Here is a 115,343-nt window from a genome sequence, read left to right as displayed (position 1 = left end):
AGGACATGAATGGTTTGCTAACAACATTACCAATAAAGACATTGCCGATATGTGGATTCACGAAAGCTTTACGGCATATTCTGAAAATCTCTTTTTAGATTATTATTACGGAAAAAAAGCTTCAGCAGAATACGTAATAGGAACCAGAGCATCTATAAGTAATGACAAGCCTATTATAGGACATTACAATGTAAACAATGAAGGTTCTGGTGATATGTATTACAAAGGTGCTAATATGCTACATACCTTACGTCAGCTAATTGAAGATGACGAAAAGTGGCGTCAAATTTTACGTGGATTAAACAAAACATTTTACCACCAAACAGTAACTACAGAGCAAATTGAAGATTACATTAGTAAACAATCTGGCATTGACTTAACCGCGTTTTTTAATCAATACCTACGTACTACAAAAATTCCAACATTAGAATATGAAATAAAAAACAATACTTTAAAATACCGATGGGTAAACATTGTTGATAATTTTGATATGCCAGTTCAAGTCGTTATTGATGACAAAGAACAATGGCTGTTTCCTATACCTGATTGGAAAACAACAACTATCAAAGGAAATACGATTAAAATAGACCCTGATTTTTATATAGAAGCAAAAAAAATATAGCTGACTATGATAGGTTTTTAGAAAACCTTGACTAAATATCTTTATATAATAAAACACCTTATTATGAAACACATCTTTATGCTAACTTGTTTACTATTATGTAGTACCGCTTGTAAAGAAACGACTAACAAAAAAGCCTCTCAGAAAACAGAAATATCAGAAAAAAACACAACCAATAGCTTTGTTACTAGCATTGAAACCTCTCACAAAAAAACAGCATTTTTAAAAGAGTCGGTTGTTCAATTTCAGATATCAATCCTATTTGAAGGCAACGAAATTTTAAATGGAAGTGCGTCTTTTGCTACGGATTCATCAAAAGGAAAATTAGAGTTAAGCAATGGTGATGTGATTATTTATAGCCATAATCAAGTTTACTATTCGCCATCAATAACAAATACACAAAGAGTTCGTTTTAATGCTTACACTTGGAATTACTTCTTTTTATTTCCATATAAGTTAAGTGATGAAGGAACGGTTTGGCACTCATATACTAACAGCGAGTTAGATGGAGGCAAATACAACGCACAAAAATTAACATTTGAAGCCAATACTGGAGATGCTCCTGATGATTGGTATGTAGTCTATGCTAATAAAAACTCTAACCTTATAGAAGCTGCAGCCTATATTGTTACAAGCGGAAAAACAATTGAAGAAGCTGAAGCAGATCCGCATGCTATTAAATATGAAGATTTTGCTTCTGTAAAAAATATTCCAATTGCCAGAAAATGGACATTTTGGGAATGGAAAGAAAATTTAGGTTTGACCAAGCAAATTGGTGAAGCTACGCTAAAAAATATTACTTTTATAGAAGAAGACAGTACGCTTTTTGAAGTTCCTAAAGGGTTTTTAAAAATCTAAAAAATCACATTGACAAATTCACCTGAACTCTATTTTAAAACTGATACAGACTGGCGCTCGTGGTTACATGAAAACCATGCTACCTCAAAAGGTGTTTACTTAATCTTTTATAAAGTAGACCACAAGAAAGAAAGTATGCGGTGGGAAGAAGCTGTTAAAGTAGCCTTATGTTATGGCTGGATAGACGCAACAGTAAAAAGTCTTGGAAATGGTAAACGCCGACAATATTTTACACCTAGAAATCCTAAAAGTGTTTGGAGCGCAGTAAATAAAAAACATATTGAAGAACTCACCATCAATAGTTTAATGCACGAAAGTGGTTTTAAAACCATTGAAATAGCTAAAGACAATGGTAGTTGGTCTGCATTAGATGATGTAGAAAATGGTGTTATCCCAGAGGATTTACAAAGTGCTTTTAATAAAAACCCAAATGCTTTAAAAAACTACAAAAACTTTGCGCCTTCTTATAGAAAAGGATATTTATACTGGTTAAACCAAGCTAAAAGAATAGCTACTAGAGAAAAAAGGATTATAGAAATAATAAAGTTGTGTGAGGCCAATATAAAGTCTAGAGGTAGCTGGTAATTACTCAATATGCTGTAGCCCTTTTATGTCTTTTATTATAATTTGCTTTCCCTTTGTTGCTATAAGATTTTCTTTTTTAAATTGCGATAAGATTCTTATGGCAGATTCTGTTGCTGTCCCAACAATATTGGCATAATCCTCACGAGATAAAATAACATTCAAAGCGCCTTCTGCATCAACACCAAAGTTATTATAAATATATAGTAATGTTTCTGCCAAACGTTGTTTAACAGACTTTTGAGCCATGTTTACTATAACATCGTCTGATGATTTTAAATCATGAGCCATTTGCTGTAAAACATCCATAGAAAAATTACTATTCTTCTGTAAATCTGTAATTATTTCTGCTTTAGGAATAAAACAAACTTCCATATCGTTTAATGCAACGGCACTTAAATTTGCAGATTCATCTCCTAGTAATGAACGTTGACCTAATAAATCTCCTTTTACAACAAGTTTTACTATCTGGTCTCTACCATTAGCACTTAATTTAGATAATTTGCAAATACCATCCTTAATGCAAAAAACACCATTTAGAGTATCACCTTCTTCAAAGATAAGTTCTCCTTTTTTTATATGCTTTGATGTTTTACACCCAGAAATGCGTATTAACTCATCTTTAGTTAATGCCTTAAGAGAATTAAACTGCCTTACTATACATTGTTCACACTTACTCATACCTTGTTTTCGTGTTTTGTAAAAATACTTAAAACATGACAAATATCATATTTTTTATTGGCTCAATATGTAACCTTTGTTACAGGTATAAATGAGCAAATAATTATGGAACAAACGCATTGTTTCCACTGTGGTGATTTGTGTAAAACAGATCATATAGTTTATCACAACAAAGACTTTTGTTGCAATGGCTGTAAAACAGTCTACGAAATTTTTTCTGAAAATGATTTAACCTGCTACTATGACTTACAGCAAGCACCTGGTGCTACGCCTAAAGTAATAGAAGGCAAGTATGAGTTTTTAAAACAAGAAAATATTATTGAAAAACTCACAGAGTTTAATGATAATAAAACACAAATTGTAACCTTAAGCATTCCTCATATACATTGTAGTTCTTGTATATGGATATTAGAAAACCTTAACAAGCTTTCTTCTCACATTACCGCTTCTCAAGTAAATTTTGGTAAGAAAACAGTAAGAGTTACATACCATACAAGTGATTTTTCACTAAAAGAATTGGTCTTACTTTTAAGTCGAATAGGTTACGAGCCTTATATATCTCTAGAAGATTACGATACTGGCAAAAACAAAGTAAACAGACAGCTTATTTATAAATTAGGGATTGCTGGTTTTGCCTTTGGTAATGTTATGTTTTTATCATTTCCAGAGTATTTTGAAGTTAATGAATTCTGGCTTGAACAATATAAACCGCTATTTAGATGGTTGATGTTTTCCTTTTCTTTACCGGTTGTTTTTTATGCCGCTCAAGATTATTTTGTATCGGCATATAAAGGTTTAAAATCTGGCTTACTTAACATTGATGTTCCTATTGCGCTAGGTATTATTGTTTTATTTTTAAGAAGCACCTCCGATATTCTTTTTGATTTAGGATCTGGCTTTTTTGATAGTTTAACAGGTCTAGTCTTCTTTCTTCTTTTGGGAAAGTTTTTTCAACAAAAAACCTATGCCTTTTTATCTTTTGAACGCGATTATAAATCATACTTTCCAATTGCCATAACAAAAATTGAAAACTCTGAAGAGACACCTATTCAAATTTATGATATAAAAAAAGGTGATCGTTTACTTATTAGAAATGAAGAACTAATTCCTGTTGATGGTATTTTAATAAATGGCAAAGCCCGAATAGATTATAGCTTTGTTACAGGAGAGTCTGAAACAATAAGCAAAAAATCTGGTGATAAAGTATTTGCTGGAGGTAAGCAAACCTCTGGTGTTATTGAAATGGAAGCTTTAAAATCTGTTGAGCAAAGTTATCTTACACAACTTTGGAGCAATGATGTTTTTAATAAGAAAAAAGAAGATTCCTTTACAAACATAACCAATACAATAAGCAAACGGTTTACAATTTTTGTTTTAACCATAGCATTTGTATCTACAGCTTATTGGTTGGTTACAGATGCTTCAAAAGCGCTCAATGTTTTTACTGCTGTTCTTATAATTGCTTGTCCTTGTGCTATTGCGCTATCAGCTCCTTTTACTTTTGGTAACCTTTTAAGGTTGTTTGGTAAGTTTAAATTTTACGTAAAAAACGCCTCTGTTATAGAGCAACTAGCATCTATAAACACCATAATATTTGATAAAACAGGCACCATTACCTCAAATAAAAAAAGTACTGTTACTTATGATGGCGATATGCTTTCAATCAACGAAGAAGCGTTACTAAAAAACACCTTGAGAGGCTCAAATCATCCCTTAAGTCGCTCACTGTACAACATCCTTAATGAGCATAATATAATTACTTTAAATCATTTTGAAGAGCATATTGGCAAAGGCATTGAGGCATCTCATCATGCTGATCATATTAAAATTGGATCGGCAAAATTTGTAGGTATCAACGAAACCACCGCGCTTAACACAACTGTACATATAAGTACTAACAATAATTACAAAGGAAAATATATTTTTTACAATAGCTATAGAAAAGGGTTATCTAAACTCTTTAACCAACTAAAAAAAGATTTTGATTTGGTTATTCTCTCTGGTGATAATGAAGGTGAATATGAGAACTTAAAAAAACTTTTACCTTCAAAAACCAAACTAATATTTAATCAAAAGCCAAACGATAAGTTAGAATATATAAAATATCACCAAACTGAAGGCGCTAAAATTTTAATGGTTGGTGACGGATTAAACGATGCTGGAGCATTAGCTCAAAGCAATGTTGGTATTGCTATTTCAGAAAACATTAATGTGTTCTCTCCTGCTTGTGACGCCATTCTTGATGCTTCAAAACTTAATAAACTACATCTTTTCATAAAAGCTTCAAAAAGTGCTTTAAAAATTATTAAGTGGAGTTTTGTCTTGTCATTCATATACAACATCATTGGCCTTTACTTTGCTGTTACCGGACAACTCTCTCCTGTTATAGCTGCTATTTTAATGCCTTTAAGTTCCATTAGTATTGTGGTTTTCACAACAATATCTACAAATTTTTTAAACAGGAAATTATGATACAAAAAATGCTCAAACATGATAAAAATCATGTTTTAAGAAACCTCATCGTGGTAATTTTGAACTATAACTTCAATTAGGTATGAGTGTTATATATATACTATTAACTATTAGCATCATCGTTGCTATAATTTTTTTCGTAGCCTTCATTTTGGCAGTAAAAAACGGTCAATATGACGATGATTATACGCCATCTGTAAGAATGCTTTTTGAAGATGAATTAGTAAAAGAAAAAACAAAATCAACTATAAAAACCAATAAGACTAATTAATTATTATGGAAGTACAACAATTTTATTACGACAACAAGATTGTTAAAAAATTCTTACTAGCCACTATGGTTTGGGGTGTTGTAGGAATGCTTGTAGGCTTGCTCCTAGCCTTTATGTTCTTGTTTCCAAATTTAACCGATGGAATTCCTTGGTTAAGTTTTGGCCGATTAAGACCATTACACACAAACGCTGTTATTTTTGCCTTTGTTGGTAATGCCATTTTTGCTGGTGTTTATTATTCATCACAAAGACTTTTAAAAGCAAGAATGTTTAGTGATGCCTTAAGTAACATAAATTTTTGGGGCTGGCAACTTATTATTGTTGGCGCTGCTATCACATTACCATTAGGAATAACAACATCAAAAGAGTATGCTGAACTTGAATGGCCTTTTGATATTGCTATTGCTGTTGTTTGGGTAGCATTTGGCTGGAACTTAATTGGCACAATATTAAGACGTCGCCAACGCCATATGTATGTCGCTATTTGGTTCTACCTAGGTACTTTTGTTACTGTAGCTGTACTTCATATATTCAACAGTTTAGAACTTCCTGTGAGTGCTTTTAAAAGTTACTCGGTTTATGCAGGCGTTCAAGATGCTCTTGTACAATGGTGGTATGGTCATAATGCTGTTGCATTTTTCTTAACAACACCTTTTTTAGGACTAATGTATTATTTTGTTCCTAAAGCGGCTGATAGACCTATTTATTCTTACAGACTTTCAATAGTACACTTTTGGTCATTAATATTTATATACATCTGGGCTGGACCTCATCATTTATTATATACTGCGTTACCTGAATGGGCTCAAAATTTAGGTGTTGCCTTTTCAGTTATGCTACTTATGCCTTCTTGGGGCGGTATGATAAACGGACTTCTAACACTTCGTGGCGCTTGGGATAAAGTACGTACAGACCCTGTTTTAAAATTTATGGTTGTAGCCATTACTGGTTATGGTATGGCAACTTTTGAGGGCCCAATGCTTTCACTTAAAAATGTAAATGCTATTGCTCACTTTACAGACTGGGTTATTGCTCACGTACATGTTGGTGCACTAGCTTGGAATGGCTTTTTAGCATTTGGAATGATTTATTGGTTAATACCTAGGTTATTTAAAACCGAACTTTATTCAAAAAAATTAGCAAATGCTCATTTCTGGATTGGAACATTAGGTATTATCATGTATGCATTACCAATGTATGTAGCTGGTTTTGTTCAAGCTAGTATGTGGAAACAATTTAATCCTGACGGAACATTGGTTTATGGAAATTTTCTAGAGACTGTTTCTGAAATCATCCCTATGTACTGGATGCGTGCTATAGGTGGTTCGCTATACATTTTCGGAATGTTTATCCTTGCTTATAACATCATTGCTACTATGAAAAAAGGTAGCGCTGTAACTGACGAATTAGCTGAAGCTCCAGCTCTTAAACGTGTTTCAAAAAGACGTATTGCTGGTGAAGGTTTCCATACATGGCTAGAGCGCAAACCGGTACAGTTAACCATTTTGGCAACCATTACAATATTAATTGGTGGTGTTATTCAAATCATTCCTACCATTATGGTAAAATCTAATATACCAACAATTAGTAGTGTTAAACCCTATACACCATTAGAATTAGAAGGACGTGATATTTACATAAGAGAAGGTTGTGTAAGTTGCCATTCTCAAATGGTACGTCCGTTTAGAAGTGAAGTTGAACGTTATGGTGAATATTCAAAAGCTGGTGAATTTGTATATGACCATCCATTTTTATGGGGAAGTAAACGAACTGGTCCTGACTTACACCGAGTTGGTGGCAAATACTCTGACAACTGGCATTTAAACCATATGTATGACCCACAAAGTACGTCTTCTGGCTCTATCATGCCAGCATACCAATGGTTAGTAAAAAATGAGCTAGACAAATCTAAAACTGAAGATAAAATGCGTGCTATGGTTCAGCTAGGTGTGCCTTATTCTGAAGATGACATTGCTAATGCTCAAAACCAAATGCTAGAACAAGGTACACAAATTGAAAAAAACCTTTACACAGATCCTGACTTTGCTCAAACCTATGAAGCCGATAAAAAAGCTGGAGGAACTGCCTTTATAGAAATGAGAAACCGAGAAATAACAGCTTTAATTGCCTATTTACAACGTCTAGGAACCGATGTAAAAGTAAGCGAGTTAGAAGCTCAATTAAGTAACACGCAACAACAAAATCAATAAGTCATGCTAAAATTTGTAAAAAACCACATGGAAAGTATTTCTGGCATAGAAATATACCCACTTATATCATTACTCATATTTTTCATCTTTTTTGTAGTCTTATTTTGGTGGGTTGCTACAGCAAAAAAAGAATACATAAAAACGGTAAGCCACTTACCATTAGACAACCATAAAAACCAAATAGAATTATGAGACAGTTTTTTCCTTCATGGATACGCGTACCTGTTGTATTCTTCTTTATTTTCGGATTATCAGAATATCTAATAGATTCAGGAGGTAAACCAGCTTTTATTGAGTATCCGCTTATTAGTTTATTTTTACTATTAGTGCTTTTAATTCTTATTGCTATCGAAGCTATTATTGGTGCTATGGATAATGTTTTATACCAAAGCCTAGATGCTGAAGCCAAGGCTCGTTATGATGCAAAAAGAACACAAACTCCAACATTTATTACTTGGGTTGAAAAAACTTACAAAAAACTACTAGGCTCAAAACCTATTGAAGAAGAGCATGAAATTATTCTTGATCATAATTATGATGGTATTCGCGAGCTAGACAACTCTTTACCGCCATGGTGGTTATATGGGTTTTATGCTTCAATTGTTTTTGCTTGTATTTACTTAATTAGATTTCACGTATTCAATGGTGATAATCAATATGACGAGTTAGAAACAGAATATGCCGAAGCCAAAATAGCTATTGAAGAATACAAAAAAACTGCAAAAGATCTTGTTGACTTTAATACAGTTGAAGTCCTTACAGAAATATCAGACCTAAAAGCAGGTGAAACTATCTTTATAGAAAACTGTGTTGCCTGCCATAAAGCAGATGGTGGCGGCGGTATTGGTCCAAACTTAACTGATAACCATTGGATATTAGGAGGTGGCATTAAAAATGTATTCAAAACCATCTCTGAAGGAGGTCGAAACGGTAAAGGTATGATTGCATGGAAACAAAACTTGAAACCTTCTGAAATAGCACAAGTAGCTAGTTATGTCCTAACATTTCAAGGAACAACACCGGCCGAACCTAAAGAAGCCGAAGGTAATATTATTTGGCCTGAAAATAATGAGATAACAACTGATAAAATAGTAGAAGACTCAACAAAAGTGACAGATTCTGTAACAATCAAATAAGTTAATGCCAACGTGAAATCGCCTGAAAAAGACATATTTAGAGACTCAATAGGTACCATTAATGAAGAAGGTAAACGCGCTTGGATTTTTCCTAAAAAACCAAGTGGCAGATATTATGAGAAACGTAAAATAGTAAGTTATATTTTACTTGCATTTCTCTTCTCTGCTCCTTTTATCAAGGTTAATGGTAATCAGTTTTTAATGTTTAATATTCTGGAAAGACGCTTTAATATTTTTGGATTTCCTTTTTGGCCACAAGACTTTCACCTTATTGTTATTTCTATGATAATTGGTGTAGTTTTCATCACGCTTTTTACCGTTGGTTTTGGTCGCATATTTTGCGGATGGATTTGCCCTCAAACTATTTTTATGGAAATGGTTTTTAGACGCATAGAATATTGGATTGAAGGCGATAGAAATAAACAACGTAAACTAGACAAACAAAAATGGAATGCCGAAAAAATAAAAAAACGCATCTTGAAATGGAGTATTTTTCTAATAATTTCATTTTTAATTGCCAATGTGTTTCTAGCTTATATCATAGGTAGCGACAAACTTATAAGGTATATTACAGAAGGGCCTTCTAGTCATTTATCAACTCTATTTCCATTATTAATTTTTACCGCTGTCTTCTATTTTGTTTTCGCTTGGTTTAGAGAACAAGTTTGCATTATTGCTTGCCCTTATGGCAGACTTCAAGGTGTTTTACTTGATAACAAATCTATAGTAGTTGCTTATGACCATAAGCGCGGAGAAGGTGAAAGCGGTAGAAAAAAATTCAGAAAAAACGAAGATAGAAAAGCTCTTGGTCACGGTGATTGTATAGACTGCCTACAATGTGTACATGTTTGCCCAACGGGAATTGACATAAGAAATGGAACACAGTTAGAATGTGTAAACTGTACAGCTTGTATAGATGAATGTGATCACATTATGGAAAGCATTAATCTACCTAAAGGATTAATTAGATATGCCAGCGAAGATAACATTGAAAAGAAAGCACCATTTAAACTTACAGCAAGGTTAAAAGGATATATCGCCGTACTAACAATTTTAATAGGAGTGCTTTCTGGTATGCTTTTATTAAGAAACGATGTAGAAGCTAGAATTTTACGATTACCTGGGCAACTATATGAACATAAAGCAAATAATATAATAAGTAACGTATTCACCTATAAAGTGGTAAACAAAACAACACATAGTATAGATAATGTAACTTTTAAATTAAGACATACCAAAGGTGTTGTAAAACTTGTATCTACATCGAGTGATTTTGTTATCCCTTCTCAAGGCTTGGCAGAAGGAACATTATTTATTGAGATAAACAAAAAAGACATGAAAGGTGATAAAGTAAAACTCACTATTGATGTATATAGCCACGGTGAGTTTATAGAAAGCACTAAAGTAAATTTTTTAGGACCTAGAAGTTATAATTAAAAAAACAAAAAACTATGAAGATAAATTGGGGAACAGGAATTGTATTGGCCTTTATTGGGTTTATTGGGTTTATCCTCTATTTTGTTATTACTATGAGTACCAACAAAGAATACAATCACGATCTAGTTACTGAAGATTATTATAAACAAGAACTAGAATTTCAAAACGATATAAACAAACAAAAAAACGCTAAAGACTTATCAAAAAATATAAGTTGGACAAAAAATCAAGATGGACTAATTATAGAATTTCCTGAAAATCTTGATGCAAAAAAAATTTCAGGAAAAGTGTTCCTTTACAGACCATCTAATAAACAACTAGATTTTGAAACTCCTATTTCATTGTCTAAAAATCATTTGCTCATACCTGACAAACGTTTATTGGATGGTCGTTGGAACATTAAAGTAGATTGGAAATATAATGGAAATTTATATCTCTTCAAAGACGAAATAATTTATTAAAAAATGCTTTGGTCTGGTTTCATATTAGGATTATTAGGAAGTTTGCACTGTGTTGGTATGTGCGGACCAATAGCTTTTATGCTACCTGTAGACAGAAGTAATTCTTTAAAAAAAATCACTCAAATCACAACATATCATATTGGGAGATTACTTGCTTACTCTATGATAGGAGTTGCCTTTGGAGTTATAGGAAAAGGGCTTTATCTTTTTGGATTTCAGCAACAGTTATCTATTCTTATTGGTATTCTCATGATTCTTCTTGTAATAATACCTAGCAAAACTTTAAATAAATATCGCTTTTCTAAACCCGTTTATCATATAATTTCAAAAGTAAAAAAACAACTTGGCGCTTCTTTAAAAAAGAAAACGGCAGACACATTTTTAACCATTGGTTTTTTAAATGGGTTTCTTCCTTGTGGGTTAGTTTATATGGCGGTATTTGCCGCTATTGCAAATGCTTCGGTAATAGCAAGTAGTATGTACATGATTCTTTTTGGTTTAGGCACAATACCTTTAATGACAACTGCTATTTATATTGGCAAGTTTTTAAATATTAAAGTCAAACTTCGCATACAAAAAGCCATACCTGTTTTTATTGTAATAATAGGTTTGCTTTTTATTGCTAGAGGATTAGGGCTTGGCATACCTTATGTTTCACCTACTCCGGTTACTGAAATGGTAGATGGTCATATTAATTGCCATTAAATCATTATCTTAAACTAGTTTTTATATAACATAAACTGTTTTAAACAAAATGAGACACATCTTACTATTAACAGATTTTTCTGACACCGCCAATAACGCTATAAATTATGCTTTAAATTTTTTCAAAAATCAAGCTTGTCATTTTCATATACTTCATGTTCATAAATCTGGAAGTTTTATTTTAGATGATTTGTGGTATCAACCTAACGAAAACCTATATAATTCCATAATTAAAGATGAGAAAGCAAATCTAAATACTTTAAAAGATAAACTGTATAAACAAAATACTATTGAAAGTTTTGAGTTTTCTACTATTGTTGACTATGACAATTTCACAAGCGCTATTAAGCAAATTATCAACAAGTATCCTATAGAGCTAATAGTCACTGGGTATAATGGTCCTTCAAACCTAATAGAACATTTTTTTGGTTCTAATACTATTCAAGTTATTAAAAACATTGACAGACCAATGCTGATTATACCAGAAAAGTGTCGTTATAAAAAGCCTGAAAATTTACTTTTAGTGTTAAATGATGAGGAATTTATAAGTGATAATTCCTATAAAAAACTTAACTCAATAATTAAAAATAATCACTTAAACATACACGCTATAAGAGTTTTTGAGCATGAAAAGCATGCACTTAAAGAAAAAGATGAAATTGTACTAAAAAACAATAATATTGTACCCATTAAATATTATCAAATACAAGATGTTTCATTAGAAAGCGCAATTACAACTTATAAGCAAATCCATGATATTGATATAATAAGTTTGTTTATTGATAACAAAAATCGAAAAAACAATACATTAAAAAATGTAACAAAATCAACAATTAGTAAGCGTAAAGAATTACCCTTACTAATTGTATAATAAATGATAGGTATTGTTATAATTTAAAAGTAATAACAGGAAACTTTGAGTGGTTTGCTAAATCTTCAGAAATACTACCTTCAAAAAAATGAGCAATTCCTTTACGCCCATGCGTAGAAACGGCTATTAAATCTGTTTTGGTATTTGCAGCATAACTTAATACGCCTTTTTCAACAGTATAATCAGACACATAACGTACTTTGTCTAAATTGTCTAAATTACCATCTGCTGTTTGTAAGAATTGAGATACCTTATGTCTCATTTCTTCAGAGCTTCTAAACCTTTCACCAGGAACATTAACATAAAGCAAATGTATATCTAGATTTAGCTCATTAAATAAAGCTGTTGCATTTATATAAGCTTTTACAGATTCTTCTGAAAAATCACAAGCAAACACAACGTTCTCAAACATTTGTTTTGGCAAGTGATCTTTAACAACCAGTACTGGCACTGTTGCATTTCGCACTACTTTTTCAGTATTAGATCCTACAAACATTTCTGAAAATCCGCTGGCTCCATGAGATCCCATTACAATCATATCAACACTATGTTCTAAAGCAACATCATTAACTTCACTAAAAACTTTAAAATGCTTTACAATTGGTGTTACAGTTACATCTTGTAAATATGGTTTATCTAAAAACTCTTCAAACTTTTTTTCTGCCAATTTAAGGTAAAAAACAGCTTTCATATCTTGTTCAGAATCAGCTTGTGTTAATACAGCATCAGATAGCTCTAACATATGTAAGGCCAAGATTTCTCCACCGTTTTTTTTAACTAATAAAGCGGCTGCTTCTAAAGCATACTCTGAGTGTTCAGAAAAATCTACTGGCACTATTATTTTTTTCATTTTGATTGAGGTTTTGTTATTTAATTTATAATTTAATTATGGGTATTATTACGATAGTTTAAGTTACGTAAAAATTGAATGACTGCAAACAAAAACAAGAACTTTAAAGTTCTCTTAACATCTATTAAACCGTCATAGAGAATAATTGTTTTTCTGGTTGTTTTCTTTGTAATAACAAATCAAAAGCCATACAAACGTTTCTTACAAATGGTTTCCCTTTTGAAGTCATTTTTATACTATTTTCATCAATTTTTATAAGCTCATCTTTCTCTAACTCTTCTAGTCTTTTTAAAACATTTGGCAACGCTTTAAAACACATTTCAGACGATTTCCAATCAGTTTTAAAATGACACATTAAATTTAAAATATGCTTTCTAATAATCAGATCTTCGTTAGATAATATATGCCCTTTTTGCACAGGAATAACACCTTCGTTTACAAGACTGTAATATGACTCAATACCCTTTACATTTTGAGAGAACCCATACCAACAATCACTTATTGATGAAGCACCTAACCCAATCATTACTTTAGTTTTTGATGCTGTATAACCCATAAAATTTCTATGCAATGTGTTCTGTATCATTGCTTGATACAATCCATCTGTAGGCAAAGCAAAGTGATCCATACCTATTTCTAAATAACCTGCCTCAAGCAATGCTTTTTTTCCTAATTCATATTGTGCTCTTTTGCTTTCTGGAGTTGGTAAATCGGCATCTTTAAAGCCTCGCTGTCCATTTCCTTTTATCCATGGTACATGTGCATAACTGTAAAAAGCAATTCTATCAGGATTAAGTATTTTGGTTTTTTCTATAGTCTTTTGTACGTGATTTTCATTTTGAAAAGGCAACCCAAAAATAAGGTCATGACTTACAGATGTAAAGCCTATTTCTCTGGATAATTCTGTTACATGCTTAACATTCTCATATGGCTGTACACGGTGTATGGTTTTTTGAACCGTTTCGTTATAATCTTGAACTCCAAAGCTAACACGACGAAACCCTAAATTATAAAGTGTGTTTAAATGGTCTTTTGTTGTGTTATTAGGATGTCCCTCAAAGCTCATTTCACAATCACTAGCCTTATTTGCTAACCTAAAAATACCTTTAATAAGATATTCTAAATTTTCAGAAGAAAAAAAAGTAGGTGTTCCACCTCCTAAATGCAACTCTTTAATTATTGGTTTAGCCTCTAATAAATCGCAATATAGTTTCCACTCTTTAAGAACAGCCGCTATATAGGGCGTTTCTACTTCGTGTCTTTTTGTTATACGCTTATGGCAACCACAAAACGTACACAAACTCTCACAAAATGGTAAGTGTATATAGATACTTATTCCTTCAGTATCATTACTCTCATCAAAAGCTTGCTTTAATGACCATTTCCATTGTTTTAAAGAAAATGTATCTACATCCCAATAAGGAACCGTTGGGTAACTAGTATATCTAGGCCCAGCAACATTATACTTGTTTATTAATAAATTATTCATACCTAACATTTTAATAATCAAAAGTACTTTAGCCAATAAAAATAAAACATGATAATTGTCATATAGCGCCTTATAAATTTTAAACTCTCTTAAATAATGCGTAACTTTCGGTTAAATAAAAACCCATATCATTTAATATGAAAAAACTAGTATTATTAGCATGTATAACAGCTATTAGCATTGTAACTTCTTGTAAAAACGATAAAAAAGAAACTAAAGAAGTTGAAAAACAAGAATTACCTGTAACTGAAAAATTTGTTGTAAAACCTGAAGCAACATCTATAGGTTGGACTGCTTACAAAACAACAGATAAAGTTGGTGTTGCTGGTGAGTTCACAACTGTAGATTTTGATGAAAAATCTGGAAGTACACCACAAGAAGCTTTAAACAATTTAACGTTTTCAATTCCAATTAGTAGTTTATTTACAAATGACCCAACAAACACCAGAGACACTAAAATTACGCAAACTTTTTTTGGGTCTATGATTGACCCTGATTTTATAAAAGGCACCATAAAATATACGAATAATACATGCACTGCATTATTAACAATGAATGGCGTAACTAATGAGTTACCTCTTGAGGTATCTATAACAGATGAAAGACGTGTTAAGCTATCTGGTACTATGAATTTAAAAGACTGGAATGCTCTTGAGGCATTAGAAGCCTTGAATAAAGTGTGCTTTGATTTACACAAAGGAGCCGATGGCATTAGTAAAACATGGGAAGATGTAAGTATTGAAGTTAGTACTTTTTTGAGAAAAAATTAATTTTTTAAATTACTTGCTTTACAAATTTTTATTATTAGCCACTTATTAAAGTGGCTTTTTTTATTGGGTAATATTCACTATTTTTCATAAGAACAAAAACTAACCAATGCAATTAGAAGAATTAGTAATCAAATTTCAGGAGAAAGACGAAAAAGCCTTTGAAACATTATACAATATGTATAGTCAAAGCCTACACGGTGTTATATATAACATAGTAAGAGATAACGCCATTGCTGAAGAAGTTATGCAAGACGTATTCATTAAAGCATGGAATAACTCAAGTTCTTATTCTGCCAAAAAAGGACGTTTTTTTACTTGGATTTTAAATATATCAAGAAACGCAGCAATAGATAAAACACGCTCTAAAAGCTTTAAAAACAAAAAGAAAAACCTTGATGCCGAATTTTTCGTAGATATTTTAGAGACCAACGAAAACCTTAACCAAAAAACCAATGCCATTGGTATTAAAAAATTTGTAGGTAAGCTCGCAAAAAAATGTAAAGACGTTATAGAACTTCTTTATTTTAAAGGATACACTCAAAAAGAAGCTTCTGAAAAATTAGAGATGCCCATTGGCACTATAAAAACGCGAAATAGAAATTGCATAAACGAGTTAAGAAATATACTTCAAGTAAAATAAATGGATACAAAAGAATATATAGAATCTGGAATATTAGAGCTATATGTAGCTGGAACACTTTCTGAAAAAGAATATGAAGACGTTTACAATGTGTTGTTGAAACATCCTGATGTACTAGATGAAGTTTTAAAAATTGAAGCGGCTGTTATATCATTAACTGCGGCTGTTTCACCACACAATACACAACATATATTTAAAGCAGTAAAAGAGCAACTAGGTTTAGATAACAATAGACAAGTAATTACCATGAACAAACCTAAATCTAACTGGTTTAAATACAGCGGTTGGGCTGCTGCTATTATACTTGCTGGTGGGTTATTATGGACAACAAATCAAAACAATACATTAAAATCTGACATACAAACTGTTGAAACAGATAAGGAACTTTTAGAAATACAACTTGAAAAGGTTGACACCGAATTATCTGATGCCAAACAATTGATTACTGTTTTAAGAGACAAAGATATTATTGCTATTCCGCTAGCAGGACAAACGGCATATCCTGAAGCTTACGCAAAAGCTTATTGGGATAAAAAAGGTGATGTTGTTTACTTTGATTTACAAGGATTACCAACACCACCTAATGGAAAAGTATATCAAATTTGGTCTCTTAAATTATCGCCATTAACTCCTACTAGTTTAGGTACTGTAGATAATTTTACTACAAACGAGTCAAAAATATTTACTATAAATAATGCAAATGAGTCTGAAGCCTTTGGTATTACTTTAGAACCTGCAGGAGGAAGTCAATCTCCTACTCTAGAGCAACTATATACTTTAGGTGCGGTTTCAACATCTTCATAAAAGACGTCATTATTCTTAAAAAATTAAAAACCTCTAAAAAAATTAGAGGTTTTTTTGTGACTTATAGTGTTTTGCTGTGTCTTAATTTATGAAGCCCAAGCTATTAAGTTCAATCAAAAAGAATCATTATGTCTACATTAACCTACTTAATCGTAATACAACTGTGTATTTTACTCTTACTTTTACTTTTAAATTTAAAAAGCTGGTTAGAGTACAAGGAAACAAAAAAATCTTACACAAAACTTCTAGATAGATTTTCAGAAACAGAATATCCTCAACAATAAAAAAGCGCCTACTTAATAAAAAGTAGACGCTTAAACTAACAAAAAACTCCTAACCAACCTCTTAAAAATTATTCATTAATAATCTTTAAAGTTATCTGCTAGTTTTAAAAATTCTCTTTTTCATATTAGAATTTATAGGTAACATTTCCTTTTATAAAAAAAGGCGTTCCTGGTGTAAAGTGTATTTCCTCAACAGGATCAACTTCGTTTTGTAATCGTGATTCTGTTGCAAACTGTGTCTCATTCCAGTCTACATCAAATAAATTTTCTATAGCAACACCTAGCGTTAGGTTGTTATTAAATGTATAATTCACATTAAAGTCTGTTACAAAATAGCCCTCTGCAACTATAGAGTTGTCTTCATTTGCTGGTCTATCATCAATAAATCGATATCTTAAACCTCCTGAAAAATTATAAAAATCGTTTATTGATAAACCTCCTGCTAATGTAAAATCTGGAGCTAATGGTATGTAATTTTCTCCACTAGGGTCATCAACACTTCTAGCATGAGTTAGCGTAGCATCTGTATCAAAATACAACCAATCATTAAACTGATAACGCAATCCTAAATCAAGACCATAACGCTCGGTTTTTCCGCTAGGTTCTACAATGCCTGCATCACCTACATAAACAAACTCTTGTTCTAAAAACAAATACCAAACAGCTGTATTAAACACCATTTTTGGGAAAGGTTTCCAGATAGCTCCCAAATCTGAACCATAGGCTTTTGGCAATATATCACGACCTTGTTGTTGAACAACTACACGTGTATCATTAGAGTGAAACCCTATTCCTGTTTTTAGGAACCATTGTAAGTTTTCATTTTGATTATAAAAGAAATTTAGTTTGGGACTTAAAGCTGTTTTTGTTTCGTCTAGTGTTGAGTATTCAGTAGCTAGAGCGTCATTATACATAAATTTGAAATAATCTAAACGCAATGCTGGTGCTATTGTAAAGTCTCCTATTTCAAAAGCTGCATTAATAAATGCAAACATATTAGTTTGATTTACATCGCCTAATTGAATGTTTTCTAAAGTTTCTTTTCTATTTAAAGTATGAGATAGTTCTATGTCATTTACATCATCGTGTCTTAACCCAACGCCCGAAGTATATGTTGCTTCTACACTTCCTAATTGTTTGTTTTTTGTTATTTGTAAATCAAAACCGTAAATATCTCTATCTTCTTTTTGCTTAATTTGATCACCGTTAACAGGATCTTCTAAAAAGAATGTAAAGTTTGAATAAAGCTCAAATTTATATTTAGAGTAATAAGCACTAGCTTTTAACTTGGTATCATCATTTAATACACTAAAATAATTTACATTAAAGTTTGATCTTGACGTGTTTCCACCTTCGGTATCATCAATAGCTCCAAAGCGTGTAATACTACCATTATCTACTGCTCTTTGTGGAATTTGCCCAGATGCATCCCAACGACTTTTAAAGTGTGTAAGTGTAAATGATAGTTTGTCGTCGCCTTTTAAATAGGTGGTATATTTTCCTATAAGGTTTAGTCTATCAAAGTTTTGAGGTGATTCGTATGGTCCGTCAGTTGCTAAATATTCTACACCTACGTAAGCATTTTGAGAGTTTACATTATCTAATAAATTGATTAATGCTAGTGTTCTTAATGAATTAAACTGTCCGTAATCAAAACTTACTAGACTGTTTTTTATGTTGTCTTTTATTTTGAAATCAACATAACCAGCCGTAGCAAAATCGCCTTTGTTTGCATAATATGGTCCTTTTCCAAAATCTATATTATCAATAGTTTCAGGTATTAAAAAATGTAAATCACTATAACCTTGACCATGTGCATGAGATACCATATTTACAGGCATTCCGTCAACAGATAAATTAATATCTGTTCCATGATCTATATCAAATCCTCTTAAAAATATTTGTTCGGCTTTTCCGCCACCTGCATGCTGACCAATTATTAAACCAGGTACTTTACGTAAAATTTCTTGAGAAGAATTTACAGGATCTGATTGCAAATCTAACTTTGCAATGCTATGCATAGCATTAATCTGTTCAGTAAGTACTAACTCATCTAATGAAATTAATTTACTTTTTAATGTAGCCACAAAATTAGAATCAAAATTGTTTTGTGATAATATTAATGTGGTGTCCTTATAGCCTAAAAGACCTATTTCTAAAGAATCTCCAACATGTGTTTTATCTATAATAAATTGTCCGTTTACTTGAGAGTGCGCATGAGACGATGTTGTTTTATTATAGATGTATGCGTTTTCTACAGGCTGATTATTCTCATCAACTACTTTTCCTTTCAGGTTTTGAGATTGCGTTACTTGCATTACAAGTAGCATAATAAATGGTAATAAGTGTTTTGGTTTCATAAAATATTGGTTAGGTTAAATATTTAGTCACGTTATGTATTAAATAGACAAAACTTCTTTTGTTTTTACTGGTCCAAGTTCAAAAGTACTTTTTAACAAATCTTTTTTAATTTCCTCTGCTTTAGACACTTGACCATTTGCTTTATAAATCTCGGCTAAATGACACATAACTGCTGGTTCAAAAGTATGACCAACGACATAATCTTGCATAATTTCTAACGCTTTTTTAACATCTCCTTTTTTATAATATGTCCATGCTAATAAATCATAAGATTGTGCTGTAGGTCTATTATCAACTTCCTTTTTTGCTAGTAAAAAGGCTTTATCTATAGTACTTAAATCTTCTGCAAGCAATTCTACATTGTAGGCATTATACATATCACCATAATTTTCATTTTTGGTTAAAGCCTTATATGCGTTTGTGTAAGCTTCTTTGGCCTTTTTATCTCCTATATGCTGTGCTATTTCAGCTTTAAATAAATGGTAATCTGGTGAACTATGCGTTTTTGAAATTTCGTTAAGTATACGAAGTGCTTCCTCTGGATTATTCTCATATGAATATACTATCCAAGCAATACCTTTTTTGGCATAAGCATCATCTGGATTAAGTTCTAGAGCTTTCAAATAATGATTATAAGATTTTTCAATCTCTCCTGCATGGCCATAAAAATCAGCTATATTAGTATATGTCCACTGTATTAATCCTTTTACTTTTGATGACTCTGCAATGACTTTTGCCTGTTCCATATACTTTATTGCTGCATCTAAATTTCCTTGATGGTCACTCCATTTTGATAATCTAATCAAGTAATCAAAATCACGTAGGTTTTTTATGGCATCAAGATTTTTTTTGGCTTCAGCTACATTTCCTAATTCTAGATTTACATCAAAAAGCATTTTTTGAGTGCCTTTTAAGTTTTCTCCATTTATTTCAGCTTTCTTTAATAGTGACAACGCATCTTTAAATTTATGCTGTGAAATATAATTTCTTGCTAAAGCTCTTAAATAGCTTGCATTATTATACTTTGTTATTTCATTAACACGTATTAAATTTTGTTCGGCTTTTATTAAATAATCAATATTTCCTGTAACTGAAAATAATTGAGATTGAGACGCTGCAATTTTTGCAATAAATGGATATTGGGTTGGATTGTTGTCTAAATCTTTCTTCCAAAATTCATAATTATTCATTGCCTTCTTCAGCGCCTCGCTCTCTCCCTCAGTATTAAAATATGAGTTATAATCTAATGTGTTTGCTATTGTTTTTGGCTTGTTATTACAGCTTGTTATAAAAACTACTAAAACAAGCATCAGTAGTATGTTGTATTGAGTTTTCATAGGGTAATTTGTTTTGTTTATAGGTTAATGTTAGGTATTGGGCTATTTTAAATAAATCGTAGGTCGATGATTGTAATTTTGATAATTAAGTATCAAAGTAAGTATTAGCCTTACTTTGATACTTAATTATATTACCATGGTGTTGCTAAATATGGAAATGAGGTCAAAAAAGGCTTATCGTTAGCATCTACATTATCATTAGATAGTGTCGGATTTTCAGTAAAATCTTCGCCACCAAAAATTAAAAGTAGTTCTACAGTAATCACGTCATCTGCTAGTGCGCGTCCTGTTAATACATTAGTTCCATCGTAAAAAGTTGTTGTTCCATCTAGAGACACATTTAATACATCTGTAGCTAATAATCCAGTAAAAGTTGCTGCGTCTAATCCTAGTGCATTTTGATCTCCAGGGTTTGCATAAGCTGGACTTAATGCTTCTAAATTTGTTTGAAACATACTTTGAAATGCTGCATTCTGATCAGAAGGAACGGTTGTATTAAACATATCTTTACTTGCTGAACTTACAAATACGGTATTTACTGCTGGTCTTCCCATTTGGTCTTGTTGTACATAAGTTCCAGAAAAATCTGGGTTTTGCATGCCTCCATTACCTGTTATTGGTGTAAAATCATCATCATTTGAACAGTTTAATGACACGAATGATACAAGTATCATAACTGCTATGTAGTTTATTGTTTTCATAGTTATAGTCTTTATAGTATTTGTATTATTTTCTTTTAGTTTCTACCCAAGTGTTTATAGTTCCTGATCCGCCAACCATAGATTTTGGTACTTCTACGACAATAGACATCACGTTGGTTCCTGCAAATGTGTCACTTCCTGGATCATTAAAACCAGTAGCATTTCCTGCTATAATTTCTCCGTATTGGGCAAAATCCATAAAAAACGGATCATCTCTTGGTCCTGCAAAAAATTTCATCCCGCCATTTTCCTCGATATTTGCAGAAGATCCATAAGGTGTAATTGCTACACTAGATTGTGTTGCAGATGTTAAAATGGTACTATTTAAACCTGTTGCATTTGGTGATGCTGGACCAAAAAAGTACATAGTTCCATCTCTTGGAATGGCTTGGATAACTAAATTTTCAACATTATCACCATCAGTATCAATGTTAAATTCTACTAGCACGTTTTCATCAAAAACAGCATCGCCTGTATCTGTAGGACTTAATAAACCTTGCACATTGGCAGCAAACACAATATTGTCTGTGTCTTCAGCCTGAAATGCATAAAAATCTGTAATATCACTTGTACCACCAGAAACTGCTGGTGCGTCAATGTGGTCTGCTGCAATCATAAAGAAACCGCCAATTGCTATAATCCCGATTCCTAGAATTATTTTTAATTTTTTCATAATAATGATGTTTTTGTTAATTAATTTTTTTTTGCTTTCACACATACCTACGAGAAAACTTATAAAGCGGTTTTGTTAAAATTTTGTTAATGAAAAATATTCTGACGTTTTAGATTTAAAATTTATCTTTACAGCTCCTTAATCAAAAGACACCTATGAATCCATCAGCAAATGGCTGGATAAAAAAACTCCTTAAACTTCTTGAGGAAAATCCTTTATGGAATCATGACACTACTAACAATTTTTACAAAGCCTTGAGAGATAGCGGTTTTGTTTACGGTAGTAATATAAGTGTAGTAAATAATTATTTAGAAAGTACTGATTATACTGAAGAAGAAATATGTAAAGTAAACTTTTTGCTAGCTTTTCATTTTATATATAAAGAGCACTGTACTACAGATGATAATTTTGTTGAGAGTATTATAAATTTTTACACTGAAATAAACGCGCATAAACCCTCTGTTTTTTCAGAGTTGCTTGGTGAGAAAAAAAACACTGCTTTATTAGAAAAAATAATTCACAAACGCATACAAATAGACCATAACCTAATAGATAGAAGTTTTAATTACTTTATAACCAACGCACTTTTATTTACTGATATATTGGCCTACAATGTGTTTTTAAAAAAGCATACCATTTCTGAAAGATTTATACAACACCTTGAAGCTGTCATTGAAACAATAGTTATTGAGGTGCTAAACTCTAAATCTAAAAAAACAAAGTATGACGAGAGTTTAATAGACCTTGTTGAACAATCAAAACGTTACCAAACCAATGTCAGTATCTCGTTTGATGAAGCTTTAACATCTATAAACACAAATTTAGAAACCTACTACATTCTTGACATTGCGTGTATGGCAACTTGGGGCGACTTAAAAATTGATGATAACGAAGAAACCATATTAAAACAGCTAGGTGAAAAGCTTAAGGTAAAAAACACACGTGTTGAAAATTCTATGGCTGCAATTCAACATTTTTATAGCTTACATAAAGATAAAATAGCCTTATTGAGTTCAAAAAATATTGTAAAAACGTTTTATTCTAACTCTAGCCAAATGGTAAGCAAACTTATTTCTAGAAATAGCAAACGTTTACAAAAAGAGCTTAGAGAAAGTAAAGAGCTTATGATATTACTTACACAGTCTACTGTAAGAGATTTAAATGATGATGAACAAAAGAAAGTTCAAGATCAATTGCTAGATATTTTTAAATCAATTCCTAGTTTGGCTATTTTTATGCTTCCTGGTGGTGCTTTACTTTTACCTCTGGTTGTTAAGTTTATTCCTAAATTATTACCATCTTCTTTTGATGATAACCGTATTGAAGAGGATTAATTAATCTTCTAACCAGTTTTTAAAATCCTTTACGCGTTCTCTTGCTACAATAACTTCTTGATCTGAAAATGAGTGTAATTTAATTTGTAATCGAGAATTGGTATAACTTACCATATCTTTTATAGCATTGATATTTACATAAAATGCGCGATTTACTCTAAAAAACACATTTGGAGGCAACTCGTTTTCCATTTGCTCTAGTGTAAAATCAATGAGATAATTTCTACCATCTTTGGTATGCAAATAAGTACCTTTATTTTCACTAAACACACATTCTATATCATCTACAGCAATAAGTTTTAAATGCTGCCCTACTTTTACTGAAAATCGTTTTTTGTATTCTCTTTCAATAGGATTTACTAATAGGTTTTTTATGTCGTCAAAATTTAAGGTAACAGCTTTTTGAGGATTAAAATTTGTTTTAAACTTATTTATAGCCTGAACCATTTCATCTTCATCAATAGGTTTTAAAAGATAGTCTATACTATTTAGTTTAAAAGCCTGTAATGCATACTCATCATAAGCTGTAGTAAAAATTATGGATGACTTTATTTTTACAGTTTCAAAAATCTCAAAAGATAATCCGTCGCTTAATTGAATATCTAAAAAAATTAAATCTGGATGTTCATTATCTTGAAACCAAGCTACGGCTTCTTCAACAGAGTGCAACATGGTTTGAGCTTGAATATGTAATTTTTCTAACATACGCTGTAAGCGTCTTGCTGATGGTTTTTCGTCTTCTATAATTATGACTTTCATACTGTTGATTAGTGTTTTTTTGGTTTTTATTGCGTTAGCGATTGTAGCTAGCTACCGTGTAGCGCGAAAAGCGCGACCCTGATTTTTTTTTCAGGGTAACGCCCAAAATATTATTCCCACTGGTTATTATTTTTCTCCATAAGTTCTCTTATTTTTCGCTCTTCCCATTTGGCTCCAAAAATAAAATTGGGTAAAAACACCGATAATGCATGTACAAAAAGTCCGAAGCCCCAAAAGGTGAGTGTTACAAAATTTTTGAACTGAAAATAACTTTCGTTTGGTTGTAAATTTTGAATATTTATAAACATAATCATTAAGTTAATGACTATAAAAACTAATAAGTGTGAGTAAAACCCTTTTATTCTTTTTACTTGTTTTGTAGCACGATATACGCGGTCTTGTTCTATAAAATTTGGTTTCATAATTATTGCCATTTACTTTGTTGTTGTTCTTTTTCTAGAATTTCTTGAATTTTACGTTCTTCCCAATTTTTTGCATATCCAAATACGCCAAAAGCATGAAAAATAAGGCCCATACCCCAACCTAACATAGGGAACCAAAACCATTGAAAATCCCAGTAAGTTTTATAGTTTATGAAAATAATGAAAGGGATAACCACACAGTATGATAACAGGTTGCCATAAAACCCTTTGATCTCCTGCACGTGTTTTTTTGCTTTGTTATAAGCTGCTTGCTTATCTGAAATTTGATAATTTGTTTCCATAATTGAAATTTGTTTGGTAAGCATTGGTATTGCTACTACAAAACGTTCTGCTTGTTGATTGATGATTACTTTTTTATTGGTTAATAATTGATATCGCTGCATAATATTACTCAAACCTACTCCACTACTCTTTTTGACGATTTGTTTAGGTTGTAGATTATTTTCTACGACAAGATTGCCTTGATTTTCATAAATTTTGATGTGTAATGGTTTTGTGGCAGTTACCATATTATGTTTTACTGCGTTTTCTAGAAGCAACTGTAATGATAATGGTACAACTTTACTATCTGGGTTTGATGCTTGTTCTGGTATGTTAAACACAATACTATCTTCAAAACGCATTTTTAATAAAGACATATAGGTTTTTGCAAACTTTAGTTCTTCATCTACTGCTACTAAATCTTTATTTTTTTGCTCCAAAACATAACGATATACTTTTGATAATGCTGTGGTAAATTTTTGTGCACTATCTGGGTTTTCTTCTATAAGACTTGTAAGTACATTTAAACTATTAAATAAAAAATGTGGATCTAATTGATTTTTTAGCGCATCAAACTTGGCACTTGCGGTTCCTGCAATTACCTTTTGCTCCTTTATTTTGTTTTGTTGATACCTGTTATAAAAGTAAACAAAGTGAAAAATGACAACTATTGAGAGTGTTATCCAAAGCCCGAATGTATAGTTTCTCCAAGATTCATGAGCTATGAAGTCACTAAAATTGTAGCCTTCGTAATATAAAGCGGTAAGTGTTCTGAGTATAAAAAGCCCTAATAACGTAATAATTACAGAACCAACAATACCTACAAGTATACGTATTACTCTTTGATTTTTTTTCCAATTTATTCGTTCTAAAAGTTGAAAATAATACATATTAGAATATCCTAACAAGAACGCATAACCTTGATAAAACATAAAGTCTATGAGCAAATCATTTACAGAGTCAAAATGAAATTTGTCATACATAACGTTTCCTATTAAGAAAACAACTGTACCAATGACAAAAACAATAATGATATTTTTAAAATGTCTGCTCATATGCTATATGTGTTATAGTTAATAAAGTTAAAATTATTTACATAACTTATAGAAATTAAAACTGTTCGTTTTTTTTGATGGTACAAATATGCTCACTTCTTTTTGGGTTTTAAAAAGATGTATACCGAACTGTTATTTTTTTAAGATGAGCTGTTGAAATGCTTTATTTCTCTTGAGGAAAGTTATTTCGTATGTTTCGCACTAGTTCTTCTAAACCATTTACTTTAAGCTCATAAACCGTTTGGAGCATATCGCCTAGAGCACCTTTTGGGAAACCTTTACTATGATACCAAACAACATAATACTCTGGTAAATCTATTAGATATCGGTCTTTATATTTACCATAAGGCATTTTGGTATGTGCTAATTTTATTAAAAAGTCTTTGTTGGGTTGTAAATTCATTATGGCTAGTGTGAATAAGGTTTTAGCCTATTTAACTCTTCGGCAATAAATAACTGCCACTTGTTTTGTAACGCTTTGTTTATTGAATAATTTGTTTCTGCATCATAGCGCTTTTGCATAGCTGCAAGGTCTTTATTTATACGTTTATGCAAAGTATTAAGTGATTCCTTAATTGTGTTAGACACTTTAAGTTCTGCTATTTTTTTTCTGAATTTACGTGCAAATAATTCGGTAATATTAAAGTGAAACTGTTCATGCGCCAAAACATTTTCATCAACCTGATTAGGTTTGTACCAAGATTTTTCTGGATAAAAATATGTCTTTACTGTTGTTGTAAATCCTTCTACAGACTGCCCTTTCATTTTTAATGAATAACCAAATGTTATTCCTGATGCTGTTGTAGCTACTGCTTCAGAATTTTCATCTATTGGACCTTTAAAATCGTTCCATGATAGCTTATAAGAACTACTCCAAGGAATTGTTACATCTTGTGCTTGTAGCCCTGATATAATAAGGCATATTGTATAAAATAGTATTTTTTTCACCTGTTTTAAGTCATCAAAAAACGTTGATTAATCTTCTATTTCAACGATTTTTAAGTCATTATATTTTACAAGGTAAACGGTGTTGTTATAATAACCACCAAACAGTTTCTTTTTGTAAGCAAATTTATTTTCTACATAGGAAGTTAAAGGCGTATCGTTTACAGATGTGTATAAATCTTCAGAAGAAGATAAACGTAAAACAACATCCATAGTTAAGTCAAAACCACGAACTGCCAGTTTATTTGGACTTACACCAAAACGATTTTCATAGTTTTTAGCAAAGCTATTGTTATCATCTTCATTATACATTTTTGAAATGGTAGGAAAATGAAACTGCAAGTTTGATAAATGATAGTTAGAAACTTCATCATCCTCAAAGGCATCATTCATATTTGTTGTTGCCAAAATAATTTTCACGTCATCAGTAATATAAGCATTTAGCTTACTAGTTACTGTTGATATAAACCCAGCATGACTCGTTTCTAAAAACACCACGTTTTTTCCTGGTTTTAATAAGTGTTTAATATCGTCATCTAATATATAGTGAGCATCTTTACCTTCTTTGTCTTTTCTTGAGTAAACCTGTGAAGCTGCGTAAAATTTACTTTTTAAATCGTTACTAACTTTGGTATTATCATGATCTGCAATTATGATGACTTTTGTAATTGTAGAATCTGACTCAACATAATTTACAATTTTTTCTGTTAAAAGATCTTCTGATGGCCTTGATTGAAACACATTTTCTGTAAGTGTTACGTTTTTTGTTATTGGTGAAATAACAGGAATGTTGTAACGTTTTAACTCGGTAGAAACTTTCTCAATATTATTAGGCATAAAAGGTCCTATAACAGCATTGACATTTTCAAAATCATTGTTTCTTAAAATACTTGAAATTTCACTTAATTGATTTTTTGTATCATATACATCTACCTTAAGAGAAACACCCATTTTTTTAAGTGAGTCTAAAGCTACTAACACTCCAGAATGAAAGTCTAATGACTTATTTAAAAAAGGATTGGTATTTATAAGCTTTTTGGTATCTAAAATAGAATCTGTATCAACCAAGTTTAGTTTAAAAGGAAGCATTACTGCTATATGCTTTGTATCAGAATTGGTAATACTTTGCGTTAAGTCTGAACTTGCTTCTGCTTCTGCTTCTTCTGATGACGCTGCCTGATATGGTACTTTTAGAATCATTCCTACTTTCAATCCTCCTTCTTTAAGTTCTGGATTTAAAGCTTCTAACTCTTCTTGTTCTAATCCTAATTTTAGTTTTAATCTAAAAAAACCTTCCCTAGGTAAAACTTTGTAATACGAATACCTATCGTCAATAGGCTTTTCGGCTTCTTTTTCTAAATTAGGCACTTGTATAACTTCACCTTCTTTTAGCACCTCATTCATGCCTGGGTTTATTGCTTCAAGCTCGGTAACCGTTATTCCATATTTATAAGCTATACGCCATTTTCCTTCTTTTGGTAAAACAGTATAATCTTTTGTTGTTGCCTTTGGCTCGTTTACAGTAAGCACTTTTTTATAAACAGGAATCTTTAGCTCATCGCCTTTTCTTAAATTATTGGCATACAAAAATGTATTATGCTTTTTTATGTCCTCTTGAGCAACATCATACATTTTTGATAAACTATATAACGTTTCCTTTCGTTTTACTTTGTGCTCTTTAAAACCAACTAACTCTTTCTCTATAACCGCTTGAGGTGCTTCAGTATTTGCTATTTTAGAATTTGGAATTATGAGTACATCATTACGTTTTAATCCGTTTTTTGCATCTGGATTTAATGTATAAATATCAAATGGTGTTACACTATAAATTTTAGCAATACTTTCAATGGTTTCTCCTTGTTTTATTTTGTGTGTCTTATAGTTTTGAGCTTGAGACGCTGTACCACAACTAAATATTAAAAAAAAGAAGATTAGATAAAGAAACTGTTTCATTTATACTGTGTTTTATTTATACAAGTAGCGTTTTATATACGCTATAAATCATCAATTAGATGACAACAATGTCACTTTTATTCCCACTCTATTGTTGCTGGTGGTTTTGAACTAATATCGTATACTACTCTATTAACGCCTTTTACTTTGTTTATTATTTCATTTGAGGTTTTTTGTAAAAACTCATAAGGTAAATTTACCCAATCTGCTGTCATACCATCAGTGCTTTCTACAGCTCTTAAAGCGACACATTTTTCATAAGTACGCTCATCTCCCATAACACCAACACTGTTTACTGGTAAAAGAATAGCGCCTGCTTGCCAAACAGCGTCATATAATCCCCATTTTTTTAAGTTACCAATAAATACAGCATCAACTTCTTGTAAGATACGAACTTTTTCAGCAGTTATATCTCCTAAAATCCTTATTGCCAATCCTGGACCTGGAAATGGATGACGTCCTAATAGGTTTTTATCCATATCCATAGAAGCTCCTACACGACGTACTTCATCTTTAAATAAGGCTTTAAGTGGCTCTACAATTTTAAGTTTCATAAAATCTGGCAAACCACCAACATTATGATGACTTTTTATTGTTGCACTTGGTCCGCCTGTTGCAGAAACACTTTCTATAACATCAGGATAGATTGTACCTTGAGCTAACCATTTTACATCTGAAATTTCATGAGCTTCATCATCAAACACCTCTATAAATACACGACCAATAGCTTTTCTTTTTTGCTCTGGGTCGCTCAATCCTGCTAATGCATCCAAAAAGCGTGCCGAAGCGTCTACACCTTTTACATTTAGGCCCATACCTTTGTATTGTTCTAATACATCAGTAAATTCATTTTTTCGTAGCAAGCCATTGTTTACAAAAATGCAATATAAATTTTCACCTATGGCTTTATGTAATAGCATAGCTGCTACAGAAGAGTCTACACCACCAGATAATCCTAGAACAACTTTATCATTTCCTAATTGTGCTTGTAAATCTGCTACAGTTTCTTCAACAAAAGATTGCGGTGTCCAATCTTGATTTACTTCTGCTATGTGAACTAAAAAGCTCTCTAACAATTGTTTTCCGTCTGTTGAATGATATACTTCTGGATGAAACTGAATAGCATAAGTTTGTTCACCTTCTATTTTATAAGCTGCATTCTCTACATCATGTGTACTAGCTAGTAAAACACCATTTTCTGGTAACTTTTTTATAGTATCACTATGGCTCATCCACACTTGACTTCCTTTAGAAATCCCACTAAAAAAAGCATCTTCCTTTACGTAAGATAAATTTGCTCGACCATATTCTCTTGTGTTTGATGGCGCTACTTCTCCTCCTGAAAAATGAGCAAGATATTGCGCACCATAACATACAGCTAGCAAAGGTTTTTTACCACGTATTTGTGATAAGTCTGGATGTAAAACATCTTCTCCTCTTACCGAGTTTGGACTTCCCGATAAGATCACCGCTTTATAGGTTTCTAAATTGTTTGGAATCTTGTTGAATGGATGAATCTCACAATAAATGTTAAGTTCTCTCACTCTTCGGGCAATAAGCTGTGTGTATTGCGAACCGAAATCTAATATAAGTACGTTGTTGTGTTGCATGCGCAAAAATAGTAATTGATTTTCTATTGACCTTTTTAGTCTCCTATTTTTTTTCTATTTTTTATGCCATTGAATCTAATATCATGGCTATATCTTTTTCGGTAGTATCAGGATTTATAAAGCAAAATCTAGATACTGTTTCAAAACTATCACCATTTTTCCATTTTGTAGGCGTTACAAGCGCGAAACCTTTTTTGTGGTTTTCGTATGTCCAATTAGTATAATCTTCAGGATTCCATCCTATTCTTCTAAATAACACACATGATAAACTTGGTTCTCTCACGAGTTCAACATGCGGATTATTTTCTATCATACTACCTGCTATTTGTGCTAATTCAAGACCTCTTTCTACAGCTTGTTTATATCTGTCTGTTCCGTGAGTTGCTAAAGAAAACCAAAGAGGTAAACCACGAACACGACGCGTTAATTGTATTTGATAGTCGGTTGGATTAAATCCGTGAGCACCTTCATCTTTAAAAATATCAAGGTAAGATCCTTGTTGAGAATGTGCCTCTTTTGCCAGTTCTGGATTTTTATAAATCACAGCGCCACAATCATAAGGTGAAAACATCCACTTATGTGGGTCTATGGTTATACTATCTGCTCGTTCAATACCACGAAACAAATGTCTTACAGAGTCTGCTGCTAAAGCGCCACCTCCATAGGCTGCATCTACATGAAACCATAAGTTTTCTTGCTCACATACATTTGCTATTCCTTCTAAATCATCAATAATTCCAGCATTGGTAGTTCCTCCTGTTGCTACAACAGCAAATAACCTTTTACGCTGATGAAAATTAAGTGCATCAATAGTTTTTCTTAAAGCATCGCCTTTTAATTCTTCTTCAGAATCAACCAATAAAATATCAACATCGGCTACTTTTGCCATAGCTTTTATAGAAGAGTGCGCACCTATTGATGTTATGATTAAGCCTTTTTCTCGTTTATAAGTTTCATCTCTTCTCCAATATTCTCTTGCTGTTACTATAGCTGATAAATTAGCTGCTGTTCCACCACTTGTAAATACTCCAAAAGCACCTTCAGGCAAACCTGTTAAAGAAACAATCCAAGACATGGCTTCGTTTTCGCAAAAAATACCACCAGCACCTTCCATCCAGTAAGCACCATGAATACTTGAGGCTGATGTTACTAAATCAAACATAATTGCTGCTCTTGTTGGAGACGCAGGAACGAATGCTAAATTTCTAGGATGATCTACAGGAACATTGGCTTTTGATAAGTGTTCTTTCCAAAGATTAAAAGCATATTCGCCTCCAACGCCTTTTGCTGTTACCGTTTCGCCAACAATAGCTTTTAGCTCTTCAGCTTTTTTGGGTTTTCCTATATCGTGTTCTGTTGCTGAAATTCTACCAATAGCATATTTCATGACATCTAGTGTCATTTCAATAAGCTCAATATCAATTTTATGCATGAATCATTTTAAGTTTAGTATTGTAAATTTGCCTTTTAGAGGTTGCAAATTTAACACTAACTGCGAAATTAATTGGTTTCCAAACTCTAAATAAAATTCGGAAAAATTAGCTTGACGTTCTTGTAAACTTTGATTAGGGAATAATTCGTTTTGAAGTTCTGTTACGCGTAGTAAATGATCTTGTAACTTGCGTTTTTGCGCTTTAAGTAAACGTTTTTCTAAATGCTCTAATCCTTTTATTTGTTTACGTTCTTGAGCGCCAACAGCTCCTAAAAAAGAAGCGTCTGTTTTTTCGGCTAGTTTATAAAGGTCTTGAAATTGATTTTTAAGAAGTTCTTTTTGTGGTGAAAAATCAATATCTATTTTAGAAATAGCTTTTGTGACTTTAGTTCTTAATTCTGATTGCTTTAAAAATAAATCGGAAACTGAAAGATTCAGTTTTTCTAACTTTTCTTGCTGTTTTTCAGTTATAAGTAACACCGAGTTTCTTAAAAGCAATATTGGAAAAGTAACTTGTTGCGTTTCAAAATTTGATTTCAACTGAAACCAATATGCTAATTCGCCACCGCCGCCAATGTAACACAAGTTAGGTAAAATAACTTCTTGATATAGCGGTCGCATAACGACATTAGGGCTAAATCGTTCTGGGTATTGCTCAACCTCTTGTAAAAGCGATGTTTTATCCCATGTAATATTGGTGTCTATAACAGTATATGTATCATCAATTTCTACAATACGTTCACGCACTCCTGAAACAATGTAAAACAGGTTGATTTCTCTTGGATTTACCTGAATTTTGTAACTATCAGACAGTTTATTTAAAGCTTCATTTGTTTGTGTAACATGCTTAAAAGCTGTTTTATTTAACAAATCTTCTTTTATATAAGGCACAAATAATTGCTTTAAAGCTTTATCATTTCCGTCTAAAATTACTAGTCCGTATTGAGAAAACAACTTATTAACCAGATAGCGCGTTGCATTGGTTAAATTATCATTATCAAGATAAGCTTCTTTGAAAAGTTCTTGTAATTCTTTTGCGTTTTGACTAGCATTAAGTTCTGATGCAAAGGCACTAAAAACACTATCTAAACCTTCAAGGTTTAACTCTCCAACAGCGCCAGAAGCATTTCTGTTCCATTGTACTTTTTTACCTTGAAAATTAAAAAAGTTAATCTCATCAAAATCATGATCTTCACTTGCCATCCAGTAAACAGGCACAAAATTATATTCTGGATATGCTGCCTTTAACTCATTACAAAGATTTATTGTAGAGATTATTTTATAGAAAAAATATGCCGGTCCTGTAAATAGGTTTAATTGATGCCCAGTCGTTACCGTAAACGTGTTCTCCTGCTTTAGTGCATTGATATTGTTTAAAGTTTCAGCTGATGCTTCTGTACTTTTATACTGATTTTCTAAAGCAGCCACTAATGTTTCTCTAACACTTGCTTTGTAGTTAGATGCTTTATCTTCAATTTGAGCTTTAAAATTTTCTAATTCAGGAAAACGGTTATAAAAAGGTTTTAAATTATTGTTTTCATCTAAATAGTCACATATTAAAGAAGAGAAATAATTGGTTTCTCTAAACGGAATACAGTCTGTTGGCATAGTTACTTTTCAATTGAAGTGTAAATATACAGTTATTCCATTTTTTAGATTCTAAAAATTACGTTAAGAGTTTACCATTATTAATATTAAAGTACTAGATAAATATTAGAATCGTTACTATCTCAAAAAAAATGCGTATATTAACAATAGATTTCAGGTAGACAAACTTAAATCTTTAGTGTCATGAAAACGATACACTTACAAACCAATTCCCCTCAAATCCTGACCTTTATTGCAGTATTTTTATTAATGACTAGCAATTTTAAATCGCATGCTTTTTTTGATTTTCAACAACAGTTAAATTCCTACAAAGCTTTCAAAGGAACAGTTTATGATGCGCAAACAAAAACACCGCTTACTTTTGCTGATATTAGTGTTATTGACACAAATATTAGCACAATAACGAATACTGAAGGCGAGTTTTTGCTTAAAATTCCTGACAACTTACTTAACGCAACGGTTTCATTTTCTTTTTTGGGATATTCTGAACAGAAAATTAAAATTTCTGATTTAACAAATCATCCTAAAATACATTTACAACCTAATGTTACTAGTTTAACCGAGGTGAATTTAACAGCTCCTGAAAGTGCTCTATCTCTAGTTGAAGCTACATTAAAGCGCAAAGGCGAAAACTACATTAATGAGCAAAAAATCATGACTGGTTTTTATAGGGAAACCATAAAAAAACGTAACAAAAATGCCTCGCTATCTGAAGCTGTTGTAGAGATTTATAAACAGTCTTACCAATCTAGAAAAGGCGACAAAGTAAGATTGATAAAAGCTAGAAAAAATACCGATTACACAAAATTAGACACTATAGCGTTAAAACTTCAAGGAGGACCATTTAGCACGCTTTATGTAGATATGATTAAATACAATCAGTTTATATTTAATGAAGATAATTTAAGCAATTATGATTTTAATTTTGAAAACTCTACACAAATAGATAATAGGAAAGTATATGTTGTGAACTTTAAACAAAAACCACAAATACAATCTCCGTTGTACTTTGGGAAATTATATATTGATACTGAAAACTATGCATTAATTAGCGCCATTTACAACTTAAATGTCACTGATGCTGAAGCAGCTAGTAAACTTTTTATAAAGAAAAAACCTAACAAAGTAAGAGTGCTTCCTATTGAAGCTGCATATCGTGTTGATTACAAAACTCAAAACGGTAAGTGGCATTACCGTTATAGCAACATACAATTAGCTTTTAAGGTCAACTGGAAAGGTAAATTGTTTAATAGTAATTACACCCTAAATAGCGAAATGGCTATAACAGACTGGCAAGATAATAACAGTAAAGTATTAAGCTATCAAGAAAGTTTTAAACCTTCAATGATTTTAAGCGATGAGGCTTCTGGTTTTTCTGACCCACAATTTTGGGGTGAATACAACATTATAGAACCTGAAAAATCTATAGAATCTGCTATTAAAAAAATTAATAAACAGCTAGCAAAAAATTAATTACATTATCTTCTTTTTAATAAAAAAAGGCAAGCTAATTAGCTTGCCTTTTGATATATAAATTATATTGTTTTATTAATTTACAACTTCAGCATATAAATCAAAATCTGCTGCATCAACAATAGTAACTGTTGTAAAATCTCCTGTTTTTAAATATACTTTTGAAGCATCTATCAACACTTCATTATCAACATCAGGTGAGTCAAACTCTGTACGACCTACAAAATAATTTCCTTCTTTTCTATCAATAACAACTTTTAGCTCTTGACCTATTTTTTCTTGGTTTAGTTCCCAAGAAATTTGAGATTGAATTTCCATAATCTCATTTGCCCGTTCTTGTTTCACGTCTTCAGGCACATCATCCTCTAAATTGAAAGCGTGTGTGTTTTCTTCATGAGAATATGTAAAGCAACCTAAACGCTCAAAACGCATATCTTTCACCCATTGCTTTAATTCCTGAAAATCTTCTTCAGTTTCTCCTGGATAGCCAACAATAAGTGTTGTACGGATAGTCATATTAGGAACAGCTTTTCTAAAGTCTTGTATCAAGTTTGTTGTTTTAGCTTTTGTTGTTCCGCGACGCATACTTTTTAAAATATGATCTGATATGTGTTGTAATGGAATATCTAGGTAATTACATACTTTTGGTTCTCTATTCATAACCTCTAACACATCCATTGGAAATCCTGTTGGGAACGCATAATGCAAACGAATCCATTCAATACCTTCAACCTTTACAAGATTTTCAAGAAGCTCTGCTAGGTTTCTTTTTTTGTATAAATCTAATCCGTAATAGGTTAAGTCTTGAGCAATAAGTATAAGCTCTTTTACACCACTAGCGGCTAATTTTTCGGCTTCAATAACCAATTCTTCAATTGGGGTACTTTTGTGTTTTCCTCTCATCAAAGGTATGGCACAAAAACTACAAGGTCTATCGCAGCCTTCAGCAATTTTTAAATAGGCATAGTTTTTTGGTGTTGTAGTTAAACGTTCACCTATTAATTCATGCTTGTAATCAGCACCTAAAGCTTTTAACAAAAGAGGCAATTCAGTTGTTCCAAAATATTGGTCTACATCAGGAATTTCTTTTTCTAAATCGGGCTTATAACGCTCACTTAAACACCCTGTAACGAAAACCTTATCTACATCTCCAGCTTCTTTCTTTTGCATGAACTCTAAAATGGTATTCACGCTTTCTTCTTTAGCATTGTTTATAAAACCACAGGTATTAATTACTACAACATTACCTTCTTCTTCATGAGCAACATCTTTTCCATTAGCTTTAAGCTGTCCCATTAACACCTCACTGTCATAAACATTTTTACTACAACCTAATGTTACAACATTGATTTTATTTTTTTTAAGTGATTTTGTTCTCATATCTAAAATTCAGGCAGCAAAGATACAACTAAATTAAACCTTTCCTATATTTAAACATCTAATTAAGAAACTCGCTATGAGAACACAACCTTTTTCTATAATCATTTGCGCTTTGCTTTTATGGAATTGTTCATCAAATGACAATGAAAATATCATAATTAATAAGCCAGAAACTTCAAATCCGGAAATATATTTTCCGCCTTTAAATTCTGATGAATGGGAAAAAATAAATACTGTAATAAATTAAATAAAAACATATTAATTTACGTTATTTACTTATCAATCAATTTTAAAAACAAATCAAGATGAAAAAGTATTTTTATGTAACACTAGTTTTCTTTACTATGTTAAACTGCGCTAAAGATGACGATGGAAACATAGTTCTTATTCCTTTTCAAAACTGTTTACAACCTCATAATTTAGACACTAGCTCAATAACTACAACTTCTGCTGTTATTGAATGGAGTGACCGTAACGATTCTAATTTTTTTAATTTAGAATTTGGGTTAAATGGATTTCAACTTGGAACCGGAGATCGCCTTAATGTAAACTCTGATAATGTTCAACTAATCGATTTAGAACCCAACACAGCTTATGATTTTTATGTAAGGTCTAATTGTGGAGGAAATGATTATAGTGATTGGTCTGGACCAAGCTCTTTTGTAACAGATTAAAACAAAAAAAAGGCTCGCAAATTGCGAGCCTTTTTTGTTTTTATTTAAAAAACGAATCTACAAATTCGTATTTATTAAAAACTTGTAAATCTTCAATACCTTCTCCTACTCCTATATATTTCACCGGAATTTTAAACTGGTCAGAAATTCCTATTACAACGCCACCTTTTGCTGTTCCGTCTAATTTTGTTACTGCTAATGAAGTTACTTCTGTTGCAGCTGTAAACTGTTTTGCTTGTTCAAAAGCATTTTGTCCGGTAGAACCATCTAACACTAATAACACATCATGAGGTGCATCCCCAACAACTTTTTGCATAACACGTTTTACTTTTGTAAGCTCATTCATTAAATTCACTTTATTATGTAAACGTCCCGCAGTATCTATAATAATAACATCGGCATCTTGCTTTACACCAGATTGCAAAGCATCAAAAGCAACAGAAGCTGGGTCACTTCCCATATCTTGACGTACCATTGGCACATCAACACGGTCTGCCCAAACTTGCAATTGATCTATAGCTGCGGCTCTAAACGTATCTGCAGCTCCTAGTACAACTTTTAATCCTTTCTTTTTAAATTGATATGCAAGTTTACCTATGGTAGTTGTTTTTCCAACTCCATTAACACCCACAACCATAAGTACGTATGGTTTTTTGTTTTCAGGAATTGTATATTCAGTTTCTTCTCCTGAATTGGTTTCGCTTAACAAGGCTGCTATTTCTTCTCGAAGAATTTTATTAAGCTCGTCTGTACCAAGATATTTATCTTTAGCGACACGGCTTTCTATACGCTCTATAACTTTTAGCGTTGTGTTTACGCCTACATCACTAGACACAAGTACTTCTTCTAGATTATCTAAAACCTCATCATCAACTTTAGATTTTCCTGCAACTGCCTTACTTAATTTACCAAAAAAACTTGTTTTAGACTTTTCTAGACCTTTGTCTAATGTTTCTTTTTTTTCTGAAGAGAATATTTTTTTAAAAAAACTCATAGGTTTAAAAATTTTATAATCTATAATCAAAAATCTAGCCTAAAAAAAATACTGCTAAACTGTCAGATTATCTGTCAAATATAGATATAAAAAAACTGCTTTCAAATGAAAGCAGTTATAGAATTAAATGTAAGAATTTAATTTATTTTTTGTTTAAAAAATCATTAACAAACTCTGGAGCCATAACTGATTCAACAAACATATAAGCACCAGTTTTAGGTGACTTCACCATTTTGATTGCTTTAGTTAATCTCTTAGATCCTGTTTGTAATGATGCTACTGATTTCTTTGCCATGACTTAATTATTTTATCTCTTTATGAACTGTCATACGCTTAAGAATAGGATTGAATTTTTTAATCTCCATTCTATCTGGCGTATTTTTTTTATTTTTTGTAGTAATGTAACGAGATGTTCCTGGTTGCCCAGACTCTTTATGCTCTGTACATTCTAATATTACCTGTATTCTATTACCTTTCTTTGCCATTGTAACGTATCTTTATGCGTTATGCTTATTTTATAAATCCTTTAGCTTTAGCTTCTTTAAGTGCAGCAGAAATACCAATTTTATTGATAGTTTTTAATGCTGATGTAGAAACTTTTAAAGTTACCCATTTATCTTCTTCAGGAATATAAAAACGTTTTTTGATTAAATTTGCATCAAATTTACGTTTTGTTTTATTCATTGCGTGAGATACATTGTTCCCAACCATTGCTTTTTTCCCAGTAAGTTCACAAACTCTTGACATTTCTTCTAACTTTAATATTGTTATTTTAAAACAGGCTGCAAATTTAGTAAAACTTTACAATATCAGCAAACTAAAATTGTTACTTTTTTAAAATTTCTTTTTGAAGCATTTCGAATGCTTTATTTGACGCCCTATTTATCACTTTTGTTCTGTGGTTTCCAAAATTAAATTTTTCAGAATACACATGTGTTTTTGTTGCTAATGCAATATAAACTGTTCCTACTTCGGCATCAGAGTCTCCTTTTTCAGGACCTGCATTTCCGGTAGTAGCAATAGCATAATCCGTTTTGAATAGCTCTAATACATTCTTTGCCATAGCTTCAGCTACTTGAGAGCTTACTACAGAATGTTTGCTTATAAGTGTTTCTGAAACACCTAAAACATCTATTTTTGTTTGTGTTGCATAGCTCACAACCGATCCTTTGTAATATGCTGATGCTCCTGCACTTGACGTAAACATTTCGGCTATTTTTCCACCTGTACAGCTTTCTGCGGTTGCTATTGTTTTTTCTAAAGCTACTAATTGCTTTCCTAAAATAGACTCTATAGTTCCTTCTGACTCAAACCCAACAAATATATCTTGTATTTGTGGTGTTAATAAGCGAATTTGATAAGCTATTTCAGATTCTAAAATATTTTTGTCGGCATGTTTTCCTGATAATCGTAATCGCACGCGTCCTAAATTTGGTAAATATGCTAATTTTATAAAATCAGGTAATGCGTCTTCCCATTTTTCTATACGCGCAGCAAGATCACTCTCGCCTAACCCTGCTGTTAATACTGTAGTATGATATATATATGGAAAATTAAATTTATCACTTAGTCGTGGAATGACTTCGTCTTCCATAAGTGCTTTCATTTCAAAAGGAACTCCTGGAAGTGATACAAATACTTTATTATTTTTTTCAAGCCACATTCCTGGTGCGCTTCCGTTTACATTCATTAAAACGGTGGCTTTTGATGGAACTAATGCTTGATCTAAATTAACTTGAGACGGAAGAACATCTTTTTTAAAACCTTTCCATAACCTATATATATTATCGGTTACGGCATCATCTCTAATTAATGTATCTTGAAAATAATTAGTGATTGTTTTTTTTGTGATATCGTCTTTTGTTGGACCTAATCCTCCAGTTATAATGATTATATCAGCGTTTTCTTCAGCCTCTGTTAAGGCTTTTAAAATATGAGTTGCATCATCTTGAACAGACGTAATTTGGTATACTGAAACACCTAATTTATTAAGTGTTTTTGATATAAACGTTGCGTTTGTATCTACTATTTGCCCAATAAGAATTTCGTCTCCAATGGTTATAATCTCTGCTTGCATTATAAGCCAAAATCTGATTTAATTTCTTCTGAAGCATTATTTACGGCTGCCATAACGATATCTAATTTTTCAGAAATATCTGTTTCAGTTCTTTCAAATTTTCCCCAGTCTTGTACTTCTATTAGGTCATTTAAAACACCTAGCTCAAACAAGTCTATTGTAGGTTTCATTTTATGTGCTGCTTGGTATGCCGAAAAATAGTCTTTGGATGCAACTGCTTCTTTTAATCGTTCTGCATCTTCAGGTACTTCATCTAAAAAGGCTGCTGCTAAAGCTGCAATAAAATCCTCGTCATTATCTGCTAATTCTCTTACTCTAAATAGTTTGTAATGTTGTTCCATTTATTTTACTGTTATTGAAAACATTTCTTTGTTTTCTAAAAACCCTCTTAACTTGTCGTTTGCATCTACACTTCCAACTCCTGCCGGAGTTCCTGTAAATATAATATCTCCTATCTTTAAAGTAAAATATTTTGAAACATATTCGATAATCTCATCAATTTTCCACAGCATGTGACTGGTATTTCCTGTTTGCACAACTTTTTCGTTCTTCTCTAAAGAAAAATTTAATTGATTTATGTCAGAAAAATCACTTTTTGGCACCCATTTACCAACAACAGCTGCGCCGTCAAAAGCTTTTGCTTTTTCCCAAGGCAATCCTTTTTCTTTAAGTTTTGACTGTAAATCTCGTGCCGTAAAATCTATACCTAAACCTACTTCATCATAGTATTTATGAGCAAATTTTTTATCTATATATTTTCCTACTTTATTTATTTTAACCAAAACCTCAACCTCATAGTGCACATCATTTGAAAAGTCTGGTATAAAAAACGGTTGTTTTTTTAGTAAAATGGCTGTGTCTGGTTTTAAAAACACCACTGGATCTGACGGTTTTTCATTTTCCAGCTCTTTGATATGTTCTGTATAGTTTCTTCCTATGCAAATTAATTTCATAACTTATAAAACTACCCTAATTTATTATTAAACGCTCTTAACTTTATAGCTGTTAGCACTTTTTTTGTATACAAAGGGAAATCTGCATTAAGCAGCCAACCAAAATACCCTGGTTCGGTTTCTAAAACTTCGGTAACTAATTTACCTTTATGCTTACCGAACGAGAAACATTCTTCGCCTTTCTTGTTATATATAATAAAACCTGCAAAATCAGCAAACTTTTTACGAGAACTAAATTCTGCTAAAAAAGCGGTGTTATTTTCTAACTCATCATATTTATCTACTTGTGCTTTTAATACTTCATAAGTAGCTAGTGTATCGGCTTCTGCGCTATGTGCATCATCTAGATTTTTATCACAATAAAACTTATATGCAGCACTTAATGTACGTTGCTCCATTTTATGAAAAATAGTTTGAACATCAACTGCTAAACGATTTTTCATATCAAAATCTACATCTGCTCGCAACATTTCTTCTGCCAATAATGGTATATCAAATCTATTTGAATTGAAACCTCCTAAATCTGAATCTTTTATCATATTATGAATCTCTTTAGCCAACTCTTTAAATGTAGGCTTATCTGCTACATCTGCATCTGATATGCCATGTACTTTTGTTACTTCTGGCGGAATTGGCATTTCAGGGTTTACACGTTGCGTATAAGTTTCTTCTTTTCCGTTTGGGTGCACTTTTAATATAGATATTTCTACAATTCTGTCATTTGAAATATTAATACCTGTGGTTTCTAAATCGAAAAAGCAAATAGGTTTGGTAAGATTGAGATTCATGGAAAATAATTTTTATGCAAAGATAACGAGAATATATAGAACTCATCGTTTCTAAAATTTTAATAATACACAGTTATAATAATAAAAAAAGCACAGTATTAAACTGTGCTTTTTTACTCTAGAATATTTTTTTTTAAATCTCTCTATTAGGATCCCAAGCTTCTAAATAGTCTTTTACTGCTTTTACAAACTGACCTCCTAACGCTCCGTTTACTACACGGTGATCGTAAGAATGAGACATAATCATTTTATAACGAATACCTATAAAATCACCTTCTGGAGTTTCAACAACTGCAGGCATTTTACGTATAGCTCCTAATGCTAATATACCTACTTGTGGTTGATTGATTATTGGTGTTCCCATGATGCTTCCAAATGTACCTACATTTGTTACAGTGTAAGTACCTCCCTGAATATCATCTGGTTTTAATTGATTTTGTCTAGCTCGGTTAGCTAAATCATTCACCTTTTTTGTCATACCAACTAGGTTAAGTTGATCTGCATCTTTTATAACAGGAACTATTAAGTTTCCGTCTGGTAAAGCAGCAGCCATTCCTAAATTGATATGTTTTTTCTTAATAATAGTATCTCCTTGAACAGAAATATTCATCATTGGAAAATCACGTAGTGCTTTTGCCACGGCTTCCATGAAGATTGGAGTAAACGTAAGATTTTCTCCTTCACGCTTCATAAAGCTATCTTTTACTTTTTTACGCCAGTTCCAAATTTTTGTAACGTCAGCTTCAATAAAACTTTGAACATGAGCTGAAGTTTGCACTGAATCTACCATGTGATGAGCAATAAGTTTACCCATTCTGGTCATTTGAATAATCTCATCATCTCCTGTTGGTATAGCTGGAGCTGTTTTTACTGGTTCTGAAGCTTGTTTTACTTGAGGTGCTGCCGCTGGTTTTCCTGTTTGTGGCACTGTTCTATTTTCTAAATACGCTAGTATATCGTTTTTGGTAACACGACCATCTTTTCCAGTTCCTTGAATAGCGTCTAATTCTTCTTGACCAATACCTTCTTTCTTTGCAATATTTTTAACCAAAGGAGAATAAAAACGATCTCCTGAAGAAACTACAGTTGCGGCTGTTTCTTTTGCTGTTTCAACAGTACTTTCTACTTGAGCTACGGCTACTGTATCAGTTTTTGTTTCTACGTTTTTGGTAGGTTGTGATGTAGAATTGTTTGTACTTGACGAAGATTCTCCTTCTGTCTCAATAATAGCTATTGTTTGCCCTACTTGAACAACATCATCAACATTAAATAGTTTTTCTACCAAAACACCATCTACTTCACTAGGAACTTCACTATCTACTTTGTCTGTTGCTATTTCTAGAACTGCCTCATCAGCCTCTATGGTATCTCCTACCTCTTTTAACCATGAAGTGATTGTTGCTTCTGCTACACTTTCTCCCATTTTTGGGAGTTTTAATTCGAATTTTGCCATATCTGTAATGGAAACGTGTTTTTTTTTATTTCGCCTGCAAAATTAATGAAAAATCATCTAATCTGTTGCAGTTTCATCAATAAATTCTTGTTAACAAACTATTACTTCTCCTCTTGTTTTAGAGCTATTACTACCTAAAACAAAATTAGATTGCGCGATTAATATTTTAAAAGTTGTATTTGATATACTGCTAAACGCATCAATATGTGCAATAATTGACTTAAAAGCAAGCATATCTGTATCAAAAATAATTTCTGTATTGGGTTTTACATTTTCAAGGTCTCCTCTTAATTCTATAGGTTTTTCTATTTTTTTTTGTAAATACTCTGGTATTTTATTTGATAACAGTACTAAATGTTTACTTGTTGTATTATCCGCTTTAGGGTTTGTCCTTATTAAATATGCAGCTTTTATTCCTAACCAAACAACAATATTAAAAGCTAGATTACTTTTAAAATGCTTTTTGTAAAAAATTTGCATAGCACCATAAAAGCGTTGTGCATACTTTGCATCTTTTAGTGTACTTTCTCCTTTAAAATGTATAACTGTTGTTTTACCATAATAATAATTGTCGTAGCCTGCTTTAAGAATTTTATAAGATAAGTCTATATCTTCTCCGTACATGAAATAGTCTTCATCAAAGCCATTTATCTGTTCATAAACCGTTTTTTTAAGCAGCATGAATGCTCCGACAAAAATAGGCGCCTTACCTATATCGTGCTCTTCAAGCTGATTGGCATAATAGTCATTTGGATTACCTAACAACTTTTTGAAAGCAACACGTGGTTTGGGAATATTACGCTTACTTTCTGGCAAATACTTTCCTGTACCGTCTATTAATCTGCAACCAACAATACCTAGATTGGTTTGGTTTTCTGCAAATTCAATAAGTTGAGAAAAAGCATCTTCAGGGACTACTGTATCTGGATTTAAAATACAAACATATTTGCCTTTTGCATGGCTTACACCTATGTTATTTCCTTTAGAAAACCCACTATTTAATTTATTTTCAATGAGATTGACATCTGGAAACAGTTGTTTTACCATCTCACAACTATCATCTGATGAGTTATTATCTACAACTATAATTTCGGCATCTAAAGTTGAAATGGCCTCTGAAACACTTTTTAAGCATAGCTCTAAAAAATAGCGCACATTGTAATTCAGAATAATTATTGATAACTGCATGTCCTTGATATTTCCTAGTGAAACGCACCAAATATAAGGCAAAATAAATTCTATTTTAGAAAAATACATTTAACTATATGATATATCTTTTTTTACTAAAAAAATGTTAACGATTATTATTACATTTGCACCCTATTTTAAATAAAATCAATGGTATTTAGCAGCGCATATTTTTTACTTTTATTTTTGCCTTTTGTTCTTCTACTCTATTTTATAGTACCTAAAAAATATAGGAATCTAGTAATTTTAGCAGCCAGTTTATATTTTTATACATATGGTGAGAAGTTTCTGGTATTGATAATGATATTTTCTACAATTGTAGATTATAAATGTGGTATCATGATAGAGGAAGGAAACAAAAAGCTTGGGCTTCGGTTTTCTTTGCTTACCAATTTACTAACTCTAGGTGTATTTAAGTATTTTAATTTTGCTATAGATAATTTAAAAGCTGCTATAAGTGGTTTAGGCATCCAAACAAGTGCTTTTGATGGTATTATAGAAATTGCTTTGCCTTTAGGCATTAGCTTTTATGTTTTTCAAACTATGTCATATACCATTGATGTTTACAGGGGCAATGTAAAAGCTAGTAGAAACATTTTAGAGTTTGCCACCTATGTCACTATGTTTCCACAGCTTGTTGCTGGACCAATTGTAAGATACATTGATGTTCAGAAAGAAATTGTAAAGCGCGAGGTAACTTTAGTATCTTTCTCTAAAGGTTTAGAGCGTTTTATTTTAGGTCTTGCTAAAAAAATGATTTTAGCCAACACATTTGCTAGTGTTGCTGATAATATTTTTGCTGAAAGCAGTGGTGATATCTCAACACTAAATGCTTGGATTGGTGTATTTGCTTACACCTTCCAGATTTACTTTGACTTTTCAGCTTACTCTGACATGGCTATTGGTTTAGGTAAAATGTTTGGCTTTAACTTTCTTGAAAACTTTAATTACCCATATATATCAAAAAGTATTAAAGAATTTTGGAGGCGTTGGCACATCTCATTATCATCCTGGTTTAGAGACTACTTATATATCTCACTTGGCGGAAATAGAAAGGGTAAATCTAGAACCTATTTAAACTTATTTATTGTATTTTTTATTACTGGGCTTTGGCATGGTGCCGCATGGAACTTTGTTATTTGGGGACTTTTTCACGGACTTTTTATTGTAATTGAGCGTGTTGGTTTTGATAAAGTTTTAGAAAAATTATGGGCGCCAATTCAGCATATTTACACATTACTTATTGTTTTGATAGGTTGGGTTTTATTTAGGGCCGAAGACTTAAACCATGCATTAATTTATCTCAAAACAATGTTTGTTTATAATGAAGGGTCTTATGCTCTTAACGATTACCTGTCTTATTTTAATTACAACAACGAAACAATTATTATTTTTGGTTTAGGCATTATTTTTTCTTTCCCAATATATCCTTATCTTGAAAAGAAATTAACCAACCCTACTTTCTTGCCATTTAGGTATTTACTTGTAATTTCACTGCTATTTATTAGCATTCTATACATAGCTGCAGGATCTTATAACCCGTTTATTTATTTTAGATTTTAATTAGTATCTCAACATAATGAAAAATAGACTTCATAAAATATTCATTACTGTTAGTATAGTAATGATTTCTATCCCTTTAGTTTTAGTATTATTAAAAATAAAGGTAGAACCAAAAAATCCTGGAGAAAAGAAAATCAGTTTAAACTTTAAACGTAACTTTCCTTTAAAAGCTGATTTGTTTGAAATGTATTGTAATATAAAAGCAAACTTTTTAAAAGTAAATCCTGTACCCAACTCTGTTATTGATTTAAATAACGGTTGGAAGTTTTTAGGAAACGATTATAGTAATGCATTAACTGAATCTAAAGGAATACAAAACTTTAACAAGGAACAATTAGAAACAATTAAAACAAATTTACTTGAAAACAAAAAATGGATAGAAGACCATGGTATTAAATTCTATCTATCTATTGCTCCAAATAAGCATAGCATTTATGGGGATATGATTCCCATTGCTAAAAGCAATAAAAAAACAAAGCTTGAACAAATAAAAACGTTATGTAAGAATATTGACATACCATTCATAGATTTAGGAGCGTATTTTCCTAAAGACAGCATAAGACTATATCATAGAACAGATTCTCACTGGAACTATTTAGGAGGCTATTATGCCTCAAAAGCTATTATAAATAGTTTATCTAAAGATTATAAAACACAAAACTTTAATAACCACCCACTAAGCGACTATGAGATAGAACGCTTTAATTCTCCTATTGGAGACTTAAATGGTATGTTATTTCTTAAAAAAAATGAAGAGGTTATAACCATCAAACCCAAGTTTGAATATAGCTGGACAAAGCAAGCCAACCAACTACCTTTACCATCTCCTTATCACTTTGACCCTAAAGATTACGAACACCGTTATACTAGCGATGTAAACGATTTAAAAATCATAATTATGAGAGATTCCTTTTTTGTTGCTTTACAGGAAACTATTGCTAATAATTTTGGTGAAACGCTTTGCATTTGGAGACATAATTTTGATAAAACATTAATGAAAAACGAAAAGCCAGACATCGTTTTATACGAAATTGTAGAAAGAAATATAGACGTTTTACTTAATGACGATTTTGATCACGCATCTAACTAAACGATTATAATACGTAATTTTGTAATCAATCTTAACTTATGGAACAAGAAAACGCACCATTGGTATCAATTTGTATTCCGACTTATAATGGTGGCGCATTTATAGAAGAAACGCTTCAAAGTGCATTAAATCAAACATATAAAAACATAGAGATTGTTATTACAGACGATAAATCATCTGACAACACTCTTGCTATATGCAACGCTTTTGCTGAAAAAGATTCTAGAATTAAAGTTTATGAAAACACTGCAAATTTAGGTCTGGTAGGTAATTGGTGTGAAAGCGTAGAAAAAGCCTCTTCAAAATGGGTTAAGTTTTTATTTCAAGACGACTTATTAGAGCATGATTGTGTTGAAAAAATGATAAATGCGGCATTATCTTCAAATGTAAATTTTGTAATATGTAACAGAGAGTACATATTTGAAGAAGGTTTTGACCCAAAAATAAAAAAACAATACGCAGAGAAGTTACCTAAAACAGAACTAATCTTTAACGATCCTATTGTTTACACTCCAAAAGAAACAGCAAAACGCATAAGTCCTTATATTTTTAATAATTGCATAGGAGAACCACCAACATTTTTATTTAATAAAGACTATTATTCTAAAGAAGATTATCCTGATACGTATTTTCAGCTTATAGATTACATCTTTATTTTAAATAAAATTTTAGTTCACAACTTTACCTTTGTCAATGAAAAACTTGTAAAATTTAGAGTTCATAACGATTCTGAATCTATGAGAAATACAAGTAAAATTGAAAATGATAAGAAAGCTTTTCATAAATTTATATACATTCAATTTTATGAAAAACTACAGATTTGCTATGAAATTTTACATAACCCATTATTTAAAAACGTAAAAAAACACACTTCAGAAAACCATATTAATTCTATAAAAAATTGGTTTGTTATGGTATCTTATAAGCGTTATGGCTTTAAAAAGGTTTTTGCTTTTTATAAAGCTTCAAAACTTAATGATTTTATTATAGATTCTTATACATCAAACTATAGCTATCCTAAATACAAACTGCTTAAAGTAAGAATGAAAAACATACATAAAAAATACAACTTATAATCAGTTTTAATTATGAAATTAGTTTCTATAGTAGTTTGCACATACAACGGCTCAAAATATATTGAAACACAAATACAAAGCCTTTTAGAACAGACGTATTCTAACATAGAAATTATAATAGCTGATGATTCATCTACAGACAATACGGTTTCCATAGTTACTAATCTTGCTAAAAACCATAATAACTTAAGTGTACATAGTTTTAAAGAAAATTTAGGCTATATTAAAAACTTTGAAAGAGGTATTTTGTTAGCAAATGGAGACTACATTGCCCTTTGTGATCAAGATGATTGGTGGCATCCTACCAAAATAGAAAAACTAGTTGCAAACATTTCAGATTACGATATAATATATTGCAATTCAGAATTCACCAATGCCCTTTTAGAACCTAACGGAAATAGTTTTTCGAAATCTAAAAACATGATAACCTCAAAAAACCCATTAAACTTTGTCATAGAGAATTGTGTTTCAGGCCATGCAAGTATTATAAAAAAAGAACTTATAGAAAAATCTTTACCGTTTCCGGACCAAGTACCTCACGACTGGTGGCTTACATTTATAGCTACGCTAAACAACGGTGTTACTTATTATGATGAAGCTCTAGTAAAGTATCGCTTTCATGACAACAATGTTATTGTATCTAAAAAAAATAAAGTAGATAAAAAAGCTAAAAAAATAGAACGACGACACAGAGTTAAAACATTTTATGAGGTAATTCCTGAAAATAATAAGAATAAAAAAATTCTTAAAACCATAAACAATTCCTTTAAGAGTTTTTCTATTATAAACAATATAAAGCGTGCTTACATTTTTTTAAAACACCGAGAAGACCTACTTGCTATATTAAAAAAGTCAGATTTTAAAAAGCGGGTTTTTGCTTATACCATGTTTTTCAAACTCAAATAGTACTATGAAAGTAACAATTATAAGTTTAGACAAATGGGGATATAATGAATTTATAGCTAAAGAGCTTAAACGCCAAGGCGTTCAAGTAAAGCATATAGATTTTTATAAACTTAAATACAGTTATCCTACCTTTTTTCATAAAGCTCTCAATTTTGTCACAAAAACATTATTTAATTATAATTTAAAACGAGAACATCTAAATAACGTTTTAAAAAACGCAATTAATAAAAACGAAAAGCAAGATGCTGTTTTAATAATAAAAGGAGATAATCTATCTATAAAAACAATTAAGTCTATTAAGAAAAACACAAAAACACTTATTACCTTTTTAAATGATAGTATGGCGCGTTACCCAAGAATGAAACGCGTATATCCGTACTTTGATAAAATCTATTCTTTTGATCCTGATGATGTTGCAAAACACAACTTTAATCTTATAACCAATTACATCTATTTTGATTATAAAAGTATTGCTAAAACAACACCTGATTTTGGCGTATTCAACATAAGCTCTCTTGACAAGCGCACCAAAACAATGCCGCAATTTGCAAAATACTTCAAAGCACATGATATAGACTATAAACTTATAGCATTCTCTAGCACTCACCATAAGGAGTTAGAGCACTTAAACATTGAACAAACAACAAAAACCTACACCCTTGATGATGTTTTTAACCTAGTAAAAAACAGCACGTATTTATTAGATTTACAACGCCCTAAACAAAAAGGATTATCTTTTAGAATATTTGAAGGTTTAGCTTTAGAGAAAAAAATAATCACAACCAATAAAGACATTGTAAACTATGACTTTTACACCCCAAACAATATAGCTGTTGTTGATAGCGATGAAATAAAAATCCCTAAAACCTTTTTTTCTACTCCATATCAAAAAATTGATGATGAAATAGTAAACAAATACCACATATCACAATGGGTAAATACTGTTTTTAATCTTGAAAACTCATAATTATGAACACAACCCTACTTATCTCAACATACAATTGGCCCAAAGCGTTAGAACTCGTTTTAATGAGTGTAGAACGTCAAAAAAAACTACCAACTGAAGTTGTTATTGCAGATGATGGCTCTACTGAAGAGACAAAAAAACTCATTGAGTCTTATCAGGAAAATTTCCCTGTAAAAATCAGGCATATATGGCATGAAGACAAAGGTTTTACAAAAACGGTTATTCTCAACAAAGCCTTAAAAACAATTACTTCAGATTATGTAATACAAATTGATGGTGATATTATATTACATTCTAACTTTATAAAAGATCATATTGCTAATGCAAAAAAAGGCACTTATTTATTTGGATCTCGTATTTCTATCACAGAACCTTACTCTAAAAAAGCTTTAGAGAAAAAACAAATTAAGTTTTATTGGTTTGGCAGTGGTTTATTAAGAAGAACTCGCGCTATTTACTTACCTTTTTATAACACATTTACAAAATCAAAACATAAAAACTCTAGCAAATTAAGAGGTTGTAACATGTCTTACTGGCTAAAAGACGCTATAAATATTAATGGCTACAACGAAGACTATATTGGTTGGGGCTATGAAGATTTTGATTTTGCCCAAAGATTAATAAATGCTGGCGTAGCAGCAAAACGTATCAAACATGCTGCAATTCAATTTCACATATATCACAAAGAAGCGCCTAAAGGAGACACAGATAAAGGGAACAAAATTCTTTCAAAAACAATTCAAGAACAAATCTCTGTGTGTAAAAACGGCATCAAGAAGTTATAATTTTAATGATGACTCAAACGGAATTCTGTTTATAATACTTCTACCCAGAGTTACTTCATCAGTATATTCTAATTCGTTACCAACAGATATACCACGAGCAATAGTAGATGTTGTTATCTCAAAATCCTGAATTTGTTTGTAAATATAAAAGTTTGTTGTATCGCCTTCCATTGTAGAACCTAGTGCAAAAATAAGCTCTTTCACAGTACCTTCTTTTACTTTATCTACTAGCGTTTGAATATTTAAATCGTTTGGCCCAATACCATCCATTGGCGAAATCTTACCTCCTAAAACATGGTAAAGACCTTTGTAAGAACTTGTATTTTCTATTGCCATAACATCACGAATATCTTCTACAACACATATTATTTCATTTGTTCTATGTGGGTTTGCACATATTTCACAAAGTTCATAATCACTTATATTATGGCAGTTTTTACAGAATTTTATATCGCGCCTCATAGTCTCAAGAGCTTTTGCTAGCTGAAATGTTTGCGATTCAGGTTGGCGCAATAAATGCAGTACCAATCGCAAAGCAGTTCGCTTTCCTATTCCCGGTAGTTGAGACATTTCATCTACAGCTTTTTCTAATAATTTTGATGCAAATTCCATAGTTGCGAATTTACGATTTTACATTTAAGAATTGCATATACATCAGTAATTTGTATTTTGGCTCATATTTTTTGTTACTATGAGCGCAACACAAATCATACTACTTATTTTAGGCTATTTTGGCGTACTTATTTTAATTTCTTATCTCACAGGAAAAAAGTCCGGAAACGATGCTTTCTTTAAAGCCAATAAGCAATCGCCTTGGTATGTGGTTGCTTTTGGAATGATAGGAGCTTCTTTATCTGGTGTGACATTTATTTCTGTTCCTGGTTGGATTGAGGCTTCTCAATTTGGCTACATGCAGGTTGTTTTAGGATACATACTAGGATATCTTGTTATTGGGACGGTCTTACTTCCTCTGTATTACAAACTAAATTTAACATCCATATATAGTTATCTAGGTGAGCGCTTTGGTAATTATTCTTATAAAACAGGAGCTTCGTTTTTCTTAATTTCTCGAGTAGTTGGTGCTAGTTTCAGGCTATTTTTAGTTGCTAACGTATTGCAAATTATATTGTTTGATGAATTAGGAATTCAATTTTGGCAAACGGTTACTATTACGGTATTACTTATATGGCTTTACACATTTAAATCCGGGATAAAAACTATTGTTTGGACTGATACCTTACAAACGCTCTTTATGCTTATAGCTGTTGGTGTTACCATATATTTTGTAAGTGATGAATTAGGTTTATCTGGCGGTAATGTTCTTGATTACGTTTTAAACAACGAACTTTCTAAAACATTCTTTTTTGATGATATTAAATCTAGCAATTACTTCTGGAAACAATTTATTTCTGGTGCTTTTATAGCCATAGTAATGACAGGTTTAGACCAAGATATGATGCAAAAAAACCTAACCTGTAAAACTCTTAAAGACGCTCAAAAAAACATGTTTTGGTTTACCATAGTTTTAACCATAGTCAACTTTGTGTTTTTAAGTTTAGGACTGCTATTAACAATGTATGCAAAACAAAATGGTATTGATGCGCACAAAGACGACCTATTCCCTATTTTAGCAAAAAACCATTTAGGTATTGGTGTCTTTATATTTTTCCTTTTAGGCCTTATTGCTGCAGCTTACAGCAGTGCCGATAGTGCTTTAACTTCTCTAACCACATCATTTAGTATTGATATTTTAGATATTGAAAAAAAATATGATGAGCAAAAACAAGTTCGTATAAGAAAACGTATTCATGTATTAATATCTTTAGTACTTATACTTGTTATAGTTGCTTTTAAGTACATCATTAAAGATGAAAGTGTTATTGCTAAACTATTTGTTTTTGCAGGTTATACCTATGGCCCACTTTTAGGACTTTATGCTTTTGGCTTGTTTACAAAATGGCAAGTAAGAGACAAAATTGTTCCTTTTATAGCAATATTAGCACCTATTTTATCATATGTAATTAGTGCAAATAGCTTAAAATGGTTTGGGTTTGAATTTGGTTTCTTTATACTTATCCTAAACGGATTTTTAACCTTTTTAGGATTAGTATTGATTTGTAGAAAGCAAAACTAACGTACAAGCAACTTCAAAATCAATGGTGTTTTCTTTTAGCTTCTTATAAAGTTCAGGGTTTTCTGTACCTGGATTAAAAATAACACGCTTAGGTTTTAGGGAAATTATATAATTGTAATAATCTTTTTGACGCTTCGGATTCAAATAAAGCGTAACCGTATCTACATCATTATATGGTTTTAAACCTGTATCAATAGTAACACCTTCAATTTCACCTTCTTTTAAACCAAAGGCTACGACCTCATGATTATTTGCTACTAATTTTCTAATAGCATAGTTTGAATACCTATCTGTTTTTAAAGAAGCTCCTAGCACTAATGTTTTTTTACTCATTTGTTAAAGTGTTGTTAAGTAATGTTAAATAAAGTAACACTATTATAAAATAAACGTCTATGGTAATAATAACAAATACAAAGTATCAATCAAAAAAAAGAATTACTAAACTAAACCAATCTAATGAAAAAATTAATTACATGTTGCTTGTTATTATTATTAACCAGCAATATACATGCGCAAAATGCTGTTGTAAAACTACTTATAAACGGATCTATTTCTGGTAAAGTATTAGACGCAGCACTTAACGAACCCTTACCATATGTAACTATTGTTGTGAAAAACAACACTGGTGAAACCGTTACAGGAGGAATCACCAATGATGATGGAACTTTTAACATTGATAAAATTCCAGAAGGAAACCACGCTGTAAGCATTCAATTTATTGGCTATAAAACCATTACAAAAAACATTACCATAAACAAAGACAGCAAGCATGTAAACCTTGGTAATATTTTACTTGAAGAAGCTGCTGCTGCCCTAGATGAAGTTACAGTTGTTGCAGAAGTTTCTACCATTCAACAAAAAGTAGACAGAAAAGTAATTACTATAGGTAAAGACCTAACTACTGCTGGAGCTACAGCTTCAGATATTATGACAAACTTACCATCTGTAAATGTTGACCAACAAACAGGAAACATTAGCTTAAGAGGTAACGAAAATGTTCGTGTTATGGTTGATGGAAAATTAAGCAACGTACCTATTGCTCAATTACTAAAACAAATTCCTTCTACATCTATAAAAAGCATAGAATTAATCACTAATCCATCAGCAAAATACAACCCTGAAGGTATGAGTGGTATTATTAATATCATACTTCATAAAAACACAAAATTAGGCTTTAACGGAAACATAAATTTAGGTCTAACAAAAGAAGTGTATGCTAAATTCAACAGTTCCATAGATGTCAATTACCGTAACGGAAAATTTAATGTATATGGTAGTTATGGTAACAACATTGGTAAATGGGATAACTTTGGTGATATTGATAGACTAGATGATAATTCTAGACAAGATTTCAATTTCTTCAACAATAACAAGTCACATTTATTTAAAGTTGGACTTGATTATTATCTAAATGATAGAAACACCATCTCTTTCTTTACAAATCAAAACCTTTTTGAAGGTAATGGCATAGGAAACACACTACTAACAGATGCTAATTCTATTAAAAGACGTCAAATTTTTGGTGATGAAACCGAAAACAGTTCAGGACAATACAACCTTGCTTACAAACATGAGTTCAAAAAAGAAAATGAGACTTTAGATGTTGAAATAGATTACAATGATTTTAGTCAAGACCAAATAGCAGATTTCAACTTTATAAACTTCAATTTCCCTGAAGATTACATGGATTTTGTAGATACAAAGCGTGATCAAACAACAATAAATGTTGATTATGTAAATCCGCTAAACGAAAAAACAAAATTAGAAATTGGTGCAGAAGCCAGATTGTTCAACTCTACAATAGATTATAATTCTACCGGAATCACTTACAACAGCGAAGGCTTTGTTATACCAACACCAAGCACCTATTTTGACTACACAAGAAACATATACTCATTATATGCTACCTATGGAAAAACTCTTGAAAAATGGAGCTATCAAGTTGGCGCTAGATTTGAACAAGTAAATGTAGATGCAGAACCTTTACGTTTATTTAAAGACAACACTGTAGAATTATTGCCTTTTGAGAATGATTATTTTCAAGTATATCCATCGGCTTTTCTTACCTATACAGCATCTGATAAAAACTCATATCAATTAAGTTATAGCCGCCGTATAGATCGTCCAGGTTTACAACAAGTAAACCCTATTAGAGAATGGAGCACTCCACGTGTATCATCATTTGGTAACCCAGAACTTAAACCTCAATTCACAAACTCTGTAGAACTAAATTATACCAGAAACCTAGGAAAAGGTAGTATAACTGCTGGTGTGTTTTACAGAATTATTGAAGATCAAATAAGCCGCTACGTAAGAATAGATCGTACAAACTTATCAGATGCAAATTCTATTATGTCTTATGATAATTTTGATAACACAACAGCTTATGGTCTTGAAGTTTCTGGTAACTACCGTCCTACAAAATGGTGGAACCTAAATGGTAGTTTTGATTTATACTCACAAACTCAAAAAGGTCTAACAGAATACTTAAGCAATTACGAAAACCCAACTGTTTCTGATATTGTAACAATTAATAGTGAAGTAGAAAATTTAGTTTGGAACTTTAGACTTTTCAATAACTTTAGAGCTACTAAAAGGTTGAACCTTTCGTTATTTGCTATGTATCGTGGTAAAGAAGAAGGCGTACAATTTACAAGAGACCCAATGTATTTTGTAAACACAGGTTTACGCTATAGTTTCCTAGAAGACAACCGCGCTACATTTGGCTTTAATTACAATGACATTTTTGATACAATGAAATTTGCCTTTGAAGGCGATACGCCTTACCCAAATGTTGGAGAATTCAATTGGGAAAGCAATACTTGGAACATTACTTTTTCATACCGTTTTGGTGGTCAAAAATACAGAGCACTACAACGTAAACAACGTGATAATGACATAAAATCTGGTAGCGGCGGATTTATGTAAACTCATATTTGATAGCCAACATAATAGTTGATGGTTAGTGTTAATGTCTGGCTATTAAATAAAGAAACCCCAAAGTGTCACTGCTTTGGGGTTTTGCTTTTGTTAAACTCTCGTTAAAAAAAATAATTTATGTAATAATTTCAAACTTTTATCGTCTATAATAATAAGTGATAAGTTTTTAAGTAATCATAACTATAAGGTTTACACTTTATGGTTTAGTGTTAGTTAAAATTGGTTAATAGTGAAAAACCCGAACCTAATAAGGCTCGGGTTTTTCTATTTATAAAAGTCTGTTTGTTTAATTTACCACTTTATAATAGCACTTCCCCAAGTAAATCCACTTCCAAAGGCAGCAAGAACCACAGTATCGCCTTCCTTTATTTTTCCTTGCTCCCAAGCTTCAGTTAAAGCAATAGGAATAGAAGCTGCTGTTGTGTTTCCGTATTTTTGAATATTATTAAATACTTGGTCGTCTTCCAATTGGAATTTCTTTTGAATAAACTGCGCAATACGCAAGTTTGCTTGATGCGGAATTAACATATCAATGTCATTTACCTGCAACTTGTTTTTCATTAAGCCTTCCATAATTACTTCACTAAAACGAACTACAGCATTTTTAAATACAAACTGTCCGTTCATGTAAGGATAATAACTCTCATCATCAGGATTATTATCTGCTATAATATCATTTACCCAACGTTTTCCCATTCCTGGAGCTATCAAACTTAACTCTTCGGCATGTTCTCCTTGAGAATGCAAGTGCGTTGATAAAATACCTTTACTATTATCTTCTTCACGTGTTAAAACTGCTGCTCCTGCTCCATCTCCAAAAATCACCGAAACACCTCTTCCACGAGTAGTTTTATCTAATCCGTGAGAATGTAATTCACTTCCAATAACAAGCACGTTTTTATACATTCCTGTTTTTATAAAATTATCAGCAACCGATAACCCATACACAAAACCAGAACATTGATTACGTACATCTAATGCGCCAACTGTTTTTATGTCTAATTCTTTTTGAACGGTAACTCCTGGTCCTGGAAAATAATAATCTGGACTTAAAGTTGCAAAAATGATAAAATCAATGTCATCTTTATCAATTCCTGCGCGTTCTATAGCAACTTTAGCTGCTTTTACACCCATTGCAGATGTGGTATCACCACTTCCTGGTTTTACCCAACGACGCTCTTTAATTCCTGTTCGCTCTTGAATCCATTCATCACTGGTATCCATCAACTTGGTTAAATCATCATTGGTTACCACATTGTCAGGCACATAAGAACCTAAACCTATTATTTTTGAATTATACATATCATAAAAATTAGCTTCGCAATTTAAATATTTCAAAATAAAACCTCTTTAAAAAAAATAATCTATCGTTATGCACGCATAGCATTTTATATAATGTCACTTTGTCACTTTTTTAGGCTTGGTATTTTTTTTGTCTTTGGAATGAACATAATTACAAATACAATAAAACACATATATTATGGCAAAAGGAAACATTAATGTATCGGTAGAAAACATCTTCCCGCTCATTAAAAAATTCTTATACAGTGACCACGAAATCTTTTTACGTGAGTTAATTAGTAATGCAACCGATGCAACTTTAAAGCTAAAGCACTTAACCAGTATTGGTGAAGCTAGCGTTGAATACGGCAATCCGCAAATTGAAGTAAAAGTTGATAAAGACGGTAAAAAACTTCACATTATTGACCAAGGATTAGGTATGACTGCTGACGAAGTTGAAAAATATATCAACCAAGTTGCTTTTTCTGGTGCCGAAGAATTTCTTGACAAATACAAAGATTCTGCAAAAGATTCAGGAATTATAGGACATTTTGGTCTTGGGTTTTATTCAGCATTTATGGTTGCTGAAAAAGTAGAAATCATTACAAAATCTTACAAAGATGAACCAGCTGCACATTGGATTTGCGATGGTTCACCAGAGTTTACACTAGAAGCTCACGATAAAACCGAAAGAGGTACTGAAATTATTCTTCATATTGCTGAAGATTCTACCGAGTTTTTAGAAGACAACCGCATAAGCGAACTACTTACAAAGTATAACAAGTTTATGCCTGTGCCAATTAAATTTGGAACAAAAACAGAGACCTTACCAAAACCTGAAGATGCAAAAGAAGACGATCCTGCACCTACAAAAGAGGTTGACAATATTATAAACAATCCCAATCCTGCTTGGACAAAGCAACCAACAGATTTAGAAGACAATGATTACAAGAGCTTCTACCGTGAGTTGTACCCAATGCAGTTTGAAGAACCATTATTTCACATTCATTTAAATGTTGACTATCCGTTTAATTTAACTGGGATTTTATATTTCCCAAAAATGACTAACGACCTCAACATCCAAAAAGATAAAATTCAGCTATACCAAAACCAAGTATTTGTAACAGATAACGTAGAAGGTATTGTTCCAGAATTCTTAACCATGCTTCGTGGTGTTATTGATTCTCCTGATATTCCGCTGAACGTTTCTCGTAGTTACTTACAAGCCGATGGTGCTGTGAAGAAAATTTCGTCTTACATTACACGAAAGGTGGCTGATAAATTAAAATCGTTATTCAACAACAACCGTGAAGATTTTGAAGCAAAATGGGACGACATTAAAATTGTGATTGAATACGGAATGCTTTCTGAAGAAAAATTCTTTGAAAAAGCTGATGCCTTTGCATTGTACCCAACTGTAGATGGTAAACACTACACGTATGACGAACTTTACAATGCTATAAAAGCAAAACAAACTGATAAAGACGACAAACTTGTTATTCTTTACGCATCAAACAAAGATGCGCAACACAGCTACATTGAAGCTGCAAAAGCAAAAGGTTACGAAGTGTTATTTTTAGATTCTCCTATTGTTTCTCACCTAATGCAAAAACTAGAAACGACAAAAGAGAATATTTCGTTTGCACGTGTTGATGCTGACCATATAGACAACTTAATTAAGAAAGATGACAACAAGATTTCTAAATTGAGTGATGATGAAAAGAAAACGCTAGACGAACTTCTTAAAGAAGTAATTCCTGCTGAAAAATTCACAGTGCAATTAGAACCAATGGATAGCGATGCTGCGCCATTTATGATTACACAACCAGAATTTATGCGTCGTATGAAAGAGATGCAACAAACTGGTGGTGGCGGTATGTTTGGTATGGGCAACATGCCAGATATGTACAACTTGGTTGTAAACACAAATCATGAATTAGTTGGTGAAATTTTAAACACCAAAACCAAGAAAAAACAAGAACGTTTAATAAACCAAAGTTTAGATTTAGCGCGTTTAAGTCAAGGCTTACTTAAAGGTGAAGAACTTACAAACTTTATTAAGCGTAGCTACGACATGATAAAGTAAACAAATTATCAAGCTGAAGTTCATTCAGTAGTTCTTATACTAAAAAACCACTTCCTAACACGAAGTGGTTTTTTTTCATCCTAAACAAAAAGCGATGTTCCCTCACTAAAACACACCTTTTACCAATTCCTCATTTTACAACATCTTGGTCTTTGCTAGGTTTGACAGGAATAACATTAACACTTTGTATTATGAAAAACCCATTCAACTTAAGTATTAAATCACCTTGTCAAGAAAACTTTCAAAAATTTACGCCAACTGCAAAAGGTGGTTTTTGTGGTTCATGCGAAAAAGAGGTTGTTGATTTCACTAAAATGACGTCAGATGAAATTATTGCTTTTTTTAAGGTGAAAGAAACTCAAAACGTATGTGGCAGATTTAACAACAATCAGTTAAAAACCTACTCACCTACTCCAAAACGAAAAAAGTTAAGCTTTTTAAGCGCTGTTGGTTTAGCTTGTTTATCATTATTCTCGTTTGGAACTGCTCAAGCACAAAGCACATCAAAAGCATCACAAAATATAGGAAAAGATAATTCAAAAGTGCTTCAAGAATCTCAAGAAAGTAACATAACTGTTGAAGGCACTGTTACTGAAAACGAGTTGCCACTTCCTGGTGTAAACATTGTGTTGCAAGGTACCACTATTGGTACATCTACAGATTTTGATGGTAATTTCATATTTCCTGAAAAACTAAAAAAAGGTGATGTTTTATTATTTAGTTTTTTGGGGAAAGAATCAAAAAAGGTTGTTGTTACGAATCAGGATTCAGTTTATGATGTAGAACTAAAAATAGACATGAAAGACATCCCGCATATCATTATGGGAAAAGTAGCAACAAAAGAAGTGTATAGGTCTAAAAGAGATTAAACTACAACATGAGAAAAAAAACGCTCGTTATAATAACCTTTAGCATTGTAAGCTTTTCAGTAGCGCAAGTATCGGATTTTAATACTGTCGATTTTACTCGCGCTGATAATATTGCGAAATTAAACGAAGGAGAAGATCTTGACAACCTTCCGGTACTTGCGCATAAGCTTACCGCTAATCTTAAAACTGATGTTGAAAAATTTAGAGCTATTTATCTTTGGGTATGCCAAAATATAAAAGGAGATACTACTCAAGATAGTAAAGTTTTTAAATATAAAAGAAAGTTAGCACACGACACTGTAGCTTATTTAAAATGGAATAATGAGTTTAAAGTTAAAGCCTTAAAAAAACTACTTAAACGCAAAAAAACCATGTGCACAGGTTATGCCTATTTAATAAAAGAACTTTGTTTTTTAGCTGACATTGAATGCGTGATTGTTGATGGCTACGGAAGATCAGTTTCTGCCAATGTTGAAGCATTAGACTTTGCTAACCACTCTTGGAATGCCGTAAAACTTAATAATAAATGGTACTTATGCGATGCCACTTGGTCTAGCGGATTTTCTATAAACACAAATTTCATAAAAGATTATAATGATGGCTATTTTTTAACAGATCCTATTCTTTTTGCCAAAAATCATTTTCCGTTGAATAAAAAATGGTTTTTAAACGATTCGTTAGCCAATACAAAATTTACGCCTCAAGCTATTGTGTATGGTGAAACTTTTAAACACAAAATTATTCCTACACACCCAAAAACACTTAATGTGACCACTAAAAAAGACGAAGCATTACATTTTAGTTTTAAGACATTAGCATCTACATCACAAGATGACATTGAGCTTATTCATTTTATTGGTTTAAAAGAGCATGCCTTCAAAATTGAAAACTTTCAAATAAATGATAATAATATATCATTCAGCAATAGCTTTAAACACAAAGGTAATTACGATGTGCATTTAAAAATTGACAATAGCATTGTTGCTACATATACAGTAAGCGTCATTAACTAATAAGTTATGTACTTATTTCCCTTTGCACTCTTAAAAAAATGGGCGACCTTTGTTTTTTGATAAAATTTCAATATGAGTAATCACAAAGAATTTATGAAACGTGCCATTGCTATGGCAGACAAAGGAATGAGCTCAAATGCTGGAGGCCCTTTTGGGTGTGTTATTGTAAAAGATGGAGCTATTATTGCAGAAGGTCATAACTGTGTCACATCTACCAATGACCCAACAGCACACGCTGAAGTTGTTGCTATTCGTAAAGCTTGCGAAGTTTTAGGCAGCTTTCAATTAGACGATTGTGTTGTTTATACCTCTTGCGAACCTTGTCCTATGTGTTTAGGTGCCATTTATTGGGCAAGACCTAAAAAAGTATATTATGCATGTAATAAAGTAGATGCTGCAAATATAGGCTTTGACGATCATTTTATATACGAAGAAATTGACAAACCAATAACGGTAAGAAGCATTCCGTTTGAGCAAATGCTGCAAGATGAAGGTGTTTCTGTTTTTGATAAATGGGCTAGTAAAGGTGATAAAACCGAATATTAAAACCTTCATTGTTTTTAACGTATCTTTACTAAAATAGCAAATATGTCTTTTAAAGATTTACAATTTAGCGCACCTATACTTAAAGCCATTTCAGAACAAGGCTATGATTCTCCTACATTAGTTCAAGAGCAAACCATTCCTTTTGTTCTTGACAAAAATGATGTGATTACTATAGCTCAAACAGGAACAGGAAAAACAGCAGCTTTCTCGTTACCTATATTACAGTTATTACTTTCTAAACAAGACGCACCAAAACGCGGTAAAACTATAAAAGCTTTAATAGTAAGCCCAACTCGCGAATTAGCATTACAAATAGGTAATAATATAAAAGCCTATGGAAGACACACTAATTTAAGAACTACAGTTATTTTTGGTGGCGCTCCTATAGAACCTCAAATAGACGTACTCACCAAAGGCGTTGATATTTTAGTAGCAACACCTGGCAGATTGATTGATCTTCAAAAGCAAGAAGTTATAAATTTAGACCATTTAGAAATTCTTGTTCTTGATGAAGCTGACTTAATGCTAGATATGGGATTTATTGATGATGTAAAAACTATAGAAAAGTTATGCCCTGCTGAAAAACAGGTGCTTTTATTCTCTGCTACAATGCCTTTTAAAGTAGAGCAATTAGCTAATAACATACTAAAATCGCCTAAACGCATTGAAGTATCTCCTACAGCAACAGCTGCAAAAACGGTAAGTCAACTTCTTTATTATGTACCTAAACGCAACAAAATTGAACTTTGCTTGCACTTACTTCGAAACGAAATAAAAGGAAGTATCTTAATCTTTAGACGCACCAAATTTGGTGTTGATAAACTAGAAAAAACCTTACTTAAAAATGGCTATTTGGTAGATACACTTCATGGTGATAAAAGCCAAAATGATAGACAAACAGCGCTTAAGAAATTTAAAAATGGACTGGTAAATATCCTTATTGCAACAGATGTTGCAGCTCGTGGTATTGACATTAATGAATTAGACGCTGTTATCAATTTTGATTTACCAAATATCCCTGAAACTTATGTACATAGAATAGGTAGAACTGGTCGTGCCGGAAATACTGGTAGAGCTTACTCGTTTTGCTCTGCTGATGAAAAAAACTATGTAAAAACTATTCAGCAGTTAATTAATAAGGAAATTACTATTGAGGAAAATCACCCATATCCTTTAGACCCAAAAGCTAAACCCATAGCTCATAAAGCTAAAAGTTCTGGAAGCAAACACAAAAAAGGTCGTAAAGGCAGCGGATCTAAAAAGAAAAAACGTCGCTGGTATTAGCATACAATATATTAACTTATTACAAACTGCTATCATAAATTGGTAGCAGTTTTTTTTATTGATATATTTATAGTTAATAACACAATAATCTTTTTGCTACATGCTCAAGCAGCTACTTCTTTTTTTTGTTCTATTTATAAGTATTACAGGCTTTTCTCAAATTACTATTAAAGACAATAAAACTCAATCTCCAATATCTTATGCAACCATTTCCTTTGGTAACGGGCAAGGCATCTTTGCTGATGATGAAGGCGTTTTTGTTTTTACTAAAAAACTGTATCATGATGTAGATTCTTTACGCATATCTGCTTTAGGTTTTAAAGAGTATGTTACAGACACTAGTGCTTTGCCTAAAACTATTTTTTTAGAAGAAGAAATAAGCACACTTGACGAAGTTGTAATTCATGCAAATTTAGAAAACAGGAAATTTAAAGAAGAAACCCTAAAACCATACCTAGATGATAATTACTACCATTGCTGGCTACCAACAATAGAATCTGAAATAGCTGTGTATTTTTCTAATCCAGATAGTCAATTAAAAAAAATAACAACTATACATTTCCCTATTACTTTAGAATCTAAAGACTGGGATAAGCGCAACCGAAAAAACGCTGAAAAAAAACCATTTTCTACACTTTTTAAAGTGAAATTTTACAAAAACAACAATGGAACTCCTGGAGATGTACTCACTTATGAGAATATTATTTTTAGAGTCACTGAAAAACATGGTGACTTGTACGATTTAGATATTTCAGATTTAGATATCTTTTTTCCTAAAACCGGCTTTTTTGTTTCTATTCAAGTGTTAGGATATACCGATAAAAACGGAAAACTACTACCTAATAAAAAATACAAAGAAATTAAAACCCGTGAAGGTGTTGTTAAAATACCAACAAACTTCAGACCTTTGCTTCCTTTTACAAATGAAATAAAAGGAAATAACACATATATAAAGCGTGTGTTTTTAAACAACAACTCTTGGACACGTTTCCAAAGAGGTTCTATGGATTCCAGTCTTCTTAAATCTGGACTTACTAATTACGGTGTTGGTATCTCATATAACGCATATAAAGATGAGTAACCCTTGGCACTTATATGTAATGGCTGCCCTTTATATAATGGCTGGCATACTGCATTTTTTAAAACCTAAAATATATTTACGCATTATGCCAAGGTATTTACCTAATCATAAACTATTAGTTGCATTAAGTGGTGTTGCAGAAATTGTTTTGGGTATTACCTTACTTTTTGAAAGCACAAGAGCTTTTGCTGTATATGGTATTATTGCTATGCTTTTAGTTTTTTTATTAGTGCATTTTCACATGCTATCAGGTGAAAAAGAAAGTGCTGGATTTCCAAAATGGCTTCTTATTCTACGCTTGCCATTACAGTTCATATTAATAGCTTGGGCATATTGGTATTTGTAACATCTCTTACTCCACAGGAAAATCAAAATACGTATTAGGAAATGGCTCATCTCGTAAAGTGAAATGCCACCATTCTTTAGAGTAATTCCTGAAACCGTGTTTTAACATCACGCTTTGTAATAACTGCCTATTTGCTTTTTGTTTTTCTGTAATGTGTTCATAATTTACCCAAGACTCTTCTCCAAAAAAATCATAAGGACTTCCCATATCTATTGGTTCAAAAGTATTTCCATCAATAATGGTTAAATCTACCGTACTACCACGACTATGTCCAGAACGCGAAGCAATATAGCCGTCTCTAAACAAATGACGTTTATTCACTTCAGGATAAAACTCTTTTTTATTTATCGTATCATTTAGGTCTCTTGCCCAGGTTATAAAATGATTTACAGCTGGTTGTGGCCTGTAACCATCATATACTCGCAAACATAAATTTTTAGACTGAAGTTCATCTTGCACACTCTTTAATGCTTTTGCCGTTTGCTCTGTCAAGATTAACGTATTGTCATGATAGGTATTTATTGTATCACCTACAAAATTGTGTGTTGAATAATATCGTAATTCTACATCAATATCAGGAATTACGGTATCAACATACACGAATCCCTTTGGCAATTGCTGTTGATAAGTAAAAGCGAATATCAAAAACGTAGAACTAAATAATAAAATAAGAGCTTTAATTTTCATAATTCTGTTTCTTGTTTATAAAGCTACGCATTAGTTTTTTAAGAAGAAAAGTCGATAGGATTAAAATAAAAAAAACCGAGGTCCCTCAACCTCGGTTTAATCTGATTTGCATCTTTATTTATGTTGTTAGATTTAGGGTTTCTCGTATCAACGACATAATGCAAATATTAATTAATTAATCCATTGAACTAAAAAGTAATTTTTTAGTACATTTCAAATGTAAAACTTAATATGAATAATAACGTTTAAGTGTATATATTTTCGATGAAATGCACTTTTTTTTAACATTTATAAGTAGAATATTACTTTTTTACAACTTAAAAACAATGTATAACAACTTAATCTACAACAAATAAAACATGAACACTACATACATTTTTCACATAATTACACGTTATCACATCTGATTATGATTTTAGTTTGTATTTTTAAATAACAATTGAGGGTTTATGAAATTATACGCATTAGCTATTGCATTTTTTTGTCATTTTACAATAATGGCTCAAGCTTCAGACTTTATTTCTACTAATGTTACTGTGAATACATTTGTTGATGGCACATTAACGTTTCCTAACGAGGCAAAAAATCCGTCATTAGCCATTCTTATCTCTGATTATGGTCCAATAGACAGGGACGGAAATCAAAATTTTCAAAAAAATAATCTCTTAAAAAAACTAGCCGAAGGCTTATCTAGTCATGGTATTGCTGCTTTTAGATATGACAAACGTATTGTAAGACAAATACAACGTGGCCGTGTTGATAAGACCATAACTTTTGATGATTTTGTAACAGATGCCATTTCTATAATTAACTATTTTAAAAACAGTAAACAATTTAAAAACATCTATGTAATAGGACACGGACAAGGAAGTCTTGTTGGAATGATTGCTGCTCAAGAATATGCAGATGGATTTATATCTCTTGCTGGTTCAGCAAAAACAATTGACACTGTTATTTTAGAACAAATAAATAAAACAGTTCCAGGTCTTGTTAATGAATCTGAAAAAGTTTTTAATGTTTTAAGGCAAGGCAAAACAACCGATAGCTTTCCTCCTGCTTTAGCTTCTATATTCAATAAAGACACACAACCTTTTATGAGTAGTTGGATGCAGTACAATCCGCAAGAAATTTTAAAAACCTTAAACATGCCTGTATTAATAATAAATGGCACTAAAGACCTACAGGTTCCTGAAGATGAAGCAAAGCAATTACATACTGCTGCTCCTAATAGCTCTTTAAAGATTATAGAAAACATGAATCATGTGCTATTCACTATTCAAGGAGATGATTTAGAAAACTCAAAATCTTATAACGAATCTTTTAGAAAACTTTCAGAGGCTGTTATACCTACACTTTTAGATTTTATAAAGTAAACTACCCTAAAAAATACGCGTTAAATAAAAAAGCATCCCAATCGGGATGCTTTTTCTTACTAACCAACCAAAAATATGAGTTACTACTTTTATTAAAGTAACCACACTTTAATAAAATTTTGTGTAGTAACATTTTGTATAAATAGATATTCAAAACTCGTGCCAAAGTTTATTTTGTAATTTCAAAATTTAAACATATCTTTATGATATCATTTTAATATCAAATTAAACTAATCACTATAAACTTATGGAACAAGAGAAAATCATCATCCCTGCAAATGGTTACTTAATGCTTTTTGTATTTTTATTTCTATTTATTGGAAGTATTAGCATAGCTATTATTACTGAACAGCCTTTATATATAATCTGCACCTTTATTGCACTACTTATAGCGCCAGGCTTTGTAATGGTACAACCTAATGGTTCACGTGTTTTACTTTTATTTGGAAAGTATGTTGGCACTATTAAGAAAAATGGTTTTTATTGGGTAAACCCATTTTACACAAAAAAGAAAATTTCGTTACGAGCTAGTAACTTTGATAGTGAGCGTTTGAAAGTAAACGATAAATTAGGAAACCCTGTAATGATTAGTACTATTTTGGTTTGGCGTGTTCAAGACACTTACAAAGCTGCTTTTGATGTAGATAACTATGAAAATTTTGTTCGTGTACAAACCGATGCAGCTGTAAGAAAACTAGCAAGCATGTATCCTTATGATAATTTTGCTGACGAAGGTGTTGATGAAGACATCACATTACGCTCTAGTGTCAACGAAGTTAGTAGCGCTTTAGAAAAGGAAATTGACGAACGTTTATCTATTGCAGGTATTGAAGTTCTTGAAGCGCGAATAGGTTATTTAGCCTATGCACAGGAAATTGCAAATGCCATGCTAAAACGTCAACAAGCTACAGCTATTGTTGCTGCCAGACATAAAATTGTTGAAGGAGCAGTAAGCATGGTTGAAATGGCTCTTGAAGAACTTAACAAAAAAGAGATTGTAGCACTTGATGAAGAGCGTAAAGCTGCTATGGTAAGTAATTTAATGGTTGTTTTATGTGGTGACAAAGATGCTTCACCTGTATTAAACACAGGAACTCTAAACCATTAATAAATATGACTTATAAATACATTTTAGTTGATGGCTACCTTGAGATTGATAATGAAAAAATATCCTTTTCAAAAAGATCTGATGACTCGTTAAAAAAACGAAATCGTTCTAACATAATCATAACAATAGTATTCATTGGATCTCTGCAGTATTTAATGAAAATAAATGCCCTACACAAAATTAAAGATTATATAGATGTTTTTTTGAGTGCTTTAGGCTTGCTTGTATCGGCTTATTTAATTTATTATTTAGTTTTTAAAAAAGTATGGTCTAAAAAAATTACTATAAACACCATAAGTAAAATAATAATTAAAAAAGATGACTATGAAACTGAAGTTATTATAAAGCTTTTAAACAAGCGCGAAAAAGAATTAAATTTCAGGACACTAGAAAATCAAGTAGAACCCTTTATAGAACAATTAAAAAAAAGAAATTCCCGCATTAAAATATCACATGAAAGAGTATAAAACAGTAAATACCAGATTAGGAATAGCTAGGCGAAATGAAAAGCTAGACGAACTACGCAATCAATATGCTAGAGAAGGATGGCAACTTAAGTTTATGCATCAAAACCTAACCATGATGATTTTAGAACGTGATAAAAACAGATAATATGAAAAAACGCATCTTACTTTCATTCCTTTTTGTGAGCGCGTGCATAATCGCTCAAAATGATATCGTTTCAGAAGATTTTATGCTTATGAATGATAGCATTAAACTTCCTGGTACATTAACTTATAACAAAAGTTTAAAACAACAACCTCTTGTTATTTTTGTACACGGTTCTGGAAATGTAGATAGAAATGGCAACCAAATAGGACTTGCAAACGCCAACTATATAAAACAACTATCTGATAGTTTAGTAAAGCGCGACATTGCTTTTTACAGATATGACAAGCGCTCTGCAACCTGGGTCAACCTTCGATATATGATGAAAAACATGTCCTTAAATGCTTTTGTTGAAGATGTAAATATTGCGATCAATCAATTTAAAGATGATAAAAAGTTTTCTTCAATAACCCTAATTGGTCATAGTCAAGGGTCTCTTGTTGCTATGCTTGCCGCAAACAATCACGTAAACAAATATGTTTCTCTAGCTGGACCATCAAGTCCTATAGATGTTATAATGACAAAACAACTAAAATCTCAAAATGATTCTTTAGGCATAAAAGCCGAAGCACATTTTAAAGAACTAAAGACAACCGGCACAATAAAAAAAGTAGACTCACAACTAATGGCTATTTTTGCAAAACCTAATCAACCATTTTTTAAATCTTGGATGCAATATAATCCGTCAGAAGAAATAAAAAAGCTAAATATTCCTATATTAATCCTAAATGGTACAAAAGACTTACAGGTTTTTGAAACTGATGCTGAAAATTTGCATAAAGCAAACCCTAAATCTGAACTAGTCATTATACCAAACATGAATCATGTTTTAAAAACCATTGAAAATGATGATGATAATGAAACATCATACAAAACACCAGATTTCTCCTTATCACAAACACTGATAAACACGCTAGAAACGTTTATAAAAAAATAATATGTCAAAAAAGAAAGCCTTTGCATTACGAATTAATGAAGAGATGCTCAAGGCCATTGAAAAATGGGCTTCTGATGAGTTTAGAAGCACCAATGGTCAAATTGAGTGGATGCTTATGCAATATCTTAAAGAGCATAAACGCGAACCAAAAAAGAAAAAAGAAGAGTGACTCAACAAGAGTCGCTTTTTTTATACCCGTTAATTTTGGTATTTTGCAACTTCTAAAAAAATATACTCAATATGGATAACCAACCTATTTTTACAAACGATGCCATTGTTTTTGGTTTATTAATGCTTGCATTAGGATTTGTTTTTTTTACTGAATCTAAAAAAACGGGGTTTTGGCCTGTATTTTACAAATACATTCCTGGCTTATTAATGTGCTACTTAATACCAGCAATTTTTAACTCATTAGGATTAATATCTGCTGATACATCTCAAACCTATTTTATTGCAAGTCGCTATTTATTACCAGCTTCATTAGTACTACTAACAATAAGTATTGATTTAAAAGCCGTTTTTAATTTAGGGTGGAAAGCTTTGGTTATGTTTTTTACAGGAACCATCGGCATCATTATTGGCGGTCCATTAGCCATATTATTAATTTCAAGCTTTTCTCCAGAAACCGTTGGCGGCGCAGGTTTTGATGCCGTTTGGAGAGGATTAGCCACACTTGCAGGAAGCTGGATTGGTGGTGGTGCTAACCAAGCCGCTATGCTAGAAATTTATGAATTCAACCAAGAACTTTATGGCGGTATGGTACTTGTAGATATTGTTGTTGCGAATATCTGGATGGCTATTATTTTATTAGGAATAGGCAAAAGAAAGAAAATTGATAATTGGCTTAAAGCCGATAATACAGCCATTGACGAGCTACAACAAAAGGTTCAAAGCTTTAGCGATAAAATTACACGCATTCCAACACTTACTGACTTAATGATGATTCTCATGTTTGCCTTTGTAGCCGTAGGAATTGCTCATTTTGGTTCAGAAAAAATATCAACCTACTTAACAACAAATTTTGAAGCTGTTAGTGATCCTAAAAGTGCTTTATCGTCTTTTGGTAGCAGTTTTTTCTGGTTAATTTCTATCGCAACGCTAATAGGTATTTTACTATCGTTTACAAAAGCTAAAAACTACGAAGGCGCTGGAGCAAGTAAAATAGGTAGTGTATTTATTTACATTTTGGTAGCCACTATAGGTATGAAAATGGATTTAGGTAAAATATTTGAAAACCCAGGACTAATACTTATCGGTTTAGTTTGGATGGCTATTCACGCCGGGCTTTTAATTTTAATTGCCAAACTTATTAAAGCTCCTTATTTTTTCCTTGCTGTAGGAAGTCAAGCCAACGTTGGTGGCGCTGCCTCTGCTCCTGTTGTTGCCGCTGCTTTTCACCCTTCGTTAGCTACAGTTGGCGCGTTATTGGCTGTTTTTGGCTACGTTGTAGGAACTTACGGCGCAATACTTTGTGCAGAGCTTATGAAAATTGCTGCCGCAGGATAATAGTTATAAAATAAATTAAGATATTAGCGCTCGCAAATTTTTTATTAAATACACCAATATTTTAAGCTGATGAAAAAACTAGCTGTATTACTTATAGCATTCATGGCATTCTCTTGCGGAAAAGAGAATCACAACCTAACTGTAAAAGGTCATGTAAAAGGCCTAAAAAAAGGAACTGTATACCTTGAAAGAGCTCAAGACTCAATACTTGTAATAGCAGATTCTTTAGCACTTACAGGAAATTCTGATTTTGAATTACATGCAAATATAGATGAACCTGAAGCTTTTTATTTAAGACTAGATAGAAACAACACAAATGAAAAACAAGACAAGATTGTTTTCTTTGCTGATAAAGGTATTACTGAAATAAACACGACGCTTAAAAATTTTGTTTTTGATGCTACAATAACTGGTTCTAAGCAGCAAACATTATATAATGAATATTTAACTGTTTTAAATCGTTTTGGTGATAGAAACCTAGATCTTATTAAAGAGAATTTAGAAGCCAAACAAATGGGAGATTCGGCAAAAATAGTATCGAGTGAAAGAGCTCTAACAAGCCTTTTGAAGAGTAAATATTTATATACTGTTAATTTTGCTGTGACTAACAATGATAGTGAAATATCGCCTTATTTAGCACTTACAGAAATATATGATGCACAAACCAAATGGTTAGACACTATAAATAATGCTTTAACACCTAGAATAAAAAATTCTATGTACGGCAAGACACTTCAAAACTTTTTAGAAGAAAGAAAAGCTTCTGAAGAATAGTTTATAAAAAAAGCCTCTCATAATACGAGAGGCTTTTTTTATTACATTAAGTTACTTCAAATAATAAAAAGTATTATGCATAAAAAAACTCCAACATAAAACGTATTGGAGTTTTTTAAATTTAGAGCCGATGGAGGGACTCGAACCCACGACCTGCTGATTACAAATCAGCTGCTCTAGCCAGCTGAGCTACATCGGCAAAAGCGGTTGCAAATATAATCTTGAATTTTATATTTGCAAACATTTTTTTTCTTTTTTTAATTAAGCTTATTAATTTTCTCTATTAAAGCTCTTCCTTTTTCTTCTAGCTCTTGGTTTATTGCTTTAAAATGCGCCTTTTTATTTTCAACATCTTTAGCGTTTACCTTGGCAATTAAAGAATCAAATGTTTCTATAGCTTCATCTATAATTGCTTCGCTCTTTTTTGTATCTGCATCAGTGTTTGCGTATTCCCAAACATATACTGCTTCAATAATATCTCCTAAAACATAATTAATGTCTTTCTTAAGGTCTCTTTTATTTGCCATAATTCAAATTATATTTATTTGTCACAAAATTACATTAATATACCATATAAAATGTTATAATTTTTTTAAATATTAGCGCTGTATCAATTTTATTAGTAGCTTTACAACAATGAATGCATTAAAGGCGACATATAACTATAATTTTAACCGTTTCTCACAACAGATGAAGTCGGTTACTATTTGTATGTCTAAAACCATACCTTATATGCATCTTGAATAAACGTTAAAAAATTATATAACAACTATAAATTAAAAGGTGCTTTTGTAAAAAGGCACCTTTTTTATTTTAATCACTTTTTAATCATTTAAATTTTAATCATTATGAAAACAATTAAATCCATGACACAAACCATGAAACGCGCGTTAAATTTTATTAATAGTATGAATGTTACTTATAAAACATATCACCACTACAAACTCACTCCTATATTATTATACCCATAAAACAAACACACATGAAAACTCATAGAAACACACATACAAATGCTAATTTTAAAGTAACTAAAGATATTAGCAATGCAAATGGCTTTTTGTTACCATACACACTTTACAATAAAGTGAAAACTATAGCAACATATCCTGTCAAGGAATTTTATTTACAGAACGTTCCTGAATTAACAGATTATAAGTTTAAAATGCATAAAAATGCTTTTGTAAATGATACTTTAACCATACAAGCCCAATTAGTAAAACAAGATGCTAATGGCTATCTGGTAAATATCATTGTTACTAAAGCAAAAAAATCTTCTAAAAACCAAGAAACTATTTGTAGTGCTTTGTTTGGATTTCCTTTAGAAGAGAGAGCTTTTCAGGACAATAAAACTGCATGTTAGATAAAATTCCCGAGTGTTTCACTTGGGATTTTTTTTATACATAAACCTCAAGAAGCTTGGCATTGTCTGACTTGATAGTAAATGTTTTTATTGCTGATGGCATTAAAACAGTTTCTCCTTTTTTTATAACTTCAGAAGCTTGGTCTGTAATAATTTCTGCTTCGCCTTCCACACACATATAAATCATAAACGAATCATGCGTATTTTCCTTAAGAAGTGTTTGCGTTACTTCAAGATAGCTTGTTGTAAAATAAGGACAGCTGACCATTTCATTAGAAACATTTTGCTCTTTTGTGTATGCTACTCTAAAATTATTGGGCATATCAAAATCAAAAGCATCTATGGCTAAATCATTATGAAGCTCACGTGCATTTCCTTGATCATCAACACGATCCCAATCATAAACACGATAGGTTATATCACTTGTTTGTTGTATTTCAGCTAGCATAACTCCTGCCCCAATTGCATGAACACGACCTACTTCAATAAAATATGTATCGCCTGCTTTTACTTTATCAAAATTAAGGATGCTTGTTAAAGTTTTATTTTCTAAATGGTGTAAGTATGTTTTTGCATCCATTTCTTGATTAAACCCAACTATCAAGTTTGCATCGTCATCGGCTTGCATCACGTACCACATTTCGGTTTTACCAAAAGAGTTATGGCGTTTTTTTGCTAACTCATCATTAGGATGCAGTTGAATTGACAAATCTTCTTTTGCGTCAATAAACTTTATTAGTAAAGGAAATTTATCACCAAAAATCTTATAGTTTTTTTCTCCTATCAAATCAGACTGATACGATTCTAGTAAGTACTTTAAAGACTGACCTTGTAAAGTGCCATTAGCAACAATAGAAGTATCTCCTTCAACATCACTAATTTCCCAGCTTTCTCCTACATTAGGTAAGTTGCTGTTTTTATTTAAAATATTCTTTAATTTATTTCCACCCCAAATTTTGTCTTTTAATATAGGTGTAAATTTTATTGGGTATAATGTCTCTTTCATAATTTTTGCCCTGAATAGGTTACAAAGTTTCTTGGTGTTTCATAAAGTGTTATTTCTAAATCTAAATCATTCTTTAGTTTAGGTTTTAACTTGTTGTAAATGATAACAGCTATATTTTCGGCTGTTGGGTTTAAGTCTTTAAAAGCTGCAACATCAAGGTTTAAGTTTTTATGATCAAAAGCATCTTCTACTTCACTCTTAATAAGCTCTTTAAGGGTTTTCATATCTATCACAAACCCTGTTTCATTATCTATCTTTCCGGTAACACTAACTATGAGCTCATAGTTATGCCCATGATAGTTTGGGTTACTACATTTACCAAATACAGCTTCATTTTTCTCATCTGTCCAATCTTTTCTATATAGCCGATGTGCTGCGTTAAAATGTGCTTTTCTACTAACAGTTACCCTCATTTTCAATAATATTTATATGTTCATAAAATTTATCAAAAATAATTTTAAACCAGGCCGTATATTGCTCTGGATTCAAAGAAATATCTACTTTTAAGTCTTCTAAAGACATCCATTTCCAAGCAGCTACTTCATCAGGGTTTATTTCTGGCTCATCTGTAAAATATCCTATTAAAATATGATCATACTCATGCTCTGTTAGGCCATTATCAAAAGGCGCTTTATATATAAAAGAAGTTGTTTCTTTTAAGTCTGTAACAAACCCCATTTCTTCTTGCAAACGACGTTTTCCTGCTTCTATATTATTCTCACCTTCACGTTGATGACTACAGCATGTATTTGTCCATAAGTTAGGAGAATGATATTTGTGAGCTGCGCGCTGTTGTAACATTAACTCATTGTTTTCATTGAAAACAAACACAGAAAATGCACGATGTAACAAGGCTTTCTCATGGGCTTCCATCTTGTTCATTAATCCTATTTGCTCATCGTTTTCATTGACGAGAATAACCTGCTCTTCTTTCATTTATATATTAATGGTTTTTTGCTTGTGACGATACAACATATACAAAGCATATCATTAGAAACAAGCATTTTTATTACTTGTTTCTAAAAACAAATTTACAAAATAGCAAATGGTTTTTGGTATGAAAGCTATCACTTTTTAAAACATAATACCCTGACTAAACAATAGACAGGGTATTAATAAAGAATAAGCTATTAACCTTATTCCCGAATAATGAACATCGACCTACGATTTAATTGATGTTCTTCTTCTGTACACTCTACACCATTTTCGCATTGGTTTATTAATTGAGATTCTCCGTAGCCTCTTGCGGACAATCTACTATTACTTACCCCTTTATCGTAAAACCACTGCAATGTAGATTGTGCTCTACGTTCAGATAATTTTAAATTATATGCATCTCTTCCTCTAGAATCTGTATGAGACTCGATGTGTATTTTTAGTTTTGGGTACTCGTTTAATGCTACCAATATTTTAGCTAATTCTATTTCAGCATCTGGGCGTATGTTTGATTTATCATAATCAAAATAAATTGGTTGTAATGTTAATCGACATCCTAAATCATCTGGAGGACAAGGATCTGTAGATTTTAAAGTCATAGGCATATTTAAAACTATAGGCATTTCTATGGCTTTTGGGTTTTTAGGTGTTTCTATTATTTCTTCCCTAGGGTTATAACCTTCTTTTTTAGCTCTGATAATATATTGCTGATCGCAGTCTAACTTAAAAGAAAACACAGCATCTTCTCCAACTACTAACTTATCTATTTCATTATTGCTACTATCCAGCAAAGTGACCTCGGCATTTGGAATTACATCGCCTGTAACTTCATCTTTGATTGGACCTTGTATAGTAATCTCACATCGTTCCCATATTTGATAAATATCGTCACTTTTACTGCCTTCTTCTCCATCTCTATTTGATGCAAAATACCCTATTCTTCCTTCTTTTATAATGAAACTAAAATCATCTTTCAAGCTATTTATAGGTTCTCCAAATGTGGCTATTTCTCCAAAACCTTCATTTGTTATTTTAGTAACATAGATATCTAAACCTCCCATACCTGCATGTCCGTCACTTGAGAAATACAGGTTGTTTTCAGAGCTAATAAACGGGAATGTCTCTCTGGCAACGGTGTTAATTGTGTCTCCTAAATTAACTGGTTTTGTATAAATATCATCACCCAGAATATCTACATACCATAAGTCTGACATTCCTAATGTTCCTGGCATATCTGAAGCAAAATAAAGCCTGTCTTCTTCTGGATTTAATGCAGGATGCCCTATTGAATAACTATCACTATTAAAAGGCAACTCTTTTACATTTTCCCAACGATCTCCACTTTTTGTGGCTTTATATATTTTAAGCTTCACAACATGGTCTTTATCTCGACCTTTCTTACCATTTATAAAATTGTTTCTAGTAAAATACATAGTGTTGCCATCTTTAGTAAATACTGCTGTAGACTCGTGATATTCTGAATTAACATCACCTTTTAAGGCTATAGCATCTACAACGTTTAGCTCGTCATCAACTGTAGCTTGATATAAATCTAAAAACGGTTGATTATCCCAACCTGATAAGTCTGCAGATTGGTTTTCAAAGTTTTTTATAGATTCATCACTTGATGTAAAAACGATATGGTCTCCATAAAATGCAGGTCCAAAATCTGAATATCCTGTATTTACTCCTATTTTTTCAATCTCAAACAGTTTATCCTGAACACCTTTTTCAAATAATGTATCTGCGACATTTTTATAGGTTTCTATAGCAATGGCTTTTCCGCCTTTTGATTTATATACATCCATTAACTTATTTGCTTCATCTTGCTCTCCAATACTTTTAAGACATTGTGCTGCCCTAAAATAATCTGTTGTAACAGCGTCAGAAGGAAACTCATTTATTAAGTTATAATACCATTTGGCTGCGCCAGAGTATTCACTATTAAAATAGTATGTATCTCCTAGTTTTCTATAAATTTCAGCAGAGCGGTATCCATTATCTACAACTTTTAAATAAATCTGTCTTGCATCTATATAATCGTATTTATCATATTTTGCGTTTGCTTTTTCAATTTTACCTATTTGTGCAAATGTATTTACATTACAAAAAAGGCAAACCAAGCATATTACTACTTTGTATATATATGTTTTCATAATTATCATTGTTTAGAAAAATCTTGGGGTTAGTATACGTTCGGTTTTATTGAAAACATCAAACCTTAAGAATATCTCATAAGAGCCGTCGCTATATTTTTCAATATCTGTTGTTTGAAAATCGTATCCCATACCCACAAACAGCTTGTTAGTAATTTGAAAACCAGCCATAGCACTAATGGCGGCATCCCACCTGTAAGCTGCTCCTAAAGTGAACTTTTCATTAAATAAAAAGTTTGCTGATAAATCTGCTTGCAATGGAGAACCACTAACTGCTTTTATCATAGTTGCGGGCTTAAATTTCAGGTTTTCACTAATATCAAATACATAACCTGCTATAAAAAAGTAGTGTAATCGTTCTATAGCTACTGCGTTAACATTAACATCATCTAAACTATCTGAATTGTAATGTTTGGAGTTTAAAAAGTTAGGAACAGATAGTCCTAAATACAATCTATCTGTATTAAAGAAAATTCCGGCTCCAATTTGAGGCTGAAGTTTTTTATCTACATTTTGAGAAAATTGCGGGTCATTAGCATCATAAATATTCAGTTTGGTATAATCTACATCAAGAAGATCAACTCCCGCCTTTAAACCAAATGATAATCTTGATATTTCAGATAAAATTATTGAATAAGAATAGTCTACAACAACATTTGTTTCTGTAGCTGGTCCAATTTTATCACTAACAATAGACAAACCTAAACCCATTCTTTTAAGTTCTCCTAAAGGTGAGTTTATAGTAAAAGTTCCTGTTTGAGGAGCTCCTTCAAAACTCACCCATTGTGTTCTATATAATAATCCAAAACCAAGCGCTTCTTTAGACCCTATATAACCAGGGTTTACAGCTTGAGTGTTATACATATATTGTGTGTATTGTGGATCTTGTTGCGAAAAGCTTAAATTAACACTAATAAAAGCTAATAGTAATAATATATAATATTTCATGTTTTTAAAGTTTTATTAGTTTCTTTTGATATATAAGTAACCTTGATTGTTAAGGGTTTGCTGATTAAATTGTCGTGTTAATATATAGAAGTATGTACCTGTAGGTAATTCTTCATTTTTACTAATAGTTACACGACCATCAGAAACACCTCTAAAAACATTTCCAGAAATACCATAGCCATCTGTTTCATAAACCTTAACTCCCCAACGATTAAATATCTTAAGATTATTATTTGGAAAATTTTCAATACCCTCTATCAAAAAGAAATCATTTAAACCATCTCCGTCAGGTGTAATGCCATTAAAAATTTCAAATCCTGCATTAAGTACACTAGGTAATACGGTGACTGTTGGATCATCTGGCTCTCCGTCATCATTTATATCTACATCCTCTAAATTTGTAGGATCATCGGATGTATCAGTTATTGTATTTCCTGATGCATCAAAAGCAATAACCTCTGCTTGATTTGTAACCAACATGTTATTTATATCAGCTTGTGTAATAGTATAAGTCGCCGTAAATGTAGAGTCATCAATTTCTCCTGGTAACAATTCCGAAATTGGACCACCTTGAATCTCTATACCCGGAAGAGCATCTTGAATTACAATGTCATAAAGTGTTGATAAGCCCGTATTATAAACCGTAAATGTATAGGTAATTGTCTCGCCTACTTGAGCTGCTCCACTACCATTCTCATCATTAAACACGGCTACTTTTTCAAGAGACACTGAACTTGAGTTACACACCAATGTCACTGTTGGGTCATCTTCTAACACACTATCATCATCAGATAAATCTGCGACTACAGTCCCATTTGCAACACTTATTCCTGACACAATAGCCTGATTACTTATTAATCCATTATTTATATCGGCTTGAGTTATTACGTAAGTAGATGTATACAACCAGGTTTCATTGAAATCTAATTCGCCATCGTTATCTAAATCTCCAGACGCTAAAGCTATAACACCTCCTAACATGTCGTCATTCAACTCTACACTATCAATAATTGCGTTTCCTTGATTGGTTACCGTAAATGTATAGGTGATGGTCTCACCTACATCGCTACAGCTATCGCCATCTTCGTCATTGAATACTCCAACTTTGATTAATGCGATATCAGCGGATTGACAAAGCATCGTTTCTGTTACTTCGTCTTCTGTGATGCTGTCGTCATCTGATAAATCACTGACATCAACGCCACCTGTGCTTGTTCCAGTTACTGTTGCTTGGTTGCTTACTGATCCAGCATCTATATTGGCTTGCGTAATGGTGTAATCCATCGTATAAATCCAAGTCTCATCAACGTCTAATTCAGTATCTGAATCATCATCGCCTGATGCTAATGCTATCGTTCCGCCTAACATTGGATCGTCTAAAATCACATTCGTGATACTTGCGTTTCCTTGATTGGTTACCGTAAATGTATAGGTAATGGTCTCACCTACATCGCTACAGCTATCGCCATCTTCATCATTGAATACTCCAACTTTGATTAATGCAATGTCAGCTGATTGACAAAGCGTTGTTTCTGTTACTTCGTCTTCTGTGATGCTGTCGTCATCTGATAAATCACTGACATCAACGCCACCTGTGCTTGTTCCAGTTACTGTTGCTTGGTTGCTTACTGATCCGGCATCTATGTTGGCTTGCGTAATGGTGTAATCCATCGTATAAATCCAAGTCTCATCAACGTCTAATTCAGTATCTGAATCGTCATCGCCTGATGCTAATGCTATCGTTCCACCTAACATTGGATCGTCTAAAATCACATTCGTGATACTTGCGTTTCCTTGATTGGTTACCGTAAATGTATAGGTAATGGTCTCACCTACATCGCTACAGCTATCGCCATCTTCGTCATTGAATACTCCGACTTTGATTAATGCGATATCGGCGGATTGACAAAGCATCGTTTCTGTTACTTCGTCTTCTGTGATATTGTCGTCATCTGATAAATCACTTACATCAACGCCACCTGTGCTTGTTCCGGTTACTGTAGCTTGGTTGCTTACTGATCCGGCATCTATGTTGGCTTGTGTAATGGTGTAATCCATTGTGTAAATCCAAGTCTCATCAACGTCTAATTCAGTATCTGAATCATCATCGCCTGATGCTAATGCTATCGTTCCTCCTAACATTGGATCGTCTAATACCACATTCGTGATACTTGCGTTTCCTTGATTGGTTACCGTAAATGTATAGGTGATGGTCTCACCTACATCGCTACAGCTATCGCTATCTTCGTCATTGAATACTCCGACTTTGATTAATGCGATATCAGCGGATTGACAAAGCATCGTTTCTGTTACTTCGTCTTCTGTGATATTGTCGTTATCTGATAAATCACTGACATCAACGCCACCTGTGCTTGTTCCAGTTACTGTTGCTTGGTTGCTTACTGATTCGGCATCTATGTTGGCTTGCGTAATGGTGTAATCCATCGTGTAAATCCAAGTCTCATCAACGTCTAATTCAGTATCTGAATCGTCATCGCCTGATGCTAATACTATCGTTCCTCCTAACATTGGATCGTCTAATACCACATTCGTGATACTTGCGTTTCCTTGATTGGTTACCGTAAATGTATAGGTGATGGTCTCACCTACATCGCTACAGCTATCGCCATCTTCATCATTGAATACTCCGACTTTGATTAATGCGATATCGGCTGATTGACAAAGCATCGTTTCTGTTACTTCGTCTTCTGTGATGCTGTCGTCATCTGATAAATCACTGACATCAACGCCACCTGTGCTTGTTCCAGTTATTGTTGCTTGGTTGCTTACTGACCCGGCATCTATGTTGGCTTGCGTAATGGTGTAATCCATCGTATAAATCCAAGTCTCATCAACGTCTAATTCAGTATCTGAATCGTCATCGCCTGATGCTAATGCTATCGTTCCGCCTAACATTGGATCGTCTAATACCACATTCGTGATACTTGCGTTTCCTTGATTGGTTACCGTAAATGTATAGGTAATGGTCTCACCTACATCGCTACAGCTATCGCTATCTTCGTCATTGAATACTCCGACTTTGATTAATGCGATATCGGCGGATTGACAAAGCATCGTTTCTGTTACTTCGTTTTCTGTGATGCTGTCGTCATCTGATAAATCGCTGACATCAACGCCGCCTGTGCTTGTTCCAGTTACTGTTGCTTGGTTGCTTACTGATCCAGCATCTATGTTGGCTTGCGTAATGGTGTAATCCATCGTATAAATCCAAGTCTCATCAACGTCTAATTCAGTATCTGAATCGTCATCGCCTGATGCTAATGCTATCGTTCCACCTAACATTGGATCGTCTAATACCACATTCGTGATACTTGCGTTTCCTTGATTGGTTACCGTAAATGTATAGGTGATGGTCTCACCTACATCGCTACAGCTATCGCTATCTTCGTCATTGAATACTCCGACTTTGATTAATGCGATATCAGCGGATTGACAAAGCATCGTTTCTGTTACTTCGTCTTCTGTGATATTGTCGTTATCTGATAAATCACTGACATCAACGCCACCTGTGCTTGTTCCAGTTACTGTTGCTTGGTTGCTTACTGATCCAGCATCTATGTTGGCTTGCGTAATGGTGTAATCCATCGTGTAAATCCAAGTCTCATCAACGTCTAATTCAGTATCTGAATCGTCATCGCCTGATGCTAATGCTATCGTTCCACCTAACATTGGATCGTCTAATACCACATTGGTGATACTTGCGTTTCCTTGATTGGTTACTGTAAATGTATAGGTGATGGTCTCGCCTACATCGCTACAGCTATCGCTATCTTCATCATTAAATACTCCGACTTTGATTAACGCGATATCGGCTGATTGACAGAATCCTGTAGTTGTCGCATCAATATAACCGCCATAAACTTCTAATGAATTTATAACACTTGCTAGTGAACCAGCTGTTATTTGCACTTCGTCAAAAGCTAATGTTGTCTCAAAAGCTACAATATAAAATGCATCTGTAGACGTTGGTGTAATGTTTACAAGCCCTAAAGCTTCTAACGCTAATAAATTACTAGCTGTTTGCTGTTCTTGCTGAACATCGTCTAAATAAGTTGTAATGGTAATAGAATTTAATAAATCAACTTGTAATAAATCATTTGTATCTCGTATTACAAAGCCTGCAGTTGTTCCTGCTGGATAATCTGTAAGAACATCTTGAACAGAAATTGAACCTGATGCTGCTACACCTGCAACAACGTTTATCATAGCAAAATCACTATCATCTTCTGAAATAACATTTTGCGTATTATCAACTTCACATGCAGCACAAATTAATCCGTCTGTACCTGTTCTATTATTATTGATTATTACTGAATCGTTAGGATTTGATAACACATAAGGCTCATCACAATTAATAATTCCAGGACAGAAAGATTCTAATACTAATCCGTAAACTCTAGTACTTCCTAAACTCAACGAAACAAGCTGTGACATTGTTATTTGAACTTCATCAAAAGGTGCTGTAGTCACAAAACCTATTCGTGTTGACTCAGTTCCTGTTAAAAGTAATCCAGAATTTACAGGTACAAGCTCTGTTGCCCCTGTTCTAGATTCAACTAATGTCCCATCTAAATATGTCGTAATAGTTATAGCATCAAACAGTTGCGTGTTTAATAATGTAGCATTTTCAATATCAAACCCTGCATATGTTTCAGCTGGATAATCTGTTAATTCATTTTTTACAGCTAGTGATGCTGTTGCAGCTAAACCTGCCAATAAATCTATTGTTGCATAGTTGCCGTAATTTGAATCAAAAAGATTGCTTGTATTATTTACACTACCAACACCAAGTAAACCTCCTGTTCCTGTGTGCTCATCAACTATTCTTACTGGAAAATCAGGTTTTGTTAATACCGTTGGCGTATTACAAGCTAAATCAGGTCCTTCACAAAAACTATTTGTTACCGCATGATAAACATTTGTAGTAGATAAAACACCCGCTAAACTTGAAATTGAAATTTCTATAGCATCATAATCCATTGTCGTGTAAAAACCTACATAATACGCATCTGAACCTAACAACGAACTATTTATCGCCGCTAATGACGTACTGGTATTTACTTCTTGTAAATTACCATCAAGATAAGTTCTAACGACAATAGCATCTAATAAATCAACTTGCAATACAGAACTATTTTCAATTAAAAAACCTGCATAACCACCTGCAGTAAAAAACTCTGAAGTTGTTTCATCTGTAACAGTCAACGTATGTGTTACTCCCAAACCTACTAATGTTGCTATAGTGGCAAAAGTATCTGTATCTGAATCTATTATATTTCCGCTATTTAAGACACCACAACCGGCAACACAAAGACCTGTAGTGTTCTCTGTAATGCTTAAATCTGTAAAACCAGAAGCAGTAATTGCAACCGGATCTATAGTGTTACAAGGAACAGGATACTGCACGCCATCTGTATACACAATAAACTCTGCTGTTTTTTGACAATCTAATGCATCTGTAACTGTAACAGAGTAAGTTCCTGCTGTTAATCCAGATATAACATCAGTTGTTTCACCATTTGGACTCCATAGATAAGAGTAAGGAGGCGTTCCTCCTGAAACCGATATTGAAAGATTACCATCTGACAGACCTATAGCAGTTTCATTTATAATTGTTCCTTCTATTTGCATAGAAGTATCAACATAACCACCATAAACTTCTATACTATTTATCACTCCAACGAGGGACCCAACTGTGAGCTGAATCTCATCATAATCTAATGTTGTATTAAAACCAACTAACTGGTAACCGTTTGTAGAGCTTGGAGTAATGCTTATTAAGCCTAAAGCTTCTAACGACAATAAACTACTTGCAGTTACAGACTCTTGTAAAGTCCCATCTAAATATGTTGATATTGTTAAGGAGCTTAATAAATCTACTTCTAACAAATCATTTGTATCTCGTATTACAAAGCCTGCTTGACTTCCTGCTTGAAAAGTATCTAATACATTTTCTACAGAAATAGAAGCTGTACTAGCAACACCAGCAACAACATTAATCATTGCAAAGTCTGAATTACTTTCGCTAACTACATTAGTAGCATTATCAACCTCACATCCTATGCAGGCAATACCATTTATTCCTGTATTTGTATTATTTATTATTACTGGTTGAGAAGGGTTATTTAACAATGTGGCTTCACCACAAGCTAATGTTCCCTCACAAAATGATTCTAACACAAGCCCATAAACTCTTGTACTTCCTAAGTCTAAAGAAACCGTTTGCTGGATTGATAATTGTACTTCATCAAATGGTAGTGATGTAACAAAACCTATTTGTGAGCGCTCTGAACCAGTAAACAGTAAACCGCTTCCTACAGATAATAATTCAGAACTCCCTGATTGACTTTCTTGTAAGACTCCATCTAAATATGTATTAATTGTTGTTCCATCTAATAAATCTAAATTTAAAACTGAGGAGTTCTCAATATCAAAACCTACATATGTTTGTTCAGGGTAATCTGTCAACTCGTCTTTTATTGACAAGCTTCCTGTAGCTAAAACACCTAATGTGAAATCTATACTTGCATAAGAACTACTATTAGAATCTATAGCTGCATTAGCATCTACAATAGTCCCTACACTTAAAACACCTCCAAAACCTGTACGAGAATCTACAATTTTAGCTGGAAAATCCGGCTTTGAAAGCATTGTTGGTGTATTACAAACCAGTGCTGGTCCTGGACAAAAATCGCTCGAAACCGCATGATATATATTAGTTGCAGACAAGACACCTGCTAAACTTGAAATTGAAATTTCTATAGCATCATAGTCCATCGTAGTATAAAACCCTACATAATATTGGCTACCTGCCAGTAGTTGTACGACAGCAAGTGAGCTACTTGTGTTGAGTTCTTGTAGAGTTCCGTCAAGATACGTTCTCACTGTTATAGCATTTAGCAAATCAACCTCAAGTACAGATGATGTTCCTAATAAGAAACCAGCATAACCTCCTGCATTAAAAAATTCATCAACTGTATTGTCTGTAACAGTAATTGTATGTGTTATACCCACTCCTATATCTGTTACAACAGTAGAAAAATTTGATTCATCTGCATCAATTATATTAGCCTCGTTTGTAACGCTACAGTTTAAGACGCATAATCCGGTTGTAGATTTTGTTACAGATAAGTCACTGTAGTTTAAGGCTGTAATTGGCACAGGAACATCTGTATTACAGGGCACATTAACTGGAGGTAAAACCAACTCATTATCAACAGGTAAATTGCTGCCTCTTGTATTTATAAATGAAAATAATGTTACAGCCAAAACCAACAGGTAAAGCATCCTTTTTTTTCGGGTAAAAAGCTTTGTAAAAACTAAATACGGGTAAGTAAAATTGCACATAATTTATAGACATTTTGGGATTAAAATCTTAAACATGACACAACTGAAAAATCAAAAAAAATTGATCAAATGCGTACACAACACATCGCTATAGCTTCAAAGAAAAATCTTTGAAAAAACAGAAAATGTGTTTAGCTATAAATTATTTCTTAGGGGGAAGAATTTTAAAGTTTTGAGCTAAACTTTACTAAAATGTTAACTTAATATCATATTATTATTAAAATAAAAAATATAATAGATATATCATAAATATAAATACATTAAACATTATTAAAAAAGGAAAAACATCATTTTTCGATGAAATACATCAAAATATTAACATTTTAATATAAACCAACTTATTTTATAAAAATTTATCTCCAATCATACTTAATAGTATATTTGCAACCTATTTTTACGGATAATTATGAGTTTTAACAAGGAAATAAATAGACGAAGAACTTTTGGTATTATATCGCATCCCGATGCTGGTAAAACAACTTTAACAGAAAAACTACTTCTTTTTGGTGGTGCAATTCAAGAGGCTGGTGCTGTAAAAAGTAATAAGATAAAAAAAGGTGCTACAAGTGACTTTATGGAAATTGAACGCCAAAGAGGTATCTCTGTAGCAACTTCAGTATTAGCTTTTGAATATAATGGGATCAAAATTAATATTCTTGATACGCCAGGACATAAAGATTTTGCCGAAGATACCTTCAGAACACTCACTGCTGTTGATAGTGTTATTGTTGTAATTGATGTAGCCAAAGGTGTTGAGGAGCAAACTGAAAAACTTGTTGAAGTATGTAGAATGCGAAATATCCCTATGATTGTGTTTATTAACAAACTAGATCGAGAAGGAAAAGATGCTTTTGATTTACTTGATGAAGTTGAGCAAAAACTTGGATTAAGTGTTGTTCCATTAAGCTTTCCTATAGGAATGGGTTATGACTTTAAAGGTATCTACAATCTATGGGAAAAAAATGTAAACCTTTTTAGTGGTGATAGTAGAAAAAATATTGAAGAAACAATAGAAATATCTGATTTAGCTTCTGAAGAACTTAATGAATTAGTTGGAGAAAAAGCAGCAAATACTTTAAGAGAAGAAATTGAATTGGTTGAAGGTATATATCCTACTTTCGATAAAGACACATACTTAAATGGACAGCAACAACCTGTGTTTTTCGGCTCTGCCTTGAATAATTTTGGTGTTCGTGAACTACTAGACTGTTTTGTTGACATTGCGCCAAAACCTAGACCAAAACAAAGTGAAGAGCGTTTGGTTAAACCAGATGAAAATAAATTTACTGGCTTTGTATTTAAAATACATGCCAATATGGATCCAAATCACAGAGATAGATTAGCATTTATAAAAATTGTTTCAGGAAAATTTGAACGCAATAAACCTTATCTTCATGTTAGAAATAATAAAAAACTGAAATTTTCTAGTCCAAATGCTTTTTTTGCAGAAAAAAAAGAAATCGTAGATGTATCTTATCCAGGTGATATTGTAGGTTTACATGATACTGGAAACTTTAAAATTGGAGATACTCTTACCGAAGGAGAAGCTATAAACTACAAAGGTATTCCTAGTTTTTCACCTGAACATTTTAGATATATCAATAATGCAGATCCTTTGAAATCAAAACAACTATACAAAGGTATAGACCAGTTAATGGATGAAGGTGTTGCGCAGTTATTTACATTAGAACTTAACGGACGAAAAGTTATAGGAACTGTTGGAGCATTACAATATGAAGTTATTCAATATAGACTTGAGCACGAATACGGAGCAAAATGCACCTATGAAAACTTAAATGTTTTTAAAGCATGTTGGGTTGACCCTGAAGATGAAAAAAACGAGGAATACAAAGAGTTTTTAAGAGTAAAACAACGTTTTCTTGCCAAAGACAAGCATGATCAATTGGTGTTCCTGGCTGATTCAGCATTCTCATTACAAATGACACAACAAAAATATCCAAGTATAAAATTCCATTTTACATCAGAATTCAAATAAATTTTGTTTTTAATCGATTGTTTTATACATTTAAACGATATTTTATAATAACACCCCCAAATCAAATCGCTTATGGAAATAAACAATAATGTTTTCAGTAACGATGATATTACTGTTACCTACAAACCAAATGTGTGCATAAATGCAACACGCTGTGCCAAAGAACTTTCAAATGTGTTTAGGGAGTCTGTAATTCCTTGGATAAATCTTGACGGTGCGTCGACAAAAAAAATAATTAAGCAAGTAAAAAAATGCCCATCTGGTGCATTACAATATTGCTTAAATAAAAAGAAAGCTAGCTAGTTTTAATAGAAATAAACTCTAATAATAAAAAATCCCTTTAAGAAAATACTCTTAAAGGGATTTTTTAATTTTTTAAAATATTAGGCTTCTCCTGTAGGGCCAAAATTAAGAGGAATTGGTGGTTGCTCATAATCTTTAATCTCTCCGTGGGCATTTTCAAACCTATTAACATTATCTGCCAATGCTTTTAGTAATCGTTTAGCATGTTGTGGCGTTAATATAATTCTAGATTTTACTTTACTTTTTGGAGTTCCAGGCATAATACTTACAAAATCTACAACAAATTCTGATACAGAATGATTGATTATTGCAAGGTTAGAATATATTCCTTCTGCTACCTTTTCATCAAGTTCTATATTAATTTGCCCTTGTTTTTTTTTATTGTCATCAGCCATAATAAAAATACTTTATTAAAAAAAGAATCCCGCTTTACAGCGGGAATACTTTTTAATTATAATTAACTTCTTGCTTTGCTTGCATCATTTCATCAAATTCTTCTTTAGAACCAACGATAATGTTTTCATAAGCTCTCATACCAGTTCCAGCTGGAATTCTATGACCTACAATTACATTTTCTTTAAGTCCTTCTAGAGAATCTACTTTACCATTTACTGCTGCTTCGTTAAGAACCTTTGTAGTTTCTTGGAACGATGCCGCTGATATAAATGATTTAGTTTGTAATGACGCTCTTGTAATACCTTGAAGTATTGGAGTTGCTGTTGCTGGTCTAGCATCTCTTGCTACAACCAATTGCTTATCTTCTCTACGTAATAATGAGTTTTCATCTCTTAATTCGCGTGGAGAGATAATTTGACCTGCTTTTAATGTAGCAGAGTCACCAGCATCTTCAACAACTTTCATTCCGAAGATTTCATCATTCTCTTCTATAAAGTCTGACTTATGAATTAACTGATCTTCTAGGAAAATTGTATCTCCAGAATCAATGATTCTTACTTTACGCATCATCTGTCTTACAACAACTTCAAAGTGCTTATCATTAATTTTCACACCTTGTAATCGGTAAACTTCTTGTACTTCATTTACCAAGTATTGTTGTACAGCAGAAGGTCCTTTGATATTTAAGATATCGTTTGGAGTTATAGAACCATCAGATAAAGGCATACCAGCTTTTACAAAGTCATTTTCTTGAACAAGAATTTGATTTGATAATTTCACTAGGTATTTCTTAATATCACCTAATTTAGATTCTACAATAATCTCACGGTTACCTCTCTTTATTTTACCAAATGATACAACACCATCTATTGCACTTACTACAGCTGGGTTTGATGGATTACGTGCTTCAAATAATTCTGTTACACGTGGAAGACCACCGGTAATATCACCTGCTTTTGCTGATTTACGAGGTATTTTTACTAAAATTTTACCAACTTTAATTTTATCTCCGTCGTCAATCATTAAGTGAGCTCCTACTGGTAAGTTGTATGAACGAATCGTTTCTCCGTTAGCGTCTTCAATATGAAGCGTTGGGATTAACTTTTTGTTTCTAGATTCAGAAATTACTTTTTCTTGGAATCCTGTTTGTTCATCTATTTCAACTTGGTAAGTTACACCTTGCTCAATGTTTTCATATTTTACTTTACCAGCAAATTCTGAAATAATTACACCATTATATGGATCCCATTGACAAACCGTATCTCCTTTTTTAAGAGTATCTCCGTTTTTAACAAAAATTGTAGACCCGTAAGGAATGTTATTTGTGCTTAACACAATACCTGTTTTCTTGTCTACAAGTTTTAATTCTGATGTACGAGATATTACTATATCTACAATGTTTCCTTCTCCATCTTCTCCTTTTACAGTTTTAAGGTCATCAATTTCAGCAACACCATCAAATTTAACAACTAACTTGTTATCCTCTGAAATGTTTCCTGCAATACCTCCTACGTGGAATGTACGTAATGTTAACTGTGTTCCTGGTTCTCCAATTGATTGTGCTGCAACAACACCAACTGCTTCGCCTCGTTGTACCATTTTACCTGTTGCTAGGTTACGACCGTAACATTTAGCACAAATACCTTTTTTAGCTTCACAGCTTAATGGAGAACGTACTTCTACAGATTCTATTGGAGAGTTTCCTATAGCTTTTGCAATATCTTCAGTAATAAGTTCACTTGTTCCAACTAATAACTCGTCAGTAAGAGGATCAAATACATCGTTTAATGAAATACGACCTACAATACGCTCTTGTAAACTTTCTACAACTTCATCGTTTTTCTTTAAAGCTGTTACTTCAACACCTCTTAAAGTACCACAATCTTCACTATTTACAATAACATCTTGAGATACATCTACAAGACGACGTGTTAAGTAACCAGCATCTGCTGTTTTAAGAGCCGTATCGGCAAGACCTTTACGAGCACCGTGAGTTGAGATAAAGTATTCTAAAATTGAAAGTCCTTCTTTAAAGTTAGAAAGAATTGGGTTTTCAATAATTTCTCCACCACCAGCATTAGATTTTTTCGGTTTTGCCATTAATCCACGCATACCTGTAAGCTGACGAATCTGCTCTTTAGATCCACGAGCACCTGAATCAAGCATCATATATACCGAGTTAAATCCTTGTTGGTCTTCTCGAATACGCTTCATAGACAATTCAGTTAATTCGGCATTGGTAGATGTCCAAATATCAATTACCTGATTGTAACGTTCGTTATTAGTGATAAGTCCCATGTTGTAGTTAGCCATAATGCCATCTACTTTTACATTGGCGCTATCTATCATTGACTGCTTTTCTGGCGGAATAATAATATCACCTAAACTAAATGATAAACCACCTTGGAATGCAAAGTTATATCCTAAAGTTTTTATTTCATCTAAAAACGCTGCTGTTTCAGGAACGCTAGTAACTTTTAAAATATCACCAATGATGTTTCTTAATGATTTTTTAGTAAGTACTTCGTTGATATAACCAGCTGCATGAGGTACTTTTTCATTAAATAATACACGTCCTACAGTTGTATCTATGATTTGAAGAACTAATTTTCCTTCTTCGTTAAAATCAAAAGTTCTTACTTTTATAGCGGCATTAAGATCTACACGTCCTTCATTGTAAGCAATTACTACTTCTTCTGAAGAATAGAATGTTAAACCTTCTCCTTTAATTTTTACTTCATCAGTAGATTTACGCTCTTTAGTCATATAATATAAACCAAGTACCATATCTTGAGAAGGTACAGCTACTGGCGAACCATTAGCAGGGTTTAATATGTTATGAGATGCTAACATTAAAAGTTGTGCTTCTAATATAGCTTCTGGTCCTAAAGGTAAATGTACCGCCATTTGGTCACCATCAAAATCGGCGTTAAATGCCGTAGTAACTAATGGATGTAATTGGATTGCTTTTCCTTCTATTAATTTTGGCTGGAAAGCTTGAATACCCAATCTGTGTAATGTAGGAGCACGGTTTAGTAATACTGGATGTCCTTTAAGAACGTTTTCCAGAATATCCCAAACTACAGGCTCTCTTTTATCTATAATTTTCTTTGCAGATTTTACAGTTTTTACAATACCTCTTTCAATTAATTTTCTAATTACAAAAGGTTTGTATAACTCTGCTGCCATGTTTTTAGGCAATCCACATTCGTATAATTTTAATTCAGGACCTACAACAATTACAGAACGTGCAGAATAATCAACACGCTTACCAAGTAAGTTTTGACGGAAACGTCCTTGCTTACCTTTTAATGAATCTGATAGTGATTTTAATGGTCTGTTAGAATCAGTTTTTACAGCTGAAGACTTACGCGTGTTATCAAATAATGAATCTACAGATTCTTGTAACATACGTTTTTCATTACGTAAAATTACTTCTGGTGCTTTTATCTCTACTAAACGCTTTAAACGGTTGTTTCTGATAATTACACGACGATAAAGGTCATTTAAATCAGACGTAGCAAAACGACCTCCATCTAGTGGTACTAATGGACGCAATTCTGGTGGAATGATTGGAATAACTTTCATAATCATCCATTCAGGACGATTTTCTCTATTTTCATTAGACTCACGTAAAGCTTCTACTACTTGTAAACGCTTTAAAGCTTCTGTTTTACGTTGTTTTGACGTTTCAGTATTTGCTTTATGACGTAACTCAAATGATAAGCTGTCTAAATCTATTCTTGATAATAATTCTATTAAACACTCTGCACCCATTTTAGCGATGAACTTATTAGGGTCTGTATCTTCAAGATATTGGTTATCTTGAGGAAGTGTTTCTAAAATATTTAAGTATTCTTCTTCTGTTAAGAAGTCCATTTTTTGTAATGGTTCTCCTTCAGCATTATTAGCGATACCTGGTTGAATTACTACATAACGTTCGTAATAAATGATCATGTCTAATTTTTTAGACGGTAATCCTAATAAGTATCCTATTTTGTTTGGTAACGAGCGGAAGTACCAAATGTGTGCTACAGGAACAACTAAATTAATGTGTCCTACACGGTCACGACGTACTTTCTTTTCTGTTACTTCAACACCACAACGGTCACATACAATACCTTTGTATCGTATACGTTTATATTTACCACAAGCACATTCGTAATCCTTTACAGGACCAAAAATACGCTCACAGAATAAACCATCTCGTTCTGGTTTATGTGTTCGATAATTGATAGTTTCTGGTTTTAAAACTTCACCGCGAGATTCTGCTAAAATAGATTCTGGTGATGCTAAACCAATTGAGATTTTGTTAAATCTCTGTACTGTATTCTTATCTTGTTTTCTTGCCATAATATATGGTGATATCGAATTATTTGTAAACTTGATGCACATGGTTTATTTCTAAACCATGTGCTGTATATTATTCCTCTAATCTAATGTCTAGTCCTAAACCTTTCAATTCGTGCATTAATACATTGAAAGATTCTGGTAATCCAGGTTCTGGCATTGGCTCCCCTTTAACGATACTTTCGTAAGTTTTTGCTCTACCAATAACGTCATCAGATTTTACTGTCAATATTTCTCTTAAAGTACTTGATGCACCATATGCTTCAAGTGCCCAAACTTCCATCTCACCAAAACGCTGACCACCAAATTGTGCTTTACCACCAAGAGGCTGTTGAGTAATTAATGAGTAAGGTCCTATAGAACGTGCGTGCATTTTGTCATCTACCATGTGACCTAATTTCAACATGTAAATAACTCCTACTGTTGCTGGTTGATCAAAACGATCTCCTGTTCCACCATCATATAAATAGGTATGACCGAATCTTGGGATTCCAGCTTCATCAGTAAATTCATTAATTTGATCTAGACTAGCTCCGTCAAAAATAGGTGTCGCATATGTACGATTAAGTTTTTGACCAGCCCAACCTAAAACAGTTTCATAAATCTGTCCGATGTTCATACGAGATGGTACACCTAGTGGGTTTAATACTATATCAACTGGTGTTCCGTCTTCTAGGAATGGCATATCTTCTTGACGTACTATACGTGCAACAATACCTTTGTTACCGTGACGACCCGCCATTTTATCACCTACTTTAAGTTTACGCTTTTTAGCAATATATACTTTTGCTAATTTGATAATACCAGCTGGTAATTCATCTCCTACAGATATTGTAAATTTCTCACGTCTTAATGAACCTTGTAAGTCATTTTCTTTAATCTTGTAGTTATGGATTAAGTCTGCTACTAAACTGTTTGTGTAGTCATCTGTTGTCCAAGTACCTGATGTTAAATGAGTATAATCATCAACAGCGTTTAACATTTTAAGTGTGTACTTTTTACCTTTTGGTAAAACTTCTTCACCTAAATCGTTAAAGATACCTTGAGCAGTTTTACCGTTTACAATGGCAAATAATTTTTCAACTAAAACAGCTTTTAAGTCTTCAAATTTTCTGTTGTAGATACCTTCTAGTTGTGTTATATCTTCTTTATCTTTAGCTCTTTTACGCTTATCTTTAATAGCACGAGCAAAAAGTTTTTTGTCAATAACAACACCGTTTAATGATGGAGATGCTTTTAATGAAGCGTCTTTTACATCACCGGCTTTATCTCCAAAGATGGCACGTAATAATTTTTCTTCAGGAGTTGGATCGCTCTCACCTTTTGGTGTTATTTTCCCTATTAGGATATCACCTGGCTTAACTTCAGCTCCAACGCGAATCATACCGTTTTCATCAAGATCTTTTGTTGCTTCTTCAGAAACGTTAGGAATATCATTTGTTAACTCTTCGTTACCTAATTTTGTATCACGTACTTCTAGAGAATATTCATCAATATGAATTGATGTAAAGATATCTTCACGTACTACTTTTTCAGAAATTACAATCGCATCCTCAAAGTTATACCCTTTCCAAGGCATGAAGGCTACTTTCATATTTCTACCTAAAGCTAACTCTCCGTTTTCAGTAGCATAACCTTGACAAAGTACTTGACCTTTTTTAACCTTATCTCCTTTTACAACGATAGGTTTAAGGTTAATTGATGTACCTTGGTTTGTTTTTCTAAACTTAACAAGTGGGTATGTTTTTGTATCGCTATCAAAACTTACTTTTGCTTCATCTTCAGTTCTATCGTATTTGATAACTATCTCGTTTGCATCTACATACTCTACAACACCATTACCTTCAGCATTTATTAATACACGAGAATCTGATGCTACTTGTCTTTCTAATCCTGTTCCTACAATTGGAGCTTGAGGTCTTAATAATGGTACGGCTTGACGCATCATGTTAGATCCCATTAATGCACGGTTGGCATCATCATGCTCTAGGAAAGGAATTAAAGAAGCTGAAATAGATGATATTTGGTTTGGCGCTACATCAGTATAATTTACTTGTGTAGGATCGATTACAGGGAAATCACCTTCCATACGAGCAATTACTTTGTCGTGAAGGATTTTTCCATCATCATCAACTTTTACAGTTGCTTGCGCGATTAACTTTTCTTCTTCTTCTTCAGCACTTAAATATATTGGCTCTCCTTTTATGTCTACAACACCATTTTCTACTTTTCTATATGGTGTTTCAATGAATCCCATTGAATTCACTTTTGCATATACAGATAGAGATGATATTAAACCAATGTTTGGTCCTTCTGGTGTTTCAATAGGACATAAACGACCGTAATGTGTATAGTGAACGTCACGTACCTCAAATCCTGCTCTTTCACGTGATAAACCTCCAGGTCCTAATGCTGATAAACGACGCTTGTGCGTGATTTCAGCAAGTGGATTGGTTTGATCCATAAATTGAGAAAGCTGGTTTGTACCAAAAAACGAGTTAATTACAGATGATAATGTTTTAGCATTAATCAAATCTATAGGTGTAAATACTTCGTTATCACGAACGTTCATACGCTCACGAATAGTACGTGCCATACGTGCTAAACCAACACCAAATTGAGATGATAATTGTTCTCCTACTGTACGTACACGACGGTTAGATAAGTGATCAATATCATCAATCTCTGCTTTAGAGTTGATAAGCTCAATTAAATATTTTATGATGGTAATGATATCTTCTTTGGTAAGCACTTGCTTATCCATACCTATATCAAGACCTAATTTTTTGTTCATTCTGTAACGACCTACTTCACCTAAAGAGTAACGTTGGTCAGAGAAGAATAATTTGTCTATAATACCACGAGCAGTTTCTTCATCTGGCGGCTCGGCATTACGTAATTGACGATAAATATGTTCTACAGCTTCTTTTTCGGAGTTTGTTGGATCCTTTTGAAGTGTATTATGTATAATGGCGTAGTCTCCTTGTTGTGCACTTTCTTTATGTAAAAGAATAGTTTTTACATTAGTCTCAAGGATTTCTTCGATATTGTCTTTATCTAAAATAGTATCACGATCAAGCACAATCTCGTTACGCTCTATGGATACTACTTCTCCTGTATCTTCATCAACGAAGTCTTCATGCCATGTATTTAAAACACGAGCAGCAAGCTTACGTCCTAAAACTTTCTTTAATCCTGATTTTGACACTTTAACTTCTTCAGCAAGGTCAAATATTTCAAGGATATCTTTATCACGTTCAAAACCAATGGCTCTGAATAATGTTGTTACAGGTAATTTTTTCTTACGATCGATATACGCATACATAACACTATTAATGTCTGTTGCGAATTCAATCCAAGATCCTTTAAAAGGTATAACTCTGGCAGAGTATAATTTAGTTCCATTTGCATGGAATGATTGACCAAAGAACACACCTGGTGAACGGTGTAATTGAGAAACAACTACACGCTCTGCTCCATTAATTACAAAAGTACCACTCGGAGTCATGTAAGGGATTGTTCCTAAATACACATCTTGAACAATGGTTTCGAAATCTTCATGTTCAGGGTCTGTACAGTACAATTTTAGTCTTGCCTTAAGCGGTACGCTATAAGTAAGTCCTCTTTCTATACACTCTTCTATGGTATATCTTGGTGGGTCAATAAAGTAATCTAAAAATTCTAAAACAAATTGATTACGTGTGTCTGTTATTGGGAAGTTCTCCATGAAGGTATTGTAAAGCCCTTCATTCCCTCTTTCTTCAGATTTTGTTTCTAGCTGGAAAAAATCCTGGAAGGATTTGATCTGAATATCCATAAAGTCTGGATATTCGGTTCTATTGATAATAGAAGAGAAATTTAATCTTTCAGCTTGTTTTGCTAACATCAATGGACGGAATTTTGATTAAAAAAAATTGTGTGTGCGTAATACCTTGCGATTATATACGCAAAATGGTCTAGGTCTAAAAGCGTTTTGCTTTAGACCTAAACCGTTATAATTTTGAGTGGTTAAGCTTACTTAAGCTCAACTTCTGCTCCAGCTTCTTCTAATGAAGATTTTAATCCTTCAGCTTCGTCTTTAGAAACTCCTTCTTTGATTGCGCTTGGTGCACCATCAACTAATTCTTTAGCTTCTTTAAGACCTAAACCAGTTAATTCTTTAACTAATTTTACAACTGCTAATTTAGAACCACCAGCGGCTTTAAGGATAACATCAAATTCTGATTTTTCTTCAGCAGCTTCTCCACCACCAGCTGGGCCAGCAGCAACAGCTACTGCAGCAGCAGCAGGCTCGATACCATACTCATCTTTTAAAATAGTAGCTAACTCGTTTACTTCTTTTACTGTTAAGTTAACTAATTGTTCTGCGAAATCTTTTAAATCTGCCATTTTTCTATCGTTTTAATAAATTTTTAATTTTAATATAATGTAAATAAAGTGCGTACTAATTTATGATTATCCTTCTTTTTCGGATAATGTTTTAATAATACCTGCAAGCTTACCACCGCTAGATTGTAACGCTGAAATAACGCTTTTAGCTGGTGATTGTAATAATCCAATGATATCTCCAATAACTTCTTCTTTAGATTTAATTTCAACTAAAGCGTCTAATTGTTGATCTCCTATGTAAATTGCTTCCTCAATAAAAGCACCTTTTAAAAGTGGCTTTTCTGATTTTTTACGGAAGTTTTTAATTACTTTGGCTGGAGCATTACCTGTTTCAGAATATAATACAGAGGTGTTTCCTTTTAATGTTGTAGGAAGGTCTCCGAAATCTTTTTCTGATGCTTCCATTGCTTTTGCAAGCAAGGTATTTTTTACTACTGCTAATTGTACGTTTGCTTTAAAACAAGCACGACGTAAGTTTGAAGTATCTGTTGCATTTAACCCTGAAATATCAGCTAAATAGATATTTGCATTATCGGCTAATTGTGCAGTTAAGTCTTCGATTACTTGTGATTTTTCTTCTCTTGTCATAATTAAAGTTTTAAGCTACTTAACCGATTTTAGGATCAACAGCTACACTAGGACTCATTGTACTAGAGATAAAGATACTCTTTACATAAGTTCCTTTAGCTGCAGTTGGTTTAAGTTTAATTAATGTTTGTAATAATTCGTTAGCATTACCTTCAATTTTATCAGCTGTAAAAGATGCTTTTCCAATTGAGGCGTGAACGATTCCTGTTTTATCAACTTTAAAGTCAATTTTACCAGCTTTAACATCGCTAACAGCTTTTGCAACATCCATAGTTACAGTACCTGTTTTTGGGTTAGGCATTAAACCACGAGGACCTAATACACGTCCTAAAGGACCTAATTTACCCATTACACTAGGCATTGTTACAATTACGTCAACATCTGTCCATCCACCTTTAATTTTGTCAAGGTATTCGTCTAATCCTACGTAATCTGCACCAGCTTCTTTTGCTTCTGCTTCTTTATCTGGTGTTACTAATGCTAAAACTTTTACGTCTTTACCAGTACCATGAGGTAATGTTACTACACCTCTTACCATTTGATTTGCTTTTCTAGGATCTACTCCTAAACGTACTGCGATATCTACAGAAGCATCAAATTTAGTATTGGTTATTTCTTTAACTAAAGTAGAGGCTTCGGCTATAGAATAAAGTCTTCCCTTTTCTATTTTAGCAGCAGCTTCTTTTTGTTTTCTTGTTAATCTTGCCATTTCAAAAATTTTTTAGATTAATTAGGGGCTGTGCCTCCTTTTACAGTTATACCCATAGATCTTGCTGTTCCAGCAATCATTGTCATTGCTGCTTCTACTGTAAATGCATTTAAATCTTGCATTTTGTCCTCTGCTATGGTTCTAATCTGATCCCAAGAAACTTTAGCTACTTTTTTAATATGAGGTTCACCTGATCCTTTTTTTACCTTGGCCGCTTCTAATAATTGTACAGCTGCAGGAGGTGTTTTGATTACAAAGTCAAATGATTTGTCTTTGTAAACAGAAATCACCACTGGTAATACTTTACCAGCTTTATCTTGAGTTCTTGCATTAAACTGCTTACAGAACTCCATGATATTAACTCCAGCGGCACCTAAAGCGGGTCCAACCGGTGGCGACGGATTCGCTGCACCTCCCCTAACTTGTAGTTTAACTACTTTACTTAACTCTTTTGCCATTTTTAATAATTTAATTTGATATCATTTAATTTTTGGAAGCAAATAAATGTATCTATTATATATGTAACAATTATTATACTTTTTCTACTTGCATATAGCTTAACTCTAATGGTGTTTTTCTTCCAAATATTTTTACCATTACTTCTAGCTTACGCTTTTCTTCATTTATTTTTTCAATAGTACCATCAAATCCATTAAATGGTCCATCGATAACCTTAACAGTCTCTCCTACTTTGTAAGGTATTGCAACGTTTGTATCTGCTTCAACAGTTAACTCATCTACTTTACCTAACATTCTGTTTACTTCAGACTGTCTTAAAGGCACAGGATCTCCTCCTTTTGTTTCTCCTAAAAAACCTATTACATTGGTAACAGATTTAATTATATGTGGAATCTCTCCTGTTAAATTTGCTTGAATCATAATGTAACCTGGAAAATAAACTTTTTCTTTGTTTACCTTTTTCCCATTACGAATCTGAACTACTTTCTCTGTAGGAACTAATACTTGATCTACATAATCTTCAAGACCTAAACGTGAAATTTCACTTTCTATATAGGCTTTAATTTTATTTTCCTGACCACTTACAGCCCTAACTACATACCATTTTTTCTCGCTCACTTCAGACATAAATCTTTATTTAACCGTTAATCCATTCAAAGTAAAATCCTACAATTTTACTAAACACTGTATCTACTCCCCAAATTGCTAATGAAAAAACAATAGAAAAGACAGCTACTAAAACTGTTAAACTTTGTGCTTCAGCCCATGTTGGCCAACTCACATTATTTTTAAGCTCTTCAAATGATTCTTTTATGTAGTTTATAATTCCAGCCATTTTACTATTTATTTTAAGCAAACTCAATGCTGTTTTTCATTAATTATAAAAAATAAAACAACGAGCTTGTACACTATAATTGCACGGGTTGAGAGACTCGAACTCCCGACACCTGGTTTTGGAGACCAGTGCTCTACCAACTGAGCTAAACCCGTAAATACAAGTCAAGGTATTTCGAAAAATCGAAATACCTCAACTTTTATATTTGTTAAACTGTATTAGTCTAAAATTTCAGTTACCTGACCTGCTCCAACAGTTCTTCCTCCTTCACGGATAGCGAAACGAAGACCAACATTCATTGCAATAGGTTGTATTAACTCTACAGTAATAGTTAAGTTATCTCCAGGCATTACCATTTCAACTCCATCAGGAAGCGCGATGTTTCCAGTTACGTCAGTTGTACGTACGTAGAACTGTGGACGGTAGTTATTGTGGAATGGAGTGTGACGACCACCTTCTTCTTTCTTAAGGATATAAACCTCTGCTTTGAAGTTTTTGTGTGGTGTTACAGATCCTGGCTTAGTTATAACCATACCTCTTGAGATTTGAGTTTTCTCAATACCTCTTAATAAGATACCTGCGTTATCTCCAGCCTCACCTCTATCAAGGATTTGACGGAACATTTCGATACCTGTAATAGTAGAAGTTAACTTTTCAGCACCCATACCAATAATCTCTACAGGATCTCCTGTGTTAGCAATACCAGTTTCTATACGACCAGTTGCTACAGTACCACGACCAGTAATAGAGAAAACATCTTCTATTGGCATTAAGAAATCTTTATCAACTTCACGTTGTGGCTCTTCAATCCAGTTATCAACAGCTTCCATTAATTCCATTACAGTATCAACCCATTTTTGCTCACCGTTAAGTGCACCTAAAGCTGAACCAGAAATAACAGGTCCGTTATCACCATCATACTCGTAGAAGTTTAATAAATCTCTAACTTCCATATCAACTAACTCTAAAAGCTCTTCATCGTCAACCATATCAACTTTGTTTAAGAAAACAACGATACGAGGAATACCTACCTGACGACCTAATAAGATGTGCTCACGAGTTTGTGGCATTGGCCCATCAGTAGCAGCAACCACTAATATAGCTCCATCCATTTGAGCAGCACCAGTTACCATGTTCTTTACGTAATCGGCGTGACCTGGACAGTCAACGTGAGCATAGTGACGATTTGCTGTTTGATATTCTACATGAGATGTATTAATTGTAATACCTCTTTCTTTTTCTTCTGGAGCGTTATCGATAGTATCGAAATCTCTAGCTTCTGATAAACCTGCATCAGCTAATACTTTAGTAATAGCAGCAGTTAAAGTTGTCTTACCGTGATCTACGTGTCCAATTGTACCAATATTTAAGTGTGGTTTTGAACGATCGAAAGTTGCCTTTGCCATGTTTTAATAATTTAATCTTAGTTATATAATATTAGTGTATTCTAATTTTTATTTTTTTATTGAGCCAATGACGAGATTTGAACCCGTGACCTCTTCCTTACCAAGGAAACGCTCTACCCCTGAGCTACACCGGCTTAAAAAAAGAGCGGGAGACCGGGTTCGAACCGGCGACATTCAGCTTGGAAGGCTGACGCTCTACCAACTGAGCTACTCCCGCAATTATTTAATAATCCTATTTTTTTTAAAAGTGGGGAGAGCAGGATTCGAACCTGCGAAGTTAAAAAACAACAGATTTACAGTCTGTCCTCGTTGGCCGCTTGAGTATCTCCCCAATATTTTAAAAAGTCATTACCTTAAAGAACTTTATGTTGCGATATCAACACAACACTTTCTTTTATTTAAGAGCCGATGGAGGGACTCGAACCCACGACCTGCTGATTACAAATCAGCTGCTCTAGCCAGCTGAGCTACATCGGCTTTTAAGTTACTTTTTTAACTAAAAAAAAGCCCGCTATTTCTAACGGACTGCAAATGTATATATTTATTTTCTTATTCAAAACATTTTTTGAAAAATTTTATCATAAATATGATCTTAATTTTTCTTTTCGCTTTTTTAGCTGTCGTTCAAGAGATGCCACAGCTGCATCTGTACCTTCTTCAAATGATTTACATTGTTTTTTTACAACAAAACTATCTCCTGGCACACTAACTCTAGCTTCAAAGATTTTGTTTTCTTTATCGCTTGTGTTCTCTACTTTTAAATAAACATCAGACTGAATGACTTTATCATAAAACAAATCTAGTTTATCCATTTTTTTTTGAATAAAGTCTATCAATTTTTTATCGGCAACAAAATTGACTGATTGCGTGTTTACTTTCATACTCTTTATATTTTATTATTAAACAATAAGTCTTTGCTGTAATTATTCATCACTACGTGGGTGTGCGTTTAGATATACTTTTTTAAGTTCTGCTATACTATTATGTGTATAGATTTGAGTAGCCGCTAAACTTGAATGACCTAATAATTCTTTTACAGCATTTAAATCTGCACCTTGGTTTAATAAATGAGTTGCAAATGAATGTCTCAAGATATGCGGACTCTTCTTCACCTTTGTTGATGCCATACTAAAATACTCATTTATTATACGGTAAACAAGTGTTTCATAAATTTTAACGCCTTTTTTTGTTAAAAACAAATAGGTGCTTTCTTGAATGTTTTCAAGGGTTTTTCTTGTATCTATATATTTATGAATGGTTTGTATAACAGAATCTAATAAAGGCACCAAACGCTCCTTGTTTCTTTTTCCTAAAACTTTTAACGTTTTGTTAGGCAGGTCTAAATCGTTTAATTTCAAATTAACGAGTTCGATGCGTCTTATTCCTGTTGAGTAAAAGAGCTCTATAATAAGCCTGTTTCTGATACCCTCAAAGTCATCTTGATAATGTAGCTCGTCTAATACTGTTGCGACTTCTGTTTCTGAAAATGGTACTTGTATTTTTTTACTTGTTTTTAAAGCTTTATGCTTTGCTAATGGATTTGCTTCTACAGCTCCTATTTTAAGAAGAAATTTGTAATATGAATTTAGAGCTGATACTTTTCTGTTTATACTTCTATTGGTTATTGATTTTTCAACCAATGCTACAATCCAGGTTCTTATTTGAGAATAATTAATGGCTTCTAGATTTTCTTGCTCGTAATGTGATACTACAAAATCTTTAAAATCTTTTAAGTCATTTTCATAAGCTTTTACTGTGAGGTTCGAGTATTTTTTTTCTAACAATAAATAATTTGAAAAAGACTTTATAGACATATTAAGGTTATTAAAGCTTTATTTTATAAAAATACAAAGTTTTATTTAGATATGATTTTTGGGCATAAAAAAATTCCTGCGTTTGCAGGAATTTTATATTGGTAACAATTAATTGATTTAGATTTCTTCTTGATCTCTTAAATGTTGAATGTATTGTGCTTTTTGAATTTGAGCTCTACGTACTACAGACGGCTTGTTAAACTGTTTACGATTTTGTAATGCACGTTTTGTTCCAGTTTTATCAAACTTTCTTTTGTAACGCTTTAACGCTCTATCTATATTTTCTCCTTCTTTAATTGGTATTATTAACATAGTGTCTTAACCTCCTCTCTTTTAGAATTTCAGTGCGCAAATATAAAAACTAATTTTATTATGGCAAACGAAAAAAAATCTTTTTTTAATACAGTAATTTACCCTTTAAATAAAGACGATCTTTTTGTTAGGTCTTGAATCATTTTTTCTTCTTCTTCACTCTCTAACAGAATATTATAATTTCTCCAAAACTCTTTGTTATAAGGTTTTACAGCAAATATATCAGGATCCCAAGTTTTACTTAATGCTTTTTGCACCTCATCTTGATCTTCTATTATTTCAGTAAAAAGAATTTCTTGAACTGTATAGTAATAACGCTCATCGCGATCATACTTTACGGCTTTGTCTTCTTCTTTACCTGTTGGTTTATAACCCACGTTAACCAGTTTTGGTGTTTCATAATAAATGTAGTTTGGATACATTTTATCTTGGTACTCCATATAACTGATGGTAAGTTTATGATTTACATAGGTATCAAATAGGGTTTTGCTTCTACTTTTTTGTGCGTCTGATGCTGCGATAAGCTCATACTCTATTTTTTTTACAGCGAATGTATCCCAATAAATATACAGCCAACCTTCTGCTTTAAAGCCATTATTAAAAATGCCTTTGGTATCTAAATTTACAAAGTCCTTGCCTTCTTCTATTTTGATTTTATAAATTTTCCTATCATTTTCTACCAAAACAGTATCTAACTTAAACTGATGCCTCTCTAGAATATCATCTCCAAAAAGTGCTTTGGTATTTTGCACATTACGCAATAGGTTAAGTTTTCCTTTAAATAAATTTTCTAGTCCGTTTACCCTAGTATCATTCCATTTTATAGCCTTAACCAAAGATGTGGTTTTTATAGTATCTCTTTTTAGGTTTTTTGAAGATAATCTCTTGCTTATTTTTGATGTATTCTTTAAATACGATGTATAGGTTAATAAACTATCTACATCGCGCAAATCATAACTTTTACGAACCTGATCTACATTAATTTTTAAGTTCTTGGCTGTATTAGAGTAAAATCCAGAATCGTATATTGTAATAGCGCTTTCTACCAACCATTTAAATTCTTTCTTATTTCTTTCTTTATGTCTTACAAAACCTTTTTGCAGATATGAAGAATCAGGCATATTATAAGGAAGTTCTTCTATTGCTTTTAGCACTATTTCATTTCCTGTTTTTGGTCTATTGTCTGCTACAATAAGTACTTCACTTAATGAAGCCACATCTTCTTCTAGTATTATTTCTAAAGAATTATCAAACTCTTTTACTGGTGTTTTAAAACTTTTATATCCTATTGAGGAAACCACGAGTGTGTCATTTTGATATTCTTGAGGTACAGACAGCACAAACTTTCCATCAGAATTACTTACTGTTCCTATGGTCGTGTTTTGAATATATACACTAGCATTTTCTATTGGTAAAAAAGATGTAAAGTCTACTATTTTGTTTTTTAATTCTGTTTGAGCTATTGTACTAAAACTGTACAAACTAAACACAACAATTAATAAACGTTTTAAGAATACTGCCATATTTATACGGTTTAATTGGGTTATGTTGCCGGTTTATAACTCTTTTGATCTATAATCATTTTTGCAATAATCTCTCGAAGTATTTCAGATGTTCCGCCACCAATTGGCCCTAAACGGCTATCTCTTAATAAACGAGCCATTGGGTATTCTTCCATGTAACCATAACCACCTAAAAATTGTAAGCATTGGTAAATAACCTCATCTGCCATTTTAGTTGACTTTAGTTTAGACATTGTTGCCTCTTTAACCACATATTCTCCTTTATTTAATCTATGAGCAACTGAATAGTTAAACTCCTTACATATAGTCATATCACTATACAAATCTGCATAGGTATGTCTCAATGCTTGAAATTTATCGATAGTTTTTCCGAAAGCAACACGTTCACTCATATACTGTTTAGCATAATCTAAAGCATATTCAGCTCTTGCATGTGCATTAACTCCCATTATTAAACGCTCTAAAGAAAAATGCTGCATAATATATGGAAAGCCCATATTTTCTTCTCCCATTAGGTTACTAGCAGGAATAACAACATTATCAAAAGCTATTTCAGCTGTATCTGAAGCTCGCCACCCTAGCTTGTCTAACTTTGTAGCAGAAATACCTGGTGTATCTCTATCCATTATAAAAATACTAATTCCTTTATTTCCTAATTCTGGATTTGTTTTTGCCGCTACTACTAAATAGTCACTATAAACGCCGTTTGTAATAAATGTTTTAGAACCATTAATTACATAAGTATCATCTTTTTTTACAGCTGTTGTTCTCATTCCAGCAACATCACTACCTCCAAAAGGTTCTGTTATACACAAACATCCTATTTTATCTCCAGAGATACTTGGCGCTAAATACTTTTCTTTTATTTCATGACTACCTTCTGCATTAACATGTGTCATTGCTAAATAAGCATGAGCCCACATATTTGCCGCAAAACCGGCAGAATTAACTTTTTGTAGTTCTTCTAGAAGAATAACTGTATAGAATAAATCTAAATTTAGACCGCCATAAGCTTCGGGATAAGCTAATCCAAAGAATCCCATCTCTCCAAATTTCTTCCAAATAAAACGCTCTACTGTTCCTGTTTCTTCCCATTTCTCAATATGAGGAACCACTTCTTTTTTTAAAAAATCCTGAAGACTTTCTCTAAACATGTGATGCTCTTCTGTGAAGTACATACTATTCATATATTGTTATTTTTTAAGTATTTTTAATCTAACGCCAAATATAATTGAATTATCTCAATTTTTTCATTCGGAAAGTCTTTTACTTTTGTTAATTCATCAATAGATTTAAAACCATCTCTTAAAGTTCGCTGCTCGATTATTGCGCTAGCAACTTCATAATCTAAGTGAGGAATTTTCACTAATTCATCTCTTGTAGCGCTGTTTAAATTATAGGTTGTAATGACTCTTGGTGTTTTTACCGTAAACATGTTTGTGATACGCGCTATAACTTCAGGTGATAGTCCATAAACATCTATTAATTCTACATCAGATGCAAAACCTCCTACAAAGGTGTTTCTGTGTTTTATAATTCTATCAGATAGTTTTACACCTATGCCATTAACACGCTGTAATTGCTTTGCTGTTGCTGTATTTAAATCTATTTTTTGATGATATGTTTTAGGTGTATTTGAATAAGTATATGAGGTTTTAGGTTTGGGATTTGTTACCCATTCTGGAAATTTAAAATATGGCGATATTTTACCTAACAAAGAATCTGACACTTTAGTGACTTGCTGAAATTCACTAGCAGAGTTGACCCATTTATTTTGATTTCTGTAATGGTGCAGCCTATCTATCTCTTGTGGTGTCATTCCAAGAGTATATCCTTTATAATCTGTTATGAAATTGGGATTAAATGGATATATTCTGGGCTTATTTTTTTCTTGCTGTATTAATTTAAGAGAATCTACTTCTTTTTGAAACTGTTCTAACTCTTTAGTTTTTAAGTCAAAATCATCATAAGAAGAAAAGCTAGAAAAGTAATAGAAGCATTGTATCAAAACAATGATTAAAAGCAATAAAAAAATCCCATTTCGTTGCTTTTTAGTAAACGTAAAATGGGATTTTGTATGTTTCATATTACATATTTTTTACATATGTTTTGTTATGTCTTCGTGACCGTCTTCAATAGCTTCTTTCTTTATAGCTATTGCATTTAAGTAACGTTTCATTTCTTCTCTTACTTTAGGGAATAACAGTAGTAATCCTACCATATTAGGGAATACAAGCGCTAATATCATTGCATCTGAAAACTTAATCACAGCGTCTAAAGTTGCTGCTGCTCCAATTATTACAAATAATAAGAAAAGTACTTTATAAGTTAAATCTGCCGCTTTACCTCTACCAAAAAGAAATTTCCAAGATTGTAATCCGTAGTAAGACCATGAAATCATTGTAGAGAAGGCAAATAAAACAATAGCAATGGTTAACACATATGAGAATCCTGGTATTACAGAGTCAAATGCTTCAGATGTTAAATCTACACCACCAATGTGTTCTCCTGTAGCATTTATCATTACATTACTTCCTTCTACAGCTCCATAAGTAAATACGCTTTGCATATTAGCACCATCAATGTTGAAGAAAATAATTACAAGCGCAGTCATTGTACAAATAACAACTGTATCAATAAACGGCTCTAAAAGCGCCACAACACCTTCAGATGCTGGATACTTTGTACGAACTGCTGAATGCGCAATTGCTGCAGAACCAGCACCAGCTTCGTTAGAGAATGCTGCACGCTGAAAACCAACAATTAACACACCCATAAAACCACCAAGTCCTGCCATAGGTGTAAAAGCTCCTTCTATAATTAATCCGAAGGCATCATCTATATATTGATAGTTTGCAAAAATTATAACCAATGCTGCTAAAATGTATATTCCAGCCATGAATGGCACTACTTTTTCTGTAATTTTTGCGATACGCTTTATTCCTCCAATAATTACTATTCCAACTAAAACAGCTAGAATAACACCTATAATGGTTCCTGTTGCACCTCCTTGAAGTCCTATTAATGATGAAATTTGTACTGTTGCTTGGTTAGACTGAAATGCATTACCACCACCAAAAGAAGCTCCAACACATAATATAGCGAAAAGAACAGCAAGTACTTTACCAATTCCTGCTTTTCCTGTTGCTTTTAATCCTTTTGATAAATAATACATTGGCCCTCCATAGATTGTTCCGTCGCTACCAACATCTCTATATTTTACACCAAGTGTACATTCTACAAACTTTGTAGACATACCTAAAAGCCCACAAATTATCATCCAGAATGTCGCTCCTGGACCTCCTGTAGCAATCGCTACAGCAACACCTGCTATGTTTCCTAAACCAACTGTTCCTGAAACAGCTGTTGCCAATGCTTGAAAATGCGATACTTCTCCGTGAGCACTTTCGTCTCTAATGGTGTCTTGAATATCTTCTTCTGCTAAAGCTTCATCGTTGTCATATAATTTATCTACACCATGCTTTTCAATATCTACATATCTACCTCGCACAGTACTTATTGCTGTTGGAAATCTAGAAATACTTGGTACTTTGAAGTAAATTGTAAAAAAAGTTGCTCCTGCAACTAATAAGATTACAACAATAGGAACATTAAGCCCTGCAATAGGAACCGATGTTAGAATAAAGTCTTGCCACCATGTTGCTACAGGCATAAACGCATCATTTACTATTTCGTCTATTCCTTTTTCTTGTGCAAAGGTCAAGAATGGGGTTATCATTGAAATCATTAAGAGAAGATATTTCTTCATGAGAATTTAATATTTAGTTATAGTTAGTTTTAAATTTTTTGTTAGAGTTAGCAATATGCGAAAAAATGCTGAATTTTTAAAAAATCTGTTGTTAAATCCCCTAAATCAGTGCTTGATATCAAACACGGTATTTAGTTTCTGGATTTGTTCAGGTCTTCCTAGCACAATGATTTTTGAGTTAGGCAACAGCGCTTGTTCTGCTTCTGGGTTTACAATATAGTCGCCATTTCCATCTTTGTAACCTATAACATTACAGCCTGTTTTATTTCTTAAGTCTAAATCTCTTATTGTTTTTAAACTTGAAGCATCGTAAAGCTTGCTAACCTCTATTTCTTCTATATTGATATTTGCTTTTCCTACAATGGATAAATTATCTATAAACTCAATTAAATCTGGCACAACAACAAGAGATGCCATATGATCTCCACCTATTTTATCTGGCAGTATTACATTGTTTGCTCCAGCCATTTTAAGTTTATTGTATGTAGGTTCTTGAGATGCTCTACTTATAATTCGCAAATGCTTGTTTATTTGTCTTGCTGATAGCACTACAAAAAGGTTATCTGCATCGTTAGGAAGTGCACAAATAAGTGTACTTGCACGCGCTATTCCTGCCTGTTCAAGTACTTCGTCCTCATTGGCATTACCATGTATAAACATAGTTGAGTCGTTTTCAAACCTATCTATCAGTTCTTTATTTTTTTCTATAATTACAAAAGGCTTGTTATATGCCAAAAGTTTGGTAGCAGCTTGTTTTCCGTTTCTACCATAACCACAGATAATAATATGGTTGTTTAGTGCATCAATTTTCTTTTGCATTTTCTTCTGTTTTAATTCTTCTAGATTGTTGTTGCTTAAAATATATTCTGTAATGATACTTATAGCATATCCTACTATAAATACACTTGTAAGGATTAAAAATGTTGTAAATATTTTTGATGTATCATCTAGAGGTTGTACTTCACCAAAACCTACTGTGGTGATTGTAATGACTGTCATATAAAAAGCATCAACCCAAGAATAGTTAGATAAAACCCTAAAGCCAAGAATACCAACAACCACTATGAATACAAACAACCATAAGGCTATGTAAATTTTTGACTTGAATAGTTTTAAAAATACGCTTTTCATAATTACAGGTCAAAAACAGAAGATCGTTTTGTGTAAATAAGGTCTTTTATACGCATCCAGAATGCCATGAACAAGTAAAGCGCAAAGCCAAATCCTAGGGTTACAAAAGTAAGATACATAAAGGATGTACGTACTACTTTTGCTCTAATTCCTAAACGATCAGCTATTCGCTGGCAAACATAATATCCTCGCTTTTGAAAATACAGTAATGCTTTATAGAAAATATTCATGCTGCAATGTACTAAAATTATTGACTGATTAGGTTATTTCCTATGGCACAAAATAAACATTTGTGTTTGTCGCAGTATTCTGTTTTAAGCTGAATGAGTGCTTGTGATTGTAATGCTGACTTTGCTATAGGCTGTAAGTTATTATAAGCTGTAATAATGCTATTCTTTTCTGGTGGTAGTTGCTGAATTAGTTTTAATAGCTCTTCATTATTTGATGCTGCATGCTGTTTTGCATAGGCAAACTTAATAGGTATTACCGTGTTTATAAGCAGCAAGTATACCATTGGTTTGCTTATGGTTTTTGAGACTTGCTTTGAGGTTTTACCAAACGTGTAGTGGGTTTTCCAGTAAGGTGTTGTTTCTGCTTTAAAAAGGTTGTAAAACGCTTCAATATCATTGAGATCTATAATTTTTGAAAATAGATTTTGATGCTTGTTATATAGCATTGCTAACTGTGAAAGCCTTATGGTAGGAAAATTGGGCGGTCTTAATTTAAAGAACTGCATTGGTAAAACACCTTGATTGTTTAGCTGAAATTTTTGTTTTAAAAACTTGTATTCCTTTTGTAGCTGAATATAGTAAGCATCTTGGTGATTATCTTCTAGCAACCCAGCTTGACCAAAAAGCAGTGCTTCAAGCTGAATGGGATTACTGTGTAACTTTCTTATTATTGAAAAATTGACTGATTGCGCCAAACTCACAAAAGCTTCATTGTTTATTTTTTGCCCAAAGCCTTTAGCTAATAAAGTAAAAAGCACTGCTTCCCAATTGTTTTTTGATTGTACCAAAAGCTCATTGATAATTTTAGATTTTCTTTCTAAACGTTCTAAATACAAACGCTCTAACCAGTTGTTTACAATGAACTCACTTACTGTATGAAACTGACTTTCACAATTAATCCATGTGGACTTGTTATTAAATAGCTGTTTGTAATTGCTTAATAATTGTGGATTGACATAATTTTTAAGCTGTAAGGTAGGTATTGGCGTGTTATTTTTTCTGAAAACTTCGGTGTCGTGTTCCCATACAACATGTAGTATAACATTTTGATAGGCTTTGTCTTGCTCGTGATTATGTAAAAACCAATCACTTGATGCTGTATGAATCTCTACATTGCCAGCCCAATGCTGCCCTGCTATTTCTATTTGAGCATTAAAAAAATCAGGGCCTGCTAATAGATTATGTTGCCCCACGCTTTTTACAACAATTGTTTCACCAGCAGTTGTTGTAAGTCTGGATAAATCTAACTTTTTATATTTCCAAAGGTAGTGTAAAAAAGCCTCTTGCATGTTCCTAAATTAGTCGTAATGCTCATAAAAAACAAATTTAAAGAAACGGTATCATGTTAATTCACAAGCAATTCTAGCTAAAATCAGAGATTAACAACTAGTTTTTATGGGATTTCACATGAAGATATCCTTAAGTTATGTCGATATAAAGTCGGCATATAGTCGGCATATAGTCGGCTTAAAATTGATATAAATATGACTTGTATGGCTTAAAAAACGAAAACAAAAAATGATATACTAATACAAAAAACAAGGAAAAACTAGAGAACGCCCTTTTAGCCACTTGATAACTTGTTGCATTATGGTGTTTGTTATATAAGGTCATTATCAATAAGCATGCTTTTTAAACGCTCGTGATCTTCCCAGAATCTGTTTTTAATTTTTGTAATTGTTTCTTTGTATTCTGGGTGATCTTTTAAAGATTTCATCATTGGATCTTTTTCCATAAACAACAGCATCCAGTATTGGTAATTATTTTTTGTAGCAAATAGCTTAAGCTGCTCAATAGCGAGGTCTCTTTTTCCTTCATGAACATATTGCATAGCCAAACTTGCTGGCTGGTAGATAGATTGGTCTTTTGCACAGTAACTGGCGTAGGCCTTGTAAAAGGGTTTTGCTTTTTCATGAAACCCCATTTGGTCGTAAACCTTACCTATTTTAATATCTTCTTGCGGATAAATGCCTAACCCATACTGTTCTTTTACTTTAACGTATTTACTATAGTAATAGTAAGCGCTGTCATACTGTTCCTGAAAATAATACAGTTTTGCCACATCCTGCATGATATCTAACCTTGTGGTGTCTTTTTTCCATTCGTTTATTAAAAGATTTCTGGTTTGAACCATGTCTTTATGCTTGGCATATTGTATAAATATTTTTAAATATGGTGCGTAATAATTTGTTGAGCTATAGTCTAGTGAAAGGTTTATATTTTTTAGGGCTTCATCAACAAATCCGTTTTGAATAAAAGCGTTACTTAAATTTAAATAGATATAACTTTTGCCAACAGAATCGTTTGCGGCGATATCTAATTGTACTCCTTTTAAGGCATACTTTAGAGATTTTTCGGTATTAGGAATGGTACGCGCATACAAATCTGATAGCATATTTACTACAGATGATGAATTGGGGTTGTACTCTAAAGCTTTTTCTAAATGCGGTAATGCCAACCTATACTCTTCTATATTTATATAATATAGCGCTTTTGCAATAAGGCTTTCATCTGATTTGGAATCATACAACAAAGCCTTATCTGCATAATTATTTATTACTTCTGTGTATTGCTTATTTGTTTGATAAATGTCTAAATAGTAGTACGCAATGGCGAGTTTTGAATATGCTAACGCAAATTTAGGATCTTTAGCTACGGCTTGCTTAAACAGTGGTATTGCTTTATCAAGACCTTCTTTTGTTTGGGCTTGAAATGGCTCTAGAGCTTTAAGGTAATAATCATAAGCCTCTAGGTTTTCTGTTGGTTTTTTATCTATTTGTTGTAATTCGGCTGGAGTAACTTTTGCTTGAATAGCATCGGCTATTTTTTTTGCTACAGTATTTTGTAATGCAAAAATATCAACCACCTTGTGGTTATATTGTTCTGTCCAAATTGGGCTATCATTTAATGCTTCAATTAATTGAACATTAAGTAATACTTGGTCTCCAACTCGTTGTCCGCTACCTTCTACAATGTAGTTTACATTTAGTTCCTTTGCTATTTCAGAGACCGTTTTATTGGTATTTCTATATTTTTCAACAGATGTTCGGCTTATAACTCTTAAATCTTCTATTTTCTGTAAATTATTTAAAGATGATTCCATTAAACCATTAACAAAATATAGATTTGAAGAGTCGCTACTCATATTTTTAAACGGAAGTACCGCTATAGATTTTGATAAGGTTGTAGGACTTACTAGCTCGTTTTTGTCTTTCTTTTTTATGATAAAAAGCACCATTACTGCAACCACAGTTAACAACAAAGCCATTACTGTGTAGGCTTTATTTGTTTTGAATGCATTTTGAGCTGGTTTTTTGTCAATAGTGATATCGCTAGTGGTTTCGTTTTCTGAAAACTCGTAACCACTTTTTCTAACTTCTCCTGGCGAATACCCAAAATGTTCTCTAAAGCATTTTATAAAATAAGAGTTGTTTCCAAAACCTACTTGATAGGATATTTCAGAAACTGTATAATCGGTTTGCTCTAATAACTCCATTCCCTTTTCAAGGCGAATTTGACGAATAAACTGACTAACACTTAACTGGGTTTCCTTTTTTATTTTTCGTAGTAAGTTAGAACGGCTCATATTCATGAGCGTTGCTAGTTCAGAAACACCAAACTGCTCGTTAGATAAATTCTCTAACACAAAGATCTTGGCTTGTTCTATAAACTTTCCTTGAAACGTATTGCTTGACATAATGGTATTTGCTGTCACTAAAGTAGACAAATTTATTTAAAAAGAAATCTTCAAACAAGCTTCAAAAAAACGCGTGTTGCATCATAATTTATACTTCTGCATCATAATTTTCATGCATTCAACAAACTTGTCACATACCGCTACATAAGGGTTTATTATGAAACCGTCTCTTGCCTGACATTTGTACCAACAAAAAACAAAATATTAATCATTAAAAAATTAACATCATGAAAACATTATTAATTCACACATTCAAAATCACATTTCAAACAGTATTTATGATTGTATTACTTACTAACTCATGTGCGCAATCTAAAAATGAAACAACAACTATCTCAACAAAAACTAACAACACTTTAAGCAAACCAGATATTGATATTCAAACAGCTGTATTATCAGGAAATCTTGAAGCTGTAAAACAACATATTGCATCTGGTAGTAATATAAATAAAAAAGAAGCTATGAGCGGTTCTACGCCATTAATGACAGCTGCTACTTTTAATAAGATTGAAATAGCTAAAGCACTTATTGATGCTGGTGCAGATTTAACACTAAAAAACAACGACGGCTCTACAGTTTTACATACGGCTGCTTTTTTTGGACGTATAGAAATTGTACAACTTCTCATAGATGCCAAAGCAGACAAAACAATAAAAAACAACTTTGGAGCGACTGCTAGAGAAACTGTGATGGGTGACTTTAATGAGGTAAAGCCTTTTTATGAAATGCTAATACAGCAGTTAAAGCCTATGGGATTTACACTTGATATGGAAGCTTTAAAAAAAGCACGTCCTGTAGTAGCTATGATGCTTGAATAATAAAAAAACTGTATTAAAATGACAACTCAAAGACGTTACGACATAGATTGGATACGAGTTATAGCTATTGCTTTATTACTAATATATCACATTGCTATTATTTTTCAACCTTGGGCTTTATTTATAGGTTTTATAAAAAGTGACCAATTGCTTGAAGACTTATGGACTCCTATGACAATGCTAAACGTATGGCGAATTCCGTTACTCTTTTATGTTTCAGGTATGGGTTTATACTTTGCTATGAGAAAACGCCAAATAAAAGGTTTAATTATAGAACGAAGTAAGCGTATTTTACTCCCTTTTATTTTTGGATGCATTGCAATAACAACATTGCACATGTTTATTTTTCAAAAATATTACAACATGCCATTAAGTTATTATTATGGTAGTAGTCACTTATGGTTTTTAGGGCATATATTTATTTATGTACTAGTGCTTTCTCCTCTATTCTATTATTTGAAAAAACATGAAGACAGCCTATTTAGAAAAACGTTATCAACGTTTATGTCGTATGCATTAGGACCTATTATGGTATCCGTATTTTTCATGCTAGAAGTTGGTCTGGTTAAACCACAGTTATTTGAATTGTATGCGCAAACTTGGCATGGTTTCTTTATAGGTTTTGTCGCTTTCTTTTTTGGGTTTCTGTTTGTTTATAGCGGTACAAGCTTTTGGAAAACAGTATCAAAATGGAAATGGCTTTATATAGGTATTGCTTGTGTATTATATGCTATAAGATATTCTGGTTTTGAATCAATATCTAATATGTATATAACAACATTAGAGTCTAACTGTTGGATATTTGGTGTTTTTGGTTTAGGTTATCATTACCTTAATAAGCCTAGTGCTTTGTTAACATATTTAAGCCAAGCTGCCTATCCTGTGTACATAATACATATGTTTGTATTGTATGCTGGTGCTTATTTAATTTTACCTTTACAGATTCATCCGTTCTTGAAATTTTTAAGCATTTCACTTTTTACTTTTATAGGTTGTTTTCTTATTTATGAATTCATTTTAAAAAGAATTAAAATTTTAAGACCTTTATTTGGGTTAAAATGGACAATTTCAAAACAACTTAACACGGTATCTAACACTGTAGAATTAAGAAAAACTAACTCATGAATAAAAAACAAATACAGCGCGTGTTACGGATTATTTTACCCATAGGAACCATTATATCGCTTTTTTTTGTACCATGGTTATTAGTAAAAGCATGGATATTACCACTACCTAGCACCGTACAAGGTCAGCTAGATGAAGCTATAGACCATGGATTTGATGGCAT

Annotated in this window: 107 protein-coding genes and 6 tRNA genes (2 of these 113 running past the window's edge); 48 read left to right on the top strand and 65 right to left on the bottom strand. The window is 32.5% G+C overall.

Translation table 11 applies throughout. From position 1 onward, the window contains the following. The 3 genes from ABD690_RS09500 to ABD690_RS09490 form a co-directional block, all read left to right on the top strand. A protein-coding gene (locus ABD690_RS09500) for a M1 family metallopeptidase (RefSeq protein ID WP_344729814.1) crosses the window boundary here: on the top strand, positions 1-622 show its final stretch. It extends 1,016 nt beyond the left edge of the window; the window shows 622 of its 1,638 coding nt (coding positions 1,017-1,638); the start codon falls outside the window, past its left edge; its stop codon occupies positions 620-622. 63 nt (positions 623-685) lie between these two features. After that, complete coding sequence (locus ABD690_RS09495) at positions 686-1,480, top strand: hypothetical protein (protein ID WP_344729812.1); 795 nt, start codon at positions 686-688, stop codon at positions 1,478-1,480. Positions 1,481-1,489: 9 nt separating this feature from the next. Next, positions 1,490-2,065: a YdeI/OmpD-associated family protein gene (locus tag ABD690_RS09490; RefSeq protein ID WP_344729810.1), complete on the top strand. Its 576-nt coding sequence runs from the start codon at positions 1,490-1,492 to the stop codon at positions 2,063-2,065. Here ABD690_RS09490 and ABD690_RS09485 read toward each other — a convergent pair whose 3' ends face one another. Further along, complete coding sequence (locus ABD690_RS09485) at positions 2,066-2,743, bottom strand: Crp/Fnr family transcriptional regulator (RefSeq protein ID WP_344729808.1); 678 nt, start codon at positions 2,741-2,743, stop codon at positions 2,066-2,068. It abuts the gene before it with no gap. A gap of 105 nt (positions 2,744-2,848) precedes the next feature. Here ABD690_RS09485 and ABD690_RS09480 point away from each other — a divergent pair, with 105 nt between their 5' ends. The 9 genes from ABD690_RS09480 (at position 2,849) to ABD690_RS09440 (ending at position 12,306) form a co-directional block, all read left to right on the top strand. Then, a complete protein-coding gene (locus ABD690_RS09480) occupies positions 2,849-5,215 on the top strand; it encodes a heavy metal translocating P-type ATPase (protein WP_344729806.1) in 2,367 nt (788 codons plus the stop codon). A gap of 82 nt (positions 5,216-5,297) precedes the next feature. Then, positions 5,298-5,486, top strand: a complete 189-nt coding sequence (gene ccoS, locus ABD690_RS09475) for a cbb3-type cytochrome oxidase assembly protein CcoS (protein WP_344729804.1) — start codon at positions 5,298-5,300, stop codon at positions 5,484-5,486. A gap of 5 nt (positions 5,487-5,491) precedes the next feature. Then, positions 5,492-7,696 carry a cytochrome-c oxidase, cbb3-type subunit I gene (gene ccoN / locus ABD690_RS09470; RefSeq protein WP_344729802.1) on the top strand — a complete coding sequence of 735 codons (2,205 nt, stop codon included), beginning with the start codon at positions 5,492-5,494 and terminating at the stop codon, positions 7,694-7,696. Positions 7,697-7,699: 3 nt separating this feature from the next. Further along, positions 7,700-7,888 carry a CcoQ/FixQ family Cbb3-type cytochrome c oxidase assembly chaperone gene (locus ABD690_RS09465; RefSeq protein ID WP_344729800.1) on the top strand — a complete coding sequence of 63 codons (189 nt, stop codon included), beginning with the start codon at positions 7,700-7,702 and terminating at the stop codon, positions 7,886-7,888. Continuing rightward, complete coding sequence (locus ABD690_RS09460; protein ID WP_344729798.1) at positions 7,885-8,832, top strand: cbb3-type cytochrome c oxidase N-terminal domain-containing protein; 948 nt, start codon at positions 7,885-7,887, stop codon at positions 8,830-8,832. Before ABD690_RS09465 ends, ABD690_RS09460 begins: the two co-directional genes overlap by 4 nt. 12 nt (positions 8,833-8,844) lie before the next feature. Beyond that, complete coding sequence (gene ccoG, locus ABD690_RS09455; RefSeq protein ID WP_344729796.1) at positions 8,845-10,269, top strand: cytochrome c oxidase accessory protein CcoG; 1,425 nt, start codon at positions 8,845-8,847, stop codon at positions 10,267-10,269. A gap of 14 nt (positions 10,270-10,283) precedes the next feature. Then, on the top strand, positions 10,284-10,730 hold the full coding sequence (locus tag ABD690_RS09450) for a FixH family protein (protein WP_344729794.1): 447 nt from the start codon (positions 10,284-10,286) through the stop codon (positions 10,728-10,730). 3 nt (positions 10,731-10,733) lie between these two features. Next, positions 10,734-11,435 carry a sulfite exporter TauE/SafE family protein gene (locus ABD690_RS09445; RefSeq protein ID WP_344729792.1) on the top strand — a complete coding sequence of 234 codons (702 nt, stop codon included), beginning with the start codon at positions 10,734-10,736 and terminating at the stop codon, positions 11,433-11,435. A 49-nt stretch (positions 11,436-11,484) separates the two neighbouring features. Further along, a complete protein-coding gene (locus ABD690_RS09440; protein ID WP_344729789.1) occupies positions 11,485-12,306 on the top strand; it encodes a universal stress protein in 822 nt (273 codons plus the stop codon). A 16-nt stretch (positions 12,307-12,322) separates the two neighbouring features. Here ABD690_RS09440 and ABD690_RS09435 read toward each other — a convergent pair whose 3' ends face one another. Then, complete coding sequence (locus ABD690_RS09435; protein ID WP_344729787.1) at positions 12,323-13,156, bottom strand: universal stress protein; 834 nt, start codon at positions 13,154-13,156, stop codon at positions 12,323-12,325. Positions 13,157-13,280: 124 nt separating this feature from the next. After that, the gene (gene hemN / locus ABD690_RS09430; protein WP_344729785.1) at positions 13,281-14,645 is read right to left on the bottom strand and encodes an oxygen-independent coproporphyrinogen III oxidase; all 1,365 of its coding nucleotides are present in this window, start codon (positions 14,643-14,645) and stop codon (positions 13,281-13,283) included. 137 nt (positions 14,646-14,782) lie between these two features. Between hemN and ABD690_RS09425 the strand changes: the two genes are divergently transcribed. The 3 genes from ABD690_RS09425 (at position 14,783) to ABD690_RS09415 (ending at position 16,859) form a co-directional block, all read left to right on the top strand. Continuing rightward, positions 14,783-15,415, top strand: coding sequence for a YceI family protein (locus ABD690_RS09425; RefSeq protein ID WP_344729783.1), 633 nt, complete (start codon positions 14,783-14,785; stop codon positions 15,413-15,415). A 106-nt stretch (positions 15,416-15,521) separates the two neighbouring features. Continuing rightward, positions 15,522-16,055 carry an RNA polymerase sigma factor gene (locus ABD690_RS09420; protein ID WP_344729781.1) on the top strand — a complete coding sequence of 178 codons (534 nt, stop codon included), beginning with the start codon at positions 15,522-15,524 and terminating at the stop codon, positions 16,053-16,055. Beyond that, positions 16,056-16,859: an anti-sigma factor gene (locus ABD690_RS09415; protein ID WP_344729779.1), complete on the top strand. Its 804-nt coding sequence runs from the start codon at positions 16,056-16,058 to the stop codon at positions 16,857-16,859. It begins immediately after the preceding gene. 409 nt (positions 16,860-17,268) lie between these two features. Here ABD690_RS09415 and ABD690_RS09410 read toward each other — a convergent pair whose 3' ends face one another. The 4 genes from ABD690_RS09410 to ABD690_RS09395 form a co-directional block, all read right to left on the bottom strand. Beyond that, complete coding sequence (locus ABD690_RS09410) at positions 17,269-19,503, bottom strand: TonB-dependent receptor (protein ID WP_344729778.1); 2,235 nt, start codon at positions 19,501-19,503, stop codon at positions 17,269-17,271. 39 nt (positions 19,504-19,542) lie between these two features. Further along, positions 19,543-20,841 (bottom strand): tetratricopeptide repeat protein, encoded by a 1,299-nt coding sequence (locus tag ABD690_RS09405; RefSeq protein WP_344729777.1) that lies wholly within the window; start codon positions 20,839-20,841, stop codon positions 19,543-19,545. 131 nt (positions 20,842-20,972) lie between these two features. Further along, positions 20,973-21,542, bottom strand: coding sequence for a DUF4331 family protein (locus ABD690_RS09400; RefSeq protein ID WP_344729775.1), 570 nt, complete (start codon positions 21,540-21,542; stop codon positions 20,973-20,975). Between the two features lie 25 nt (positions 21,543-21,567). Beyond that, positions 21,568-22,215 (bottom strand): DUF4331 family protein, encoded by a 648-nt coding sequence (locus tag ABD690_RS09395; protein WP_344729773.1) that lies wholly within the window; start codon positions 22,213-22,215, stop codon positions 21,568-21,570. Positions 22,216-22,370: 155 nt separating this feature from the next. Here ABD690_RS09395 and ABD690_RS09390 point away from each other — a divergent pair, with 155 nt between their 5' ends. Next, a complete protein-coding gene (locus ABD690_RS09390; protein ID WP_344729771.1) occupies positions 22,371-23,549 on the top strand; it encodes an LETM1-related biofilm-associated protein in 1,179 nt (392 codons plus the stop codon). On the opposite strand, the gene ABD690_RS09385 is transcribed toward ABD690_RS09390, so the two are convergent. The 9 genes from ABD690_RS09385 to bshC all read right to left on the bottom strand — a co-directional run bounded on the left by ABD690_RS09385 (position 23,550) and on the right by bshC (position 33,615). Further along, positions 23,550-24,308, bottom strand: a complete 759-nt coding sequence (locus ABD690_RS09385) for a LytR/AlgR family response regulator transcription factor (protein WP_344729769.1) — start codon at positions 24,306-24,308, stop codon at positions 23,550-23,552. It lies immediately after the preceding gene. Positions 24,309-24,418: 110 nt separating this feature from the next. After that, positions 24,419-24,742 (bottom strand): 2TM domain-containing protein, encoded by a 324-nt coding sequence (locus ABD690_RS09380; RefSeq protein WP_344729767.1) that lies wholly within the window; start codon positions 24,740-24,742, stop codon positions 24,419-24,421. After that, positions 24,733-26,067: a 2TM domain-containing protein gene (locus ABD690_RS09375; RefSeq protein ID WP_344729765.1), complete on the bottom strand. Its 1,335-nt coding sequence runs from the start codon at positions 26,065-26,067 to the stop codon at positions 24,733-24,735. Before ABD690_RS09375 ends, ABD690_RS09380 begins: the two co-directional genes overlap by 10 nt. 163 nt (positions 26,068-26,230) lie before the next feature. After that, complete coding sequence (locus ABD690_RS09370; RefSeq protein ID WP_344729763.1) at positions 26,231-26,470, bottom strand: DUF3820 family protein; 240 nt, start codon at positions 26,468-26,470, stop codon at positions 26,231-26,233. Between the two features lie 5 nt (positions 26,471-26,475). After that, positions 26,476-27,015: a DUF922 domain-containing protein gene (locus ABD690_RS09365; RefSeq protein ID WP_344729761.1), complete on the bottom strand. Its 540-nt coding sequence runs from the start codon at positions 27,013-27,015 to the stop codon at positions 26,476-26,478. 27 nt (positions 27,016-27,042) lie between these two features. Then, a complete protein-coding gene (locus ABD690_RS09360; protein ID WP_344729759.1) occupies positions 27,043-28,965 on the bottom strand; it encodes a PBP1 and LysM peptidoglycan-binding domain-containing protein in 1,923 nt (640 codons plus the stop codon). Positions 28,966-29,042: 77 nt separating this feature from the next. Next, positions 29,043-30,575 carry a glutamine-hydrolyzing GMP synthase gene (gene guaA / locus ABD690_RS09355; RefSeq protein ID WP_344729757.1) on the bottom strand — a complete coding sequence of 511 codons (1,533 nt, stop codon included), beginning with the start codon at positions 30,573-30,575 and terminating at the stop codon, positions 29,043-29,045. A gap of 61 nt (positions 30,576-30,636) precedes the next feature. After that, positions 30,637-32,007, bottom strand: a complete 1,371-nt coding sequence (locus ABD690_RS09350) for a pyridoxal phosphate-dependent decarboxylase family protein (protein ID WP_344729755.1) — start codon at positions 32,005-32,007, stop codon at positions 30,637-30,639. A gap of 3 nt (positions 32,008-32,010) precedes the next feature. Then, positions 32,011-33,615: a bacillithiol biosynthesis cysteine-adding enzyme BshC gene (gene bshC, locus ABD690_RS09345; protein ID WP_344729753.1), complete on the bottom strand. Its 1,605-nt coding sequence runs from the start codon at positions 33,613-33,615 to the stop codon at positions 32,011-32,013. Positions 33,616-33,798: 183 nt separating this feature from the next. On the opposite strand from bshC, the gene ABD690_RS09340 reads away from it, so the two are divergent. Further along, on the top strand, positions 33,799-35,088 hold the full coding sequence (locus ABD690_RS09340; protein ID WP_344729751.1) for a carboxypeptidase-like regulatory domain-containing protein: 1,290 nt from the start codon (positions 33,799-33,801) through the stop codon (positions 35,086-35,088). A gap of 75 nt (positions 35,089-35,163) precedes the next feature. On the opposite strand, the gene rimO is transcribed toward ABD690_RS09340, so the two are convergent. Then, positions 35,164-36,468 (bottom strand): 30S ribosomal protein S12 methylthiotransferase RimO, encoded by a 1,305-nt coding sequence (gene rimO, locus ABD690_RS09335; RefSeq protein ID WP_344729749.1) that lies wholly within the window; start codon positions 36,466-36,468, stop codon positions 35,164-35,166. Between the two features lie 76 nt (positions 36,469-36,544). Between rimO and ABD690_RS09330 the strand changes: the two genes are divergently transcribed. Both ABD690_RS09330 and ABD690_RS09325 read left to right on the top strand, forming a co-directional pair. Further along, complete coding sequence (locus ABD690_RS09330; protein WP_344729747.1) at positions 36,545-36,715, top strand: hypothetical protein; 171 nt, start codon at positions 36,545-36,547, stop codon at positions 36,713-36,715. Between the two features lie 58 nt (positions 36,716-36,773). Continuing rightward, positions 36,774-37,142: a fibronectin type III domain-containing protein gene (locus ABD690_RS09325; RefSeq protein ID WP_344729745.1), complete on the top strand. Its 369-nt coding sequence runs from the start codon at positions 36,774-36,776 to the stop codon at positions 37,140-37,142. Positions 37,143-37,182: 40 nt separating this feature from the next. On the opposite strand, the gene ftsY is transcribed toward ABD690_RS09325, so the two are convergent. The 10 genes from ftsY to ABD690_RS09275 all read right to left on the bottom strand — a co-directional run bounded on the left by ftsY (position 37,183) and on the right by ABD690_RS09275 (position 44,595). Beyond that, positions 37,183-38,136, bottom strand: coding sequence for a signal recognition particle-docking protein FtsY (gene ftsY / locus ABD690_RS09320; RefSeq protein ID WP_344729743.1), 954 nt, complete (start codon positions 38,134-38,136; stop codon positions 37,183-37,185). A gap of 142 nt (positions 38,137-38,278) precedes the next feature. After that, positions 38,279-38,431 (bottom strand): DUF4295 domain-containing protein, encoded by a 153-nt coding sequence (locus ABD690_RS09315; protein WP_008271041.1) that lies wholly within the window; start codon positions 38,429-38,431, stop codon positions 38,279-38,281. Positions 38,432-38,438: 7 nt separating this feature from the next. Beyond that, positions 38,439-38,621 carry a 50S ribosomal protein L33 gene (gene rpmG, locus ABD690_RS09310; RefSeq protein ID WP_007648529.1) on the bottom strand — a complete coding sequence of 61 codons (183 nt, stop codon included), beginning with the start codon at positions 38,619-38,621 and terminating at the stop codon, positions 38,439-38,441. A gap of 25 nt (positions 38,622-38,646) precedes the next feature. Then, entirely contained in the window at positions 38,647-38,883 is a 237-nt protein-coding gene (gene rpmB / locus ABD690_RS09305; protein ID WP_344729718.1) for a 50S ribosomal protein L28, read from the bottom strand. A gap of 79 nt (positions 38,884-38,962) precedes the next feature. Beyond that, on the bottom strand, positions 38,963-40,213 hold the full coding sequence (locus tag ABD690_RS09300; protein WP_344729716.1) for a CinA family nicotinamide mononucleotide deamidase-related protein: 1,251 nt from the start codon (positions 40,211-40,213) through the stop codon (positions 38,963-38,965). Continuing rightward, positions 40,213-40,554 carry an Hpt domain-containing protein gene (locus ABD690_RS09295; protein ID WP_344729714.1) on the bottom strand — a complete coding sequence of 114 codons (342 nt, stop codon included), beginning with the start codon at positions 40,552-40,554 and terminating at the stop codon, positions 40,213-40,215. The genes ABD690_RS09300 and ABD690_RS09295 overlap by 1 nt, the downstream gene beginning before the upstream one ends. Next, positions 40,555-41,166: a fumarylacetoacetate hydrolase family protein gene (locus ABD690_RS09290; protein ID WP_344729711.1), complete on the bottom strand. Its 612-nt coding sequence runs from the start codon at positions 41,164-41,166 to the stop codon at positions 40,555-40,557. Positions 41,167-41,177: 11 nt separating this feature from the next. Continuing rightward, positions 41,178-41,954, bottom strand: a complete 777-nt coding sequence (locus ABD690_RS09285) for an exonuclease domain-containing protein (protein WP_344729709.1) — start codon at positions 41,952-41,954, stop codon at positions 41,178-41,180. A gap of 133 nt (positions 41,955-42,087) precedes the next feature. Further along, on the bottom strand, positions 42,088-43,407 hold the full coding sequence (locus tag ABD690_RS09280; protein ID WP_344729707.1) for a dihydrolipoamide acetyltransferase family protein: 1,320 nt from the start codon (positions 43,405-43,407) through the stop codon (positions 42,088-42,090). A gap of 90 nt (positions 43,408-43,497) precedes the next feature. After that, positions 43,498-44,595, bottom strand: coding sequence for a glycosyltransferase family 2 protein (locus ABD690_RS09275; protein WP_344729704.1), 1,098 nt, complete (start codon positions 44,593-44,595; stop codon positions 43,498-43,500). A 150-nt stretch (positions 44,596-44,745) separates the two neighbouring features. On the opposite strand from ABD690_RS09275, the gene ABD690_RS09270 reads away from it, so the two are divergent. From ABD690_RS09270 to ABD690_RS09245, 6 genes are read left to right on the top strand one after another with little or no spacing between them, the layout of a single operon-like run. Next, complete coding sequence (locus tag ABD690_RS09270; RefSeq protein WP_344729702.1) at positions 44,746-46,158, top strand: MBOAT family O-acyltransferase; 1,413 nt, start codon at positions 44,746-44,748, stop codon at positions 46,156-46,158. Positions 46,159-46,174: 16 nt separating this feature from the next. Continuing rightward, a complete protein-coding gene (locus ABD690_RS09265) occupies positions 46,175-47,248 on the top strand; it encodes an alginate O-acetyltransferase AlgX-related protein (RefSeq protein ID WP_344729700.1) in 1,074 nt (357 codons plus the stop codon). 38 nt (positions 47,249-47,286) lie between these two features. Then, positions 47,287-48,324, top strand: coding sequence for a glycosyltransferase family 2 protein (locus tag ABD690_RS09260; RefSeq protein WP_344729698.1), 1,038 nt, complete (start codon positions 47,287-47,289; stop codon positions 48,322-48,324). Between the two features lie 12 nt (positions 48,325-48,336). After that, the gene (locus tag ABD690_RS09255) at positions 48,337-49,230 is read left to right on the top strand and encodes a glycosyltransferase family 2 protein (RefSeq protein ID WP_344729694.1); all 894 of its coding nucleotides are present in this window, start codon (positions 48,337-48,339) and stop codon (positions 49,228-49,230) included. 4 nt (positions 49,231-49,234) lie between these two features. After that, positions 49,235-50,197, top strand: a complete 963-nt coding sequence (locus ABD690_RS09250; protein ID WP_344729691.1) for a WaaS/CpsH family glycosyltransferase — start codon at positions 49,235-49,237, stop codon at positions 50,195-50,197. A gap of 2 nt (positions 50,198-50,199) precedes the next feature. After that, complete coding sequence (locus tag ABD690_RS09245) at positions 50,200-50,982, top strand: glycosyltransferase family 2 protein (RefSeq protein WP_344729688.1); 783 nt, start codon at positions 50,200-50,202, stop codon at positions 50,980-50,982. Here ABD690_RS09245 and recR read toward each other — a convergent pair. Continuing rightward, on the bottom strand, positions 50,977-51,594 hold the full coding sequence (recR, locus tag ABD690_RS09240; protein ID WP_344729684.1) for a recombination mediator RecR: 618 nt from the start codon (positions 51,592-51,594) through the stop codon (positions 50,977-50,979). The genes ABD690_RS09245 and recR overlap by 6 nt on opposite strands. Positions 51,595-51,673: 79 nt before the next feature. On the opposite strand from recR, the gene ABD690_RS09235 reads away from it, so the two are divergent. Beyond that, positions 51,674-53,116 carry a sodium:solute symporter gene (locus ABD690_RS09235; RefSeq protein ID WP_344729681.1) on the top strand — a complete coding sequence of 481 codons (1,443 nt, stop codon included), beginning with the start codon at positions 51,674-51,676 and terminating at the stop codon, positions 53,114-53,116. On the opposite strand, the gene ABD690_RS09230 is transcribed toward ABD690_RS09235, so the two are convergent. Beyond that, complete coding sequence (locus ABD690_RS09230) at positions 53,087-53,449, bottom strand: CoA-binding protein (RefSeq protein WP_344729678.1); 363 nt, start codon at positions 53,447-53,449, stop codon at positions 53,087-53,089. The two genes, ABD690_RS09235 and ABD690_RS09230, sit on opposite strands and share 30 nt — an antisense overlap. Before the next feature lie 123 nt (positions 53,450-53,572). Between ABD690_RS09230 and ABD690_RS09225 the strand changes: the two genes are divergently transcribed. Next, positions 53,573-56,044: a TonB-dependent receptor gene (locus ABD690_RS09225; RefSeq protein ID WP_344729675.1), complete on the top strand. Its 2,472-nt coding sequence runs from the start codon at positions 53,573-53,575 to the stop codon at positions 56,042-56,044. A 303-nt stretch (positions 56,045-56,347) separates the two neighbouring features. On the opposite strand, the gene ABD690_RS09220 is transcribed toward ABD690_RS09225, so the two are convergent. Further along, positions 56,348-57,358 (bottom strand): 3-oxoacyl-ACP synthase III family protein, encoded by a 1,011-nt coding sequence (locus ABD690_RS09220; RefSeq protein ID WP_134198810.1) that lies wholly within the window; start codon positions 57,356-57,358, stop codon positions 56,348-56,350. 178 nt (positions 57,359-57,536) lie between these two features. Between ABD690_RS09220 and htpG the strand changes: the two genes are divergently transcribed. The 7 genes from htpG to ABD690_RS09185 all read left to right on the top strand — a co-directional run bounded on the left by htpG (position 57,537) and on the right by ABD690_RS09185 (position 64,562). Then, complete coding sequence (htpG, locus tag ABD690_RS09215; RefSeq protein ID WP_344729673.1) at positions 57,537-59,423, top strand: molecular chaperone HtpG; 1,887 nt, start codon at positions 57,537-57,539, stop codon at positions 59,421-59,423. Positions 59,424-59,614: 191 nt separating this feature from the next. After that, positions 59,615-60,292: a carboxypeptidase-like regulatory domain-containing protein gene (locus ABD690_RS09210; RefSeq protein WP_344729671.1), complete on the top strand. Its 678-nt coding sequence runs from the start codon at positions 59,615-59,617 to the stop codon at positions 60,290-60,292. A gap of 8 nt (positions 60,293-60,300) precedes the next feature. Next, a complete protein-coding gene (locus tag ABD690_RS09205; protein WP_344729666.1) occupies positions 60,301-61,305 on the top strand; it encodes a transglutaminase domain-containing protein in 1,005 nt (334 codons plus the stop codon). A gap of 72 nt (positions 61,306-61,377) precedes the next feature. Continuing rightward, complete coding sequence (locus ABD690_RS09200; RefSeq protein ID WP_129759029.1) at positions 61,378-61,851, top strand: nucleoside deaminase; 474 nt, start codon at positions 61,378-61,380, stop codon at positions 61,849-61,851. A gap of 42 nt (positions 61,852-61,893) precedes the next feature. Further along, positions 61,894-63,135: a DEAD/DEAH box helicase gene (locus tag ABD690_RS09195; RefSeq protein WP_344729662.1), complete on the top strand. Its 1,242-nt coding sequence runs from the start codon at positions 61,894-61,896 to the stop codon at positions 63,133-63,135. A 100-nt stretch (positions 63,136-63,235) separates the two neighbouring features. Further along, a complete protein-coding gene (locus ABD690_RS09190; protein WP_344729658.1) occupies positions 63,236-64,216 on the top strand; it encodes a peptidase associated/transthyretin-like domain-containing protein in 981 nt (326 codons plus the stop codon). Further along, complete coding sequence (locus ABD690_RS09185) at positions 64,209-64,562, top strand: DoxX family protein (RefSeq protein ID WP_344729653.1); 354 nt, start codon at positions 64,209-64,211, stop codon at positions 64,560-64,562. Before ABD690_RS09190 ends, ABD690_RS09185 begins: the two co-directional genes overlap by 8 nt. A gap of 6 nt (positions 64,563-64,568) precedes the next feature. Here ABD690_RS09185 and ABD690_RS09180 read toward each other — a convergent pair whose 3' ends face one another. Beyond that, a complete protein-coding gene (locus ABD690_RS09180) occupies positions 64,569-65,249 on the bottom strand; it encodes a M15 family metallopeptidase (protein ID WP_344729650.1) in 681 nt (226 codons plus the stop codon). A gap of 449 nt (positions 65,250-65,698) precedes the next feature. Between ABD690_RS09180 and ABD690_RS09175 the strand changes: the two genes are divergently transcribed. From ABD690_RS09175 to ABD690_RS09140, 8 genes are all read left to right on the top strand, one after another. Next, positions 65,699-66,622, top strand: a complete 924-nt coding sequence (locus ABD690_RS09175) for an alpha/beta hydrolase (RefSeq protein WP_344729647.1) — start codon at positions 65,699-65,701, stop codon at positions 66,620-66,622. Between the two features lie 247 nt (positions 66,623-66,869). Beyond that, positions 66,870-67,730, top strand: a complete 861-nt coding sequence (locus ABD690_RS09170) for an SPFH domain-containing protein (protein WP_344729645.1) — start codon at positions 66,870-66,872, stop codon at positions 67,728-67,730. 5 nt (positions 67,731-67,735) lie between these two features. Then, positions 67,736-68,197, top strand: a complete 462-nt coding sequence (locus ABD690_RS09165; protein ID WP_344729643.1) for a hypothetical protein — start codon at positions 67,736-67,738, stop codon at positions 68,195-68,197. Then, positions 68,184-68,342: a DUF4177 domain-containing protein gene (locus ABD690_RS09160; RefSeq protein WP_344729641.1), complete on the top strand. Its 159-nt coding sequence runs from the start codon at positions 68,184-68,186 to the stop codon at positions 68,340-68,342. The genes ABD690_RS09165 and ABD690_RS09160 overlap by 14 nt, the downstream gene beginning before the upstream one ends. Before the next feature lies 1 nt (position 68,343). Continuing rightward, positions 68,344-69,276 carry an alpha/beta hydrolase family protein gene (locus ABD690_RS09155; RefSeq protein WP_344729639.1) on the top strand — a complete coding sequence of 311 codons (933 nt, stop codon included), beginning with the start codon at positions 68,344-68,346 and terminating at the stop codon, positions 69,274-69,276. A gap of 1 nt (position 69,277) precedes the next feature. Then, positions 69,278-69,445 carry a type II toxin-antitoxin system antitoxin gene (locus ABD690_RS09150; protein WP_344729637.1) on the top strand — a complete coding sequence of 56 codons (168 nt, stop codon included), beginning with the start codon at positions 69,278-69,280 and terminating at the stop codon, positions 69,443-69,445. 71 nt (positions 69,446-69,516) lie between these two features. Then, positions 69,517-70,782, top strand: a complete 1,266-nt coding sequence (locus tag ABD690_RS09145; RefSeq protein WP_344729635.1) for a DUF819 family protein — start codon at positions 69,517-69,519, stop codon at positions 70,780-70,782. 69 nt (positions 70,783-70,851) lie between these two features. Continuing rightward, positions 70,852-71,556: a DUF4369 domain-containing protein gene (locus ABD690_RS09140; RefSeq protein WP_344729633.1), complete on the top strand. Its 705-nt coding sequence runs from the start codon at positions 70,852-70,854 to the stop codon at positions 71,554-71,556. Positions 71,557-71,681: 125 nt separating this feature from the next. Here ABD690_RS09140 and ABD690_RS09135 read toward each other — a convergent pair. Beyond that, positions 71,682-71,755, bottom strand: a tRNA-Thr gene (locus ABD690_RS09135). A gap of 58 nt (positions 71,756-71,813) precedes the next feature. Further along, entirely contained in the window at positions 71,814-72,083 is a 270-nt protein-coding gene (locus ABD690_RS09130; RefSeq protein WP_344729631.1) for a hypothetical protein, read from the bottom strand. A gap of 455 nt (positions 72,084-72,538) precedes the next feature. On the opposite strand from ABD690_RS09130, the gene ABD690_RS09125 reads away from it, so the two are divergent. Continuing rightward, complete coding sequence (locus tag ABD690_RS09125; protein WP_344729629.1) at positions 72,539-72,916, top strand: hypothetical protein; 378 nt, start codon at positions 72,539-72,541, stop codon at positions 72,914-72,916. Positions 72,917-72,950: 34 nt separating this feature from the next. Here the strand turns inward: ABD690_RS09125 and ABD690_RS09120 are convergent, their stop codons facing one another. From ABD690_RS09120 to ABD690_RS09095, 6 genes are all read right to left on the bottom strand, one after another. Next, a complete protein-coding gene (locus tag ABD690_RS09120; protein ID WP_344729627.1) occupies positions 72,951-73,922 on the bottom strand; it encodes a type I phosphomannose isomerase catalytic subunit in 972 nt (323 codons plus the stop codon). After that, entirely contained in the window at positions 73,919-74,335 is a 417-nt protein-coding gene (locus ABD690_RS09115; protein WP_344729625.1) for a 6-pyruvoyl trahydropterin synthase family protein, read from the bottom strand. Before ABD690_RS09115 ends, ABD690_RS09120 begins: the two co-directional genes overlap by 4 nt. Further along, positions 74,319-74,858, bottom strand: a complete 540-nt coding sequence (idi, locus tag ABD690_RS09110; protein ID WP_344729623.1) for an isopentenyl-diphosphate Delta-isomerase — start codon at positions 74,856-74,858, stop codon at positions 74,319-74,321. Before idi ends, ABD690_RS09115 begins: the two co-directional genes overlap by 17 nt. Positions 74,859-75,058: 200 nt before the next feature. Beyond that, positions 75,059-77,014 carry an OmpA family protein gene (locus tag ABD690_RS09105; protein ID WP_344729621.1) on the bottom strand — a complete coding sequence of 652 codons (1,956 nt, stop codon included), beginning with the start codon at positions 77,012-77,014 and terminating at the stop codon, positions 75,059-75,061. Between the two features lie 12 nt (positions 77,015-77,026). Beyond that, entirely contained in the window at positions 77,027-77,962 is a 936-nt protein-coding gene (locus ABD690_RS09100) for a PorP/SprF family type IX secretion system membrane protein (protein WP_344729618.1), read from the bottom strand. Between the two features lie 15 nt (positions 77,963-77,977). After that, the gene (locus tag ABD690_RS09095; RefSeq protein WP_344729616.1) at positions 77,978-85,252 is read right to left on the bottom strand and encodes a DUF7507 domain-containing protein; all 7,275 of its coding nucleotides are present in this window, start codon (positions 85,250-85,252) and stop codon (positions 77,978-77,980) included. Between the two features lie 484 nt (positions 85,253-85,736). Between ABD690_RS09095 and ABD690_RS09090 the strand changes: the two genes are divergently transcribed. Both ABD690_RS09090 and ABD690_RS09085 read left to right on the top strand, forming a co-directional pair. Beyond that, positions 85,737-87,326 carry a peptide chain release factor 3 gene (locus tag ABD690_RS09090; RefSeq protein ID WP_344729614.1) on the top strand — a complete coding sequence of 530 codons (1,590 nt, stop codon included), beginning with the start codon at positions 85,737-85,739 and terminating at the stop codon, positions 87,324-87,326. Positions 87,327-87,398: 72 nt separating this feature from the next. Beyond that, positions 87,399-87,629, top strand: a complete 231-nt coding sequence (locus ABD690_RS09085; RefSeq protein ID WP_344729612.1) for a (4Fe-4S)-binding protein — start codon at positions 87,399-87,401, stop codon at positions 87,627-87,629. A gap of 80 nt (positions 87,630-87,709) precedes the next feature. On the opposite strand, the gene ABD690_RS09080 is transcribed toward ABD690_RS09085, so the two are convergent. The 26 genes from ABD690_RS09080 to ABD690_RS08955 all read right to left on the bottom strand — a co-directional run bounded on the left by ABD690_RS09080 (position 87,710) and on the right by ABD690_RS08955 (position 113,267). After that, complete coding sequence (locus ABD690_RS09080; RefSeq protein ID WP_344729610.1) at positions 87,710-88,024, bottom strand: DUF3467 domain-containing protein; 315 nt, start codon at positions 88,022-88,024, stop codon at positions 87,710-87,712. A gap of 52 nt (positions 88,025-88,076) precedes the next feature. Further along, the gene (gene rpoC / locus ABD690_RS09075; RefSeq protein ID WP_344729608.1) at positions 88,077-92,378 is read right to left on the bottom strand and encodes a DNA-directed RNA polymerase subunit beta'; all 4,302 of its coding nucleotides are present in this window, start codon (positions 92,376-92,378) and stop codon (positions 88,077-88,079) included. Between the two features lie 70 nt (positions 92,379-92,448). Beyond that, positions 92,449-96,261 (bottom strand): DNA-directed RNA polymerase subunit beta, encoded by a 3,813-nt coding sequence (gene rpoB / locus ABD690_RS09070; RefSeq protein WP_344729606.1) that lies wholly within the window; start codon positions 96,259-96,261, stop codon positions 92,449-92,451. Between the two features lie 128 nt (positions 96,262-96,389). Beyond that, on the bottom strand, positions 96,390-96,764 hold the full coding sequence (gene rplL, locus ABD690_RS09065) for a 50S ribosomal protein L7/L12 (RefSeq protein ID WP_344729604.1): 375 nt from the start codon (positions 96,762-96,764) through the stop codon (positions 96,390-96,392). 66 nt (positions 96,765-96,830) lie between these two features. Then, the gene (gene rplJ / locus ABD690_RS09060; RefSeq protein WP_344729602.1) at positions 96,831-97,352 is read right to left on the bottom strand and encodes a 50S ribosomal protein L10; all 522 of its coding nucleotides are present in this window, start codon (positions 97,350-97,352) and stop codon (positions 96,831-96,833) included. A 19-nt stretch (positions 97,353-97,371) separates the two neighbouring features. Beyond that, the gene (gene rplA, locus ABD690_RS09055) at positions 97,372-98,061 is read right to left on the bottom strand and encodes a 50S ribosomal protein L1 (protein ID WP_344729600.1); all 690 of its coding nucleotides are present in this window, start codon (positions 98,059-98,061) and stop codon (positions 97,372-97,374) included. A gap of 17 nt (positions 98,062-98,078) precedes the next feature. After that, positions 98,079-98,519: a 50S ribosomal protein L11 gene (rplK, locus tag ABD690_RS09050; protein ID WP_344729598.1), complete on the bottom strand. Its 441-nt coding sequence runs from the start codon at positions 98,517-98,519 to the stop codon at positions 98,079-98,081. A gap of 73 nt (positions 98,520-98,592) precedes the next feature. Then, positions 98,593-99,147 carry a transcription termination/antitermination protein NusG gene (gene nusG, locus ABD690_RS09045; RefSeq protein ID WP_344729596.1) on the bottom strand — a complete coding sequence of 185 codons (555 nt, stop codon included), beginning with the start codon at positions 99,145-99,147 and terminating at the stop codon, positions 98,593-98,595. A gap of 10 nt (positions 99,148-99,157) precedes the next feature. Further along, positions 99,158-99,355, bottom strand: a complete 198-nt coding sequence (gene secE / locus ABD690_RS09040) for a preprotein translocase subunit SecE (protein WP_344729594.1) — start codon at positions 99,353-99,355, stop codon at positions 99,158-99,160. Between the two features lie 82 nt (positions 99,356-99,437). Next, a tRNA-Trp gene (locus tag ABD690_RS09035) sits at positions 99,438-99,510 on the bottom strand. Between the two features lie 63 nt (positions 99,511-99,573). Beyond that, positions 99,574-100,761: an elongation factor Tu gene (tuf, locus tag ABD690_RS09030; protein WP_344729592.1), complete on the bottom strand. Its 1,188-nt coding sequence runs from the start codon at positions 100,759-100,761 to the stop codon at positions 99,574-99,576. A 62-nt stretch (positions 100,762-100,823) separates the two neighbouring features. Beyond that, positions 100,824-100,895: transfer RNA gene (locus ABD690_RS09025), tRNA-Thr, on the bottom strand. A 10-nt stretch (positions 100,896-100,905) separates the two neighbouring features. Then, a tRNA-Gly gene (locus tag ABD690_RS09020) sits at positions 100,906-100,978 on the bottom strand. A 31-nt stretch (positions 100,979-101,009) separates the two neighbouring features. Continuing rightward, a tRNA-Tyr gene (locus ABD690_RS09015) sits at positions 101,010-101,092 on the bottom strand. Positions 101,093-101,164: 72 nt separating this feature from the next. Further along, positions 101,165-101,238: transfer RNA gene (locus tag ABD690_RS09010), tRNA-Thr, on the bottom strand. Positions 101,239-101,339: 101 nt separating this feature from the next. Next, positions 101,340-101,642 carry a ribosome hibernation-promoting factor, HPF/YfiA family gene (gene hpf, locus ABD690_RS09005; RefSeq protein WP_344729590.1) on the bottom strand — a complete coding sequence of 101 codons (303 nt, stop codon included), beginning with the start codon at positions 101,640-101,642 and terminating at the stop codon, positions 101,340-101,342. A 42-nt stretch (positions 101,643-101,684) separates the two neighbouring features. Next, positions 101,685-102,575, bottom strand: coding sequence for a tyrosine-type recombinase/integrase (locus ABD690_RS09000; RefSeq protein WP_344729587.1), 891 nt, complete (start codon positions 102,573-102,575; stop codon positions 101,685-101,687). 117 nt (positions 102,576-102,692) lie between these two features. Beyond that, on the bottom strand, positions 102,693-102,887 hold the full coding sequence (gene rpsU / locus ABD690_RS08995) for a 30S ribosomal protein S21 (protein WP_344729585.1): 195 nt from the start codon (positions 102,885-102,887) through the stop codon (positions 102,693-102,695). 98 nt (positions 102,888-102,985) lie between these two features. After that, entirely contained in the window at positions 102,986-104,410 is a 1,425-nt protein-coding gene (locus ABD690_RS08990; protein ID WP_344729582.1) for a carboxypeptidase-like regulatory domain-containing protein, read from the bottom strand. Positions 104,411-104,430: 20 nt separating this feature from the next. Beyond that, positions 104,431-105,597 (bottom strand): acyl-CoA dehydrogenase family protein, encoded by a 1,167-nt coding sequence (locus ABD690_RS08985; protein WP_344729580.1) that lies wholly within the window; start codon positions 105,595-105,597, stop codon positions 104,431-104,433. Positions 105,598-105,620: 23 nt separating this feature from the next. Further along, positions 105,621-106,496, bottom strand: coding sequence for a ComEA family DNA-binding protein (locus ABD690_RS08980; RefSeq protein ID WP_344729578.1), 876 nt, complete (start codon positions 106,494-106,496; stop codon positions 105,621-105,623). A gap of 12 nt (positions 106,497-106,508) precedes the next feature. Beyond that, positions 106,509-108,179: an alanine/glycine:cation symporter family protein gene (locus ABD690_RS08975; RefSeq protein WP_344729576.1), complete on the bottom strand. Its 1,671-nt coding sequence runs from the start codon at positions 108,177-108,179 to the stop codon at positions 106,509-106,511. A 105-nt stretch (positions 108,180-108,284) separates the two neighbouring features. Continuing rightward, a complete protein-coding gene (locus ABD690_RS08970; protein WP_344729574.1) occupies positions 108,285-109,310 on the bottom strand; it encodes a potassium channel family protein in 1,026 nt (341 codons plus the stop codon). Positions 109,311-109,312: 2 nt separating this feature from the next. Further along, positions 109,313-109,540: a PspC domain-containing protein gene (locus ABD690_RS08965; protein ID WP_344729572.1), complete on the bottom strand. Its 228-nt coding sequence runs from the start codon at positions 109,538-109,540 to the stop codon at positions 109,313-109,315. 17 nt (positions 109,541-109,557) lie between these two features. Further along, positions 109,558-110,829 (bottom strand): DUF2851 family protein, encoded by a 1,272-nt coding sequence (locus ABD690_RS08960; RefSeq protein ID WP_344729570.1) that lies wholly within the window; start codon positions 110,827-110,829, stop codon positions 109,558-109,560. A 311-nt stretch (positions 110,830-111,140) separates the two neighbouring features. Continuing rightward, positions 111,141-113,267 carry a helix-turn-helix domain-containing protein gene (locus ABD690_RS08955; RefSeq protein ID WP_344729568.1) on the bottom strand — a complete coding sequence of 709 codons (2,127 nt, stop codon included), beginning with the start codon at positions 113,265-113,267 and terminating at the stop codon, positions 111,141-111,143. Positions 113,268-113,464: 197 nt separating this feature from the next. Between ABD690_RS08955 and ABD690_RS08950 the strand changes: the two genes are divergently transcribed. The 3 genes in view from ABD690_RS08950 to ABD690_RS08940 are tightly spaced (at most 18 nt apart) and all read left to right on the top strand, a layout consistent with a single transcriptional unit that may run on beyond the window. After that, positions 113,465-114,055, top strand: a complete 591-nt coding sequence (locus ABD690_RS08950; RefSeq protein ID WP_344729565.1) for an ankyrin repeat domain-containing protein — start codon at positions 113,465-113,467, stop codon at positions 114,053-114,055. An 18-nt stretch (positions 114,056-114,073) separates the two neighbouring features. Then, complete coding sequence (locus tag ABD690_RS08945) at positions 114,074-115,180, top strand: acyltransferase family protein (protein WP_344729563.1); 1,107 nt, start codon at positions 114,074-114,076, stop codon at positions 115,178-115,180. Then, positions 115,177-115,343: the 5' end (the start) of a serine hydrolase domain-containing protein gene (locus ABD690_RS08940; RefSeq protein WP_344729561.1), read on the top strand. The gene runs 868 nt beyond the window's last position; the window shows 167 of its 1,035 coding nt (coding positions 1-167); it begins with the start codon at positions 115,177-115,179; its stop codon lies off the right edge, out of view. The genes ABD690_RS08945 and ABD690_RS08940 overlap by 4 nt, the downstream gene beginning before the upstream one ends.

The sequence above is a fragment of the Corallibacter vietnamensis genome (genome assembly GCF_039537875.1).
GTDB classification, from domain to species: Bacteria; Bacteroidota; Bacteroidia; order Flavobacteriales; family Flavobacteriaceae; genus Corallibacter; species Corallibacter vietnamensis.
Note: the sequence above shows the minus strand (reverse complement) of the source record. Positions and strands in the feature narration are given on the sequence as shown.

Bases quoted from the DNA above. Each gene is read 5' to 3' on its own strand.
- ABD690_RS09000 (WP_344729587.1), bottom strand. From the start codon at position 102,575: ATGTCTATAAAGTCTTTTTCAAATTATTTATTGTTAGAAAAAAAATAC.
- rpsU (WP_344729585.1), bottom strand. From the start codon at position 102,887: ATGTTAATAATACCAATTAAAGAAGGAGAAAATATAGATAGAGCGTTA.
- rpoB (WP_344729606.1), bottom strand. From the start codon at position 96,261: ATGTTAGCAAAACAAGCTGAAAGATTAAATTTCTCTTCTATTATCAAT.
- ABD690_RS09170 (WP_344729645.1), top strand. From the start codon at position 66,870: ATGGAACAAGAGAAAATCATCATCCCTGCAAATGGTTACTTAATGCTT.
- idi (WP_344729623.1), bottom strand. From the start codon at position 74,858: ATGAAAGAAGAGCAGGTTATTCTCGTCAATGAAAACGATGAGCAAATA.
- ABD690_RS09415 (WP_344729779.1), top strand. From the start codon at position 16,056: ATGGATACAAAAGAATATATAGAATCTGGAATATTAGAGCTATATGTA.
- ABD690_RS09480 (WP_344729806.1), top strand. From the start codon at position 2,849: ATGGAACAAACGCATTGTTTCCACTGTGGTGATTTGTGTAAAACAGAT.
- ABD690_RS08965 (WP_344729572.1), bottom strand. From the start codon at position 109,540: ATGAATATTTTCTATAAAGCATTACTGTATTTTCAAAAGCGAGGATAT.
- ABD690_RS09270 (WP_344729702.1), top strand. From the start codon at position 44,746: ATGGTATTTAGCAGCGCATATTTTTTACTTTTATTTTTGCCTTTTGTT.
- ABD690_RS09340 (WP_344729751.1), top strand. From the start codon at position 33,799: ATGAAAACGATACACTTACAAACCAATTCCCCTCAAATCCTGACCTTT.
- ABD690_RS09255 (WP_344729694.1), top strand. From the start codon at position 48,337: ATGAAATTAGTTTCTATAGTAGTTTGCACATACAACGGCTCAAAATAT.
- htpG (WP_344729673.1), top strand. From the start codon at position 57,537: ATGGCAAAAGGAAACATTAATGTATCGGTAGAAAACATCTTCCCGCTC.
- ABD690_RS09115 (WP_344729625.1), bottom strand. From the start codon at position 74,335: ATGAGGGTAACTGTTAGTAGAAAAGCACATTTTAACGCAGCACATCGG.
- ABD690_RS09185 (WP_344729653.1), top strand. From the start codon at position 64,209: ATGAGTAACCCTTGGCACTTATATGTAATGGCTGCCCTTTATATAATG.
- ABD690_RS09275 (WP_344729704.1), bottom strand. From the start codon at position 44,595: ATGCAGTTATCAATAATTATTCTGAATTACAATGTGCGCTATTTTTTA.
- ABD690_RS09400 (WP_344729775.1), bottom strand. From the start codon at position 21,542: ATGAAAACAATAAACTACATAGCAGTTATGATACTTGTATCATTCGTG.
- ABD690_RS09405 (WP_344729777.1), bottom strand. From the start codon at position 20,841: ATGAAAACTCAATACAACATACTACTGATGCTTGTTTTAGTAGTTTTT.
- secE (WP_344729594.1), bottom strand. From the start codon at position 99,355: ATGGCTGGAATTATAAACTACATAAAAGAATCATTTGAAGAGCTTAAA.
- ABD690_RS09390 (WP_344729771.1), top strand. From the start codon at position 22,371: ATGAATCCATCAGCAAATGGCTGGATAAAAAAACTCCTTAAACTTCTT.
- ABD690_RS09360 (WP_344729759.1), bottom strand. From the start codon at position 28,965: ATGAAACAGTTTCTTTATCTAATCTTCTTTTTTTTAATATTTAGTTGT.
- ABD690_RS09445 (WP_344729792.1), top strand. From the start codon at position 10,734: ATGCTTTGGTCTGGTTTCATATTAGGATTATTAGGAAGTTTGCACTGT.
- ABD690_RS09260 (WP_344729698.1), top strand. From the start codon at position 47,287: ATGGAACAAGAAAACGCACCATTGGTATCAATTTGTATTCCGACTTAT.
- ABD690_RS09180 (WP_344729650.1), bottom strand. From the start codon at position 65,249: ATGAAAATTAAAGCTCTTATTTTATTATTTAGTTCTACGTTTTTGATA.
- ABD690_RS09440 (WP_344729789.1), top strand. From the start codon at position 11,485: ATGAGACACATCTTACTATTAACAGATTTTTCTGACACCGCCAATAAC.
- ABD690_RS09395 (WP_344729773.1), bottom strand. From the start codon at position 22,215: ATGAAAAAATTAAAAATAATTCTAGGAATCGGGATTATAGCAATTGGC.
- ABD690_RS08975 (WP_344729576.1), bottom strand. From the start codon at position 108,179: ATGAAGAAATATCTTCTCTTAATGATTTCAATGATAACCCCATTCTTG.
- ABD690_RS09080 (WP_344729610.1), bottom strand. From the start codon at position 88,024: ATGGCTGATGACAATAAAAAAAAACAAGGGCAAATTAATATAGAACTT.
- rpmB (WP_344729718.1), bottom strand. From the start codon at position 38,883: ATGTCAAGAGTTTGTGAACTTACTGGGAAAAAAGCAATGGTTGGGAAC.
- ABD690_RS09200 (WP_129759029.1), top strand. From the start codon at position 61,378: ATGAGTAATCACAAAGAATTTATGAAACGTGCCATTGCTATGGCAGAC.
- ABD690_RS09465 (WP_344729800.1), top strand. From the start codon at position 7,700: ATGCTAAAATTTGTAAAAAACCACATGGAAAGTATTTCTGGCATAGAA.
- ABD690_RS09230 (WP_344729678.1), bottom strand. From the start codon at position 53,449: ATGAGTAAAAAAACATTAGTGCTAGGAGCTTCTTTAAAAACAGATAGG.
- rplL (WP_344729604.1), bottom strand. From the start codon at position 96,764: ATGGCAGATTTAAAAGATTTCGCAGAACAATTAGTTAACTTAACAGTA.
- ABD690_RS09280 (WP_344729707.1), bottom strand. From the start codon at position 43,407: ATGGCAAAATTCGAATTAAAACTCCCAAAAATGGGAGAAAGTGTAGCA.
- hpf (WP_344729590.1), bottom strand. From the start codon at position 101,642: ATGAAAGTAAACACGCAATCAGTCAATTTTGTTGCCGATAAAAAATTG.
- ABD690_RS08970 (WP_344729574.1), bottom strand. From the start codon at position 109,310: ATGAAAAGCGTATTTTTAAAACTATTCAAGTCAAAAATTTACATAGCC.
- ABD690_RS09220 (WP_134198810.1), bottom strand. From the start codon at position 57,358: ATGTATAATTCAAAAATAATAGGTTTAGGTTCTTATGTGCCTGACAAT.
- ABD690_RS09350 (WP_344729755.1), bottom strand. From the start codon at position 32,007: ATGCATAAAATTGATATTGAGCTTATTGAAATGACACTAGATGTCATG.
- ABD690_RS09290 (WP_344729711.1), bottom strand. From the start codon at position 41,166: ATGAAATTAATTTGCATAGGAAGAAACTATACAGAACATATCAAAGAG.
- ftsY (WP_344729743.1), bottom strand. From the start codon at position 38,136: ATGAGTTTTTTTAAAAAAATATTCTCTTCAGAAAAAAAAGAAACATTA.
- ABD690_RS09435 (WP_344729787.1), bottom strand. From the start codon at position 13,156: ATGAAAAAAATAATAGTGCCAGTAGATTTTTCTGAACACTCAGAGTAT.
- ABD690_RS09410 (WP_344729778.1), bottom strand. From the start codon at position 19,503: ATGAAACCAAAACACTTATTACCATTTATTATGCTACTTGTAATGCAA.
- ABD690_RS08950 (WP_344729565.1), top strand. From the start codon at position 113,465: ATGAAAACATTATTAATTCACACATTCAAAATCACATTTCAAACAGTA.
- ABD690_RS09370 (WP_344729763.1), bottom strand. From the start codon at position 26,470: ATGAATTTACAACCCAACAAAGACTTTTTAATAAAATTAGCACATACC.
- ABD690_RS09090 (WP_344729614.1), top strand. From the start codon at position 85,737: ATGAGTTTTAACAAGGAAATAAATAGACGAAGAACTTTTGGTATTATA.
- nusG (WP_344729596.1), bottom strand. From the start codon at position 99,147: ATGTCTGAAGTGAGCGAGAAAAAATGGTATGTAGTTAGGGCTGTAAGT.
- ABD690_RS09450 (WP_344729794.1), top strand. From the start codon at position 10,284: ATGAAGATAAATTGGGGAACAGGAATTGTATTGGCCTTTATTGGGTTT.
- ABD690_RS09130 (WP_344729631.1), bottom strand. From the start codon at position 72,083: ATGGCAAATAAAAGAGACCTTAAGAAAGACATTAATTATGTTTTAGGA.
- ABD690_RS09420 (WP_344729781.1), top strand. From the start codon at position 15,522: ATGCAATTAGAAGAATTAGTAATCAAATTTCAGGAGAAAGACGAAAAA.
- ABD690_RS09375 (WP_344729765.1), bottom strand. From the start codon at position 26,067: ATGAGCAGACATTTTAAAAATATCATTATTGTTTTTGTCATTGGTACA.
- ABD690_RS09235 (WP_344729681.1), top strand. From the start codon at position 51,674: ATGAGCGCAACACAAATCATACTACTTATTTTAGGCTATTTTGGCGTA.
- ABD690_RS09225 (WP_344729675.1), top strand. From the start codon at position 53,573: ATGAAAAAATTAATTACATGTTGCTTGTTATTATTATTAACCAGCAAT.
- ABD690_RS09460 (WP_344729798.1), top strand. From the start codon at position 7,885: ATGAGACAGTTTTTTCCTTCATGGATACGCGTACCTGTTGTATTCTTC.
- ABD690_RS09380 (WP_344729767.1), bottom strand. From the start codon at position 24,742: ATGGCAATAATTATGAAACCAAATTTTATAGAACAAGACCGCGTATAT.
- ABD690_RS09175 (WP_344729647.1), top strand. From the start codon at position 65,699: ATGAAATTATACGCATTAGCTATTGCATTTTTTTGTCATTTTACAATA.
- ABD690_RS09315 (WP_008271041.1), bottom strand. From the start codon at position 38,431: ATGGCAAAGAAATCAGTAGCATCATTACAAACAGGATCTAAGAGATTA.
- ABD690_RS09245 (WP_344729688.1), top strand. From the start codon at position 50,200: ATGAACACAACCCTACTTATCTCAACATACAATTGGCCCAAAGCGTTA.
- tuf (WP_344729592.1), bottom strand. From the start codon at position 100,761: ATGGCAAAGGCAACTTTCGATCGTTCAAAACCACACTTAAATATTGGT.
- ABD690_RS09160 (WP_344729641.1), top strand. From the start codon at position 68,184: ATGAAAGAGTATAAAACAGTAAATACCAGATTAGGAATAGCTAGGCGA.
- ABD690_RS09300 (WP_344729716.1), bottom strand. From the start codon at position 40,213: ATGCAAGCAGAGATTATAACCATTGGAGACGAAATTCTTATTGGGCAA.
- rplK (WP_344729598.1), bottom strand. From the start codon at position 98,519: ATGGCAAAAGAGTTAAGTAAAGTAGTTAAACTACAAGTTAGGGGAGGT.
- ABD690_RS09295 (WP_344729714.1), bottom strand. From the start codon at position 40,554: ATGGAACAACATTACAAACTATTTAGAGTAAGAGAATTAGCAGATAAT.
- ABD690_RS08945 (WP_344729563.1), top strand. From the start codon at position 114,074: ATGACAACTCAAAGACGTTACGACATAGATTGGATACGAGTTATAGCT.
- rpmG (WP_007648529.1), bottom strand. From the start codon at position 38,621: ATGGCAAAGAAAGGTAATAGAATACAGGTAATATTAGAATGTACAGAG.
- ABD690_RS09485 (WP_344729808.1), bottom strand. From the start codon at position 2,743: ATGAGTAAGTGTGAACAATGTATAGTAAGGCAGTTTAATTCTCTTAAG.
- recR (WP_344729684.1), bottom strand. From the start codon at position 51,594: ATGGAATTTGCATCAAAATTATTAGAAAAAGCTGTAGATGAAATGTCT.
- ABD690_RS08980 (WP_344729578.1), bottom strand. From the start codon at position 106,496: ATGAAACATACAAAATCCCATTTTACGTTTACTAAAAAGCAACGAAAT.
- ABD690_RS09265 (WP_344729700.1), top strand. From the start codon at position 46,175: ATGAAAAATAGACTTCATAAAATATTCATTACTGTTAGTATAGTAATG.
- ABD690_RS08990 (WP_344729582.1), bottom strand. From the start codon at position 104,410: ATGGCAGTATTCTTAAAACGTTTATTAATTGTTGTGTTTAGTTTGTAC.
- ABD690_RS09210 (WP_344729671.1), top strand. From the start codon at position 59,615: ATGAAAAACCCATTCAACTTAAGTATTAAATCACCTTGTCAAGAAAAC.
- guaA (WP_344729757.1), bottom strand. From the start codon at position 30,575: ATGCAACACAACAACGTACTTATATTAGATTTCGGTTCGCAATACACA.
- rimO (WP_344729749.1), bottom strand. From the start codon at position 36,468: ATGAGAACAAAATCACTTAAAAAAAATAAAATCAATGTTGTAACATTA.
- rplJ (WP_344729602.1), bottom strand. From the start codon at position 97,352: ATGACAAGAGAAGAAAAATCACAAGTAATCGAAGACTTAACTGCACAA.
- ABD690_RS09195 (WP_344729662.1), top strand. From the start codon at position 61,894: ATGTCTTTTAAAGATTTACAATTTAGCGCACCTATACTTAAAGCCATT.
- ABD690_RS09125 (WP_344729629.1), top strand. From the start codon at position 72,539: ATGAAAACTCATAGAAACACACATACAAATGCTAATTTTAAAGTAACT.
- ABD690_RS09140 (WP_344729633.1), top strand. From the start codon at position 70,852: ATGAAAAAACTAGCTGTATTACTTATAGCATTCATGGCATTCTCTTGC.
- rpoC (WP_344729608.1), bottom strand. From the start codon at position 92,378: ATGGCAAGAAAACAAGATAAGAATACAGTACAGAGATTTAACAAAATC.
- ABD690_RS09105 (WP_344729621.1), bottom strand. From the start codon at position 77,014: ATGAAAACATATATATACAAAGTAGTAATATGCTTGGTTTGCCTTTTT.
- ABD690_RS09155 (WP_344729639.1), top strand. From the start codon at position 68,344: ATGAAAAAACGCATCTTACTTTCATTCCTTTTTGTGAGCGCGTGCATA.
- ABD690_RS09120 (WP_344729627.1), bottom strand. From the start codon at position 73,922: ATGAAAGAGACATTATACCCAATAAAATTTACACCTATATTAAAAGAC.
- ABD690_RS09495 (WP_344729812.1), top strand. From the start codon at position 686: ATGAAACACATCTTTATGCTAACTTGTTTACTATTATGTAGTACCGCT.
- ccoN (WP_344729802.1), top strand. From the start codon at position 5,492: ATGGAAGTACAACAATTTTATTACGACAACAAGATTGTTAAAAAATTC.
- ABD690_RS09325 (WP_344729745.1), top strand. From the start codon at position 36,774: ATGAAAAAGTATTTTTATGTAACACTAGTTTTCTTTACTATGTTAAAC.
- ABD690_RS09330 (WP_344729747.1), top strand. From the start codon at position 36,545: ATGAGAACACAACCTTTTTCTATAATCATTTGCGCTTTGCTTTTATGG.
- ABD690_RS09100 (WP_344729618.1), bottom strand. From the start codon at position 77,962: ATGAAATATTATATATTATTACTATTAGCTTTTATTAGTGTTAATTTA.
- ABD690_RS09150 (WP_344729637.1), top strand. From the start codon at position 69,278: ATGTCAAAAAAGAAAGCCTTTGCATTACGAATTAATGAAGAGATGCTC.
- ccoS (WP_344729804.1), top strand. From the start codon at position 5,298: ATGAGTGTTATATATATACTATTAACTATTAGCATCATCGTTGCTATA.
- ABD690_RS09250 (WP_344729691.1), top strand. From the start codon at position 49,235: ATGAAAGTAACAATTATAAGTTTAGACAAATGGGGATATAATGAATTT.
- ABD690_RS09385 (WP_344729769.1), bottom strand. From the start codon at position 24,308: ATGAAAGTCATAATTATAGAAGACGAAAAACCATCAGCAAGACGCTTA.
- bshC (WP_344729753.1), bottom strand. From the start codon at position 33,615: ATGCCAACAGACTGTATTCCGTTTAGAGAAACCAATTATTTCTCTTCT.
- ABD690_RS09425 (WP_344729783.1), top strand. From the start codon at position 14,783: ATGAAAAAACTAGTATTATTAGCATGTATAACAGCTATTAGCATTGTA.
- ABD690_RS08985 (WP_344729580.1), bottom strand. From the start codon at position 105,597: ATGAATAGTATGTACTTCACAGAAGAGCATCACATGTTTAGAGAAAGT.
- ABD690_RS09190 (WP_344729658.1), top strand. From the start codon at position 63,236: ATGCTCAAGCAGCTACTTCTTTTTTTTGTTCTATTTATAAGTATTACA.
- ABD690_RS08960 (WP_344729570.1), bottom strand. From the start codon at position 110,829: ATGCAAGAGGCTTTTTTACACTACCTTTGGAAATATAAAAAGTTAGAT.
- rplA (WP_344729600.1), bottom strand. From the start codon at position 98,061: ATGGCAAGATTAACAAGAAAACAAAAAGAAGCTGCTGCTAAAATAGAA.
- hemN (WP_344729785.1), bottom strand. From the start codon at position 14,645: ATGAATAATTTATTAATAAACAAGTATAATGTTGCTGGGCCTAGATAT.
- ABD690_RS09085 (WP_344729612.1), top strand. From the start codon at position 87,399: ATGGAAATAAACAATAATGTTTTCAGTAACGATGATATTACTGTTACC.
- ABD690_RS09165 (WP_344729643.1), top strand. From the start codon at position 67,736: ATGACTTATAAATACATTTTAGTTGATGGCTACCTTGAGATTGATAAT.
- ABD690_RS09285 (WP_344729709.1), bottom strand. From the start codon at position 41,954: ATGAATCTCAATCTTACCAAACCTATTTGCTTTTTCGATTTAGAAACC.
- ABD690_RS09205 (WP_344729666.1), top strand. From the start codon at position 60,301: ATGAGAAAAAAAACGCTCGTTATAATAACCTTTAGCATTGTAAGCTTT.
- ABD690_RS09145 (WP_344729635.1), top strand. From the start codon at position 69,517: ATGGATAACCAACCTATTTTTACAAACGATGCCATTGTTTTTGGTTTA.